The 115343-nt window shown below is 41.8% G+C and carries 112 protein-coding genes and 5 pseudogenes (1 of these 117 running past the window's edge); 89 read left to right on the plus strand and 28 right to left on the minus strand.

Features of this window, described 5'->3' with window-relative positions:
* Positions 1-656, minus strand: a pseudogene (locus tag ODU50_RS01365) (transposase); the annotation flags it as partial.
* Positions 657-846: 190 nt separating this feature from the next.
* On the opposite strand from ODU50_RS01365, the gene ODU50_RS01370 reads away from it, so the two are divergent.
* The 5 genes from ODU50_RS01370 (at position 847) to ODU50_RS01390 (ending at position 5130) form a co-directional block, all read left to right on the plus strand.
* Positions 847-1212 (plus strand): Asp23/Gls24 family envelope stress response protein, encoded by a 366-nt coding sequence (locus ODU50_RS01370; protein WP_002939192.1) that lies wholly within the window; start codon positions 847-849, stop codon positions 1210-1212.
* A gap of 2 nt (positions 1213-1214) precedes the next feature.
* A complete protein-coding gene (locus ODU50_RS01375) occupies positions 1215-2879 on the plus strand; it encodes a DAK2 domain-containing protein (RefSeq protein WP_105153528.1) in 1665 nt (554 codons plus the stop codon).
* Positions 2880-2979: 100 nt separating this feature from the next.
* Positions 2980-3420: a tRNA (adenosine(37)-N6)-threonylcarbamoyltransferase complex ATPase subunit type 1 TsaE gene (gene tsaE, locus ODU50_RS01380; protein ID WP_079397089.1), complete on the plus strand. Its 441-nt coding sequence runs from the start codon at positions 2980-2982 to the stop codon at positions 3418-3420.
* On the plus strand, positions 3413-3940 hold the full coding sequence (locus ODU50_RS01385) for a GNAT family N-acetyltransferase (RefSeq protein WP_105153527.1): 528 nt from the start codon (positions 3413-3415) through the stop codon (positions 3938-3940). Before tsaE ends, ODU50_RS01385 begins: the two co-directional genes overlap by 8 nt.
* Positions 3937-5130, plus strand: a complete 1194-nt coding sequence (locus ODU50_RS01390; RefSeq protein ID WP_105153526.1) for an LCP family protein — start codon at positions 3937-3939, stop codon at positions 5128-5130. The genes ODU50_RS01385 and ODU50_RS01390 overlap by 4 nt, the downstream gene beginning before the upstream one ends.
* A 108-nt stretch (positions 5131-5238) precedes the next feature.
* On the opposite strand, the gene ODU50_RS01395 is transcribed toward ODU50_RS01390, so the two are convergent.
* A complete protein-coding gene (locus tag ODU50_RS01395) occupies positions 5239-5541 on the minus strand; it encodes a chemotaxis protein (RefSeq protein ID WP_105153525.1) in 303 nt (100 codons plus the stop codon).
* Position 5542: 1 nt separating this feature from the next.
* Entirely contained in the window at positions 5543-5956 is a 414-nt protein-coding gene (locus tag ODU50_RS01400) for an HIT family protein (RefSeq protein ID WP_105153524.1), read from the minus strand.
* Between the two features lie 62 nt (positions 5957-6018).
* Between ODU50_RS01400 and ODU50_RS01405 the strand changes: the two genes are divergently transcribed.
* The 13 genes and pseudogenes from ODU50_RS01405 to ODU50_RS01465 all read left to right on the plus strand — a co-directional run bounded on the left by ODU50_RS01405 (position 6019) and on the right by ODU50_RS01465 (position 17257).
* The gene (locus ODU50_RS01405; protein ID WP_002942356.1) at positions 6019-6753 is read left to right on the plus strand and encodes an ABC transporter ATP-binding protein; all 735 of its coding nucleotides are present in this window, start codon (positions 6019-6021) and stop codon (positions 6751-6753) included.
* Positions 6750-7790 carry an ABC transporter permease gene (locus ODU50_RS01410; protein WP_105153523.1) on the plus strand — a complete coding sequence of 347 codons (1041 nt, stop codon included), beginning with the start codon at positions 6750-6752 and terminating at the stop codon, positions 7788-7790. The genes ODU50_RS01405 and ODU50_RS01410 overlap by 4 nt, the downstream gene beginning before the upstream one ends.
* A gap of 49 nt (positions 7791-7839) precedes the next feature.
* A complete protein-coding gene (ccrZ, locus tag ODU50_RS01415) occupies positions 7840-8634 on the plus strand; it encodes a cell cycle regulator CcrZ (RefSeq protein WP_002942360.1) in 795 nt (264 codons plus the stop codon).
* On the plus strand, positions 8631-9269 hold the full coding sequence (gene trmB / locus ODU50_RS01420) for a tRNA (guanosine(46)-N7)-methyltransferase TrmB (RefSeq protein WP_002939002.1): 639 nt from the start codon (positions 8631-8633) through the stop codon (positions 9267-9269). The genes ccrZ and trmB overlap by 4 nt, the downstream gene beginning before the upstream one ends.
* 257 nt (positions 9270-9526) lie before the next feature.
* Positions 9527-9997: a ribosome maturation factor RimP gene (gene rimP / locus ODU50_RS01425; RefSeq protein ID WP_002942369.1), complete on the plus strand. Its 471-nt coding sequence runs from the start codon at positions 9527-9529 to the stop codon at positions 9995-9997.
* A 73-nt stretch (positions 9998-10070) separates the two neighbouring features.
* The gene (gene nusA, locus ODU50_RS01430) at positions 10071-11213 is read left to right on the plus strand and encodes a transcription termination factor NusA (RefSeq protein ID WP_044765269.1); all 1143 of its coding nucleotides are present in this window, start codon (positions 10071-10073) and stop codon (positions 11211-11213) included.
* Positions 11214-11229: 16 nt separating this feature from the next.
* Positions 11230-11526 carry an RNase P modulator RnpM gene (gene rnpM / locus ODU50_RS01435; protein ID WP_105153522.1) on the plus strand — a complete coding sequence of 99 codons (297 nt, stop codon included), beginning with the start codon at positions 11230-11232 and terminating at the stop codon, positions 11524-11526.
* Complete coding sequence (locus ODU50_RS01440) at positions 11483-11821, plus strand: YlxQ-related RNA-binding protein (protein ID WP_105153521.1); 339 nt, start codon at positions 11483-11485, stop codon at positions 11819-11821. The genes rnpM and ODU50_RS01440 overlap by 44 nt, the downstream gene beginning before the upstream one ends.
* 17 nt (positions 11822-11838) lie before the next feature.
* Positions 11839-11956, plus strand: a pseudogene (locus tag ODU50_RS01445) (translation initiation factor IF-2 N-terminal domain-containing protein); the annotation flags it as partial.
* A 146-nt stretch (positions 11957-12102) separates the two neighbouring features.
* Positions 12103-14628 (plus strand): annotated as a pseudogene (gene infB, locus ODU50_RS01450) (translation initiation factor IF-2); the annotation flags it as partial.
* 155 nt (positions 14629-14783) lie between these two features.
* Complete coding sequence (rbfA, locus tag ODU50_RS01455; RefSeq protein ID WP_002942382.1) at positions 14784-15137, plus strand: 30S ribosome-binding factor RbfA; 354 nt, start codon at positions 14784-14786, stop codon at positions 15135-15137.
* 125 nt (positions 15138-15262) lie between these two features.
* Positions 15263-15934 carry a colicin lysis protein gene (locus tag ODU50_RS01460; protein WP_105153519.1) on the plus strand — a complete coding sequence of 224 codons (672 nt, stop codon included), beginning with the start codon at positions 15263-15265 and terminating at the stop codon, positions 15932-15934.
* A gap of 168 nt (positions 15935-16102) precedes the next feature.
* A complete protein-coding gene (locus ODU50_RS01465) occupies positions 16103-17257 on the plus strand; it encodes a carbohydrate-binding domain-containing protein (RefSeq protein ID WP_105153518.1) in 1155 nt (384 codons plus the stop codon).
* Between the two features lie 35 nt (positions 17258-17292).
* On the opposite strand, the gene ODU50_RS01470 is transcribed toward ODU50_RS01465, so the two are convergent.
* Positions 17293-17952 (minus strand): trimeric intracellular cation channel family protein, encoded by a 660-nt coding sequence (locus ODU50_RS01470; protein WP_203181236.1) that lies wholly within the window; start codon positions 17950-17952, stop codon positions 17293-17295.
* 231 nt (positions 17953-18183) lie between these two features.
* On the opposite strand from ODU50_RS01470, the gene ODU50_RS01475 reads away from it, so the two are divergent.
* From ODU50_RS01475 to rpsR, 9 genes are all read left to right on the plus strand, one after another.
* Positions 18184-19152, plus strand: coding sequence for a thiamine pyrophosphate-dependent dehydrogenase E1 component subunit alpha (locus ODU50_RS01475; protein WP_105121322.1), 969 nt, complete (start codon positions 18184-18186; stop codon positions 19150-19152).
* 148 nt (positions 19153-19300) lie between these two features.
* Positions 19301-20296 carry an alpha-ketoacid dehydrogenase subunit beta gene (locus ODU50_RS01480; protein ID WP_105153516.1) on the plus strand — a complete coding sequence of 332 codons (996 nt, stop codon included), beginning with the start codon at positions 19301-19303 and terminating at the stop codon, positions 20294-20296.
* Positions 20297-20636: 340 nt separating this feature from the next.
* Positions 20637-22025, plus strand: a complete 1389-nt coding sequence (locus ODU50_RS01485) for a dihydrolipoamide acetyltransferase (protein ID WP_024381961.1) — start codon at positions 20637-20639, stop codon at positions 22023-22025.
* 275 nt (positions 22026-22300) lie between these two features.
* Positions 22301-24061, plus strand: coding sequence for a dihydrolipoyl dehydrogenase (gene lpdA / locus ODU50_RS01490; protein WP_053866900.1), 1761 nt, complete (start codon positions 22301-22303; stop codon positions 24059-24061).
* A gap of 95 nt (positions 24062-24156) precedes the next feature.
* Complete coding sequence (locus ODU50_RS01495; RefSeq protein WP_105095601.1) at positions 24157-24540, plus strand: VOC family protein; 384 nt, start codon at positions 24157-24159, stop codon at positions 24538-24540.
* Between the two features lie 287 nt (positions 24541-24827).
* Positions 24828-25817 (plus strand): lipoate--protein ligase, encoded by a 990-nt coding sequence (locus ODU50_RS01500; RefSeq protein ID WP_105095600.1) that lies wholly within the window; start codon positions 24828-24830, stop codon positions 25815-25817.
* Positions 25818-25986: 169 nt separating this feature from the next.
* Positions 25987-26277, plus strand: a complete 291-nt coding sequence (rpsF, locus tag ODU50_RS01505) for a 30S ribosomal protein S6 (protein WP_002942403.1) — start codon at positions 25987-25989, stop codon at positions 26275-26277.
* Between the two features lie 11 nt (positions 26278-26288).
* On the plus strand, positions 26289-26783 hold the full coding sequence (locus tag ODU50_RS01510; RefSeq protein ID WP_002942409.1) for a single-stranded DNA-binding protein: 495 nt from the start codon (positions 26289-26291) through the stop codon (positions 26781-26783).
* Positions 26784-26815: 32 nt separating this feature from the next.
* Positions 26816-27055 (plus strand): 30S ribosomal protein S18, encoded by a 240-nt coding sequence (rpsR, locus tag ODU50_RS01515; protein ID WP_002939250.1) that lies wholly within the window; start codon positions 26816-26818, stop codon positions 27053-27055.
* Positions 27056-27233: 178 nt separating this feature from the next.
* On the opposite strand, the gene ODU50_RS01520 is transcribed toward rpsR, so the two are convergent.
* Together ODU50_RS01520 and ODU50_RS01525 are read right to left on the minus strand one after the other, a co-directional pair.
* Positions 27234-27890, minus strand: coding sequence for a DUF1129 domain-containing protein (locus ODU50_RS01520; RefSeq protein ID WP_012027735.1), 657 nt, complete (start codon positions 27888-27890; stop codon positions 27234-27236).
* A gap of 15 nt (positions 27891-27905) precedes the next feature.
* Positions 27906-28850 carry a magnesium transporter CorA family protein gene (locus tag ODU50_RS01525; protein ID WP_002939248.1) on the minus strand — a complete coding sequence of 315 codons (945 nt, stop codon included), beginning with the start codon at positions 28848-28850 and terminating at the stop codon, positions 27906-27908.
* A gap of 803 nt (positions 28851-29653) precedes the next feature.
* Between ODU50_RS01525 and uvrA the strand changes: the two genes are divergently transcribed.
* The 5 genes from uvrA (at position 29654) to nusB (ending at position 35090) form a co-directional block, all read left to right on the plus strand.
* Positions 29654-32479 (plus strand): excinuclease ABC subunit UvrA, encoded by a 2826-nt coding sequence (uvrA, locus tag ODU50_RS01530; protein ID WP_105153515.1) that lies wholly within the window; start codon positions 29654-29656, stop codon positions 32477-32479.
* 99 nt (positions 32480-32578) lie between these two features.
* Positions 32579-33640: a Xaa-Pro peptidase family protein gene (locus tag ODU50_RS01535; RefSeq protein WP_105153514.1), complete on the plus strand. Its 1062-nt coding sequence runs from the start codon at positions 32579-32581 to the stop codon at positions 33638-33640.
* Positions 33641-33703: 63 nt separating this feature from the next.
* Positions 33704-34261, plus strand: a complete 558-nt coding sequence (efp, locus tag ODU50_RS01540) for an elongation factor P (RefSeq protein ID WP_002942436.1) — start codon at positions 33704-33706, stop codon at positions 34259-34261.
* 27 nt (positions 34262-34288) lie between these two features.
* Positions 34289-34681, plus strand: a complete 393-nt coding sequence (locus ODU50_RS01545; protein WP_015647326.1) for an Asp23/Gls24 family envelope stress response protein — start codon at positions 34289-34291, stop codon at positions 34679-34681.
* Entirely contained in the window at positions 34671-35090 is a 420-nt protein-coding gene (nusB, locus tag ODU50_RS01550) for a transcription antitermination factor NusB (protein ID WP_002938276.1), read from the plus strand. The genes ODU50_RS01545 and nusB overlap by 11 nt, the downstream gene beginning before the upstream one ends.
* A gap of 79 nt (positions 35091-35169) precedes the next feature.
* Here the strand turns inward: nusB and ODU50_RS01555 are convergent, their stop codons facing one another.
* Positions 35170-36135: a LacI family DNA-binding transcriptional regulator gene (locus ODU50_RS01555; RefSeq protein ID WP_002938271.1), complete on the minus strand. Its 966-nt coding sequence runs from the start codon at positions 36133-36135 to the stop codon at positions 35170-35172.
* On the minus strand, positions 36116-37570 hold the full coding sequence (locus ODU50_RS01560) for a sucrose-6-phosphate hydrolase (RefSeq protein ID WP_105095599.1): 1455 nt from the start codon (positions 37568-37570) through the stop codon (positions 36116-36118). The genes ODU50_RS01555 and ODU50_RS01560 overlap by 20 nt, the downstream gene beginning before the upstream one ends.
* A gap of 206 nt (positions 37571-37776) precedes the next feature.
* On the opposite strand from ODU50_RS01560, the gene ODU50_RS01565 reads away from it, so the two are divergent.
* From ODU50_RS01565 to alr, 7 genes and pseudogenes are all read left to right on the plus strand, one after another.
* Entirely contained in the window at positions 37777-39723 is a 1947-nt protein-coding gene (locus ODU50_RS01565) for a sucrose-specific PTS transporter subunit IIBC (RefSeq protein WP_105153513.1), read from the plus strand.
* A 127-nt stretch (positions 39724-39850) separates the two neighbouring features.
* Positions 39851-40735, plus strand: a complete 885-nt coding sequence (gene scrK / locus ODU50_RS01570) for a fructokinase ScrK (RefSeq protein WP_002938265.1) — start codon at positions 39851-39853, stop codon at positions 40733-40735.
* A 461-nt stretch (positions 40736-41196) separates the two neighbouring features.
* Positions 41197-42249, plus strand: a pseudogene (locus ODU50_RS01575) (IS110 family transposase); the annotation flags it as partial.
* 557 nt (positions 42250-42806) lie between these two features.
* A complete protein-coding gene (locus tag ODU50_RS01580; RefSeq protein ID WP_203181235.1) occupies positions 42807-46043 on the plus strand; it encodes a transglutaminase domain-containing protein in 3237 nt (1078 codons plus the stop codon).
* A gap of 319 nt (positions 46044-46362) precedes the next feature.
* The gene (gene secA, locus ODU50_RS01585; protein WP_002938259.1) at positions 46363-48888 is read left to right on the plus strand and encodes a preprotein translocase subunit SecA; all 2526 of its coding nucleotides are present in this window, start codon (positions 46363-46365) and stop codon (positions 48886-48888) included.
* A 114-nt stretch (positions 48889-49002) separates the two neighbouring features.
* A complete protein-coding gene (acpS, locus tag ODU50_RS01590; RefSeq protein WP_024388956.1) occupies positions 49003-49362 on the plus strand; it encodes a holo-ACP synthase in 360 nt (119 codons plus the stop codon).
* On the plus strand, positions 49355-50458 hold the full coding sequence (gene alr / locus ODU50_RS01595) for an alanine racemase (protein ID WP_398581289.1): 1104 nt from the start codon (positions 49355-49357) through the stop codon (positions 50456-50458). The genes acpS and alr overlap by 8 nt, the downstream gene beginning before the upstream one ends.
* Positions 50459-51205: 747 nt before the next feature.
* On the opposite strand, the gene ODU50_RS01600 is transcribed toward alr, so the two are convergent.
* On the minus strand, positions 51206-52561 hold the full coding sequence (locus ODU50_RS01600) for an aspartate kinase (RefSeq protein WP_002942489.1): 1356 nt from the start codon (positions 52559-52561) through the stop codon (positions 51206-51208).
* A gap of 176 nt (positions 52562-52737) precedes the next feature.
* Between ODU50_RS01600 and ODU50_RS01605 the strand changes: the two genes are divergently transcribed.
* The 16 genes from ODU50_RS01605 (at position 52738) to ODU50_RS01680 (ending at position 66017) form a co-directional block, all read left to right on the plus strand.
* Positions 52738-53379 carry an HAD family phosphatase gene (locus ODU50_RS01605; protein WP_012027715.1) on the plus strand — a complete coding sequence of 214 codons (642 nt, stop codon included), beginning with the start codon at positions 52738-52740 and terminating at the stop codon, positions 53377-53379.
* 435 nt (positions 53380-53814) lie between these two features.
* Positions 53815-54606 (plus strand): enoyl-CoA hydratase, encoded by a 792-nt coding sequence (locus ODU50_RS01610; RefSeq protein WP_014736313.1) that lies wholly within the window; start codon positions 53815-53817, stop codon positions 54604-54606.
* A gap of 79 nt (positions 54607-54685) precedes the next feature.
* Positions 54686-55120: a MarR family winged helix-turn-helix transcriptional regulator gene (locus tag ODU50_RS01615; protein WP_398581290.1), complete on the plus strand. Its 435-nt coding sequence runs from the start codon at positions 54686-54688 to the stop codon at positions 55118-55120.
* Positions 55117-56094: a beta-ketoacyl-ACP synthase III gene (locus tag ODU50_RS01620; protein WP_029751760.1), complete on the plus strand. Its 978-nt coding sequence runs from the start codon at positions 55117-55119 to the stop codon at positions 56092-56094. Before ODU50_RS01615 ends, ODU50_RS01620 begins: the two co-directional genes overlap by 4 nt.
* A 59-nt stretch (positions 56095-56153) precedes the next feature.
* Positions 56154-56378 carry an acyl carrier protein gene (locus tag ODU50_RS01625; protein WP_002938891.1) on the plus strand — a complete coding sequence of 75 codons (225 nt, stop codon included), beginning with the start codon at positions 56154-56156 and terminating at the stop codon, positions 56376-56378.
* Between the two features lie 169 nt (positions 56379-56547).
* On the plus strand, positions 56548-57513 hold the full coding sequence (fabK, locus tag ODU50_RS01630; protein ID WP_002938889.1) for an enoyl-[acyl-carrier-protein] reductase FabK: 966 nt from the start codon (positions 56548-56550) through the stop codon (positions 57511-57513).
* Position 57514: 1 nt separating this feature from the next.
* Entirely contained in the window at positions 57515-58435 is a 921-nt protein-coding gene (gene fabD, locus ODU50_RS01635; RefSeq protein WP_105153506.1) for an ACP S-malonyltransferase, read from the plus strand.
* Positions 58436-58444: 9 nt separating this feature from the next.
* Positions 58445-59179 (plus strand): 3-oxoacyl-[acyl-carrier-protein] reductase, encoded by a 735-nt coding sequence (gene fabG / locus ODU50_RS01640; protein WP_105153505.1) that lies wholly within the window; start codon positions 58445-58447, stop codon positions 59177-59179.
* A gap of 332 nt (positions 59180-59511) precedes the next feature.
* Entirely contained in the window at positions 59512-60747 is a 1236-nt protein-coding gene (gene fabF / locus ODU50_RS01645; RefSeq protein ID WP_105153504.1) for a beta-ketoacyl-ACP synthase II, read from the plus strand.
* The gene (accB, locus tag ODU50_RS01650; RefSeq protein WP_105153503.1) at positions 60748-61221 is read left to right on the plus strand and encodes an acetyl-CoA carboxylase biotin carboxyl carrier protein; all 474 of its coding nucleotides are present in this window, start codon (positions 60748-60750) and stop codon (positions 61219-61221) included.
* On the plus strand, positions 61218-61640 hold the full coding sequence (gene fabZ / locus ODU50_RS01655; protein ID WP_105153502.1) for a 3-hydroxyacyl-ACP dehydratase FabZ: 423 nt from the start codon (positions 61218-61220) through the stop codon (positions 61638-61640). Before accB ends, fabZ begins: the two co-directional genes overlap by 4 nt.
* A 189-nt stretch (positions 61641-61829) precedes the next feature.
* Positions 61830-63203, plus strand: a complete 1374-nt coding sequence (locus ODU50_RS01660) for an acetyl-CoA carboxylase biotin carboxylase subunit (protein ID WP_105153501.1) — start codon at positions 61830-61832, stop codon at positions 63201-63203.
* A gap of 14 nt (positions 63204-63217) precedes the next feature.
* Positions 63218-64084, plus strand: a complete 867-nt coding sequence (accD, locus tag ODU50_RS01665; protein WP_105153500.1) for an acetyl-CoA carboxylase, carboxyltransferase subunit beta — start codon at positions 63218-63220, stop codon at positions 64082-64084.
* Positions 64081-64854 carry an acetyl-CoA carboxylase carboxyl transferase subunit alpha gene (locus ODU50_RS01670; protein ID WP_105153499.1) on the plus strand — a complete coding sequence of 258 codons (774 nt, stop codon included), beginning with the start codon at positions 64081-64083 and terminating at the stop codon, positions 64852-64854. The genes accD and ODU50_RS01670 overlap by 4 nt, the downstream gene beginning before the upstream one ends.
* A gap of 64 nt (positions 64855-64918) precedes the next feature.
* Positions 64919-65392 (plus strand): GNAT family N-acetyltransferase, encoded by a 474-nt coding sequence (locus tag ODU50_RS01675; RefSeq protein WP_105153498.1) that lies wholly within the window; start codon positions 64919-64921, stop codon positions 65390-65392.
* Complete coding sequence (locus tag ODU50_RS01680) at positions 65385-66017, plus strand: hypothetical protein (protein ID WP_044758912.1); 633 nt, start codon at positions 65385-65387, stop codon at positions 66015-66017. Before ODU50_RS01675 ends, ODU50_RS01680 begins: the two co-directional genes overlap by 8 nt.
* Before the next feature lie 58 nt (positions 66018-66075).
* Here the strand turns inward: ODU50_RS01680 and serS are convergent, their stop codons facing one another.
* The 6 genes from serS to ODU50_RS01710 all read right to left on the minus strand — a co-directional run bounded on the left by serS (position 66076) and on the right by ODU50_RS01710 (position 71794).
* On the minus strand, positions 66076-67350 hold the full coding sequence (gene serS / locus ODU50_RS01685; protein ID WP_024395410.1) for a serine--tRNA ligase: 1275 nt from the start codon (positions 67348-67350) through the stop codon (positions 66076-66078).
* A gap of 216 nt (positions 67351-67566) precedes the next feature.
* Positions 67567-67938, minus strand: coding sequence for a DUF956 family protein (locus ODU50_RS01690; RefSeq protein ID WP_012027688.1), 372 nt, complete (start codon positions 67936-67938; stop codon positions 67567-67569).
* A gap of 59 nt (positions 67939-67997) precedes the next feature.
* Positions 67998-68909: a PTS system mannose/fructose/sorbose family transporter subunit IID gene (locus ODU50_RS01695; protein ID WP_024408274.1), complete on the minus strand. Its 912-nt coding sequence runs from the start codon at positions 68907-68909 to the stop codon at positions 67998-68000.
* Between the two features lie 17 nt (positions 68910-68926).
* The gene (locus tag ODU50_RS01700) at positions 68927-69736 is read right to left on the minus strand and encodes a PTS mannose/fructose/sorbose transporter subunit IIC (RefSeq protein ID WP_009910688.1); all 810 of its coding nucleotides are present in this window, start codon (positions 69734-69736) and stop codon (positions 68927-68929) included.
* Between the two features lie 31 nt (positions 69737-69767).
* On the minus strand, positions 69768-70760 hold the full coding sequence (locus ODU50_RS01705) for a PTS sugar transporter subunit IIB (RefSeq protein WP_012775315.1): 993 nt from the start codon (positions 70758-70760) through the stop codon (positions 69768-69770).
* A 221-nt stretch (positions 70761-70981) separates the two neighbouring features.
* Positions 70982-71794, minus strand: coding sequence for a Cof-type HAD-IIB family hydrolase (locus ODU50_RS01710; RefSeq protein WP_024395413.1), 813 nt, complete (start codon positions 71792-71794; stop codon positions 70982-70984).
* Positions 71795-72140: 346 nt separating this feature from the next.
* Between ODU50_RS01710 and ODU50_RS01715 the strand changes: the two genes are divergently transcribed.
* Complete coding sequence (locus ODU50_RS01715; protein WP_024414516.1) at positions 72141-73601, plus strand: NCS2 family permease; 1461 nt, start codon at positions 72141-72143, stop codon at positions 73599-73601.
* Positions 73602-73956: 355 nt separating this feature from the next.
* On the opposite strand, the gene ODU50_RS01720 is transcribed toward ODU50_RS01715, so the two are convergent.
* A complete protein-coding gene (locus ODU50_RS01720) occupies positions 73957-74328 on the minus strand; it encodes a MerR family transcriptional regulator (protein WP_024412957.1) in 372 nt (123 codons plus the stop codon).
* A 104-nt stretch (positions 74329-74432) separates the two neighbouring features.
* Between ODU50_RS01720 and ODU50_RS01725 the strand changes: the two genes are divergently transcribed.
* Positions 74433-74846, plus strand: coding sequence for a carboxymuconolactone decarboxylase family protein (locus ODU50_RS01725; protein ID WP_024412958.1), 414 nt, complete (start codon positions 74433-74435; stop codon positions 74844-74846).
* Between the two features lie 112 nt (positions 74847-74958).
* On the opposite strand, the pseudogene ODU50_RS01730 reads toward ODU50_RS01725, so the two are convergent.
* A pseudogene (locus ODU50_RS01730) lies at positions 74959-75690 on the minus strand (5-methyltetrahydropteroyltriglutamate--homocysteine S-methyltransferase); the annotation flags it as partial.
* Positions 75691-76069: 379 nt separating this feature from the next.
* On the opposite strand from ODU50_RS01730, the gene ODU50_RS01735 reads away from it, so the two are divergent.
* The 12 genes from ODU50_RS01735 to ODU50_RS01790 all read left to right on the plus strand — a co-directional run bounded on the left by ODU50_RS01735 (position 76070) and on the right by ODU50_RS01790 (position 86829).
* On the plus strand, positions 76070-76759 hold the full coding sequence (locus tag ODU50_RS01735; RefSeq protein WP_105153497.1) for a gamma-glutamyl-gamma-aminobutyrate hydrolase family protein: 690 nt from the start codon (positions 76070-76072) through the stop codon (positions 76757-76759).
* 151 nt (positions 76760-76910) lie between these two features.
* Positions 76911-77768 (plus strand): MetQ/NlpA family ABC transporter substrate-binding protein, encoded by an 858-nt coding sequence (locus ODU50_RS01740; protein WP_105153496.1) that lies wholly within the window; start codon positions 76911-76913, stop codon positions 77766-77768.
* Positions 77769-77924: 156 nt separating this feature from the next.
* A complete protein-coding gene (locus ODU50_RS01745; protein WP_105153495.1) occupies positions 77925-79292 on the plus strand; it encodes a M20/M25/M40 family metallo-hydrolase in 1368 nt (455 codons plus the stop codon).
* Positions 79285-80349 carry a methionine ABC transporter ATP-binding protein gene (locus tag ODU50_RS01750; RefSeq protein WP_203181231.1) on the plus strand — a complete coding sequence of 355 codons (1065 nt, stop codon included), beginning with the start codon at positions 79285-79287 and terminating at the stop codon, positions 80347-80349. The genes ODU50_RS01745 and ODU50_RS01750 overlap by 8 nt, the downstream gene beginning before the upstream one ends.
* The gene (locus ODU50_RS01755; RefSeq protein WP_105121257.1) at positions 80350-81042 is read left to right on the plus strand and encodes a methionine ABC transporter permease; all 693 of its coding nucleotides are present in this window, start codon (positions 80350-80352) and stop codon (positions 81040-81042) included.
* A gap of 182 nt (positions 81043-81224) precedes the next feature.
* Positions 81225-81929 (plus strand): B3/4 domain-containing protein, encoded by a 705-nt coding sequence (locus ODU50_RS01760; protein ID WP_203181230.1) that lies wholly within the window; start codon positions 81225-81227, stop codon positions 81927-81929.
* Between the two features lie 314 nt (positions 81930-82243).
* Positions 82244-82615: a GFA family protein gene (locus tag ODU50_RS01765; protein ID WP_029172794.1), complete on the plus strand. Its 372-nt coding sequence runs from the start codon at positions 82244-82246 to the stop codon at positions 82613-82615.
* 35 nt (positions 82616-82650) lie between these two features.
* Entirely contained in the window at positions 82651-83568 is a 918-nt protein-coding gene (glyQ, locus tag ODU50_RS01770) for a glycine--tRNA ligase subunit alpha (protein ID WP_029172793.1), read from the plus strand.
* Positions 83568-85604: a glycine--tRNA ligase subunit beta gene (gene glyS / locus ODU50_RS01775; RefSeq protein WP_105153492.1), complete on the plus strand. Its 2037-nt coding sequence runs from the start codon at positions 83568-83570 to the stop codon at positions 85602-85604. Before glyQ ends, glyS begins: the two co-directional genes overlap by 1 nt.
* A gap of 29 nt (positions 85605-85633) precedes the next feature.
* A complete protein-coding gene (locus ODU50_RS01780; protein ID WP_141669227.1) occupies positions 85634-86047 on the plus strand; it encodes a hypothetical protein in 414 nt (137 codons plus the stop codon).
* Positions 86048-86065: 18 nt separating this feature from the next.
* Positions 86066-86323 (plus strand): DUF896 family protein, encoded by a 258-nt coding sequence (locus ODU50_RS01785; protein WP_002942632.1) that lies wholly within the window; start codon positions 86066-86068, stop codon positions 86321-86323.
* A gap of 134 nt (positions 86324-86457) precedes the next feature.
* Entirely contained in the window at positions 86458-86829 is a 372-nt protein-coding gene (locus ODU50_RS01790) for a hypothetical protein (protein WP_024414523.1), read from the plus strand.
* An 18-nt stretch (positions 86830-86847) separates the two neighbouring features.
* On the opposite strand, the gene ODU50_RS01795 is transcribed toward ODU50_RS01790, so the two are convergent.
* The 4 genes from ODU50_RS01795 to ODU50_RS01810 all read right to left on the minus strand — a co-directional run bounded on the left by ODU50_RS01795 (position 86848) and on the right by ODU50_RS01810 (position 91126).
* Entirely contained in the window at positions 86848-88185 is a 1338-nt protein-coding gene (locus ODU50_RS01795) for an MATE family efflux transporter (protein ID WP_105153491.1), read from the minus strand.
* 111 nt (positions 88186-88296) lie between these two features.
* Entirely contained in the window at positions 88297-88962 is a 666-nt protein-coding gene (locus tag ODU50_RS01800) for a TrkA family potassium uptake protein (protein ID WP_002938014.1), read from the minus strand.
* 11 nt (positions 88963-88973) lie between these two features.
* Entirely contained in the window at positions 88974-90323 is a 1350-nt protein-coding gene (locus ODU50_RS01805) for a TrkH family potassium uptake protein (protein WP_105138997.1), read from the minus strand.
* Between the two features lie 263 nt (positions 90324-90586).
* Positions 90587-91126, minus strand: coding sequence for a Gx transporter family protein (locus tag ODU50_RS01810; RefSeq protein WP_029751726.1), 540 nt, complete (start codon positions 91124-91126; stop codon positions 90587-90589).
* A 183-nt stretch (positions 91127-91309) separates the two neighbouring features.
* On the opposite strand from ODU50_RS01810, the gene ODU50_RS01815 reads away from it, so the two are divergent.
* From ODU50_RS01815 to menA, 5 genes are all read left to right on the plus strand, one after another.
* Positions 91310-93202 carry an NAD(P)/FAD-dependent oxidoreductase gene (locus ODU50_RS01815; RefSeq protein WP_105153490.1) on the plus strand — a complete coding sequence of 631 codons (1893 nt, stop codon included), beginning with the start codon at positions 91310-91312 and terminating at the stop codon, positions 93200-93202.
* An 18-nt stretch (positions 93203-93220) separates the two neighbouring features.
* Complete coding sequence (locus ODU50_RS01820; protein ID WP_024412971.1) at positions 93221-94210, plus strand: polyprenyl synthetase family protein; 990 nt, start codon at positions 93221-93223, stop codon at positions 94208-94210.
* A gap of 78 nt (positions 94211-94288) precedes the next feature.
* Complete coding sequence (locus ODU50_RS01825; protein ID WP_024382897.1) at positions 94289-94768, plus strand: FMN-binding protein; 480 nt, start codon at positions 94289-94291, stop codon at positions 94766-94768.
* A gap of 77 nt (positions 94769-94845) precedes the next feature.
* On the plus strand, positions 94846-95895 hold the full coding sequence (locus tag ODU50_RS01830; RefSeq protein WP_105153489.1) for an FAD:protein FMN transferase: 1050 nt from the start codon (positions 94846-94848) through the stop codon (positions 95893-95895).
* The gene (gene menA, locus ODU50_RS01835; RefSeq protein WP_161947058.1) at positions 95888-96844 is read left to right on the plus strand and encodes a 1,4-dihydroxy-2-naphthoate polyprenyltransferase; all 957 of its coding nucleotides are present in this window, start codon (positions 95888-95890) and stop codon (positions 96842-96844) included. The genes ODU50_RS01830 and menA overlap by 8 nt, the downstream gene beginning before the upstream one ends.
* Before the next feature lie 573 nt (positions 96845-97417).
* Here the strand turns inward: menA and ODU50_RS01840 are convergent.
* From ODU50_RS01840 to ODU50_RS01865, 6 genes are read right to left on the minus strand one after another with little or no spacing between them, the layout of a single operon-like run.
* Entirely contained in the window at positions 97418-97846 is a 429-nt protein-coding gene (locus ODU50_RS01840; protein ID WP_002938002.1) for a NusG domain II-containing protein, read from the minus strand.
* Between the two features lie 52 nt (positions 97847-97898).
* Positions 97899-98246 (minus strand): hypothetical protein, encoded by a 348-nt coding sequence (locus tag ODU50_RS01845; protein ID WP_014638530.1) that lies wholly within the window; start codon positions 98244-98246, stop codon positions 97899-97901.
* Positions 98236-98580 carry a hypothetical protein gene (locus ODU50_RS01850; protein WP_014638529.1) on the minus strand — a complete coding sequence of 115 codons (345 nt, stop codon included), beginning with the start codon at positions 98578-98580 and terminating at the stop codon, positions 98236-98238. The genes ODU50_RS01845 and ODU50_RS01850 overlap by 11 nt, the downstream gene beginning before the upstream one ends.
* Before the next feature lie 12 nt (positions 98581-98592).
* Positions 98593-99675: a DUF3278 domain-containing protein gene (locus tag ODU50_RS01855; RefSeq protein WP_014638528.1), complete on the minus strand. Its 1083-nt coding sequence runs from the start codon at positions 99673-99675 to the stop codon at positions 98593-98595.
* A gap of 9 nt (positions 99676-99684) precedes the next feature.
* Positions 99685-99888: a hypothetical protein gene (locus ODU50_RS01860; protein WP_014638527.1), complete on the minus strand. Its 204-nt coding sequence runs from the start codon at positions 99886-99888 to the stop codon at positions 99685-99687.
* Positions 99889-99901: 13 nt separating this feature from the next.
* Positions 99902-100090 carry a helix-turn-helix transcriptional regulator gene (locus ODU50_RS01865; protein ID WP_014638526.1) on the minus strand — a complete coding sequence of 63 codons (189 nt, stop codon included), beginning with the start codon at positions 100088-100090 and terminating at the stop codon, positions 99902-99904.
* Between the two features lie 267 nt (positions 100091-100357).
* On the opposite strand from ODU50_RS01865, the gene rsmH reads away from it, so the two are divergent.
* From rsmH to mraY, 4 genes are read left to right on the plus strand one after another with little or no spacing between them, the layout of a single operon-like run.
* On the plus strand, positions 100358-101308 hold the full coding sequence (gene rsmH / locus ODU50_RS01870; protein WP_014638525.1) for a 16S rRNA (cytosine(1402)-N(4))-methyltransferase RsmH: 951 nt from the start codon (positions 100358-100360) through the stop codon (positions 101306-101308).
* Positions 101309-101318: 10 nt separating this feature from the next.
* The gene (gene ftsL / locus ODU50_RS01875; RefSeq protein WP_002937992.1) at positions 101319-101642 is read left to right on the plus strand and encodes a cell division protein FtsL; all 324 of its coding nucleotides are present in this window, start codon (positions 101319-101321) and stop codon (positions 101640-101642) included.
* Positions 101642-103891, plus strand: a complete 2250-nt coding sequence (gene pbp2X / locus ODU50_RS01880; protein WP_105153488.1) for a penicillin-binding protein PBP2X — start codon at positions 101642-101644, stop codon at positions 103889-103891. The genes ftsL and pbp2X overlap by 1 nt, the downstream gene beginning before the upstream one ends.
* A gap of 1 nt (position 103892) precedes the next feature.
* Positions 103893-104891, plus strand: a complete 999-nt coding sequence (mraY, locus tag ODU50_RS01885; RefSeq protein WP_105153487.1) for a phospho-N-acetylmuramoyl-pentapeptide-transferase — start codon at positions 103893-103895, stop codon at positions 104889-104891.
* Positions 104892-104906: 15 nt separating this feature from the next.
* Here mraY and ODU50_RS01890 read toward each other — a convergent pair whose 3' ends face one another.
* Entirely contained in the window at positions 104907-105770 is an 864-nt protein-coding gene (locus ODU50_RS01890) for an IS982 family transposase (RefSeq protein ID WP_015647273.1), read from the minus strand.
* Between the two features lie 192 nt (positions 105771-105962).
* Between ODU50_RS01890 and ODU50_RS01895 the strand changes: the two genes are divergently transcribed.
* The 11 genes from ODU50_RS01895 to nrdR form a co-directional block, all read left to right on the plus strand.
* Complete coding sequence (locus tag ODU50_RS01895) at positions 105963-106493, plus strand: ABC transporter ATPase (protein ID WP_238145628.1); 531 nt, start codon at positions 105963-105965, stop codon at positions 106491-106493.
* Between the two features lie 176 nt (positions 106494-106669).
* Positions 106670-106966 carry a PTS lactose transporter subunit IIB gene (locus ODU50_RS01900; RefSeq protein WP_238598123.1) on the plus strand — a complete coding sequence of 99 codons (297 nt, stop codon included), beginning with the start codon at positions 106670-106672 and terminating at the stop codon, positions 106964-106966.
* Positions 106967-107041: 75 nt separating this feature from the next.
* Positions 107042-108385, plus strand: a complete 1344-nt coding sequence (locus ODU50_RS01905) for a DEAD/DEAH box helicase (RefSeq protein WP_398581291.1) — start codon at positions 107042-107044, stop codon at positions 108383-108385.
* 17 nt (positions 108386-108402) lie between these two features.
* Entirely contained in the window at positions 108403-108627 is a 225-nt protein-coding gene (locus ODU50_RS01910) for a DUF4059 family protein (RefSeq protein ID WP_002936682.1), read from the plus strand.
* A 13-nt stretch (positions 108628-108640) separates the two neighbouring features.
* Positions 108641-109558, plus strand: a complete 918-nt coding sequence (gene trxB, locus ODU50_RS01915; protein WP_105153485.1) for a thioredoxin-disulfide reductase — start codon at positions 108641-108643, stop codon at positions 109556-109558.
* Between the two features lie 9 nt (positions 109559-109567).
* On the plus strand, positions 109568-110107 hold the full coding sequence (locus ODU50_RS01920) for a DUF177 domain-containing protein (RefSeq protein ID WP_105121500.1): 540 nt from the start codon (positions 109568-109570) through the stop codon (positions 110105-110107).
* Positions 110108-110203: 96 nt separating this feature from the next.
* Positions 110204-111631 (plus strand): NADP-dependent phosphogluconate dehydrogenase, encoded by a 1428-nt coding sequence (gndA, locus tag ODU50_RS01925; protein WP_002942698.1) that lies wholly within the window; start codon positions 110204-110206, stop codon positions 111629-111631.
* Between the two features lie 81 nt (positions 111632-111712).
* Positions 111713-112402: a DNA-binding response regulator gene (locus tag ODU50_RS01930; RefSeq protein ID WP_012027645.1), complete on the plus strand. Its 690-nt coding sequence runs from the start codon at positions 111713-111715 to the stop codon at positions 112400-112402.
* Positions 112403-113043: 641 nt separating this feature from the next.
* On the plus strand, positions 113044-113568 hold the full coding sequence (locus tag ODU50_RS01935) for a hypothetical protein (RefSeq protein ID WP_398581292.1): 525 nt from the start codon (positions 113044-113046) through the stop codon (positions 113566-113568).
* Between the two features lie 228 nt (positions 113569-113796).
* Positions 113797-114927, plus strand: coding sequence for an AI-2E family transporter (locus ODU50_RS01940; protein ID WP_105153484.1), 1131 nt, complete (start codon positions 113797-113799; stop codon positions 114925-114927).
* Positions 114928-114998: 71 nt separating this feature from the next.
* Positions 114999-115343: the 5' portion of a transcriptional regulator NrdR gene (gene nrdR / locus ODU50_RS01945; RefSeq protein ID WP_002938341.1), read on the plus strand. Its footprint extends 147 nt past the window's final position; the window shows 345 of its 492 coding nt (coding positions 1-345); it begins with the start codon at positions 114999-115001; the stop codon falls past the right edge of the window.

Genomic DNA, 115343 nt, shown 5'->3' on the forward strand with positions numbered 1-115343 from the left:
CAGGGAGATTAAATCCTGACTTCATAGAATGATTCCCGTCACGAATACGGATAATATAGGACCAATTTCTTTCTTGACAGTGTGCCATGACATTGTAGGATTCATACCCTCTGTCCATAATAACTAGTGCTTGCTCGAAAGGGACAGCTCTCCATCATATCAATAAAAGCCGCACGCTCATCAAACTCCCGATTATCCTGAATCCGTAAATCGTGATAAATCTCTTGTTCAAGATTGTAGAGAGCATTGATATGAATGAGATTATAGGGAATGTGATGTGGTCCAGTTTGAAAAGAGGTCGTTTTATCAGAACGATTTCTTGGTAGAATCACATCACTACCATCAACAGCTAAGATAGGAAGGTCTTTAGAGATTGGAATCTTAGAAGTGATATCCTTAAAAAGTGCCTGAAAAGCTTGGTGTTTAATCCGATACCGACGTTGAACAAAGGCAGATTGAGAGACAGGCAAGTTTAAATCAAGCAGCTCTTTGGCCAAGGTATTACCACCCATGGTCAGTATAGCTTGAATCATGGTTTTCATAGTTAGCTGACTTTTCCGACTAAAGTCCTTTTCAGGATGAAGCACAAACTGGTCGGCAGCGGAAACGATGGCGTTAATACTATCAAATAAGTGAGATTTGATCTGGTCAAGCATGATTTGGTTCCTTTTATTTTTAGTGTAACATAAAAAACTAACCTACCACAAAATGTGATAGGTTAGTTAACTTAATGACATTGCCTTTGGGAGCTCTTTTTTTGTAAAATCCGATGTAACAAGCTTGTTTTTTACAGAAAGCAGAAAATGTGGTAGAATGGAGTGATAAAACTATTTGAGGTAACGAATTATGACTGTTAAAATCAATACTAAAGACGGCCAAATCGAATTGACTGATGACGTGATTGCCACAGTTGTTGGCGGTGCTACGACTGAGATTTTCGGTGTTGTTGGGATGGCTAGTAAGTCTGCGATCAAGGATAATTTTCAAGCACTTTTGAGAAAAGAAAATTATTCTAAAGGTGTTGTGATTAAGACCTTGGAAGATGGTCGCATTGCAGTCGATGTTTATACTGTGATGAGCTACGGTGTAAAAATCAGTGAAGTATCTCGCAACATCCAAGAACGCGTTAAGTTCAACTTGGAAAATCAACTAGGTATCTCTGTAGATGCCGTCAATGTCTTTATCCAAAATATCAAAGTCGTAGGAGAATAATTGTGTCTAAAATTACAACTAGTTTATTTCAAGAAATGGTGCAGGCAGCATCAACTCGTCTGAATAAACAAGCCGAATATGTGAACTCACTCAATGTTTTCCCAGTTCCAGATGGGGATACTGGTACCAACATGGGGATGACTATTACCAATGGTGCTAAAGAAGTAGCAGATAAGTCTGCTTCTACTGTTGGAGAAGTTGCGCAAATTCTTTCTAAGGGCTTGTTGATGGGAGCTCGTGGAAACTCAGGTGTTATTACGTCGCAATTGTTCCGCGGTTTTGGTCAATCTGTTAAAGGCAAGGTTGAATTGGACGGTAAGGATTTGGCGCAAGCCTTTCAACATGGTGTAGAAGTGGCTTATAAAGCCGTTATGAAGCCAGTTGAAGGTACTATTCTTACTGTTTCGCGTGGGGCAGCCACTGCCGCTTTGAAAAAGGCAGAAGAGACTGATGATGCGGTTGAGGTCATGCGTGCTACTCTTGACGGTGCTAATCGTGCTCTTAAGAAAACGCCAGAGATGCTTCCAGTCTTGAAGGAAGTTGGTGTTGTCGATTCAGGTGGACAAGGTCTTGTTTACATTTATGAAGGCTTCTTGTCAGCTTTGACGGGTGAGTATATTGCTTCGGAAGATTTTGAGGCGACACCTGCTGTTATGTCTGAAATGATCAATGCTGAGCACCACAAGTCAGTTGCAGGTCATGTGGCGACTGAAGATATTACCTTTGGTTACTGTACAGAAATCATGGTAGCTCTTCGCCAAGGTCCTACTTATGTGAAGGAATTTGATTATGAAGAATTCCGTAACTACCTCAACGACCTTGGGGATTCCCTCCTAGTTGTTAACGACGATGAAATCGTCAAAGTCCATGTCCATACAGAAGATCCAGGTTTGGTCATGCAAGCGGGTCTTCAATATGGTAGCTTGGTCAAGGTAAAAGTGGACAATATGCGTGAGCAACATGAAGCTCAGGTCGAAAAAGAAGAAACTTTCCAAAAACCGACTGAACAAAAAGAGTATGCTATTATTGCGGTTGCTGCTGGTGAAGGTTTGACAGAAATCTTCAAATCACAAGGCGTTGACTATGTGATTTCAGGTGGTCAGACCATGAACCCATCAACAAAAGATTTTGTCAATGCTATTGAATTGGTCAATGCCCGCAATGTCATCTTGTTGCCAAACAACAAAAATATCTTGATGGCTGCTCAGACGGCTGCTGAGGTTGCAGAAGTTGCGGTTAAGGTTGTGGAAACTAAGACTCTACCACAAGGTTTTACTAGCTTGCTTGCTTTTGATCCAAGTCGTGATTTGGAAAGCAACTTTGAAGTGATGACGGCATCTCTCGCAGAGGTGAAAAGTGGTAGCGTGACAACTGCGGTCCGCGATACAACCATTGACGGTCTTGAAATCCATGAGAATGACAACCTTGGTATGGTTGATGGCAAGATTGTGGTTTCTAATCCAGATATGATGGAAACACTTGTCGCTACATTTGAGAAAATGCTGGATGAAGATAGTGAAATCGTAACAATCTATATCGGTGAAGATGGTGATGAGGAACTCGCTCAAACTCTTGCTGAACAGCTAGAAGAACAATTTGAAGACGTTGAGGTTGAAATCCATCAAGGAAATCAACCAGTCTACCCATATCTTTTCAGCGTAGAATAAACAAAATCGCAGGCTCTGGCTTGCGATTTTTTCTGTCGACTTGTCTACAATTTCCAGTAGACCTATGACAAACTACTGGGGCTATGGTATAATTAAAGACATGTATAGTCAGAATGAAAATGAATTGATTGCCATTGGTGAGAGAATTGGAAAAGCCTGTAAGCCAAATCAAGTTCTAGTATTATCAGGGAATTTGGGTGCTGGGAAAACAACTCTGACCAAGGGGTTGGCCAAGGGGTTAAAAATTGAACAGATGATTAAGAGTCCTACTTATACGATTGTTCGAGAGTATGAGGGGACTATGCCGCTCTATCACTTAGATGTTTATCGAATTGGAGATGACCCTGACTCGATTGATTTGGATGATTTTCTCTATGGAGGAGGTCTAACGGTTATCGAGTGGGGAGAATTACTGGATGTCAGTCTATTTGATGACTATTTGCTCATTCGTATAGAGAAAGAGGGAGATGGTCGACGATTGACAGTCGAATCTCATGGAGCTCAAAGTAGCGATTTAGCGAAGGAGTTCCAAAATGTCTGAAAAAGAAGTGTATTTTAGTGAAGCTGAACCAGCTGATGCAGCAGCTTTTATTGATTTTATGAATCAAGTTGCTAGAGAAACGGATTATCTGGTTATGGATGAGACTGGTTTTCGATTTAGTGTTGCTGAAATGGAGACCATCTTCGAGGCAGGAATCGAAAATCCTCGTGAATTGTGCCTGTTGGCTAAGGTTGGTTCGGAAGTCGTCGGCGCAATTTCTGTTAAGTCCTCTAAGCAGTTTCGCATTAGCCATATCGGAAATGTTTTTATTGCAGTAAAAAAAGCCTACTGGGGTCACGGTCTAGGGATGATTTTACTGGAGGAAGTATTGCATTGGGCAGAGGAAATGGATGTATTGAAGCGTTTGGAATTAACGGTTCAGGTTCGCAATCAGGCGGCAGTACATTTATATCAAAAACTAGGATTTAACATTGAAGGAACCCAGATACGTGGGGCTAGAACAGATGAAGGAGAATGGCTTGATCTTTATTATATGGGCAAGTTAATTGGTGAAGTATGACAATTGGAAAAAAAATATTCTTAATGTCTTTGGCTATTATTGGTTTAACAGTAGGTGCTGGCTTAATATATGGAGCCAGCTTGTTAAATTTTTCTACGGATGCTATTTCGAAAACATTTAAGCAGTTAGATGGAGAAGAAAAAATCACTCCGATTGATGCGACAGAGCCCCTAACTATCCTACTGATGGGGGTGGATATGGACCAAGCGACCCGTGGAGGAGATTGGGAGGGTGGTCGTAGTGATTCGATGATTTTGGTAACTGTTAATCCCAAGACTAAGGAAACCAATATGATGAGCTTGACTCGTGATATTATGGTTGAGATTGCAGAAGCGAATGGGGAGTCTTCAGGAACGGTTGAAAAACTAAATCATTCTTATAGCTACGGACAGGCACCGATGGCCATTGCCACGATCGAAAAGATGATGGATATTAACATTGACCGCTATATCGAAATAAATATGGATGGTCTGGTTGAGCTTGTTGATGCGGTTGGAGGTATTGAGGTAAACAATACTCTTGGCTTCCCTATATCCATTTCGGAACATGAGCCTGCCTACACCTCTATTGTCCAGCCGGGGAAACAGTTGGTAAATGGGGATCAGGCGCTGGTTTATGCTCGGATGCGCTATGATGATCCTGAGGGGGATATTGGTCGTCAGAGACGTCAACGTGAAGTTATAACGGCTATTATAAAAAAACTCCTTCAGTTAGACGGTTTTACCCAGTATAAGAAGATTCTGACTGCCATTTCTAATAATATGCGAACCAACATTGAGATTAGTCCTGCAACAATTCCAAATTTCTTGGGGTACAAGGACTCTGTCTCCAAGTTGAATTCCTATCAGTTGCGCGGTGTGGATCAAATGGTTGATGCAATCTATTATCAATTACCAACCAGCGAACACCTATTGGAAATGCAAAATATTTTGAAAAAATCTATCGGCTTAGAAGAAAAGACTGACTTAGTCACAAACGTGAAGGTTTACGAAGGACAAGTGGGATTACCAAGTCCAATCAACGTTTATGATGTATATACAAATCTCTTGTTGCTAGAAGCAAGTCCGTGGGCGGAACGCTTGGATCCAGAAATAGGGAATCCATCGGCTACTACGACTGTGACAACAGAAGAGCAGGTAACCGATTTTTCAACAGAGCCAGTACTCGGTGATGAAAACGGGGCACAATAATGTAGTCATTAGTTTTTCTTTTATTATTTTGACGAGCGAGTACTAAAAGCCTATAAAAATAGAGGTTGTTTGCAACCTCTATTTTTATATATTTGGAAATTCCCTATGTCAGGGAGTGCTATTCTCATTCTGGTATTTTTTGAGAATCTGTTGGATTTCTTCCAAGTTTCCTGCAATACTTTGCTGATAGACTCGAGTCTTATATTGTAAGTCAGAAGTCATTTCCTGCAAGGGTTCTTGAAAACTTTGGATAATGGCAAGTTGTTCCTGAATATTGTTCTTGCTCAGTTGAATATCTGATAGAAGTTGTTTGGTTTCCTGTACTTCTTTAGCGATTTTATCCCGATGCGTGACTGCAAGGAAGCTGGCGGTAGCGGCGCTTGCGGCTAAAATGATATTACGAAGTTTCATATTATTCTCCTAGATAGAGCTCTTGTGCCAGTTGAGCCAGGGCTGGGAAGTCAGGGGCGTTGGCTTTAAATTGAATGCTCAATCCATCTTGATTGTTAAAGCGTGGTAAGAGATGGATGTGTGTATGAAAGACGGTTTGCCCAGCGGCCTCCTCGTTATTATTAACGATGTTTAGACCACTAGCTCCAAGTTTTTCTTTTAACTGACGAGCGATGGTTGGCACAACAGAAAAGAGTGTGGCTGCAGCTTCTTTATCCAGATCAAGCACGTTTCGGTAGTGTTTTTTAGGGACAACCAATGTGTGTCCCTTTGTGACCTGAGTGATGTCTAAAAAGGCTAATACTTGGTCATCTTCGTAGACTTTTGAAGCTGGTATTTCTCCAGAGATAATTTTACAAAAAATACAATCCGACATAATGGCAACCTCTTTCTGGGATTTTTGTTATAATAATTATATCAAATTGTAGGAAGAAATGTATGTTAGAAGTAAAAAATGTAACTGGAGGATATGTCAATATCCCAGTTTTGAAAGATGTATCTTTTACCGTTGAGGATGGTCAATTAGTTGGTCTAATTGGTTTAAATGGTGCAGGGAAATCAACGACTATTAAGGAAATTATCGGTCTTTTGACCCCCTATCAAGGACAGATTGCAATTGACGGCCTAACTTTGCTACAAGGGGCTGAAAATTATCGGAAGAAGATTGGGTTTATCCCTGAAACACCAAGTTTGTATGAAGAACTAACCCTCAAAGAGCACTTGGAAGTGGTAGCAATGGCCTATGATTTATCCTGGGAGCAAGCTTGGGGACGTGTTGAGCACTTGTTAAAACTGTTTCGCTTGGATGAGAAATTGGACTGGTTTCCTGTCAATTTTTCAAAGGGAATGAAGCAGAAGGTCATGATTATTTGTGCTTTTATGGTGGAGCCGAGTCTGTTGATTGTTGATGAGCCTTTTCTGGGATTAGACCCTGTGGCTATCTCTGATTTAATCGCTCTTTTGGAGGAAGAAAAATCTAAGGGCACTTCCATCCTCATGTCCACTCACGTTCTTGACTCAGCTGAGAAAATGTGCGACTCTTTTGTGATTTTACATCAGGGACAGGTTCGTGCAACTGGAAATTTGGAGGAGCTACAAAGCGCATTTGGTATGGATGGTGCAAGTCTGAATGAAATTTATCTGGCCTTGACGCAAGAAGGAGTGGCTGGATGAAAGAATTGTTTCAACAACGCCGAATAGATTTTTTAAATCGTTGTTCCAAGTATCTGCGCTATGTTCTGAATGACCATTTTGTTTTGGTTCTCATGGTTTTATTAGGCTTTTTGAGTTTGCAATACCGCCAATTATTGTTGTCATTCCCTGAGAATCCGTTGCCGATTGTTTTTGTGGTTATTGCAATCAGTCTACTGGTACTAGTGTCCGGAAGAATTGCGACTTATCTAGAAGAAGCAGATCAAATCTTCCTATTGACCAAGGAAAAAGACATTCTGCAAGGACTCGAGGTTGCAGCCAGACGCACGGTCTTGTTTTGGTCCTCTATACAGGTGGTGGTTCAGCTTGTTTTGTTACCAATCTATTTGAAACTGGGTTTACCGGTGTGGATGATTGTAGCTGGTCTTCTTACTTTGTTGGTTTTAAAATGTCTTTTTGTCAAGCGCCAATTAGTGGCTTATCAGTCACAGGGAGTATTGGACTGGTCTAAGGCTATTCAAGATGAACAAAAAAGGAAACAGTCTATTTTACGTTTCTTTGCCTTATTTACGACGGTTAAAGGAATCAGTACGACTGTTAAACCGAGAAGCTATCTCAATGGAATCTTGCGTCTCGTCAAGTCGAGACAGACTTGGTTTTATCTCTACTTACGGGCTTTCTTGCGTTCAGGAGACTACTTGGGCTTGACGATACGTCTACTGTTGTTGGCGATTTTGTCCCTATTTGCCATTGAAGAATCGTGGTTATCCATCGGCCTAGTTTTAGTCTTTCATTATTTACTTGTCTTCCAGTTGTTGGGGCTTTACAAACATTATGATTATCAATATGTAACACAACTGTACCCTCTGGAGAAAGATTCCAAGAAAATCGGTCTTCAGAATTTGCTTAGAGTGATTTTATATAGTCTATTACTGGTGGAATTGGGCTTTGCTCTGCTATTTTCTAAAGAGAATACGATGGTAGTCGTCTTACTTCTCGTGGGGATTTTCTTGCATGAAATATATTTGCCTCTAAAATTAAAAAAATTGATTGACTAAATAGACGAAAATTAGTAAAATAGTAAGGAATTTTTAAAGGAGGAAAGGCATGCAGTTTGATACCAGTGGGCTACAATTACAGTCTATTGCAGGAAATAGTGGCAAAGCGTTTAAAGGCCTACGGTCAGACGGAACGCCAGTCTTTGTGAAGTATGAGATGCCTCCGATAGTGTCTGCTCTTGCGCGTGAGCAAATTACACCACCCGTTTTGTCAGCAAATCGTGAAGTAGGAATGGGACATCGTGTAGAGCAGGAGTGGTTGAATGGTCGTACCTTGGAGCGTCAAGATATGACTAGTAAACAGATTCGTCAAATACTGGTGAGAATGCACTATTCTCGCATTTTGCTCAATCAGGCTTTGCAGATGAATTATACCTATATGGAACCTCAGGATTTGGTTTATCGTTGGCAAAAAGAGGCGCCAACTAGATTGGGACAGAATTCTTATCTGCAATCTATCTGTCAAGATTTATTGAATAATCTACCAAGATTCCGTCAAGAGGTGGCAACATTTGTTCACGGAGATTTGCATCATAGTAACTGGGTAGAAACGACGTCTGGTTTGGTGTATTTGACAGATTGGGAGACCGCTTGTGTAACGGATAGGATGTTGGATGTTGCCTATATTTTGACGCATTATATTCCTCGTCAGTCCTGGGAAGAGTGGCTTCGGGCTTATGGCTACAAATATAACAGCACAGTATTAAATAAGGTTTATTGGTATGGCCAGCTTGGCTATCTAAACCAAATAGCTAAGCATGTAGAAAGCTACAATGTTTTGGCTGCAAATAAAGAAATTTATGCTCTACGGCAATTCCGTCAGAGTTTCTATAAGGAAGTATGAGAGTTAGAAATCGTAAGGGAGCGAGTGAGCTTCTAGCAAACAATCCCCAGTATGTTATCTCCAATCCAGAGGAGTGTAAGGGGAAATGGGCAGAGATTTTTGGAAACAATAATCCTATCCACATAGAAGTTGGTTCTGGTAAAGGTCGCTTTGTCACTGGTATGGCTGCGCAAAATCCAGATATCAACTATATTGGTATTGATATTCAGATGACCGTGTTAAGCTATGCCTTGGACCGTGTGCTTGAAGCTGGCTTACCAAATATAAAATTATTGCAGGTGGATGGTTCGAGTTTGACCAACTATTTTGCACCGGCAGAAATAGATCAGCTTTATCTGAATTTTTCAGATCCATGGCCTAAGAAACGTCATGAGAAACGCCGTTTGACCTACAAGTCATTCTTGGATACCTACAAGGAAATCCTACCTGAGAAGGGAGAAATCCACTTCAAAACAGATAATCGTGGTCTGTTTGAGTATAGCCTGGCTAGTTTTTCTCAATATGGCATGGTCTTGAAGCAAGTTTGGTTAGATTTGCATGCTGATGGTTTGGAAGGCAACGTTATGACAGAGTATGAGGAGAAATTCTCAAACAAGGGTCAAGTCATCTATCGTGTGGAAGCACAGTTTCAATAATTCCCTTAGTGGAAAATGAGGAGAGGTCTAACAGAGATCTTTTTCCTTTACAAATAGGGATAGATATGATAGAATAGTGGAAGTGAATAATGAGAAAAGGGGTTGGCGTCAGTCAACCCTTTCCCTGTACACGGATTTCTGTATATAGAATGAATGATAGTGCAAGGGAGTTTACTGTCAAAGGAAATAGAGAGTCCTGGATAGTGCGAACTATTTGAGTAATGTATTTCTAGCGACTGTAAAAGTAGGAGGTGTTTATGTCATCAATTATTGAATTGGTCACAGCAGCAATTACCCCCGCTATTCAAACTCCTTACGAGTTGGTAGATGTGGAATATGGTAAAATGGGCGGTGACTATGTCCTATCGATTTTTGTCGATAAGGAGGGTGGAATTTCCCTTCAAGATACGGCAGATTTATCCGAAAAGATCAGTCCGATTTTGGACACTATCAAACCAGACCCATTTCCAGACCAATACATGCTGGAGGTAACAAGTCCAGGTTTGGAACGTCCTTTAAAAACGGCAGATGCTGTTGAGAAGGCGGTTGGAAAGTACATCCATGTCAAGCTCTATCAGGCAATTGATAAAATCAAGGTTTTTGAAGGAACGTTGCTCTCCTTTGATGGAACAGACCTGATTATGGAGTATATGGATAAAACTCGTAAGAAGGAAGTGACTATTCCTTACCAGACGGTGGCTAAGGCCCGTTTGGCTGTTAAGTTATAATGCTCTTTCATGAGTATTTTATAAAGATATTAGACTTTAAGAAAGGACCTTTTGAGCGCAAAAGGAAAACAACATGAGTAAAGAAATGCTAGAAGCCTTCCGTATTTTAGAGGAAGACATGGGTATTAACAAAGCGGATATCATTGATGCAGTTACAGAGTCGCTTCGTTCAGCTTATAAACGCCGTTATGGTCAATCAGAATCAGCAGTGATTGAATTTGACGAGAAAAAAGGCGATTTCCATGTATTTACTGTTCGTGAAGTAGTAGATGAAGTATTTGATAGCCGACTAGAAATTAGTCTAAAAGATGCCTTGGCTATTTCATCAGCTTATGAAATGGGTGACAAAATTAAATTCCAAGAAGACCCAGCGGAATTTGGACGTGTAGCTGCTCAATCAGCTAAACAGACCATCATGGAAAAGATGCGCAAACAAAAGCGTGCCATTACCTTCAATACCTACAAGCAACATGAAAATGAGATTATGTCAGGTACGGTAGAGCGTTTTGATAATCGCTTTATCTATGTCAACCTTGGTACGATTGAAGCACAATTGTCAAAACAAGACCAAATTCCTGGTGAGGTTTTCCAATCTCATGATCGCATTGAAGTCTATGTCTACAAGGTAGAAGACAATGGTCGTGGTGTTAACGTATTTGTCAGCCGTAGCCATCCAGAAATGATCAAACGTCTCATGGAACAGGAAATTCCAGAAGTATACGATGGAACAGTTGAAATCATGAGTGTTGCCCGTGAAGCTGGAGACCGTACGAAAGTGGCTGTTCGTAGCCATAATCCAAACGTAGATGCCATCGGTACGATCGTTGGTCGTGGTGGTTCAAATATTAAGAAAATCACCAGCAAGTTCCACCCAGCTCGTTATGATGCTAAGAATGACCGTATGATTCCTACTGAGGAAAATATTGATGTCATCGAGTGGGTAGCAGATGAAGCGGAATTTATCTACAATGCTCTTGCACCTGCAGAAGTTGATCAAGTATTGTTTGATACAGAAGATGGCAAACATGCTACAGTCGTTGTACCAGATGATAAATTGTCATTAGCAATCGGTCGCCGTGGTCAAAATGTTCGTTTGGCAGCCCATTTGACAGGCTTCCGCATCGACATCAAGTCTGCATCAGAGTATGAAGCTTTTGAAGCAACTCAATATGCAACAGACGAAGTTGTAGAAAAAGTCGCAGAAGAACAAGAATAAGGCAAAAGGAGCAACCATGGCAAAAGCTAGAAAAATTCCCTTGCGCAAGTCTGTGGTGTCCGGTGAAATCATCGACAAACGGGATTTGCTCCGTATTGTAAAAAATAAAGAAGGTCAAGTATTTATCGATCCAACAGGCAAGGCAAACGGTCGAGGCGCCTATATCAAACTAGATAATGCTGAAGCTACTCAAGCTAAAAAACGTCGGGTCTTCGATCGTTCCTTTAGCATGGAAGTGGCTGAAGAGTTCTATGATGAATTGATTGCCTATGTTGAACACAAGGTCAAGAGGAGAGAACTTGGACTGGAATAAAAAACAGAAAATCTTAAATTTATTGGGCTTGGCCCAACGAGCAGGTCGCTTAGTTTCAGGCGAAGACTTGGTTGTTGAAGCCATCCAAAAAAAGCAGGCAAAGTTGGTATTCCTAGCTGACGATGCTGCTGGAAATTTAAGTAAAAAAGTAACAGATAAAAGTCATACCTATCAAGTAGAAGTTGTAACAGTGTTTTCAACACTGGAATTGAGTGCAGCTGTCGGCAAGGCCAGAAAAGTCCTTGCAGTGACAGACGCTGGATTTACAAAGAAGATGAGGTCTATTATGGAATAGAACAGGAGGACAAGGCATTGTCTAAGAAGAGATTGAATGAAATAGCCCGTGAATTAGGCGTCAGCAGTAAGGAAGTTGTTGCTAAGGCTCAAGAATTGGGTTTTGAAGTCAAAAGCCATGCTTCAAGTGTAGATGAAGCAGGTGCTAAACGCTTGGCTGATAGCTTTAACCAAAAAGTAGAAGCGCCTAAACCAACAGCGAAAGTTCAGCCGGTAGAAAAGCCAGCAGCAACCAAGGCTGAGGTCGTAAATGAAGACGCACCTGCACCAACACCTAAGGAAGAAACGAAAGCGGCTACTCCAGCAACACCACACCGTCCACAGAGCCGTAACTTTAAGGCAGAACGGGAAGCACGTGCCAAGGAGCAAGCAGCTAAACGAGCACAAGGTAAAGGTGGTCAAGGCAAACAAAATCAAGACCGTCGTGATAACCGTCAACAAGGTCAAAACCGTCCAAATAATGACCGTAATGACCGACGCGATAATAGACGTGAGCAAGGTTCAGATAAACGCAAGGACAATCGTTTTGGTGACCGTCGCGACAATCGTCGCCAAGACAACCGTTCAGGTCAACCAGCCCGCTTTGAGCAAAAAGAAGTTGCAAAACCAGCAGCACCGAAAATTGACTTCAAAGCGCGTGCTGCTGCTTTGAAAGCAGAACAAAATGCGGAGTATGCTCGTACCAGTGAAGAACGTTTTCGTCAGGCTCAGGAAGCTAAAAAGCAACCTAAGAAGCCAAAAGAAATTAAGTTTGAAGAACCGGTTGTGGAAAGCAAACCATTTGTGAAGCCTGCACCTGTTGCATCGGTACCAGAGCAAGTTGCAGAAACTACTGTAGATACCCGTCGTAAGAAACAAGCTCGACCAGATAAAAAACGTGACTTTAATAGTGACGAAGAAGATGGTCCACGGAAACAACAAAGAAATCGAAATAGTCAAAATCAAGTGAGAAATCAAAGAACAAGTAACTGGAATAACAACAAGAAAAATAAAAAAGGCAAGGCTAACCAACCTGCTAAACCTGTCACAGAACGCAAGTTCCACGAATTGCCAACTGAATTTGAATACACTGCTGGCATGACCGTCGCAGAAATTGCAAAACGAATCAAACGTGAACCTGCTGAAATTGTGAAAAAACTCTTCCTTATGGGAGTTATGGCGACTCAAAACCAATCTTTGGATGGAGATACTATCGAACTCCTCATGGTTGATTATGGTATTGAAGCGAAAGAAAAGGTAGAGGTCGATAACGCAGATATTGAGCGTTTCTTCGTAGAAGAGGGCTACCTCAATGAAGAAGAGATGACAGAACGCCCACCTGTTGTGACTATCATGGGACACGTTGACCATGGTAAAACAACCTTGTTGGATACCCTACGTAATTCTCGTGTTGCTACTGGGGAAGCTGGAGGTATCACACAGCATATCGGTGCTTACCAAATTGAGGAAGCTGGTAAGAAAATTACCTTCTTGGATACTCCAGGACACGCGGCCTTTACTTCTATGCGTGCACGTGGTGCATCTGTTACCGACTTGACCATCCTAGTTGTTGCTGCAGATGATGGTGTCATGCCACAAACAATTGAGGCTATCAACCACTCAAAAGCGGCTAATGTACCAATCATTGTAGCTATCAACAAGATTGACAAGCCAGGTGCAAACCCAGAGCGTGTCATCGGTGAATTGGCTGAGCACGGTGTTATCTCAACCGCTTGGGGTGGAGAATCTGAATTTGTAGAAATCTCAGCTAAGTTTAACCAAAACATTGATGAATTGTTGGAAACTGTTCTTTTGGTTGCTGAAATCCAAGAACTGAAGGCAGACCCAACTGTTCGTGCGATTGGTACAGTTATCGAAGCTCATTTGGATAAAGGGAAAGGTGCGGTTGCAACCCTCCTCGTTCAACAAGGGACACTTAATGTTCAAGACCCAATCGTTGTCGGAAATACCTTCGGACGTGTTCGTGCCATGACAAATGACCTTGGTCGTCGTGTTAAAACTGCTGGTCCATCTACACCGGTATCTATTACTGGTTTGAACGAAACGCCAATGGCTGGCGACCATTTCGCGGTTTATGAAGATGAAAAATCAGCTCGTGCAGCAGGTGAAGAACGTGCTAAACGTGCTCTTCTTAAACAGCGTCAAGCAACGCAACGAGTTAGTCTTGAAAACCTCTTTGATACCCTTAAAGCAGGTGAGGTTAAGTCAGTTAATGTGATTATCAAGGCCGACGTACAAGGTTCTGTTGAAGCTCTTGCATCATCGCTTCAAAAGATTGAAGTAGAGGGAGTACGTGTCAATATCGTCCACTCTGCAGTTGGTGCTATCAATGAATCAGATATTACTCTTGCGGAAGCTTCAAATGCTCTTGTGATTGGTTTCAACGTTCGTCCAACAGCTGAAGCGCGTAGCCAAGCTGAAGCAGATGATGTTGAAGTACGTCTTCACAGCATCATTTACAAGGTTATCGAAGAAATGGAAGATGCCATGAAAGGTATGCTTGATCCAGAATATGAAGAAAAAATCATTGGTGAGGCAATCATTCGTGAAACCTTCAAGGTATCCAAAGTTGGAACAATCGGTGGTTTCATGGTCGTACGTGGTAAGGTTACCTGTGATTCAAGTGTTCGAGTTATCCGTGATGGTGTTGTAGTATTTGATGGTAAACTAGCTAGTTTGAAACGCTATAAAGATGACGTGAAAGAAGTTGGTAATGCCCAAGAGGGTGGTTTGATGATTGAGAACTACAACGACTTGAAAGTTGATGATACCATTGAAGCTTACATCATGGAAGAAATCAAAAAATAATATTTTCTCACTGTCAAAGTCATAGACAAGTGATTTTGTCGAGGAAGTGACAATTTAATAGATTTTAGTAGGTTTTAAAGCAATAGTTTTTTATCTACTTGGATTATTCAAGCTGGGGAAACTCAGCTTTTCTATCATCTAAGAAAGGAAATAATATGGCGAATCATTTTCGTACAGACCGTGTCGGGATGGAAATCAAGCGCGAAGTCAATGAGATTTTGCAAAAGAAAGTTCGTGATCCACGTGTGCAGGGAGTGACCATTACAGATGTTCAGATGGTCGGCGATTTGTCAATGGCCAAGGTTTACTACACAATCATGAGTAATTTGGCATCCGATAATCAAAAAGCACAAACGGGTCTTGAAAAAGCGACGGGAACCATTAAGAGAGAACTTGGTCGTAAGTTAACTCTTTATAAAATTCCGGATTTGGTCTTTGAAAAAGACCAATCAATTGAGTACGGCAATAAAATTGACCAAATGTTGCGTGCTCTTGATCAGAAAGATTAACAACAAAAGTCGGATGGAAACATTCGGCTTTTTCTGGCTCGGATGCTTTGTTCATATATGGTGGCGTTTACAAGCCCTCGGAAAGATGTTATACTAAGACCAAAGATAGAGCACAGGAGGAAGTTATGAAAACATTTATTAGTAAACTGATGTTAGTGTCCACGGTTGTACTATTAGCTGCTTGTCAGTCTAATCAGGTAAAAGGCGGTGAGAGTTCTAGTTCTAGTGCTTCAAGCCAAGTTTTAGATGGTTCTAGTTTGCAGCAAGCGTCAACAATAGCATCTAGCTCCGCGACGCAAGCATCCTCAGTGACCACTCCTGAGCTAAGTGAAGTATACCAATCAGTTATTGATCGTTATCAAGCGAATCTGGGTCAGCCTGCTGAGGCAATCAATCAGGATGAGGTCAGTAGCTATCTGAGCTTATTAACTAGCCAGGGGCAAGAATACAGTGGAATATTTTATAGTTTGTATGATGTCAACCATGATGGTACAGAGGAGCTGCTTCTAGCTTTGGACAAGTCGGGAGAATATGTCTTAATTGACCTCTATACTCAGCTTGCCGATGAGAGTCTACGTTTGGTGGATAATTTCCGCAATCTTGGATTTGAAATTGGACCGAACGCCCTACTTCGTCCTTTACAGGATGGAACATACTTATTTGAAGGAGCTGGTATTTTTCGCATTTATCAATACAATGCAATGATTCCAGGTTTAAAACGGATTTCTGAATCAGATACCAATCCTGAAACTTCTCCCTTTCTTGAGTTGAAAAGCTTGCATTGGGTTAAGCTATAGATTTTATCAATGATTATTCCTAGGCTGGGTTTCCCGGCCTTTTGTAGTTCCTAAGAACTTTAAGTTTTCTTTTGGCAATCTTTAATCTTTCTTTTAGGAAGGAAAGGTAAACTAGGAACATGTCAGGAAGGGATACGACTTCCTAAAGAAAGAAAAGGAATCTACATTATGAAAACAAATCTTAAAAAATTACTTTACTCTGGTGTTACTCTTATGAGCCTTGGTGTCTTAGCAGCATGTTCATCTACTTCAAGTTCAACGACTACTTCAAGCTCAGCAGCAACTAGTCAGACAAGTGTAGCGACAACTTCAAATAATAGCACTTCATCAGATTCAAGTTCGTCAACTATTGACTGGTCAGCCCTTCCAACGACAGAAGTGAAGCTTTCAAATGATGGCTTGAAAATTACTGAGGGTGGAACCTATATTTTGACTGGTTCAACAACAGCTGGTGTAACGGTTGAAACAGATGCCAATGTTCGCATCATTCTAGCAGGTGCTGAGATTTCAAGTTCAGATACAGCAGCAATCAATGTTATTAATGCTGACAATGTTGAATTGGAAATCAAAGATGGTACGACGAATACAGTGAAAGATACCAGCAATCATACAGACACCAATATTGAAGGGGCTATCCATGTTGAAGCTGATTTGACCATTACAGGAAATGGTAGCCTGACCGTTGAAGGCAACTTCCAAGACGGCATCGTATCGACAGATGACCTTGTCGTGAATTCAGGAAACATTACCGTCACTGCAGTGGATGATGGTATCCGTGGTAAGGATTCATTGACAATCAATGGTGGTACAATCAATGTAACAGCAGGTGGTGATGGTATCAAGTCTACAAATGATACAGATACTACCAAAGGTTATACAACTATCACAGGTGGTGAAATTACTGTAAAAGCAGGTGATGATGGTATTAAAGCGGAGACGGCTTTGACAATTGACGGAGGTACCATTACAGTATCAGAATCAGCAGAAGCTCTTGAAGGAACGAATATCACTATTAACGGTGGTACATTAGATGTTTACGGTTCAGATGATGCTATTAATGCGGCAAGTACAACGTCATCAGAAATCTTCATCAAGGTAACTGGCGGTGACTTGAAAGTAGCTGTAGGTAGTGGAGATACGGATGCCTTTGATGCTAATGGAGACATTTATATCTCTGGTGGTACAATTGATGTAACAGGTCAATCTGCTTTTGACTTCGACGGAACTGCTGAATTGACAGGAGGTACTGTGACAGTTAATGGTGAGCAGATTACTCAAATCACAGCAACAGGACCAGGTGCTGGTGGCCACGGTGGCTGGTAATCAATAATAATACAAAAAGGTCTGAGTTGACGAACTCAGACCTTTCGTTTGCTTTCCATATTGGGAAGATTGATTTTGTATTTAATTACCAATAATCGAATGATTAAAGAAATGGTAAAAATAGTGATGAAGGTTGGAATTTGTGGTAATTTCCAATTTACAACGCAAAGATGATAGAGGACTCCTGAGAAAAATGCAAGGACAGCATAGACATCTTCTTTAAGAACAATAGGTGTTTCATTGACGAGTAAATCACGGGCGATTCCGCCTCCGACACCTGTCAAAGCTGCCAGAATACCACTGGTTAGAGCGTTTAGCTGGAGAGAGATGCCAGTACTGGCTCCAATGAGGGCGAAGATGGCTAGACCGATTGCATCAAAGATAAGGTTTGTCTGGGAAAGGAAATGAATCATCTTCTTATCAAGTGGATTGTCCTGCTTTAGATTGATAACAATCAAGTACATGCTAATCGCTACTCCGAGAGATAAATAGATGGCTGTAGGATCAGTCAAGGCGGCAGGAATGCGATTGGCCATTGTATCTCGAATAATTCCCCCACCAACGGCGGTAATGATGCCGAGCAAGCTAATTCCAAAAATATCTAACTTTTTCTTAAATCCTTTTACGGCCCCCGAAACAGCAAATGCGATAGTGCCTATGTAGTTACAAATCATAAGAAATAAATCGAATTCCATAAGAACCTCCGTACCTATATTAACAGAAAGAAAGACGGCGTGCAAGCTTATTTCAAAGTTTGTGAAAAAAGTTTCAAACAAGTAAAGTGAATCTTTTGAGGATTTGTGAAAAAACGCACTAAATCAAGGTTTTCACGAAAATTTCTGTAAAAAGAAAACGGTTCAATTACTTGCCATTTGTGAAATATTGGTCTATCATAGGAGGGTAAGAGAAAACCTTTGGAGGAAATTATGGTATCTATCTCAAAAGAACAACATTTGGACATGTTCTTGAAAATGCAACAAATCCGTGATGTTGATATGAAATTAAACAAATTAGTGCGTCGCGGTTTCGTACAAGGTATGACTCACTTCTCAGTCGGTGAAGAAGCTGCGGCTGTTGGACCTATTGCTGGATTGACAGATAAGGACATCATCTTCTCACACCACCGTGGTCACGGTCACGTTATTGCAAAAGGTATTGACATCAACGGCATGATGGCTGAGCTTGCTGGTAAGGCAACAGGTACATCTAAAGGCCGTGGTGGTTCTATGCACTTGGCTAACGTGGAAAAAGGAAACTTTGGTTCAAACGGTATCGTAGGTGGTGGTTATGCCCTTGCGGTGGGTGCGGCCCTTACGCAACAATACCTCGGTACAGATAACATTGTTATTGCCTTCTCAGGTGATTCAGCTACTAACGAAGGTTCCTTCCACGAATCAATGAACTTGGCAGCTGTTTGGAACTTGCCAGTTATCTTCTTCATTACAAACAACCGTTACGGTATTTCAACTGACATTTCTTATTCTACTAAGATTCCTCACCTCTACCAACGTGCTGCTGCATACGGTATTCCAGGTCATTATGTTGAGGATGGTAACGACGTTATTGCCGTTTATGAAAAAATGCAAGAAGTCATCGAGTACGTTCGTGCAGGAAATGGTCCTGCCATGGTCGAAGTTGAATCGTACCGCTGGTTTGGTCACTCAACTGCCGATGCAGGTGTTTACCGTACTAAAGAAGAAGTCAATGAGTGGAAAGCAAAAGACCCACTTAAGAAATACCGCAAATACTTGACAGAAAACAAGATTGCGACAGACGAAGAATTGGATGCCATCGAAGCACAAGTCGCAGAACAAGTAGAAGCATCTGTGAAATTCGCACAAGAAAGCCCAGATCCAGACATCTCAGTAGCTTACGAGGATGTGTTTGTAGACTAACGTAAGAAGTTTGACTAAGTTCTAAAGAGCAAGTCAAACTAGGGTAGTTCGAGTAGCTATGACGCTTGATTACAATGAAGTAATTGATTAGTTTTCTATATTTTACTTGTTACAGTAAAGATAAATTGATATAAATTAGGAGTAAAAAATGGCTGAAACAAAAGTAATGGCCTTGCGTGAAGCGATTAACTTGGCTCAAAGCGAAGAAATGCTTAAGGATGAAAAAGTATTCTTGATGGGTGAAGACGTCGGTATCTACGGCGGTGACTTCGGTACATCTGTTGGTATGTTGGACGAGTTTGGTCCCAAACGCGTTCGCGACACGCCTATCTCTGAGGCAGCAATCGCTGGTTCTGCAGTTGGTGCGGCTCAAACAGGTCTTCGTCCAATCGTTGACTTGACTTTCATGGACTTCATCACAATTGCCCTTGATGCAATTGTTAACCAGGCTGCCAAAACCAACTACATGTTTGGTGGTGGCTTGAAGACACCTGTAACCTTCCGTGTGGCATCTGGTTCAGGTATCGGTTCAGCGGCGCAGCACTCACAATCTCTTGAAGCTTGGTTGACTCACATTCCAGGTATCAAGGTGGTTGCACCAGGTACTGCTAACGATGCAAAAGGTCTTTTGAAATCATCTATCCTTGACAACAACCCAGTTATCTTCTTGGAACCAAAAGCTCTTTACGGTAAAAAAGAAGAAGTGAACTTGGATCCTGATTTCTACATTCCACTTGGTAAAGGCGAAATCAAACGTGAAGGTACTGATGTAACCATTATTTCATACGGTCGTATGTTGGAACGTGCCTTGAAAGCTGCTGAAGAAGTGGCTGCTGAAGGTATCAGCGTAGAAGTGGTTGACCCACGTACCCTTATCCCATTGGATAAAGAATTGATCATCGAATCTGTGAAGAAAACTGGTAAGGTTATCTTGGTTAACGATGCTTACAAAACAGGTGGTTTCATCGGTGAAATCGCATCGATCATCACAGAAAGCGAAGCCTTTGACTACTTGGATGCACCAATCATCCGTATCGCTTCAGACGATGTACCAGTTCCTTACGCAAACATTCTTGAAAACGCAGTATTGCCAAACGTAGAGAAAATCAAAGCGGCAATCTATAAGCAAGTAAACAAGGGTTAATCTTATCGTCATCCGCTTATCTTTTCTGGCTGTGTTGATTTGGCTTGCCTAACGTCAGTTATGCCTGCACTAAATCGCCTTATCAGAAAAGCAATCGGAAAGACGATAACCCTAATATGCTAGAAATAAAATGTTCTAGCATGACTAAGAATGCTTGGAAAAGAATTGAGCCGCTTCGATTATCGAAGTCTGGTTTGGTTCTTGACAAGGTAAGAAACTGAAAGAAAGGAATTGAACCCGTCCGGAAAACTCGGAAAAAAGGTAAATCGTTACGAAAATCAGGATTTTCGACGATTTCCTATTTTTCATTCGTTTTCTGTTCGGACTTGGTATCTTAATAATGGCTATTGAAATCATTATGCCTAAGCTCGGTGTGGACATGCAAGAAGGTGAAATCATCGAGTGGAAAAAACAAGAGGGCGATTTTGTCAACGAAGGCGACGTCATCTTGGAAATGATGTCTGACAAGACCAGCATGGAGCTGGAAGCAGAAGAGTCAGGCGTCCTATTGAAAATTGTTCACGGAAACGGTGCTACCGTTCCTGTAACAGAAGTTATTGCCTACATCGGTGCAGAAGGTGAGACGGTTGAAGTCGGCGCTTCATCTGCTCCGGCTGTTGAACCAGCAGCGGCTATTGAAGAAGTACCTGCAGGTCGTACGCCAGTAATCGTTGCTCCTGCAACTGCTGCCAAACCACAAGGTGGTGGCAAGGTTCGTGCGACTCCAGCAGCACGTAAATTGGCGCGTGAGCTTGGAATCGACTTGGGTCTTGTTCCAGGAACAGGTGCTAACGGTCGTGTCCACAAGGTTGACGTCGAAGACTTCAAGGGAGCAGCTCCAAAAGCAACTCCGCTTGCAGCCCGTATTGCAGCAGACCAAGGTGTTGACTTGTCAACCCTTACAGGTTCAGGTGTCAACGGTAAGATTGTCAAGAACGACGTTCTTGCAGTACTTGCTCCTGCAGCTGTAGAAACTGCTGCTCCAGCACCAAAAGCAGAAGAAAAACCAGCTAAAGAATTGCCAGAAGGTGTTGAAATCATCAAGATGAGCCCAATGCGTAAGGCTATTTCAAAAGGTATGGTCAACTCTTACTTGACTGCTCCGACATTTACACTTAACTACGATATTGACATGACCAACCTCATGGCACTTCGTAAGCAAGTCCTTGAGCCAATCATGAACAAGACTGGTTTGAAAGTAACCTTTACAGACTTGATCGGTCTTGCGGTTGTTCGTACTTTGATGAAAGAAGAACACCGTTACATGAACGCATCTTTGATTAACGATGCACAAGAAATCGAATTACACAAGTTCGTCAACCTTGGTATCGCAGTGGGTCTAGATGATGGCTTGGTGGTTCCAGTTGTTCACGGCGCAGATAAGATGAGCTTGTCTGACTTTGTGGTGGCTTCGAAAGATGTCATCAAGAAGGCTCAATCTGGCAAGTTGAAGGGGGCTGAAATGTCAGGTTCGACCTTCTCTATCACCAACTTGGGTATGTTTGGTACTAAAACCTTTAACCCAATCATCAACCAACCAAACTCAGCAATACTTGGTGTAGCATCAACAGTTCAAACACCAGTTGTTATTGATGGTGAAATCAAGATCCGTCCAATCATGGCACTCTGCTTGACCATCGACCACCGTATCATTGATGGTATGAATGGTGCTAAGTTCATGGTTGACTTGAAGAACTTGCTGGAAAACCCATTAGAATTGTTGATCTGAGATAAGATGCAAAAGGCGTTAAGAAAACCGTATGCAAATAGGAAATCAACGATGTGCCTTGAGGCACGAGGCGATTTATCTTTTTCAATAGGTTTTTAGCCTGTGCTCAATTTGGTAAAGAGAAAAAATAAAGAAAGGGAATAAGAGCGAGAGAGTTTTAGCAATTGAACCCGAGCGGAAAGCTCGGAAAAATAGATAAATCGTTTAGAAAATCAGGATTTTCTACGATTTCCTAATTTTTCAGTCGCTTTCTCTTCGCTCTTGGTATCTTAAACATGGCAATTGAAATTATTATGCCGAAACTTGGTGTAGATATGCAAGAAGGCGAAATCATCGAGTGGAAAAAACAAGAGGGTGATTTTGTCAACGAGGGTGATGTTATCTTGGAGATGATGTCAGACAAGACAAGTATGGAATTGGAAGCGGAAGAATCAGGTGTTCTTTTGAAAATCGTTCATGGTAACGGTGCAACTGTTCCTGTAACAGAAGTCATTGCTTACCTTGGTGCAGAAGGTGAAACTGTTGAAGTGGGTGCTGCACCTGCTCCAGCTGAAGTTGCTCAAGCAACTGCCGACTTGAAAGCAGCTGGTTTGGAAGTACCTGCAGCTCCTGCAGCAGCTCCACAAGCTCCTAAGGCTGAATTGGCAGCTGATGAGTACGACATGGTTGTTGTCGGTGGTGGTCCTGCTGGTTACTACGCAGCTATTCGTGGTGCTCAATTGGGCGGTAAAATCGCTATCGTTGAGAAATCAGAATTTGGTGGTACTTGCTTGAACAAGGGTTGTATCCCAACTAAGACCTACCTTAAAAACGCTGAAATCCTTGACGGCTTGAAGATTGCGGCTGAGCGTGGTATCAACCTTGCTTCAACAAACTACACCGTTGATATGGACAAGACAGTTGACTTCAAGAACAAGGTTGTGAAGACATTGACTGGTGGCGTTCAAGGTCTTTTGAAAGCTAACAAGGTAACGATCTTCAATGGTCTTGGTCAAGTAAACCCTGACAAGACTGTTGTCATTGGCGACAAGGTTATCAAAGGTCGTAGCATCATTCTTGCAACAGGTTCTAAAGTATCACGCATCAACATCCCAGGTATTGATTCTAAGTTGGTATTGACTTCTGATGATATTCTTGATTTGCGTGAAATTCCTAAGTCACTCACTGTTATGGGTGGTGGCGTAGTTGGTGTGGAACTTGGTTTGGTTTACGCATCCTACGGTACAGAAGTAACAGTTGTTGAAATGGCTGACCGTATCATTCCAGGTATGGACCGCGAAGTGTCTGTTGAATTGCAAAAAGTCCTTTCTAAGAAAGGTATGAAATTCTTGACATCCGTTGGTGTATCTGAAATCGTTGAAGCTAACAACCAATTGACAATCAAATTGAACGACGGTTCAGAAATCGTTTCTGAAAAAGCCCTTCTTTCAATCGGACGTGTACCACAATTGGCTGGTCTTGAAAATCTTAACCTTGAGTTGGATCGCGGTCGTATCAAGGTTAATGCATACCAAGAAACTTCTATCCCAGGCATCTACGCACCAGGTGATGTCAACGGTACTAAGATGTTGGCACACGCTGCTTACCGTATGGGTGAAGTGGCAGCTGAAAATGCGATCCACGGTAACCACCACAAAGCTAAATTGGACTTCACACCAGCAGCGGTGTACACACACCCAGAAATCGCTATGGTTGGTTTGACTGAAGACCAAGCAATCGAGAAATACGGTAAAGAAAACATCCTTATCGGTCGCAACAGCTTCACTGGTAACGGTCGTGCAATCGCTTCTAACGAAGCACACGGTTTCGTAAAAGTTATCGCTGATAAGAAATACCATGAAATCCTTGGTGTTCATATCATCGGTCCAGTTGCAGCTGAAATGATCAACGAAGCAGCAACTATCATGGAATCTGAGTTGACAGTTGATGACGTGGCAGCATCAATCCACGGTCACCCAACCTTCTCAGAAGTTATGTACGAAGCCTTCCTTGATGTTCTTGGTGTTGCGATCCACAACCCACCAAAACGTAAATAATCAGATGAATAAAACAGTCATCGCCAGCAATGGTAAAGACGTAGAATAAGAAAAACGGCAGTGTGCCGTTTTTCTTTAAGGGAGGATAAAATCGAATGAAAATTGAACATCTTGCTATCTATGCTCAAGACCTAGAAGGAATGCGGAATTTCTTTGAAACTTATTTCGGTGCAAAGTCCAATCAACTCTATCACAATACAAAAACAAGTTTTAAATCCTATTTCCTGACTTTTGAAGATGGAGCTCGTCTTGAAATTATGACTAGAGATGATGTGGTGGACAAGCCTAGCCAGCTCAATCACTTGGGGCTGATTCATCTAGCCTTTAGTTTGGGAAGTGAAGAAGCGGTGAATGAATTGACTGAGCAATTGGTCGCAGCGGGTTATCAGCTTCTCAGTGGCCCACGAGTTACTGGAGATGGTTACTATGAATCTTGTATTCTAGGTTTTGAGGATATCCAAATTGAATTAACAGTGTGAAACAGGGAGATAGGGTAGCGAAACAATTTACTTATTGTTTCACGGTGAAGCCTTCTTTGATACTCAAAAACGAGTACAAGGGAGGGTCGATTCTCCTTTGAGTGAAAAAAGAACAGGGCAGGCGTATGTATCTAAACTACGCCAAGAACCTCATTCCTTTGTTATAAAACAGCTATCGCTACAAACGGAGTAGACATGAACTAAAGTTTGAAAGACAGGTCTTCGGACTTGTCTTTTGTTATCGTTTCCACTATAATAAAAATTAGTTAACAATAAAGGAGTTTTGCATGAAATACATCGTAAACAACAGCAATGACCCAGCTTATAACATTGCTCTCGAAGCCTATGCCTTCAAGGAATTAACAGATATCGACGAAATTTTTATCCTTTGGATCAATGAGCCTGCCATCATTATCGGTAAGCACCAGAATGCTATTGAAGAAATCAACAAGGAATTCACAGACGAAAAGGGCATCCATGTTGTTCGCCGTCTGTCAGGTGGTGGCGCAGTTTATCACGACCTCAATAACCTAAACTACACCATTATTTCAAACAAGGCAGACGAGGGAGCCTTTGACTTCAAAACCTTCTCCAAACCTGTGATTGATACCCTTGCAACACTGGGTGTTGAAGCGAATTTCACTGGCCGTAATGACCTGGAAATCGACGGCAAGAAAATTTGTGGTAATGCGCAAGCCTACGCAAAAGGCCGTATGATGCACCATGGTTGCTTGCTCTTTGATGTGGATATGTCTGTCCTAGCAAGTGCCCTTAAAGTCAGCAAGGACAAGATCGAGTCCAAAGGCGTCAAGTCAGTTCGTGCCCGTGTGACCAATATCAACAACGAATTGCCAGAGAAGATGACAGTCTTGGAGTTCAAGGATGCCATTCTCAACCAAATGAAGCAAGAATATCCAGACATGGATGAGTATGTTTTGTCAGAAGATGATTTGGCTCGTATCCAAGAAATCCGTGACAGCCAGTTTGCGACTTGGGATTGGACCTACGGACAAACACCAGAATACACTGTGGAGCGCAACGTTCGTTACCCAGCTGGAAAAATCACAACCTACATCAAGGCTGAGAAATCCGTCATCGAATCTATCAAGATTTACGGAGACTTCTTCGGTATCGGTGATGTATCGGATATTGAAGACTTGCTGGTCGGTACTCGTTACGAGTATGCAGATGTGCTTGCCAAATTGCAAGAAATCGACACCACGCACTATTTCTCACGCATGACAACAGAAGAAGTAGCAAAAGCGATTGTGGCTTAATTTATAGGCTGCCCTTTGTTTGGGCAGTCTTTATTTTTGTGAAATCGTTTTCGGTAAGCCCTTTTCGCTTGCACATTTTCTATATTATGGTATAATTATTTTCTGTGAGTATCCCTCACTTACTCGTGGCTAGACCATGAGTCATTAGACCAAAAGGAGGAACATATCAATGGCTAAATACGAAATTCTTTATATTATTCGTCCAAACATTGAAGAAGAAGCTAAAAACGCTTTGGTAGCACGCTTTGACTCTATCTTGACTGACAACGGTGCAACAATCGTTGAATCAAAAGCATGGGAAAAACGTCGCCTTGCATACGAAATCAAAGATTTCCGCGAAGGTTTGTACCACATCGTTAACGTTGAAGCTAACAACGATGAAGCTCTTAAAGAGTTTGACCGTTTGTCAAAAATCAACGGCGACATTCTTCGTCACATGATTGTTAAACTTGACGCGTAAGAAGGTAGTTTATGATTAATAATGTAGTATTGGTTGGTCGTATGACCCGTGATGCAGAACTTCGTTATACTCCGTCTAACCAAGCTGTTGCGACTTTTACTTTGGCGGTTAACCGCAATTTTAAAAATCAAAACGGTGAGCGTGAAGCGGACTTTATCAACGTAGTCATTTGGCGTCAACAAGCTGAGAATTTGGCGAATTGGGCTAAGAAAGGTGCTCTGATTGGTGTTACTGGTCGTATCCAGACTCGTAGCTATGACAATCAGCAAGGGCAGCGTGTCTACGTTACTGAGGTAGTTGCAGAAAGTTTCCAACTCTTGGAAAGCCGTACTGCCCGTGAAGGTCAAGGTGGAGGCTATTCGGCTGGCAACTCGTTTGCTGGAGGAAATGACTATAACTCACCTTATCAAGCACCTGCACAATCTACACCAAACTTCGCTCGAGAAGAAAGTCCATTTGGAGCAAGCAATCCAATGGATATATCAGACGATGACCTACCATTCTAGGTCTGAAAATAATAATATAAAGGAGAACACACATGGCTCAACAACGTCGTGGCGGTTTCAAACGCCGTAAAAAAGTTGACTATATCGCAGCTAACAAAATTGAATATGTTGATTACAAAGATACTGAGCTTCTTAGCCGTTTCATTTCTGAACGTGGAAAAATTCTTCCACGCCGTGTAACTGGAACTTCAGCTAAAAACCAACGTAAAGTAACAACAGCTATCAAACGTGCTCGCGTTATGGCTCTTCTACCATTCGTAAACGAAGATTAAAAAAATGGTCCAGTGGACCATTTTTTCATGAGCTCGAAATTAAGAAAGCGAGGCACAGTCTGGGGATAGACTGTTTATTACATAGACAAGTGACAGCGGATAAAGTTCTCGGGCGATTTGATAGCTGAACTGTATAGATAAACAAAAGCGACTGGAATATTCCAATCGCTTTGTTTTATTATTGAACTGGGGACATGGCATTGCGAATGTTATATTTCTTTTTCAAGAGGTAGCGTGCACCGAAAGCAGCAGCTCCGATAAGAATAGTAACAAGCGGAGGTAGAACTGGGTTAAATGCGGCCGGAATCAGTGCTGCCAGAATGAAAACGACTGACCAAGCCAGCGTAGCAAGTCCGAGAAAAGCGATAGCTTTCAGCAATTTAGGACGTTGCCCAGTCTTAATTTGTTCTCTGTAAACGAAATGGTACATCAAGTACATCCCTGCACCAACACCGAAACCGATGACAAATAAGGTTAATAGCCCGTACTGTGCACCTTGACCAAAAAGATTCATCAAACCATTGATACCAGCAATAATTGCAAGCATGAAAAGACTAGAATCTAGCCACATCAACCATGGATTTTCATTATATTCCACTTGGTCTTTCTTTTCCTGTTCAGAAATTGTCTTACTAGCAGCCCACTCACTTGGTGCTCCATAGAGATTGCGGGCAGTCACACCAGTTTTTTGCTTTTCAATGATAGTTGGTAAAATTTCTTCCAAGAGTTCTTTGATTTCGCTATCAGACTTTCCATCTTTAATCAGTTGGTTGGTCGCAATATGGATAAATTCTTGGTTCTTTTTTGTTAATCCGTTGATTTCTGTAAATGACATGTTAATCTCCTTAGGTTAAAACCATCTCTTACGGATGAAGTAGAAGGTAAGTGATAGGCTGATTGCAAATGCGAAGAGGATAATCCACCAAAAAGCATAGGGAATATCGTTAAAAGGAATGATGTTGTCCTTAAAGTTCATACCGTATGCAGAGAAGACCATGGTTGGGATAGAGAGAACGATTGTCACTAATGCCAAGGTTTTCATGATGGTATTCTGGTTGTTAGAAATGATAGAAGCAAAGGCATGGGTCATCGAATTCAGGATGGAACCATAGATGTCTGCCATCTCAATGGCCTGTTGGGTTTCGACCAAGGTATCTTCAAGCAAATCCTCATCCTCTTCATACTTACGGAGTAGACGTGAGGAACTAGCCAGTTTTTTGACCAAACGCTCATTGGTTTTGAGGGAAGCCTTGAAGTAGACGATGGTTTTTTCCAATTCCATGAGTACAATTAATTCTTCATTTCGAGTGGCCTCATGGAGTTGCTTCTCAATCTCTTCGCTCTTTCTGTCAATGGTCCGTAGGGCTGACAAGTAGAGTTGAGCATTGCGGTAGAGAATTTGGAAAACGAAACGAGACTTCATGAAAGTGAAGAAATTCCGTAGACGACGATGGATAAACTGCTCAAACAGTGGCAATGGTTCCAAACAAGTTGTGATAATCGCATCATCTGTTAGAATAATTCCCAAAGGAATAGTAATATAATATGTCTTGTTGTTTCGTTCTTCAAGAATTGGGACGTCGACCAGGATGAGCGTATAATCATCTTCGACGGTGATACGAGAGGATTCTTCCGCATCGAGCGGTGCTCGCAGGTCAGCGATGTCAATTTTATAGTGCTCAGCCACTTCCATAGACTCGCTCTGGGAGGGGTTGACCAAATTAATCCAAGCCCCTGGTTCAAAGGTTTGGATTTCTTCTAAATCAGTCATGGTTGATAGAAAAATTTGTTTCATATCTTTGCCCTCCTTTTATCTTTGTTGCGTTAACGCAACCTCTATTATACCAAAAAATGTGCAGTTTCGGAAAGGTTTTATATAGAAATGTGGTATAATATGTAGACATTTAAGCGAATAAGTTGTACGGACTTTTCCTTGTTCCGTATACCATAGCTTATAGCCTCTTAAGAAAGGAATTGAATGCGTGCTAAAAGCGTCGAGTTTTATACGGTTTCTTGACGTGAGATTTTCAAAATGATATTTTTTGAAAATCGAGCTAATACAAGATATAGAAATTGCCCATAGGCAGTTTCGTCTGGTGTCGCGGAGTTAATCGACCGTCACCAGTTATCTTGTGAACGCACTTATAATTTAGAAAGGAAATGAACACGGGCTAATGATGTTGGTGTAATGAGGAAAACTGCGTTTTCCCTATTTCCCGATTGTAACAGTCTCTCAGACTGTTACAACGCCCTCTGTATCTTTAGAAAGGAATTGAACACGCCCTAAACGCTGTGTGAAAAAGTACTAGTTGCCTCATGTTTCAGCATGGAGACCGGCTTCTGCGTCGTAGACATCTGTGCTTTCTTCGGTTTTCAACCTGTGAAAGCACTAGTTGTCTTGACGGGGGTGCGTCTTCGAAATCACAGATTTCGGACTTACCGCCTATTTTCACCTTGCGTTTTACGGGCTTTGTATCTTAGAAAGGAAATGAACACGGGCTAAATGCGGTGTCAAAAAGATAAACTTCCTGTGTCTTTCAGACACATCGTCAGTTTCCTATTTTGACTGTGCATTTGACGCCCTTTGTATCTTAAATTATGCAAGAAAATATTGTGATTCATGGGGCTCGTGCCCATAATTTGAAAAATATTGATGTGACCATTCCGCGTGAGAAGTTGGTGGTGGTGACTGGTTTGTCGGGGTCTGGTAAGTCGAGTTTGGCTTTTGATACCTTGTATGCCGAAGGCCAACGTCGCTATGTGGAGTCCTTGTCTGCCTATGCTCGTCAGTTCTTGGGCAACATGGACAAACCGGATGTGGATTCTATAGAGGGTCTCAGCCCTGCTATTTCCATTGACCAAAAAACCACGTCGCGGAATCCGCGTTCGACAGTCGGTACAGCGACGGAAATCAATGACTATCTCCGCCTGCTCTATGCTCGAGTTGGGGTGCCTTACTGTATCAACGGGCATGGTGCGATTGCGGCTTCTTCGGTGGAGCAGATCGTCGATGAGGTCTTGGAATTGCCAGAACGCCAGCGTTTGCAGATTCTAGCTCCGATTGTTCGTAAGAAAAAGGGGCAACACAAGACCGTTTTTGAGAAAATCCAGAAGGACGGCTATGTTCGGGTCCGTGTCAATGGCGATGTCTATGATGTGTCTGAAGTGCCCGAGTTGTCTAAGAGCAAGGCTCATAACATTGAGGTTGTGGTCGATCGAATTGTTATAAAAGAAGGTATTCGCTCTCGGCTCTTCGATTCCATAGAAGCGGCCCTGCGGATTGCGGACGGTTATGTCATCATCGATACCATGGATGAGAAGGAACTACTCTTCTCTGAGTACTACGCCTGCCCAGTTTGTGGTTTTACGGTACCAGAGTTGGAGCCTCGCCTCTTCTCTTTCAATGCTCCTTTTGGGTCTTGTAGCGACTGTGACGGTTTGGGCATGAAGTTGGAAGTGGATACGGATTTGATTGTCCCAGATGCCAGCAAGACCTTGCGTGAGGGTGCCTTGGCTCCGTGGAATCCAATCTCATCCAACTACTATCCTCAGATGTTGGAACAGGCCATGAACCATTTTGGTGTGGATATGGACAAACCTTTCGAGGAATTGACGGAAGAGGAGAAGAACCTGATTTTCAACGGCTCGGACGGAAAAGAATTCCATTTCCATTATGAAAATGAGTTCGGTGGAGTGCGTGATATTGACATTCCCTTTGAAGGCTTGATTACCAATATCAATCGCCGCTACCGTGAAACCAACAGTGATTACACACGTACGGTTATGAAGACCTATATGAATGAATTGACCTGTGGAACCTGCCACGGCTATCGCCTCAATGACCAAGCCCTGTCTGTCAAAGTCGGTGGTGAGCAGGGACTTCATATCGGACAATTATCAGACTTGTCCGTGGCGGATCATCTGGAAGTCATTGAACATCTGACCTTGTCTGAAAATGAAGCCACCATTGCAACACCGATTGTCAAGGAAATCAAGGACCGCCTGTCCTTCCTTAATAACGTTGGTCTCAACTATCTGACACTTTCACGAGCAGCGGGGACGCTTTCTGGTGGTGAGAGCCAGCGGATTCGTTTGGCGACTCAGATTGGCTCTAACCTGTCTGGTGTCCTCTATATTCTGGATGAGCCGTCGATTGGTCTGCACCAGCGGGACAATGACCGCCTGATTGCTAGTCTTAAGAAAATGCGTGATTTGGGAAATACCTTGATTGTGGTGGAGCATGACGAGGACACCATGCGCGAAGCGGACTGGTTGATTGACATCGGTCCAGGTGCGGGTGTCTTTGGCGGAGAAATCGTGGCTTCTGGAACGCCTGCCCAAGTAGCTAAAAATAAAAAATCCATTACAGGCCAGTACCTGTCTGGCAAACGTGAAATTCCAGTTCCTTTGGAACGTCGTGTTGGCAATGGTCGATTCCTAGAGGTGACAGGTGCCAAGGAAAATAACCTGCAAGATGTGACTGTTCGTTTCCCGCTCGGAAAATTTGTGGCGGTGACAGGGGTGTCTGGCTCTGGTAAGTCAACTCTGGTCAATTCCATTCTGAAAAAAGCTATTGCACAGAAACTCAATCGCAATTCGGACAAGCCGGGCAAGTTCAAGTCTATTTCAGGAATTGAACACTTGGATCGCTTGATTGACATTGACCAAAGTCCGATTGGACGGACACCACGTTCTAATCCAGCTACCTACACAGGTGTCTTTGACGATATTCGGGACCTCTTTGCCCAGACCAATGAAGCCAAAATCCGTGGCTACAAGAAAGGACGTTTCTCCTTTAACGTCAAAGGTGGCCGTTGTGAGGCTTGTTCTGGTGATGGTATCATCAAGATTGAAATGCACTTCTTGCCAGATGTCTTTGTACCTTGTGAAGTCTGTCATGGACACCGTTACAATTCTGAAACCTTGGAAGTACATTACAAGGAGAAAAATATCGCCCAAGTCCTTGATATGACAGTCAATGATGCGGTCGAGTTCTTCAAACATATTCCAAAAATTGAGCGGAAACTTCGCACCATTCAAGATGTGGGCTTGGGCTACGTTACTCTAGGTCAGCCAGCAACCACTCTATCAGGTGGGGAAGCTCAACGGATGAAGTTGGCCTCTGAACTCCACAAGCGGTCAACTGGTAAATCCTTGTATATCTTGGATGAGCCGACGACAGGTCTGCATACGGAGGACATTGCCCAGTTGCTCAAGGTCTTGGCTCGCTTTGTTGATGATGGCAATACCGTGCTGGTCATCGAGCACAATCTGGATGTCATCAAGACAGCCGACCACATTATCGACATGGGGCCAGAAGGCGGTGTCGGCGGTGGTACCGTTGTTGCGACAGGAACACCAGAAGAAGTAGCAGAGAACTCAGCCAGCTTTACAGGTCAATATTTGAAAATGAAGTTGAAATAAAAAGTCGCCTCTGCGGCTTTTTTTTCTCTATCTGCTAGGAAGAATTGGTATTTGTCTGTATTTCTGCTATAATAGTTTAAAAATCATTGGAGGAATAGGATGCAAAAAAGACTTGAAAAATTTGAAGCAAAATTAGCTCAATCAGAGGTTGACGGAATCTTGGTGACTGGTCAAAATAATATTTATTATTTAACTGGTTTTTGGGGAACGGAGGCGACGGTTTTCATCAGTGGCAAACATCGCTTGTTTGTGACTGATTCGCGTTATACCTTGATAGCTAAGGCATCAGTAAAAGGTTTTGATATTATCGAGAGCCGTTTTGCCCTTGAAGAGATTGCAAAGGTGATTAAGGAAGATGGGCTTGAAACCATTGGTTTTGATAGCCAGGTGACCTATGGTTTCTATCAAAGTCTGACCAGCATTTTTGAGGGCTATCAATTGGTTGCTATGTCAAACTTTATCGAAGACTTGCGAATGATTAAAGATGAGAAAGAAATTGCGACCATTCGCCGTGCATGTCAAATTTCGGATCAGGCTTTTATTGATGTTCTTGACTTTATCAAACCAGGTCAGACGACTGAGATGGACGTCAATCATTTCCTTGACCACCGCATGCGTCAACTCGGTGCAGAAGGGGCATCATTTGAATTCATCGTGGCATCTGGCTACCGCTCTGCTATGCCTCATGGAAGAGCGTCTGAAAAGGTTATCCAAGCTTGTGAGACCTTGACGCTGGATTTTGGTTGTTATTACCAGCATTATGTCAGCGATATGACACGGACCATCCATATCGGTCATGTGACAGATCAAGAGCGTGAGATTTACGATGTGGTCTTGCGTGCCAATAAGGCTTTGATTGAGCAGGCCAAGGAAGGTGTCACCTACCGTGAGTTTGACGCTATTCCTCGTGAGATTATCAATGCGGCGGGTTACGGAGCCAACTTTACACACGGCATCGGTCACGGTATCGGTTTGGATATTCATGAATATCCGTATTTTGGAAAATCTGACGAGACTATCAAGGCAGGTATGGTCTTGACGGATGAGCCTGGTATCTATTTGGATGACAAATATGGTGTCCGTATCGAAGATGACCTATTGATTACGGAAAAGGGTTGTGAAGTCTTGACATTAGCACCCAAGGAATTGATTGTCATTTGAGAAATTTGACAGTTTGTGGTAGAATAAAACGAATAAATAAAATTTGAAGAGGTATTCAATACAATGATTGAAGCAAGTAAACTTAGAGCAGGTATGACCTTCGAAGCTGAAGGTAAATTGATTAAAGTTTTGGATGCAAGCCACCACAAACCAGGTAAAGGAAACACCATCATGCGTATGAAATTGCGTGATGTACGTACAGGTTCAACCTTCGATACAACTTACCGTCCAGATGAAAAATTTGAACAAGCTATTATCGAAACAGTTCCAGCACAGTACCTTTACCAAATGGATGACACAGCTTATTTCATGAATACTGAGACTTACGATCAGTATGAAATTCCAGTAGCGACTATCAAAGAAGAATTGCTCTATATCTTGGAGAATTCCGATGTGAAGATCCAGTTCTACGGAACAGAAGTGATCGGTGTTACTGTACCAACAACTGTTGAATTGGTCGTTGCAGAAACACAACCGTCTATCAAAGGTGCGACTGTTACAGGTTCAGGTAAACCAGCTACGATGGAAACAGGTCTTGTAGTCAACGTACCAGACTTTATCGAAGCAGGTCAAAAACTGGTTATCAACACAGCTGAAGGAACTTACGTATCACGTGCTTAATCGTTTCCTCTTAAGAAAGGAGAGCCTATGACAACAGAATATCAAGGCGAGATTGTTATCGCACCTCGCGTCCTTGAAGTAATTACAGGCATTGCTGCAGCGAAAGTTGATGGAGTGCATTCCCTTCAAAATAAGCGTGTAGCAGACAGTTGGTCAAAAACATCGTTAAATAAAGGTGTTTATCTTGAAACTGACGAGGAAGGTCAAGTAACTGCGGATATTTACGTCTATCTAGAATATGGTGTAAATGTTCCTGCCGTATCAATGGACATCCAGCGTGCAGTCAAGACAGCAGTTTACAACTATGCAGAAGTTCAAGTGGCTGCGGTTAATATCCATGTCAGCGGCATTGTTCCTGATAAAACACCAAAACCAGCATTGAAAGATTTATTCGGAGAGGATTTCCTTGATGAAGAATAATAGACATGCCCTGCGTAAGTGTGCTTTGCAGGCAATCGTATCACTTGAATTTGGTCAAGAACCTGTTCAGGCAGCTCAGTTTTCTTATCTTTATGATAGAGAAGAAGAGCAAGAAGGAGTTGAAATTCCGCTCTTTCTCCTTAACCTTGTCAATGGTGTAGCAGACTATCGTGATGACTTGGATAAGGAGTTATCTAGCCGATTAAAAGCAGGATGGACCTTAGACCGTTTAACCTTGATTGACAAGAATATCATGCGACTAGGCCTATTTGAAATCTTACATTTCGAAGAAACGCCAGACCGCGTTGCTGTTAACGAGGCTATTGAATTGGCTAAAGAATTTTCTGATGAATCTTCAGCTAAGTTTGTCAATGGAGTTTTGAGCCAGTTTATTAAAGAAGAAGCCTGATGAGCTTCTTTTTTACTTGAGAAATAAGAGAATGTATCACAAAAAAGCTGCACCTAATTTTTATTAGGTACAGCTTTTTTTATATACTAGCTCCTGCTAGTAGGCTAATCGGCAGGATATAGTCTGTTTTTGTCAGTTTTTTTCCTTCGATTTTATCAACTAATAGTTCAACCAGCAGGCGAGCTATTTCGGTTAATGGTTGCTTGATAGTTGTCAGTTGAGGGTAGTAGTTTTCGATGAAACTGGTTCCATCATAACCAATCAATTTAATATCCTCTGGAATAGACAGTTTCATGGAACGAATGACGTTCCATACCAGCATAGCCGTTGCATCGCCAGATACAAAGATACCATCTGGTTTTTGCTTTTCAAGAATGGCTCGGATTTCCATCTCCTTGCGCACAGGTGAGAAATCACTGGAGATATGAAAAACTTCGGCTTTGTTCAAAATAGATGTGAAACCTACTTGGCGAAGGCCGGTAGGTGAATTGGAATCATCGTTCCCCGTAATCATTAATGGATTGTGACATCCCGCTTTTTGTAAGGTTTGGGCAGCTAATACCCCGCCAGCAAAATTATCGGAAGAGACAATGGGAATGGAAGGAGAGAGGTTGCGGTCAAAAGCGATAATTGGAGCTACGACACGGTCGTAGTCTTGGATACCGAGATTGTGACTGCCCGAGATAATCCCATCTACTTGGTTAGCTGCTAACATTTCTAGATACTCACGTTCCTTATCGGACTCGTGCTGGCTATTGCAAATAATGGTTTTATAGCCTCGATCAAAAAGCTCTTTTTCTAAATGGCTAATCAATTCAGAATAAAAAATATTGTTTATTGTTGGGAAGATGAGACCAACTAATTTTGCAGATTTACCTTGCAAACTACGAGCTAAATTATTAGGTTTGTAGCCCAGTTCACGCATAGCCTCTTCGACATTGCGAATGGTTTTTTCAGATAGGTATCCTTTTTTATTGATAACGCGCGAGACAGTTGTTGGGCTGACCCCAGCGAGCTGTGCGACATCAGTTAGTTTTGCGACCATAATCTAAATGGTAGTAGGTTCCGGTCGGATTACCAGTCGTAATGACGATACCAGACTGATCCGCATCAGGGAAGACACGACCAGAAAATACTTTCTCTCCTTTATTGATAAAGATTTCAAAGACAGATTTGTCGATGAAGATATTGGCTGTGAGAGCTCCTGGAGAAATCTCGCAAGAGCGACTTGTACCGAAATCGAGTGCGAATGGCTGACCACAGTTGCCACGGTCCAATGTAATCTGGCCTTGTTCAGTGTCTACAGACAAGACCAAGCCTTTTTCTGCTTCATTTGCGAACAATACGATTTCGTGCTTCGTGCCCGCTGAAAAATCAAGTTCCAATTCGTAAACATTATTGGTTTCTTTTTGGGCTGAAAATGGCTGAGCTTCTTTACGAAGACTGGTAATCGCATCGACTGGATATTGGTAGAGCTTACCGTCCTTGATGGTTAATTCTTTAACCAATGACAGACAGCCTTGGTAGTCATAAGCATCGGTTGGGTATTCCACATCTGGAAGTGCCAACCAGCTAACAGATAGAGTTCGACCGTCTGGTGCATTAAAGGCCTGGGTTGCATAGCACTCAAAACCATAGTCCAGATTGATCAATTCGCTCGGTTCGACAATGCTTGCTGTTTCAGGAACGAAACTCTGACCAATCTTGTACATATTTGGATAGATATTGCCATAGTCCAATACCTCTTTGTCCAAGCCTTGTGGACAGTAGAGAAGGATGGGTTGCTCACCGACGAACGCAATATTTGGGCATTCCATCATATAAGCGGTCATATCATTGGCAAAATCTAGGTCACCAATATAGGACCAGTTGAGGTAGTCGTTATTTTCAGCTTTATAAAGTTTGACAATTCCCTTTTTATCCAGATTTTGTCCACCGACGATAGCGTAATATTGCCCTTTATAGTTGAAAATTTGTGGATCACGGAAATGGTCGGTGGTATCTTCTGGTTGCTCAATCAAGACTTTATCAATCTTTTCAATCTTACCATCTTTATCCATCAAGGCACCGATTTGGTATGGATGGCGAACCCAATTTTCATCGCGGACATTTCCAGTATAGAAGAGGAAGAGCTTGTCGCCAAATTCCATGGCAGATCCAGAGTAGGCACCGTGGCTATCAAGTGGTGTATCTGGGTACATAACCGTACCAGTTTCTTCAAAATGGACCAAATCCGTTGACTCTGTATGAACCCAAGATTTTAATCCGTGCGCAGCACCGAATGGGAAGTATTGGTAAAAAAGCGTCCACTTTCCATTAAAATAAGAAAATCCATTTGGATCATTTAACAGTCCGTGTGGTGTTTCAATATGGAAATTTGTCCTCCAAGGAGAATTCTCTGTATTCTTCTTTATTTTTTCAATATATTCGGGTGTCCAGTCAGCATAAGCTCTGTAACGCTCCTCTGTTGTAAATGCCATAATTTTCTCCAATTTTTCTAGTTTTTCATTAATATAGTAAACGTTTTCTTGCAAAAAATCAAGTTTTAACAATGTTTTTGGATAAAATTGAAACAAAATGTGATAAACGTTTGACATATTTTATAAAAGTGATATAATAAAATCATCGAAAGTTTGAAAACACTTTCAAAAAAATGAAAAAATATTTAATAAGGAGATTTTTGTAAATGGATTATAAAAAAGTTTCTGCCGAAGTGATCGAAGCGGTTGGGAAAGATAATCTAGTTGCGGCAGCACACTGTGCTACTCGTCTTCGTTTGGTTCTGAAGGATGAATCCAAAGTGAACCAAAAAGCCCTCGATGACAATGCAGATGTCAAAGGGACATTCAGTACGAATGGTCAGTATCAAGTTATCATCGGACCTGGTGATGTAAACTTTGTATATGCAGAGCTCATCAAGGCTACAGGCTTAAAAGAAGTTTCAACAGATGATTTGAAACAGATTGCAGCGCAAGATAAGAAGTTCAATCCATTGATGGACTTGATCAAGCTCTTGTCAGATATCTTTGTGCCAATCATTCCGGCTCTCGTTGCTGGTGGTCTATTGATGGCGCTTCGTAACTTCTTGACTTCCCCAGATTTATTTGGTCCAAAATCAATTGAGGAAATGTATCCTGCTATCCAAGGCATTTCTGCGATGATTCAATTGATGTCAGCAGCTCCATTCATGTTCTTGCCAGTCCTTGTAGGTATCTCCGCTGCGAAACGCTTTGGTGCAAACCAATTCCTCGGTGCGGCTATTGGTATGATCATGACCACTCCAGATTTGGGTGGTAAAGAAGCTTTTTGGGATATTTTTGGTTTCCAAGTAGCTCAAACAAACTATGCATATCAGGTTATTCCGGTTCTTGCAGCAGTATGGCTTCTTGCGACGCTTGAAAAATTCTTCCACAAGAAGTTGCCATCAGCAGTTGACTTTACATTCACACCATTATTGTCAGTAATGATTACAGGTTTCTTGACATTTACAGTCATCGGTCCTGTGATGTTGACCGTATCTGATGCGATTACTAACGCAATTGTTTGGTTGTACGATACAACTGGTGCGTTGGGTATGAGTATCTTTGGTGGTACTTACTCATTGATCGTAATGACTGGTCTTCACCAATCATTCCCAGCCATCGAGACACAACTTTTGTCTGCTTACAACAATAATGGTACAGGATATGGAGACTACATCTTTGTAGTTGCTTCAATGGCTAACGTTGCACAAGGTGCTGCAACTTTTGCTATCTATTTCTTGACAAAAAATGCAAAAACAAAAGGTTTGTCCGGTTCAGCAGCAGTTTCTGCCTTCCTTGGAATTACAGAACCGGCCCTCTTCGGAGTTAACTTGAAGTACAGATTCCCATTCTTCTGTGCTCTTGCAGGTTCGGCTATCGGTGCCCTCTTTGCAGGTTTGACTCATGTTATCGCTGTATCTCTTGGGGCAGCAGGTTTCATTGGATTCCTCTCAATCAAAGCATCTTCTATCCCAATGTATGTAGTTGCTGAGGTGATTGCTTTTGCTGCTGCCTTTGCCTTTACTTACGTTTATGGCAAGACAAAAGCATCAGCAGTTTTCGCTGATGAAGCAGCAACAGCAGCTGCGGCAGCAGTGACAGCGTCTGTAGTTGAAACTTCAGAAGAAGTTGAAGAAACTGCAGAAATCTTTACTGCACAAGAAACTCTTGTATCTCCACTTTCAGGTGACGTTGTTGCCCTTGAAAATGTTAATGACCCAGTCTTCTCATCAGGAGCTATGGGTAAAGGTTTGGCTGTTAAACCGTCTGAGGGTGTTGTTTACGCTCCAGCAGATGCAGAAGTAACAATTGCTTTTGAAACAGGCCATGCTTACGGATTGAAAACAGCGTCTGGTGCTGAACTTTTAATTCACATCGGTATTGATACTGTATCAATGAACGGTAATGGATTTGAAAAATTGGTGGCAGCAGGTGATAAAGTAAAAGCTGGTACTCCGATTGCTAAATTTGATGCAACTAAGATTGCAGAAGCAGGTCTTGATGATACAACCATGATCATCGTGACCAACACAGCTGACTTTGCAGAAGTATCTCCACTTGCAGAGGGAACAATCGCTCACGGTGTAGAATTCTTGAAAGTAGCTAAGTAATCTTATATAAAATCGATTTGTAGAGTCTGCCTCTACTACATAATTAACAGGAAAAAGGCTTTCAGCCTTTTTCTTCTGTTTGCTTATATGTTATAATAAAAGTGATAAAAATTTTGGAGACAATCAAATGACAAAATTATATGGTAGTTTAGAAGCTGGTGGTACAAAGTTTGTTTGTGCAGTAGGCGATGAGAACTTTCAAGTTGTTGAAAAAACGCAATTTCCAACGACAACTCCTTATGAAACGATTGAGAGAACGGTTGAATTCTTCAAGCGCTATGAAGATCGTTTGGCAGGTATTGCGATAGGTTCTTTCGGTCCAATTGATATTGATCAAAACTCACAGACTTATGGTTATATCACTTCGACACCAAAACCACACTGGTCAAATATTGATTTACTTGGTCTGATTGCTAAGGAATTTAACATTCCATTCTACTTCACGACAGATGTGAATTCATCAGCTTTTGGTGAAACATTGGTTCGTAAAGGGGTAAAGAGCTTAGTTTACTATACAATCGGTACAGGTATTGGTGCAGGTGCTATTCAGAATGGTGAGTTTATCGGTGGCTTGGGTCATACCGAAGCGGGTCATACTTATGTTGCCCTACACCCTTATGATGTAAAACATGAATTTAAAGGAATGTGTCCATTCCACAATGGGTGTTTGGAAGGCTTAGCTGCAGGTCCTTCTCTTGAAGGTCGTACAGGTATTCGTGGTGAATTAATCGAGCTCAACTCAGACGTTTGGGATGTGCAGGCTTACTACATTGCTCAAGCAGCAGTACAGGCAACCTTGCTTTATCGTCCGCAAGTAATTGTATTTGGTGGAGGAGTTATGGCTCAAGAGCACATGCTTAATCGTGTACGTGAGAAGTTTGTTGGTTTGATGAACGATTATCTCCCAACACCAGATGTCAAAGAATATATCGTAACGCCAGCTGTTGCTGAAAATGGTTCTGCAACTCTTGGGAATTTTGCTTTGGCAAAACAGGTGTCAAGAAATTCATAATTGTTTATGTGAACAGATTCATTTGTACTTTGGCGATAGATATTATATTGAAGAAGAATATTGGGTGAAGTTGTTTTATTATCACAATAACTTGACAGTGAGGTGAGAGTTTTTATGTAACTCTCACCTCTTTTTACCTAAAAAACTGTATTCATAAGAGATAGCCGTTTGTTAATCAAGGCAGTCTTTGGGAGTAGGAAAGAATCAGACCGGCTTAAAACATACTAAGATTAGTAGTGAGGAAATCTCCGACGGGAGAAAGTACTCATTACTTTTTCTTTATGATAAAGTAGTGGTGTCTTGTTAAGTCGAGGGTGCTTTTGACGCTAGACGTCGCAATAAAAACTGGCAAGACACCTGTTTTAGGAAGAATGTTATCAAAGTATGTGGGACGCTAGACGTCGAGTATTGAAAATGACATCTCTAAAACAAGGAATCATTCAAGACAAAGAGGTAATATCATGCGTGCAGTTTTCGGGATTGATGTGAGTAAGGTAAGTTCAGAAGCGGCCATTCTAGTCAACGGCGAGAAGGTACATAACTACACCATGTCCAATGACGCCATCGGCTTTGCTCGGCTACTTGGCGATTTGAGAACCGTCCATAAGCCAGAAATCATCTTTGAAGCAACAGGCGTCTATTCTCGTCGTCTTCAAGCTTTTCTGGATGAACATGGCTACGCTTATACACGACTCAATCCCTTAGAAGCCAAGAAGCAACTGGATAGCTTGCGTGTGCGGAAAACAGATCAAATTGACGCTGAAAAACTGGCTCAATCTCAATTTGTGCTGAATCGTAAACCCACTTATGTCCAAGAAGAAGTCTACCAAAACTTGCGGGATCTCAGCCGTTTCTATCAGAATCTGACCGAGGACATTGTTCGAGCTAAAAACCGTCTGCACAAGGTCTTACAAGTCACTTTTCCTGAATTGGAAAATATCTTATCGACACCATCTGGCGAACAATACTGGAACTTAGTTATAGCTTTTCCTTGTAAGGACTGCGTACTTGAGTTAAGCAAGGATAAACTCTCAGAAAGCATTCGTCAGTCCACTTCAAAACGGATTTCTGACAAGCGTGTGGCGTACTTAGCTGAGAAGCTGACAGTACTAGCTAATCAATCTTATTGTGCCGTCAAGAAAACCTCTCCAATACTGGAAGAGGTGCATTACTATGCAAAAGAATTGCTTCGGCTTTCTGAACAGAGACAAGCAGTCTTAGACCAAATGGTGGAACTAGCTCAGCCATTACCTGAATATGACATTCTGCTCTCTATTCCTGGAATAGCTGAGACTACTGCAACAAGTATTATTGGTGAACTGGGAGATATTCGTCGTTTTCAGTCTGCCAATCAAATCAATGCCTTTATCGGTATTGACCTGAGACACTATGAATCTGGTAACTTCCTCGCTAAGGAACACATTACCAAGCGTGGCAATCCCTACGCTAGAAAGATTCTGTTCAAGTGTATCCACAATATCGCTTCAGCCAGTCATACCAATCCTTGCCATATCATTGTAACACCTTATCAAAAAATTTCAACATAAGGTGTTGGTTTTGTATGCACTTTTTACACTAAACTTTAGTCCAAAATAAAACAATTTCCTTATTTGGATTACGAGACACAAAATATTTTTCGTCAAATACCTTGATGAACTTGACAAATGGTAGAAAAAGAGTTCGTCAACAACTCTTCAATTTAAGTTTTTGAGCCGAAACAGCGCCTCAAAAAACTAACGATGACTATAAAAGATTAGAGTTTGCCATTGTTGGAGTTCATCGGGTATGAAAAAGAGAAACGAGTTCCACAATTTTTGATGATTATTCATAAGCAAGGTTGAAAATCTTTTTATTGGCGATAGTGTAGTGATATTTTTTAACCAGAGGAAAGTTGTTGTTTCTCAATTGTATGAAAACGCTATATCTAAAGTAATGATGCGGAGACACTAAAGTCTATAAAAACAGGAAAAGCACAGATAGATAGCAGAAAAAAGATAGTTAAAAGTGTTACAATTGGGATGCAAATTTTAGGCTGGGAAATTATTCTCAGAAGTATTTATATGGAGGACTTATGATTCCAATTCAACAGCATGGTAAGCGCTGGCTTATTTTGACACTTACCCTTTCTACTTCGGTTCTTGCGCTTGCATCTATCGGAGCATCACAACCGGTTGTTTTTGCAGATGAAAACTTACATTTACAATCACAAAAAAACACCAATAAAATAGAGGTTCTGAACTGGGAAACATTTTCCGAAAAATTGAAAGTGCACTTCCAAAACCAATCCCAATTTCATGTTTTAAAATTAGGATTTGAAAATCGACTGGGAACATTATCAACTTGGGATGAATTGAAAAAATTTGGAGAAAACAACGATTTTTTAGTAATAAACGATAAAGTTACTCAAAATATTCATGACTTTCCACATATCCTTGTTATGAACAAGGGTGATGTTATTGCTCATAATGAGGAAGAATATCGTAATCAGATGAGAGAGTTGAGGTTTTCGGGCAATGGCGACTTACATAATAGTATGGAGCCAAAACGGATTCATGCACTATTTAAGATTGAGCTTGACTCCAATAAACGGCAGTTATTAAATGCTGCGGGTCTAGGAACTGCTGAGAATAGTTTGAAAAATATTAATGGAATGACTATTTACTCGCATGGTCTTACGGTTGATAATAAGTACTATGAGGATTATAGTAAATATACTCATAATTCAGTTAAAAATATAAACGTTACCAAAGAGCGTTTTATAGCAAATGATGACTTGATTCATAAGTTGATAGAGTCCTCAGAAGCTATGAAGCAATCAAGTGAACGCGATAAAGTTAAGGCATTTGTTCAGTATGTTGCCAATCATACAACATATGATTGGGAAGCTGCTAATAAGGCTGTTCAAAATTATGCAGACATCAATTACTACTTAGGATCAGATTTGTTCGCGGTTACTGAACGTCAGAAAGCGATGTGTGTAGGTTTCAGCACTACTGCGGCCCGTGCATTTAATATGTTAGGGCTTCCTGCTTATGTTGTTGTTGGGAAAAATGCAGAAGGTGTCCCGCATGCTACAGCGCGTGTTTATTATGATAAAAAGTGGCACACCATTGACGGTACAGGTTTTATTACAGAGAATAAGCATCAGCGCTCAGCTAAATATAGTGAAAAACACTTTTCTACTATTGGTGAGGATAGTTATGATGTTGTTGAGGCAGGACAAGAGCCTAAAGCGGAGCGTAACTACATGATTATTGATAGTAATTATGAGAGTTGGGCTATGAAACAAAAAACAGCAGACTTACTGTTGTTCAACAAAGAAAAGTCCTTGGTTGGTTTGGATCATATTGCATATGTTGAGCCAACTTATATAACAGAAAATAAGAAAAATCATTTGCTAGACATCTATAAAGCTTTGAAACGTAAAGTAGAAGAAACGAAAGCAACGGATAAAGACGATAAAGATGATAAACAAGAGGGGTATGATCGTGTTTTACAATTTGTCAATTCTGATATTGATAAATTGAGTGCTCTCTCCAAGATTACAGAAGAAGAATTTAAAGCACTCGAAAATTCAATGGATTTAGCTCGAGTGTTCTTGGGGCAAATGAATGCGAAGGCTGGAAAAGAATTTTCGGAAGGAGAAACTTATCAAAGTTATCTAAAGAATCGTCAGAAAAATAACACAAATTCGGATGATGATAGAAACCGAAATGAATTGCAAGAAAACCAAGCTAATTCTGATGAAGTCAGCCAAAATTCCAAGGATGCTTCAGCTCCAAGTGTTAATTCTGCACAGCAATCTGAGGAGCTTGAAGGAACTCCTTCAACACAGGAAACAATCTCAGCTGCTCCTTCTCAACAAACACCAGCAGCTCCTAAGGCACTACAAGCTAAAACTGAGTTAGAGGATAAAACAGAGACTTCATCTAGTTCCTTTGAGAAAGAATCGAATGAAGTGTCGGCTAATACAGTTTTGTCTCCTGAAATAACTAAGAACACGGGAAGTCTAGCTTCTGTAGAATCTCGAGTGGAGGAGGCTGTGGATAGGACAACTCCATCAGAAAAAGTTTCTGCTGAATCAGAAGAAGTAGAAAAAACAATTGTATCTGAGGTATCATCGGATGCTTCATTAGCAAATGAGAACAAAAATTCTGATGCTCAAGAAGATACTCCACGTTTGGAGAAATCTGCCGAGGTGGTAACAACTAGTCAAGAAATGGCTGGAACTTCGGTTTCTGTTCCACAAGTAAGTTCTGAAATCCCAACTTCATCAGAAACAGCTCCTGCAGATGAGGTAACAGAATCAAGTGTAGTTGAGAGTGATTCAGCATCCCCAACTTCACTGGAAACAAATTCTACAGAGGTGGTGGTAGCTAGTCAAGAAATGGCTGAATCATCAGTTTCTGCTCCACAAGTAAGTTCTGAAATCCAAACTTCATCAGAAACAACACCTACAGATGTAGCAACAGAAGTAACAGAACCAAGTGTAGTTGAGAGTGATTCAGCATCCCCAACTTCACCGGAAACAAATTCTACAGAGGCAGTAACAACTAGTCAAGAAATGGCTGGAACTTCGGTTTCTGTTCCACAAGTAAGTTCTGAAATCCCAACTTCATCAGAAATTGCTCCTACAGATGCGGCAACAGAAGTAACAGAACCAAGTGTAGCTGAGAGTAGTTCAGCATCCCAACCTTCATCGGAAACTATTTCTACAGATGTGGCAACAGAAGTAACAGAATCAAGTGTAGTTGAAAGTAATTCAGCGTCTCAACCTTCACCGGAAACAACACCTACAGAGACGGTGACAGCTAGTCAAGAAGTAGCTGAATCACGGGTTTCTGCTCCACAAGTGAGTTTTGTATCGCCTACTTTAGAGGTTCCTAAAAATGAACGTTTAGACAAAGAAGTAGCTGTAACTGTGTCAAATGGAGTTGAAGCAAATACTCATGAGGCAGGTTCTGTTCCGACATCAGATATTCATGTTCAAGATGCTGGTTCAGCCACGGTGATTCAACCCCGGTCTGTGCTTGGAGAAGCAATTTCAACAGTTGAGCCTGTAGGCGTTGCAACTTCTCCTCAAGAGAGAAGTGCAGTAGCTGGCGAGGTGAAAGTGCCGACTTCTCCTGAACGTATTAATAATCCTGTTGAGGAAGAAAAAGTGGTTGATTCGAATGCAACAATTGAGAATCGAGAGCCAGAGAAAAAAGAGGTCTTTACTTCGGAAAATGTACTTAACAGCTTAGTAACAATTTGGGTAGCTTTATCTACTAGTTTCTTCATGAGATATTTTTCTCGAGGAAAATAATATATTAACACAGGTTGAAGATAATATTTATCTTTGTGTAGAAAATTATTCATGTGAGCTTTTATTAACTGAATAATATGACAACTGAGCTTTTAATGAATTTCTAAATCTCCGATATATCGCAGATTCCTCATTTAAAATTTCATAAATTTTTCACCTCCTAGGAGTTATTGTGACTAGGAGGTGTTTTGTGGTAAAAATAGTAATATTAAGCTAGCATTTTCATTTATTTAGGCTGTATCCTAGTGCCAAACCTTGAAAATTGCCTAGTTTTCTGCTACAATATATTATTGACTAAAACTGAAATAGGATGAATGATATGGTAACAAATGTACTTCGTTCTCTCATTGAAAATGATAAGGGAGAGCTAAGAAAACTTGAGAAAATGGCAGACAAGGTCTTCTCGTATGCCGATGAAATGGAAGCGCTGACTGATGAACAGTTGCAAGCTAAGACAGCAGAATTTAAGGAGCGATACAATAACGGTGAATCCCTCGACGATCTTTTGTACGAAGCTTATGCGGTAGTTCGTGAAGGAGCTCGTCGCGTATTGGGCCTCTATCCCTACAAGGTTCAGGTTATGGGAGGAATCGTTCTTCACAACGGTGACGTTCCAGAAATGCGTACAGGTGAAGGTAAGACTCTGACTGCAACGATGCCTGTTTATTTGAATGCCTTGTCTGGTCAAGGTGTTCACGTAGTGACGGTTAACGAGTATCTTTCTACTCGTGATGCGACTGAAATGGGTGAATTGTACTCATGGCTTGGTCTATCAGTTGGTATCAACTTAGCTGCTAAATCACCCTTGGAAAAACGTGAGGCCTATAACTGCGATATTACTTATTCGACCAACTCAGAGATTGGTTTTGACTACCTCCGAGACAATATGGTTGTGCGCGCAGAGGACATGGTTCAACGTCCTCTCAATTACGCCTTGGTCGATGAAGTTGACTCAATCTTGATTGACGAAGCTCGTACGCCGTTGATTGTATCTGGTGCACAAGGTTCTGAAACAAACCAGTTGTATTTCTTGGCAGATAATCTTGTTAAATCTTTGACAACAGAAGATTACATCATTGATATTCCATCTAAAACGATTGGTCTGTCTGATTCAGGTATTGACAAAGCAGAGAAATTCTTCAAGTTAGATAACCTCTACGATATTGAAAATGTAGCCATTACCCATTTCTTGGATAATGCACTTCGTGCCAACTACATCATGACCTATGATATTGACTATCTGGTCAATGAAGACCAAGAGGTCATGATTATCGATCCATTTACAGGTCGTACGATGGAAGGTCGTCGCTATTCTGATGGACTTCACCAAGCCATCGAAGCTAAGGAAGGTGTACCGGTTCAAAACGAGTCTAAGACAAGTGCCTCTATTACCTACCAAAACCTTTTCCGTATGTATAAAAAATTATCAGGGATGACGGGTACTGGTAAAACAGAAGAGGAAGAATTCCGTGAAATCTACAACATCCGTGTTGTACCAATTCCAACCAACCGCCCAATCGCGCGTGTTGACCACGAAGATTTACTCTATCCAAGTCTAGAATACAAATTCAATGCCGTTATTGCTGATGTGAAGAGACGCTATGAGAAAGGGCAACCTGTCTTGGTCGGTACAGTTGCGGTTGAAACTTCTGATTTGATTTCTCAAAAATTGGTAGCTGCAGGTGTCCCTCACGAAGTATTGAATGCTAAAAACCACTATCGTGAAGCGCAGATTATTATGAATGCTGGTCAGCGTGGTGCGGTCACTATTGCGACCAACATGGCGGGACGCGGTACCGATATTAAGTTAGGTCCAGGTGTACGTGAACTTGGTGGGCTATGTGTTATTGGTACTGAGCGCCATGAAAGTCGTCGTATTGATAACCAGCTTCGTGGACGTTCAGGTCGTCAAGGTGACCCAGGTGAATCACAATTCTATCTATCTCTCGAAGATGACTTGATGAAACGCTTTGGTTCAGAACGCATCAAAGTATTTATGGAGCGTATGAATCTAACAGAAGAAGAGTCTGTTATCAAGTCTAAAATGTTGACACGTCAAGTTGAATCTGCTCAGAAGCGTGTGGAAGGAAACAACTACGACTCACGTAAACAAGTCCTTCAATATGACGATGTGATGCGTGAGCAACGTGAAATCATCTATCGCCAACGCCAGGATGTTATTACTGCTGACCGTGATTTGGCTCCTGAAATCAAAGCGATGATGAAACGGACGATTGAACGCCAAGTTGCGGGTCACTTCCTTGGTTCGAAAGATGAAGCTATTGATGGAATTATCAAATTTGCGCATGCAAATCTCGTTGAAGATGATACCTTGAGTAAAGCTACTTTTGAAGCAATGAATCAGAAAGAGATTGTCGAAGAGCTCTATGAACGTGCTTTGAGAGTCTATGATTCGCAAGTGAAAAAATTACGCGATGAAGAACGTGTACGCGAATTCCAGAAAGTTCTTATCCTTCGTGTTGTGGATAACAAATGGACAGACCATATTGATGCCTTGGATCAATTGCGCAATGCAGTTAGTCTTCGTGGATACGCTCAAAACAATCCAATCGTTGAATATCAATCAGAAGCATTTACTATGTTCAACGATATGATTGGGGCTATCGAGTTTGAAGTAACCCGTTTGATGATGAAGGCGCAAATTCATGACAATATTGAGCGTGAGCGTACAAGTCAAGAAGCACATACGACAGCTGTTAAGAATATTATGCCGAACCAATCGCATGCAATTCAGGAGAATGTATCTTTTGAAGGTGTTGATCGTAACGATCCATGCCCATGCCAGTCTGGTAAGAAATTTAAAAATTGTCACGGCCGTAAATAGGAATGACGCGTGGACTGGACGGCTGTCCAGTCCTTTTGCAATTTTTAGACAAGTCACTAGAGTCAGTTCGTTTATTTTAATAAATGAAATGACTATGCAAAAGGAGACCGATTAATGATAGTAGGACATGGCATTGACCTTCAGGATATGGAGGCGATTGAAAGTGCCAGAATCAAACACCAAGGGTTTCCCAAAAAGATTCTCACAGAGAAGGAATTTGAACGGTATCAAAGTCTGTCCGGTCGCCGTCAGCTAGAATATTTAGCTGGACGTTGGTCAGCCAAAGAAGCGCTGACCAAGGCCTTGGGGACAGGTATTGGTAAGATAGGATTTCATGATATTGAAATTCTGAATACCAGCAAAGGAGTTCCCTATGTGACGAAGAGTCCCTTTGATGGGAATATTTGGCTCAGCATTAGCCATTCAGGAAATTTTGTACAAGCTAGTGTGATTTTGGAGGAGAAAGATGATTGAAAGTGAACATCGACCCACGCAAATTCGGGTTAACTTAGATGCGATTGCGGAAAATTTCGAGCATGTAATGACCAACTTGCCCCCTAAGACCGAAGCATTTGCTGTTGTTAAGGCGAATGCTTATGGTCATGGAGCTATTGCGGTAGCGAAAAAGTTATCCAGTCAAGCAGCTGGTTTTTGTGTTTCGAATTTGGATGAAGCATTAGAGTTACGTAAAGCAGGTATTGAGCATCCTATCTTGATTTTAGGAGTGGTTCCTGTACGTTTTTTACCAGTAGCTCATCAACTCAATATCAGTGTGACAGTTGCTAGTCTGGACTGGTTGCAAGATGCAAAAGACTTAGAGGCTGATTTATCTGGTCTAACTGTCCATCTTAAGCTGGATACAGGTATGGGGCGGATTGGTTTTAGAAAAATAGCCGATTTGCTACAAGCGATTGCTATCCTTGAAGAATTAGAGTATGATATCGAAGGAGTCTATACTCATTTTGCTACTGCGGATGAGGTTGATCAGGCGCACTTCGATAGTCAACTGTCTGTTTTTAAAGAATTTTTGGATGTTCTACCAATTACTCCGCGCTGGATTCATGCCAGCAATTCAGCAACAAGCATTTGGCATGCTGATACAGTATTTAACCTGGTTCGTTTGGGAAACATTCTTTATGGACTTAATCCAAGTGGACGAGTACTAGAACTCCCGTTTGATGTTCAACCAGCCTTATCTCTCGTATCTGAAATTGTTCATGTAAAGCAGGTTGAAGCTGGCACAACAATTGGCTACGGAGCTACTTATCACAGCGTCGATTCAGAATGGATTGCGACCGTTCCGATAGGATATGCAGATGGTCTCGTACGAAGCTTACAAGGCTTATCAGTCCTAGTTGATGGGCAGGCCTGTGAAATTGTAGGGCGTATTTCGATGGACCAGATCACCATTCGTTTACCTCATGCTTATCCGCTTGGTCAAAAAGTCACCCTAATCGGTCAAGATGGAGATAAAACGATCTCTGTTCAGGAGTGGGCTGATCATATCGGAACCATAAATTACGAGGTAGTTTGTCTTTTGACAGATCGCCTACCTCGAATTTTTGAGTAAACGTGACGATAATCCGCCTCTTTCACTAGGATAGAAGGCTAAAATATTAGAGAGGTATTGCCTAGAGATTGTCTATAATACAAATATCGTCATTTAGTTGACTTTTATTACTTCGACAATCGAGGAAATATCGTTTCCATATTTCCAACTTCAAACACTCCACTGGATTGTTTGAACTCGCCTTGCCTGATTTTGTAAAAGTGACTTGCTTTGCAAGCAATCTGGGGGATACGAATAGTCCAGCGGACTATTCGTACCTGAGCCTGAAAACAAAAAAGCGAAGTACATCAGCTGGTCACCTAGAAATAAGAAAGCCTTGAGTTATGCCTGTGGCTTTTGATGTGAACATCGTTCACTTTGTCCCCAGTCTCCAACTATCTCCCAGATAGTTGGAGCGAGTACTAAAAGTAAACTAAAAGACTATAATGAGTCTGGTCAAAAAGCCTAATACTCTTCGAAAATCAAAATTATCCGTTGTCAACTTGCCTTGATGAACTCCAGTTCTATTTTCGACTTCGTTTCCTAGGCTACTTTTGATTTTCATTGAGTATAAAAAATAGCTTAGAATTGCATCGTCAGAAACGTTGATTCTAAGCTATTTTTGTTTATTCAAATTTTAATTGGTACTCAATGAAAATTAAAATCAGACTAGCTCCAATGGAGCTTGACACTCATCAAATCAAGTCAACAACGTCTGGTTTTGATTTTCGAAGAGTATGAAGAGGGAACTGACCGACCTCGTTGTGATTATTGCTCGTTAAAAAAAGCTTCATAGAGTGCGTGCAGAGCGCGTTTCTTTTCTTCGGTTTTGACAACGAACATAACAGAAACTTCACTGGCTCCCTGTGAAATCATTGCCAAGTTGACATTTTGTTTAGAGAGGGCAGTGGTAGCGGTAGCTGTTACACCGACATGGCTCTTCATATTTTCACCAACAATCATGATAATAGATAAACCATGTTCGATTTCGGCCTTGTCAACTTCCATTTTCGTATTGAGTTGACGAAGGATCTCTTCTTCCTTGATGGGAGTCAATTCACGCTCACGGACTACGATGGATAAATCGTCAATACCGGTCGGCATGTGCTCCCAGCGAATATTGAGATCTTCGAGAATTTGCAACACCTTGCGACCAAAACCAACTTCACGGTTCATCAAGTATTTGGACAAGTTAATGCTGACAAAACCATCGTCTGCAGCAATACCGACAACAGGAACTGTTTGCTCGGTATGTTTGTGTACAATTCGGGTACCAGGGTGAGTTGGGTTATTGGTGTTTTTGATAACCAATGGAATTCGTCCGCGATAGGCAGGAAGGAGGGCTTCATCGTGGAGGACGGAGAAACCTGCATAAGCTAATTCTCGCATTTCACGATAGGTCAATTCTTTGATTGAATGTGGATTTTTAATGATGCCAGGATGGGCTGCAAAAATACCATCGACATCTGTAAAGTTTTCATAGAGGTCAGCCTTGACCCCGGCAGCAATGATGGAACCTGTAATGTCCGATCCACCTCGTGAGAAGGTACAAATCTGGTTATCAACAGTTACACCGAAAAATCCTGGGATAATGAGTACTTCATCTGTATCACGAAGCTCTTCGATTTTGTCATAACTTGAAGGCAAAATGCGAGCATTTCCTGGTTCGGAGCTGACAATAATACCAGCTTTTTTAGGATGGACATAGCGTGCAGGCAATCCTCTGTGGGTAAAATATTCGGCAATCAATTTGGCATTATTATCTTCACCAGCTGCTAAGAATGCGTCGTAAAGGAATTCGTTATCATCAATTGGTAGGCTGGCCAAAGAGATGATGCTGTCTGCAATTTTCTTCATGCTGTTAGCTGTGAAACCAAGTTCGTCAACCATTGCTTGATAACGGTTGATGATCCATTCTTGACTGGCAGTCACATCTTTTCCGTTAACATATTCTTTATAATATTTAATCAACGCATCAGTAACTTTAGTATCCTCGGCATTGCGTTTTCCAGGTGCAGACACCACAACAAAGCGACGTTCTGAATCAGATTGAACAATATTGAAAACTTTTTCTAACTGTCCAGCTGAAGCAAGTGAGCTTCCTCCAAATTTAATAACTTTCATTCTCATCTCCTTGGATATTTTTTTCTATTATAGCAGAATGATATGAAATTGTCAGTATGTTCAGACAAATCTTGCCAAGAATTTTATCGAAAAACGAACAAGAGACAAGTATGAAAATTTCAGAAAAACATTTTTTTCTTTCAACTGTGTTACAATTAAAGTAATAGGAGGCGAGTATGGTAAAAGCAATTATTTTCGACATGGATGGTGTACTTTTTGATACAGAAACATTCTATTTTCAACGTCGAGCGGATTTTTTAGCGACAAAAGGTTTATCGGTTGATCATTTGGATCCATCTATATTTGTCGGCGGAAGAGCTAGTCAAATTTGGCAACGGATTTTAGGGGATGATTATGATAACTGGGATGTCCCTGCCTTGGAAGAAGAATATCGTGTGTATAAAGAAAAGCGACCAACCCCTTATGCAGAGAGGATTTTTCCTGAAGTTAAAGCGGTATTGGAGAGACTAACTATCCAAGGTATTCCTGTAGTTTTGGCTTCAAATACCGACCGTTCAGAAATCGAACGTGCTCTACTAGATGCTGGTATACGCTTTCACTTTAGTCATGTTTTCTCAGCGATGGATTGTGAGGCCCCAAAACCAGATCCCACAGTTTATATGAAAGCAGCTAGTGCAACAGGAGTAGCTAAATCGGACATTTTAGTATTTGAAGATAGTGCGAAGGGGATTGAAGCGGCTAAAAAAGCAGGTTTGACAGTTTGGGCTATTCGAGACCAGCATTATGGAATTGATCAGTCGAAAGCAGACAAATTGGTAGACAATCTTGAAGATGCCTTTGACTTATTGCGATTTTAAGCAATATTATATTGTAGTCCAAGCATCAGTTCTCGTGAAAAATGGTATTTCTAGCTCAGAATCCAGTTAAATCTTCCAAAAGTATTAACGTGAAAAAATGAAAGTTGTAAATTAAACTTAGAGCCTATAATTTACAGTTCAGACTTGCATATTGAGGTTGTTTTTTCAAAATACAGTCAGTATTTCCCGCAAAACTACCTTGATGAGTGAAAAAGCCAAGGCGCTTTGCGTGTGAATATAGGTTCTTAGACACGTTATTTTCTAGCATATCTAAATTTTATATTGCGATGATGGCCTCCATCTTTTTCGGACGTCACACTTTCCTTGCTAGAAAAAAGTGACAATTTTAAAAACTATGTTACAATGGAAAACAAGAAATTGAAGTTTGATATTCAAATCTTTTAATTATCAAACTATTTTGAAAGGAGCAAGAGAATGGCCTATCAAACAATTCGTTATGAAGTAATTGATTCCGTAGCGATTCTAACTTTAAACAGACCGGAAGTGGCAAATGGTTTTAATATTCCTATGTGTGAAGAAATCTTAGAAGCAATCCGCCTTGCAGAAGGGGATGCCTCCGTCAAAATTTTACAAATTCAAGCACAGGGTTCCATTTTCTCCGTGGGTGGAGATTTAGTTGAGATGAAACGTGCAGTTGATGATGATGATATTGCTTCTTTGGTAAAAATAGCAGAGCTGGTGAATGATATTTCGTTTGCGATGAAGAAATTGTCTAAAGTGGTCATTATGGTGACAGATGGGGCAGTGGCCGGAGCCGCGGCTAATATGGCAGTGGCAGCTGATTTTGTTATTGCCTCCAGCAAGACAAAATTCATCCAAGCCTTTGTAGGCGTTGGACTTGCGCCGGATGCGGGGGGGCTCTTTCTACTGAGTCGTGCTATTGGGGTTAATCGTGCTAGTCACTTGGCGATGACTGGAGAGGGCTTATCAGCGGATAAGGCTTTAGAATATGGGATTATTTATAAATTGGCAGAGCCAGAAAAACTAGAAAAGACGGTTGCCCAGGTCATAAAAAAACTCTTGCGAGGCTCAGTAAATTCTTATGCAGCAATCAAGCAACTGACATGGGAAAGTCAATTTAAAGACTGGGAGTCTTATCGCCGATTAGAGCTGGATTTGCAAGAAACATTGGCCTATAAAGAGGATTTTAAAGAGGGAGTTCGAGCGCATGCAGAACGACGTAGACCAGTGTTTACGGGAGATTAATTTTTAAATTAGTAAAAAATGTTTGACAATCAAAGTTTTATGGTTTATACTTTGACTATCAAAGTAAAGGAGGCCTGTTTTGGAAAATCCAAAAGTAAATGAATATCTAACGGCCATTTTTAACAATGTGTTGGTGATTGAAGAAACAAGTCTGCGTGGTAGCCGATTCAATGATATTTCGATTAAGGAAATGCACACGATTGATGTGATAGGAAGTATTGATGGAGCTACTCCGAGTGATGTTGCTCGGACTTTGATGGTAACCTTAGGTACTGTTACAACTAGCTTGAACAATTTGGAAAGAAAAGGATACGTGGAACGTATTCGTTCGACCAAAGATCGGCGAGTTGTTCATCTCTACCTGACCAAAAAAGGTCGACTGGTCTATCGTTTGCATCAACGATTTCACAATGAAATGGTTAAGCAGATTACAGATGGTATGGATGATGCAGAGTATCAGGTAATGAAAAAAGGACTCATGAAACTCTATCACTTCTTGGAGGATTTGAAATGAGAAACCATGCTAAAATCAGTCAGGTGGCCCACTATCTTCCGAAGAAGATTGTGACCAATGATGATTTGGCTCAACGAATGGAGACCAGTGATGAGTGGATTCGTAGCCGTACAGGTATCGGTCAACGACACATTGTTACTGGAGAGACGACGAGTGATTTGGCTAGTCAAGTGGCTAGAAAATTACTGGAAAAGTCTCAGCTAGATGCTAGTGAAATTGACTTCATCATCGTAGCAACGATTACTCCAGATGCTTCAATGCCATCTACGGCAGCTATGGTCCAAGCAGCAATTGGCGCGAAAAAAGCTTTCGCCTATGATCTCGTTGCAGCTTGTTCAGGATTTGTTTTTGCGCTATCAACAGCGGAAAAATTACTTGCTTCAGGAGTCTATAAGAGAGGACTTGTCATTGGTGCAGAGACCCTATCTAGGTCTGTCGACTGGTCGGATCGATCAACGGCTGTTTTATTTGGAGATGGTGCTGGAGGAGTTTTGCTGGAAGCGTGTGAACAACCGACCTTTTTAGCAGAAATCTTGCGAACGGATGGCGGTCGAGGTGCTAGTCTGACAGCAGGGATAGACCAGAAAGAGACGCCATTCTCGACACAAAGCCGTCAACAACCCTTTATCCAAATGGAGGGCAGAGCTATATTTGAATTTGCGACGAGGGATGTTACGGCAACCATGGCAGAGCTGTTAGAACAAGCTGATATGACTGTGGATAGTGTTGATTATTTCTTGCTCCATCAAGCCAATATACGTATCCTGGATAAGATGGCTCGTAAATTGGGAGTGGCGCGTGAAAAATTTCCAGCAAATATGGATAAATATGGCAATACCAGCGCAGCAAGTCTTCCTATTCTCTTATCAGAATGTGTAGAGAGCGGAACGTTGCGATTGGATGGAAGCCAGACTATTCTCATGGCTGGTTTCGGTGGAGGCCTCACATGGGGAACTCTACTCTTACAACTTTAGTTAATTCCTTGCCCTAGGCAAGATTAAAATATTTTATTTTCCAAAAGGAGACACATATCATGGCAGTATTTGAAAAAGTACAGGAAATCATCGTTGAAGAATTAGGTAAGGATGCTGAAGAAGTAACCCTTACAACAACCTTTGAAGATTTGGACGCAGATTCATTGGATCTTTTCCAAGTTATCTCTGAAATCGAAGATGCATTCGACATCCAAATCGACACTGAAGAAGGTTTGACTACTGTAGGCGATTTGGTTGCCTACGTTGAAGAAAAAACAAAATAATGACTGTTAAGGAAAGTGCTATTTAGCATTTTTCTTAAATTAAATACTTTGATAATCAAAACATTGAAATATCAAACTATTTTTGAGTGAGGGGGCAACCCTTCACTTGTTTACCTAATGATTTGATATTCAAATGATTAGGTAAGCAAGAAAAAAAGATGAGGGAATTATGAAGACGAAAATAACAGAATTGCTCGATATTAAGTATCCAATTTTTCAAGGTGGTATGGCTTGGGTAGCTGATGGAGATTTGGCTGGTGCCGTATCTAATGCCGGTGGTCTAGGAATCATCGGCGGAGGAAATGCTCCCAAAGAGGTGGTCAAGGCAAATATTGACAAGGTTAAATCTATCACGGACAAACCTTTCGGTGTCAATATCATGCTTTTGTCTCCTTTTGCGGATGACATTGTTGACTTGGTCATCGAAGAAGGTGTGAAAGTTGTTACCACAGGAGCAGGAAATCCAGGGAAGTATATGGAGCGTCTCCATGCTGCAGGGATTACAGTTATTCCTGTTGTACCGAGTGTAGCCCTTGCTAAACGCATGGAAAAATTAGGGGTAGATGCTGTTATTGCTGAAGGTATGGAAGCCGGAGGCCATATTGGTAAATTGACCACCATGACCTTGGTTCGTCAGGTTGTTGAAGCCGTATCTATTCCTGTTATTGCTGCTGGAGGTATTGCAGATGGTGCAGGTGCAGCGGCAGCCTTTATGTTGGGAGCAGAAGCGGTGCAAGTTGGAACTCGTTTTGTAGTAGCTACAGAGTCCAATGCCCATCAGGCTTATAAGGAAAAAGTTTTAAAAGCTAAGGATATTGATACAACTGTATCTGCTTCTATTGTAGGACATCCTGTGAGAGCCATCAAGAATAAGTTGTCATCTGCTTATGCAGCTGCAGAGAAAGATTTCTTGGCAGGTAAAATTTCGGCAGATGCTATTGAAGAACTTGGTGCGGGAGCACTCCGCAATGCAGTTGTTGATGGTGATGTAACAAATGGCTCCGTGATGGCAGGTCAAATTGCTGGTCTGGTTTCTAAAGAAGAATCTTGTGAAGATATTTTGAAAGACATCTATTATGGAGCAGCCAAAGTGATTAGAGAAGAGGCAAGCCGTTGGGCTTCGGTTGGAGAATAGGATGACAAAGACAGCTTTTCTTTTTGCAGGTCAAGGGGCTCAGACAGTGGGGATGGCTCGCGACCTTTACGAATATTCCCTGATAGTTAGAGAAACGTTTGACCAGGCTAGTCAGATTCTGGGGTATGACATTCGCGACCTAATTGACAATCAAGAGGATAAATTACATCAGACTCGCTATACCCAGCCTGCTATTTTGACAACTTCCCTAGCTATCTATCGTTTGTTGGTAGAAAAGGGAATACAACCTGATATGGTAGCTGGTCTATCCTTGGGAGAATATTCAGCTCTGGTGGCATCGGGAGCATTGGCCTTTGAAGATGCGATTGCCCTGATTGCTAAGCGTGGTGAATATATGGAAACAGCTGCGCCAGCAGGAACTGGTAAGATGGTTGCTGTTCTCAACACAGATGTCAACCTGATTGAAGAAATCTGTTCGACTGTTACCTCTGGGATTGTTTCCCCAGCCAACTACAACACACCGGCCCAAATCGTCATCGGAGGCGAGGTGGCTGCAGTGGATGAGGCGGTTGAATTGCTGAAGGAAGCAGGTGTCAAACGGATGATTCCGCTCAATGTATCTGGCCCCTTTCACACGGCTCTCCTGCAACCAGCTTCGGAGCAATTGGCTCAGGCCTTGGAGCAGGTGGAATTTGCGGACTTCCAAGTAGAGTTGGTCGGCAATACGGAAGCCAAGGTCATGAAAAAAGAGGACATCAAGTCCCTCTTGACCCGTCAAGTGATGGAACCAGTTCGTTTCTATGAGTCAATCACAACCATGCAGGAAGCTGGCGTGACTAACTTTATTGAAATCGGTCCAGGCAAGGTCTTGTCCGGTTTTGTCAAGAAAATCGATAAGACAGCGCATGTTGTAGCAATTGAAGATATAGCGGGGCTACAAATAGTATTAAACAAATCATGAGGAGGAATCATGGAATTAACAAATAAAAATGTTTTTGTAACAGGTTCAAGTCGAGGAATCGGCTTGGCTATTGCCCATAAGTTTGCCAGTCTTGGTGCCAATGTGGTGCTGAACGGTCGTGGTCAATTAGGGCAAGATATTCTGGATAGCTTTGCAGATTACGGTGTGAAAGTCCTAGCTATTTCAGGAGATATTTCAAGCGCGGAAGATGCCAAACGAATGGTAGCAGAAGCCATCGAAACCCTCGGTAGCGTCGATATTTTGGTCAACAATGCAGGGATTACCAAAGACGGTATGGCTCTTCGTATGACAGAAGAGGATTTTAATACGGTTCTGAAGGTAAATCTTACTGGAACTTTTAATATGACGCAGGCTGTTTTGAAACCAATGACAAAGGCTCGTGAGGGTGCTATTATCAATCTGTCAAGTGTATCTGGCTTGATTGGAAATGCTGGACAGGCCAACTATGCTGCTTCAAAGGCAGGTGTGATTGGATTTACCAAAGCCATTGCCCGTGAGGTTGCTGGGCGAAATGTTCGTGTCAATGCGATTGCGCCGGGCTTTATCCAGTCTGATATGACAGATGTTTTATCTGACAAGATTAAAGAAGCTATGACTGCACAAATTCCTATGAAACGTTTTGGTGTGACAGAAGAAGTAGCTGATGTTGCTGTATTCCTTGCCAAGCAAGAATATCTAACAGGACAGGTGATTGCGGTTGACGGCGGCTTGACCATGCAGTAATCCAGTCTTCCAGTTTATCTTTTATTACTTCGACGAGCGAGGAAACTACGTTTCCAGATTTCCAGCTTCAAACAATCTATTGGATTGTTTGAACTCGCTTTGCTGTACTAACGGAGCGTTATTTACTATCGTAAGTACGATTTCCAATCTTCAATAGTCCACTGGACTATTGAAGCTGTCTGCAGCTTTTGATGTGAACTTGGTTCGCTTTATCTCCGACCCTAACTGTCTCCCAGACAGTTAGAGCGAGTACTAAAAGTAAACTGAAAGACTGTAATAACGCACTATAAATTCAATGTTGTTTTGTGTGTTATTTTAAGAGAGGTTTGAAAATGACAAAATTAAATCGTGTAGTAGTAACAGGCTACGGTCTGACATCTCCAATCGGAAATACGCCAGAGGAGTTCTGGAATAGTTTGAAAGCAGGGAAAATTGGGATCGGAAAGATTACCAAGTTTGATACCAGCGAGTACAGCGTACTGAATGCAGCGGAGTTAAAAGATTTTCCTTTTGACAAATATTTCGTTAAAAAAGATACAAATCGCTACGATAATTACTCGCTCTACGCACTCTATGCAGCTAAAGAAGCGATTGCTAATGCACAGCTGGATACAGAGACAGTGGATAGTGACCGTTTTGGCGTTATCTTATCAACAGGTATCGGTGGTATTTTGGAAATTGAAGAGCAAGTTGCTCGGATGAACGAAAAAGGTCCAAAACGCATTCGTCCCATGGCTCTTCCAAAAGCCTTGCCAAACATGGCGGCTGGAAATATTGCTATGCAGGTCGGTGCAAATGGCGTCTGCAAGTGTATCATCACAGCCTGTGCTTCGTCAAATGATGCCTTAGGAGAGGCTTTTCGTGAAATCAAGTTTGGTTTCCAAGATGTCATGTTGGCAGGTGGAGCAGAAGCAGCCATTACTCCGTTTGCAATCGGTGGTTTCCAAGCTTTGACAGCTATGTCGACTACTGAGGATCCGGAACGTGCGTCTATTCCCTTTGACAAGGACCGCAATGGTTTTGTCATGGGAGAGGGTTCCGCGGTTTTAGTATTGGAAAGTTTGGAACACGCAGAGGCGCGTGGAGCGACGATTTTGGCTGAAATCGTTGGCTATGGAAATACCTGCGATGCCCACCACATGACTTCTCCACATCCAGAAGGTCTGGGTGCTATTAAGGCCATGAAGTTGGCCATTTCAGAAGCAGGTTTAGAGCCAGCTGATATTGACTATATCAATGCTCATGGTACTTCGACACAGGCTAATGAAAAAGGGGAAAGCCAAGCTATCGTATCCGTCTTCGGCAAGAACACGCCAGTTTCTTCCACCAAGTCCTTCACAGGTCACTTGTTGGGGGCTGCGGGTGCAGTTGAAGCGGCGGCGGTTATTGAAGCTATGCGTCACTCTCATGCGCCAAAGACAGCTGGTACGATAGAGTTGTCTGATTACATTGAGGCGGATGTCATCTATGGTCAAGGGCGTGATATGGAAATCCGCCATGCCATTTCAAATACATTTGGCTTTGGAGGTCACAACTCGGTGATTGCTTTCAAACGTTGGGAGGCTTAAGTGAATATTACAGAAATAAAGGACTTGATGAGTCAGTTTGACCAGTCAAGTTTGCGAGAATTTTCATATAGCAATGCTGGGGAAACCTTGCACTTTAGTAAAAACAAACAGGCAGTTGCTCCGAGTCCAACAGTAGAAGCTCCGCTTGTTCCAGTAGCTCCTGCAAGCCCAGCTCCTGTGCCAGCAGTCGAAACCAGTGAGCCAGCTCCAGTAGAAGCAGGTGCAAGCTCTATGGCAGAAGGTACGGTAGTGGAAAGTCCCTTGGTCGGCGTGGCTTATTTGTCGCCAGCCCCTGACAAGCCAGCCTTTGTAGCAGTTGGCGATACGGTCAAAAAAGGGCAGACTCTCATGATTATCGAAGCCATGAAGGTCATGAACGAAGTGCCTGCTGACCGTGACGGTGTGGTCACAGAGATTTTGGTGGCTAACCAGGACGTTGTAGAATTTGGACAAGGATTGGTACGCATCAAATGATTGATATTTTGAAAATTAAAGAGGCTCTTCCTCATCGCTATCCAATGCTCTTGGTCGATCGTGTCCTTGAAGTATCGGAAGATGAGATTGTCGCCCTCAAAAATGTGACCATTAACGAGCCTTTTTTCAACGGGCATTTCCCAGACTATCCTGTCATGCCAGGTGTTCTCATCATGGAGGCTTTGGCACAAACCGCAGGTGTCTTGGAATTGTCCAAGGAAGAAAACAAGGGCAAGCTGGTCTTTTATGCCGGCATGGATAAGGTTAAATTTAAGAAGCAAGTTGTACCTGGTGACCAGTTAATCATGACAGTTAAATTTGTCAAACGCCGTGGAACCATTGCGGTCGTTGAGGCAAAGGCAGAAGTGGGCGGAAAACTGGCTGCGTCGGGGGTGTTGACTTTTGCTATTGGAAACTAATACTCTTCGAAAATCAAACTCAGCCGTTGTTGACTTGATTTGATGAACTTCAGTTCTATCTGCATCTGCGTCGCCTAGCCTGATTTTGATTTTCATTGAGTATGAATCGGTCCTTTATTTTGCAAACTAGTTAAGGGCTGAGCTTGTGATAAATAATTATTCTATATTAAAAAGGAGATAGGATTCATCATGTTTGAGAAGATTTTGATTGCCAATCGTGGTGAGATTGCAGTGCGGATTATTCGTGCGGCCAGGGAGTTGGGGATTGCGACGGTGGCTGTCTATTCAGAGGCTGACAAGGAAGCCCTCCACACTATGTTGGCAGATGAGGCTGTCTGTATCGGACCTGCTCGTTCGACAGACTCCTATCTCAATATGCAGGCGGTCATCTCGGCGGCTGTTGTGACAGGTGCCCAGGCTATTCACCCTGGCTTTGGATTTTTGAGTGAAAACTCCAAATTCGCCACCCTCTGTGAAGAGGTTGGTATCAAATTTATCGGTCCTTCTGGGACGGTTATGGATACCATGGGCGATAAAATCAATGCTCGGTCGGAGATGATTAAGGCTCAAGTGCCTGTTATTCCAGGATCAGACGGCGAAGTCTTGACCAGCCAAGAAGCCCTTGAAATCGCTGAAAAGATTGGCTATCCTGTCATGCTCAAGGCATCGGCAGGTGGTGGCGGTAAGGGGATTCGTAAGGTGGAAAAAGCTGAAGACCTAGTGCCTGCCTTTGAATCAGCTTCCAGTGAAGCCAAGGCAGCTTTTGGCAACGGTGCCATGTATATGGAGCGTGTCGTCTATCCAGCCCGCCACATCGAAGTACAGATTTTGGCAGACCAACACGGTCATGTCATCCATCTGGGAGAACGGGATTGTTCCCTTCAACGCAACAACCAGAAGGTCTTGGAAGAAGCTCCGTCTATCGCCATTGGTCAAACCATGCGGGAACGTATCGGTCAAGCAGCGGTGCGGGCTGCCCAGTCAGTTGGTTATGAAAATGCGGGGACTATTGAGTTCCTTTTGGACGAAGCCAAGGGCGAATTTTACTTCATGGAAATGAACACACGGGTGCAGGTGGAACATCCAGTTACCGAATTTGTGACCGGTGTGGATATTGTCAAGGAGCAAATCAAGATTGCGGCTGGTCAGGAACTCAGCGTCTGCCAAGAAGATGTGCAGATTACAGGCCATGCCATTGAATGCCGCATCAATGCTGAAAATCCAGCCTTCAATTTTGCCCCAAGTCCAGGTAAGATTTCCAATCTCTACCTACCAAGTGGTGGCGTTGGCTTGCGTGTGGACTCGGCAGTTTATCCAGGCTACACCATTCCGCCTTACTATGATTCTATGATTGCCAAGGTTATCGTGCATGGGGAAAATCGCTTTGAAGCCCTGATGAAGATGCAGCGAGCCCTCTACGAATTGGAAATTGACGGAGTGGTGACCAATACTGACTTCCAGCTAGACTTGATTTCCGACAAGCGTGTAGTGGCTGGTGATTACGACACCGCCTACCTCATGGAAGAATTTTTACCCCGCTATCAAGAAGAACTGAAAAAGTAAACTAGGAGAGAAGTATGGCTTTGTTTCGCAAAAAGGACAAATATATCCGCATCAATCCAAATCGTTCGCGGATAGAGTCAGCACCTCAAGCAAAGCCAGAGGTGCCAGATGAACTCTTTTCCAAATGTCCAGCTTGTAAGGAAATCCTCTACAAGAAGGATTTGGGACCAGAGAAAACCTGTCAACACTGTTCCTATAATTTCCGGATTACAGCTCAGGAACGCTTGGTTTTGACAGTGGATGAAGGCTCGTTTGAGGAATTGTTTACAGGGATTGAAACCAAAAATCCCTTGGATTTCCCTAATTATTTGGAAAAATTGGCAGCCACCCGTCAAAAGACAGGCTTGGATGAGGCTGTTTTGACAGGCAAGGCGACAATCAGCGGACAACAAGTTGCCCTTGGAATCATGGATTCTCACTTTATTATGGCTTCAATGGGAACGGTGGTCGGTGAGAAAATTACCCGCCTCTTTGAACTGGCTACTGAAGAGAAATTGCCAGTCGTCCTTTTTACCGCATCTGGCGGTGCTCGGATGCAGGAAGGCATCATGAGCCTGATGCAAATGGCCAAGATTTCGGCAGCTGTGAAATGCCACTCAAATGCTGGGCTCTTTTACCTGACGGTCTTGACAGACCCCACAACAGGAGGTGTGACAGCTAGTTTTGCCATGGAAGGCGATATTATCCTAGCTGAACCGCAGACCTTGGTTGGTTTTGCTGGACGACGGGTTATTGAGTCAACCGTTCGGGAAAATCTGCCTGACGATTTCCAGAAGGCTGAATTTTTACAAGAACACGGCTTTGTTGACGCTATTGTCAAACGTCAGGACTTGCCTGCGACCATCAGTCGCTTGCTGAGAATGCATGGAGGTGTTAGATGACCAGTGATGTAGCACGTATGATCCGTTTGGCACGTGACCAGGCTCGCCTGACCACCTTGGACTATGCCACACAGCTCTTTGATGACTTTATCGAATTGCACGGCGATCGCAATTTCCGTGATGACGAAGCTGTAGTGGGTGGCATCGGCTTTCTAGCAGGTCAGCCTGTGACAGTCATCGGTATCCAAAAAGGCAAGAACCTCCAGGATAACCTCAAACGCAACTTTGGGCAGCCCCATCCTGAAGGCTACCGCAAGGCCCTTCGCCTCATGAAGCAGGCGGAGAAGTTTGGTCGTCCCGTTGTCACCTTTATCAATACCGCTGGAGCCTATCCAGGCGTCGGTGCTGAGGAGCGTGGACAGGGCGAGGCCATTGCCCGCAACCTCATGGAGATGAGCGACCTCAAGGTGCCTATTATCGCCATTATTATCGGCGAGGGAGGTTCTGGTGGAGCCCTTGCCCTAGCAGTCGCAGATCAGGTCTGGATGCTGGAAAACTCCATGTACGCCGTCCTCAGCCCTGAAGGTTTCGCCTCTATCCTCTGGAAAGACGGCAGTCGGGCCATGGAAGCGGCAGAACTCATGAAGATCACTTCTTATGAGTTGGAGAAGCTCCAAGTGGTCGATCGGGTTGTTTTGGAAAATGGCAGAGCGACCAAGCAAGTCTTGTCTGACATCAAGGAAAACCTCGTTAGCCAGTTGGCTCAGTTACAAGCCTTGCCACTTGATAAATTGCTCGAAAACCGCTATCAACGCTTTAGAAAATACTAGGAAGACCTAGTATTTTTTCGCTAGATTTGATACAATGGATAAAATAGTTTTCAGGAGGTTTTCCATGTTAGTAAAAGCAGATCTATCAAACGCAGAAGAATTATTGCCCATTCAACACCGAGCATTTGCAGCCTTGTATGAAACCTATCAGGACCAATACAACCCTGCCATTGAAACTATGGACTACTTCCAATCACGGTTTGCACGACCAAATTGCAACTACTACAAGATTGTCGAAGAGGTTCAGACAGTCGGACTGGTACGAACAACGGTCGCTGAAGATGCAGACCAGGGCTGGCTAGGTCTGATTGGCATTGACCCAGACCACAGAGGAAAAGGCTATGGTCATAAGGCCATGTTAGAGTTAGAACAACTCTATCCGACAGTCAAGCGGTGGGTACTCTGTACGGTTTTACAGGAGCCTAGATTGGTCGCTTTCTACGAAAGTCTAGGCTATAAGGCTATCAAAACCGAGCCTGAGCAGGAAGGCATGGATATGGTCTATATGGAGAAGTGGATAGGAGGTTCAGATGCTTGAACAGTGTCATAGATACTTGGATTATCAAGGAGTTCATTATTGCAAGCCTGAAAAGGCAGGAGCTTCGGTAAGCGACATGACAACCTTAAGAAACTTAGCACAGGCAGCACGCAAGGAGTTTCAGACATTAAGTTTAGCCTTAGCTGAGCAAGTCAGTCCCTTTGTGCCAGAAAGAGTTAGTCAATGGATGAACCAAGCCCAGATTTGCAGACCGCATTTTTGGACCTATTACCGCCTACCCTCTGCTAGTCCGTCGGCCCCAGCTTTCGCCATTCGTCTGTATGGTAAGGGAGCTGAAGCGGGGATTTCAGTAGAAGTTAGCTTCATTGAGCGAAAGAAGGTAGAGACCTCTCTTTTTCAGCAAAACCGTGTGCTGAACTGCCCGATTCAGGCACCACTTTATTACTGGGTGCAAGAGGGAAAGGTATTTTATCGCTTGGATGGAACTGAGGAGAATAGGCAGATTTTACTAGAAGCCGTCGAAGCAGGACGCGTTCGAAAAGTACTGGTCAAGTATGATGTACCATTTAGAACGACTGCCTCTGAAGAGGAGCTGCGAAAACGCTTGACTAACGGCTTTTCTCTACTAGAACCTTATCTGAATATGACAAAACCCACCGAATAATCAGTGGGTTAATGGCAGACAAGCATCGTCATGATGTTTGTTTTTTTCTTGGGATAGGTTATGGCTTAATCACATCAACCCCACCCATGTATGGACGGAGAACTTCTGGAATGGTGACAGAACCATCTTCGTTTTGGTAGTTTTCAAGGATGGCAGCCACTGTACGGCCAACTGCTAGACCAGAGCCGTTAAGGGTGTGGAGCAATTTAACCTTGCCATCAGCAGCATCGCGGTAGCGGATTTGGGCACGACGAGCTTGGAAATCCTCGGTATTTGAACAGCTTGAGATTTCACGGTAGGCATTTTGGGCAGGAATCCAGACTTCCAAGTCATAGGTCTTAGCAGCTGAGAATCCCATATCACCTGTACAGAGGGCCAAAACGCGGTAAGGCAAGCCTAGCTTTTGGAGAATATTCTCTGCGTTTGCGGTCATTTTTTCCAATTCATCATAAGATTGCTCTGGTGTGGCAAATTTGACCATTTCAACCTTGTGGAATTGGTGGAGGCGTATAAGACCACGGGTGTCACGACCAGCAGAACCAGCTTCAGAACGGAAAGATGGGCTCATGGCTGTGAAGTAGATTGGCAGGTCTTTTTCTTCCAAAATCTCGTTGCGGTAGTAGTTGGTCAATGGCACTTCCGCAGTTGGGATGAGGACGAAGTTAGTGTCTGCCAACTCAAAAGTATCTTCCTTGAACTTTGGATACTGACCAGTACCAAACATAGAGTCGTGGTTGACCATGTAAGGTGTGATGATTTCCTGATAACCTTCTGCGATATGCTCGTCTAACATGAAGTTGTAGAGGGCACGTTCTAAGCGAGCACCCAAGTTCTTGTAGAAGAGGAAGCGGGCACCAGTTACTTTTGCGCCACGTTCCCAGTCCAGAATATCTAGGTCTTCACCCAAATCCCAGTGAGCTTTTGGCTCGAAAGTGAATTCACGTGGTGTGCCCCAGCGGCGAACTTCCACGTTTTCTTCTTCGTCTGCACCAACAGGGACAGAGTCGTGCGGCGTATTTGGAAGAACTGCAAGAATGGCATTTAGTTTTTCATCAATTTCCAAGAGTTCAGCATCCAAGTTTTTTACATCGGCAGACAGTTTTTGCATGGCAGCAATCTTGTCGTCAGCATTTTCCTTGTTGCGTTTTGCTTGGGCAATCTCTGCTGAAACTGTGTTACGTTCAGCTTTTAATTCTTCTACAGTAACCAAGATTTCACGGCGTTTTGCATCCAATTCCTTGATGTCTGCCAAGGTTTCGGCAGCCACACCACGAGTAGCTAATTTGGCAGCCACTCCGTCAAAATCTGTACGAATACGTTTGATATCTAGCATAGATGTCTCCTTTAGAATAAAAAACACAGAATGAGAGATGCTGGAGCGATATTTACCGCGGTTCCATCCAGCTTCACATTCTGTGCACTTGATTGTATTTTGATAATTTCATAACGGTAGAATTTCACAACTTTTTCCTATCTGCTCACAGCGACCGCAGACTTTCTGGAAGGAGCCAGATGCTACTTATCCGTTTCTACTATTATACTTGAATTTTTATTTTTTGGCAAATAGATTCGAAATTTTTCTGCCGATTGTTTGCATAAGAGTCGGTAATTTCACAACTTTTTCATTGCCAATATGCTCACGAGCAATTTTAAGAATCTTACCAGAATCTTTAGATGCAAACAAGAATCGACTTTTCTCTGTATAAATTTCAAAATGACGGCTGATTGCTTTGCCAGAAACGTTTGCGCCAATGCTAGTCATTTCTGACCAAGGAATCTGGATATAACGCTCAACGTTGCTATCTGGGTAGAATTCAAGTGCCTTGTCACCAATTAGAAATTTACCAACCTTGCCACCAAAGCCCATGTAGGAAACCCCTGTGGTTTGTAGTTCAACGCTTGTATTTTGTGATTGTGCCATAGTGCTCTCTCCCTAGATATTCATTATATCATAAAACCCCGCAAGAGCGGGGTCCTTGATTACATAATGTTGAAGAAACGAGCAAGAATACCTACGATGAAGAGACCGATAATCATTGTGATTGGTGTTACTTTCTTCTTAAGCAAGTGCATGCAGAGGAAAGTAAGGAGAAGTCCCATCAAACCAGGAATCAAGCTGTCCAACTGACCTTGTAATGTTTGAGCTTGAGTTGGTTCAAGGCTAAGTCCGCTAAGAGCTTGACCAAGAATACCTTTCAACTCAGCACCAGTAACAGTACCTTCTGGGAAGACGATGTAAGCACCTTCTGACAATTGTTTAGCAGGAAGATTTACAGCGAAAGTAATAGATACCCAGCGTTGAACAAGAACGGCAAGGATGAACATACCAAGGATTGAAGCACCTTTAGTGATGTCTTGAAGGATACCACCAGACATGTCTTTAGTGATTTCGCTACCAGCCTTGTAACCAAATTCTTGTGTATACCATAGAAAGGCCATACGGATTGCGTTCCAACCAAGGAAGAAGATGATTGGTCCCATGATATTCCCAGATTGTGCAAGTGAAGCACCAAGAGCACCAAGGATTGGACGAACAGTAAACCAGAAGACTGGGTCACCGATACCAGCAAGAGGTCCCATCATACCGATTTTCACACCTTGGATAGCTGTGTCATCGATTTCAGCACCATTAGCACGCTCTTCTTCAAGGGCAAGAGTTACACCAAGGATTGGTGAAGCAACGTATGGGTGTGTGTTGAAGAATTCCAAGTGGCGCTCAAGAGCAGCAGCTTGATCTTCTTTTTTAGTGTAAAGTTTTTTGATAGCTGGGATCATTGCATAAGCCCAACCTAAGTTTTGCATACGCTCATAGTTCCATGAACCTTGAAGGAAGGTTGAACGCCACCAAACTTTTTTACGATCGCTTACGGAAAGTTGAATTTTTTCTGACATGATGAATCTCCCTTCTCTTAGTAGTCTTCAAGGATGTCGCCGATTGGGTCGTTAGATGAAGCACCACCGTTACCTGATCCGCCTTGTTTTGACAAGTTGAGGTAGATAAGCGCGATTGCAACACCGATAACACCAAGTGCGATAAGTGTCAATTTACTGATAGCAGCAAATGCAAAACCAAGTGCGAAGAATGGCCATACTTCACGAGTTGCCATCATGTTGATAACCATAGCATAACCTACGGCAACAACCATACCACCACCAACGGCCATACCACCTGACAACCAAGCTGGCATAGATTCAAGAACTGCTTGAACAGCTTCTGCAGGAATTGCAAGAAGAAGAGCCGCAGGAACTGCGATACGCAAACCTTGAAGGAGAAGAGCAAACAAGTGGTAACGTTCTACAGCAGCGAAGTTTGCATCTTTAGCAGCATTGTCAGCACCGTGTACAAGACCGACTGAGATAGTACGAACGATCATTGTAAGGAAAAGACCAGCTACGGCAAGAGGGATAGCAGTTGTTGTTGCAACGGCAATACCTTCAGTTGAGAAGTCGCCACCTTTGATCATGATGATTGCAGCAGCTACAGAAGCAAGAGCAGCGTCAGGAGCAACAGCTGCACCAATGTTCGCCCAACCAAGTGCAATCATTTGTAGAGAACCACCAAGCATAACACCTGCAGCCAAGTTACCAGTTACAAGACCGATAAGGGTACAAGCTACCAATGGTTGATGGAATTGGAATTCGTCAAGGATACCTTCAAGACCAGCGAAGAAGGCAACGATGACAACGAGAATTGCAGAAATAAGTGTAATATCTGACATGTTGTAATCCTTTCTATACTAACAGATCGATTTATTGAACGTTTGCCTTGTTGATAAGTTCAAACAAGTCTTTCTTCGAATCGTTTGGTACTTTACGCACATCAAATTCAACGCCGAGGTCACGCAATTTTTCAAAGGTTGCAACGTCATCTTTGTCCATTGACAATACGTTGTTAACCATTGTTTTACCAGTTGAGTGAGCCATAGAACCAACGTTCAATTCTTTGATTTCAACACCACCTTCAATTGCTTCAAGAGCTTCTTGAGGAGTTTCGAAAAGAATCAAGGCGTGAGTGTTACCGAATCGAGGGTCTTTAGAAACCTCAATCAATTTCTTGATTGGGACAACGTTCGCTTTTACGTTACCAGGTGCAGCTTGTTTGATGAGTTGTTTACGCAATTCATCTTTGGCAACTGTATCTGATGCAACGATGATACGATCTGCTTTGGAAGCAGGAGTCCAACCAGTCGCCACTTGACCGTGCAAGAGACGAGTGTCGATACGGGCTAAGTTGATTTTCAACTTGCCATCACCGATAACAGTACCTGGAGGGATAGCACCTTGTAGTGCAACAGGAGCAGCATCGGCAACAGGAGCAGCTTCAGCTGGTTGAAGTTCTTCTGGAAGAACTTTGATACCATCTTTTGCTTCCTTGATAATGTTTGCCGCAACTTCTTCCACGCCAGCAGCAGCGTTAATCATACGCTCTGTGTAAGCTTGGATAAGCATTGGCAAGTTTAGACCAGTGATGATAGCAAACTTACGATCTGGATTTTCACCAGCTACACGGCTCGCTTGGTTGAATGGTGAACCACTCCAAAGGTCAGCCAAAACCAAAACTTCATCATCGGCATCGAATGCGTCCACGGCAGCATTTAGCTTAGCGTATAAATCATCTGGACCTTCACTTGGCATAAAAGTAACAACTTGTACTTTTTCTTGTTCGCCAAAGATCATTGAACCTGACTGATGAATACCAGCAGCAAATTCGCCATGACTTGCAATAATGATTCCAATACTCATTATTGATCCTCCTAAATTTTTCTTGTTCATGTAAAAACCATTGAATGGGCTTTCATGTTCGAACTATACCATTATAAAACGTTTTCAGTACATTTGTCAAGTAGGTTTGTGTTAAAAGTGCAAAATATTTCCGAAACTTTTCATAATCGTGTTTCAGAAAAGTGATAAAAATATGCAACGAATATGACAAAAACCTGACAGTTTATCAGGTTTTTTGAAGTCTATAAAAATAGGTTTTCTAGTTCACGTGCGACACCATCTTCAAAATTAGCAAATGCTGTCAATCTGTCGGCATGTGGACGAAGTGTATCGCTACAATTTTTCATGGCATAGGCTGTTCCTGCTAGGTCTAGCATCTCAACATCGTTATGCTCATCGCCGAAGGCAATTAAGTCGCTAGGAGAGGCTTGGTAGAGGTTAAGAACATAGCTCAGAGCGGTTGCCTTATTGACACCTTTTGCACAAGTTTCGAGGATATTTAATGGTCCACCCCACGTATTGATTTCTAATTCATCTTTGAAATAGGCATTCATTTCTTTTGCAAGTTCATACTTATCAGTTGCACGAGTTTGCATAAGGATGGAATGAGGATCACTGGTAATTAACTCAGGTCTGATGAGTGTATCTGGTGTAATCTGTTCAACCCCCATCAGAGCCGGATCAATCTTGTCTAAGTTCTTTTGAGTGATATAGAATTTATTCTTGTATTCACCGGCAATAAAATCTGCCTCGAATGTTTCTTCTTCTTTTAGAAATTCTAGTAGGTATTTTTTGTCAATTAAAATATTTTGTTCCCATTGCCATTTCTTTCCAGGGATATGAACTAAAGAACCGTTGAAATTAATCATGGGAGTATCCAGTTCTAGTTGGTGGTAATATTTTTCAGCCATTCGATAGGGGCGACCTGTGGCGATAAGAACGGTGTGTCCTGCTTGGCGGACCTTCTTTATAGTTGAGATGGTATAATCAGATAATTGACTATCATTATTGAGCAATGTGCCGTCCAAATCGATAGCAATGATTTTTTTCTTCATATTTAATGGCATTCCTTTCTAGATTCGTTATACTAGTTTTTAATAGTGAATAGTGTTTAGGTAGTAGCTAGACTGCTGAGAAATTGTTTTATGTGTCAAAGAATAGTACTTGTAGGTAACCATATCTTGAACTAATAATTTCCAGTATAACAAAAGGAGATAATAAAAGCAAAGAAGCAATAAATTTTTTATAGATCGTCCGCAACTTTTCAATGTTCGTTATTTACGAATGTTAAAGACTGAAAATCAATGAAATAACGCTTTCAAGATTAAAAAACTTGAAATTAGAATGTTTTTTGATTATAATGTTTTTATCGTTCGTAAATTAAAAGGAGAAATGAAAAATATGGATCAATTTTTTAAATTGAAAGAACATGGAACGACTGTTTCTACAGAAATCATGGCAGGACTTACGACTTTCTTTGCCATGTCCTATATTTTGTTCGTTAACCCGAGCGTATTGAGTGTGGCAGGTATGCCGACTCAGGCAGTCTTTTTAGCGACTATTATTGCGAGTGCTGTATCAACGCTTGTTATGGGATTATTTGCTAACGTACCTTACGCCTTGGCACCAGGCATGGGGTTGAATGCCTTCTTTACCTATACAGTGGTTATCGGTCTTGGTTTTACTTGGCAAGAAGCTTTGGCAATGGTTTTCCTCTGCGGTTTGTTTAACGTTTTTATTACCGTTACAAAGGTTCGTAAGAGCATTATTAAGGCGATTCCGATTAGCTTGCAACATGCCATCGGTGGAGGTATCGGGGTTTTCGTTGCCTATCTTGGTTTTAAAAACTCTAATTTAATTACCTTCTTGACATCTGGTTCAGATATTATTACTGTAAATGGTGTTGCTCCGGCAGATGCAACAGCCGAAACATTCTCAAATGGTGTTTTCTCTGTTTTTGCAGGTGGAGGTGTTGTTCCATCTATTTCAACTTTTACTGAACCAAGTGTTCTCTTGACAGTGTTCGGTCTCCTCTTGACAGCTGTTTTGGTTATTAAGAACGTGCGTGGTGCAATTTTGATTGGTATTATTGCAACAACTGTAGCTGGAATTCCAGCAGGTGTTGTGGATCTGTCTACAATTGATTTTGCAAACAACAATATCGGTACAGCCTTTGCGGAGCTTGGGACGACTTTCTTAGCAGCTTTTGGTGGTCTATCTTCGCTCTTTGCTGACTCAAGCCGTCTACCACTTGTTTTGATGACTATCTTTGCATTCAGCTTGTCAGATACCTTTGACACACTTGGTACATTTATCGGTACAGGTCGTAAGACTGGTATTTTCTCAGAAGAAGATGAGAAAGCTCTCGAAAATGGTACAGGCTTTAACTCTAAGATGGACAAGGCGCTCTTTGCAGATGCGATTGGTACTTCAATCGGTGCACTATTTGGTACTTCAAATACAACGACATATGTTGAATCGGCTGCAGGTATCTCTGCAGGTGGTCGTACTGGTCTGACAGCTGTTACAACAGCGGTTCTCTTCCTTCTTTCAATTCTTATCTTGCCATTTATCGGTATTGTACCAGCAGCGGCAACTGCTCCAGCTTTGATTATTGTCGGTGTCATGATGGTTTCATCATTCCTAGATGTGGATTGGAGCCAATTCGAAGATGCTCTTCCAGCCTTCTTTGCAGCCTTCTTCATGGCGCTTTGCTTCTCAATCTCATACGGTATTGCAGCAGCATTTATCTTCTATTGTTTGGTAAAAGTTTCAACAGGTAAGGCTAAAGAAATTCACCCAATCCTTTGGGGTGCTACAGCTCTATTTATTCTGAACTTCATCATTCTAGCCATCTTGTAATCTGTTTATTATCCTTGAACTGATTTTCATTTGAAGGTCAGTTTTTTTATTATGTGACTTTTAGTCCGTCACGCTCCGTAAGGTGCGTGACAAATAAACCACCCGCTATGCGGGTGCGCGACGAAGGTTATACCAAAAAACTCCAAACGCGATACAATAAAGGTGTTCAAGCCTATTGTAAAGCGAGAGGAGAAAAGTATGGCACAAAAGGCACATAGTTTATCACATACAAAGTGGGCTTGAGATATAATAGGGATACAGAGAAAAAAGCTTGATAATTCGGGGCTTTCAGCACTGTATCCCTATTTTAAGAATCATATTTTTTCACGCACTCAATGTAACAGATCTTATCGAATTACAAGTTATGTTTTGTCGTATTTTTAATAGATTGCTGATAGAACTCAATTTTATCATCTAAATTTTGAAGATACTCAGTCCATTTTAGTTGCTGTTCTAAAACATAATTCCTGTGTAATTGGAGAATTTGTAATCGTTCAGGCATTGTAATCGAGCCAACATATCGTAACTCGGAATAATGTTGAATATCTTTGATAAGCATTCCTGTTTCTTTCAGCCGTCTTATAAATTTTATCCACTCTATATCGCTTTCTTTATAATATCTTCTACCATTTTTGTCTCTATCTACTTTGAGTAATCCTTTTTTTTCGTAGTAACGAAGGGTGCTTGCCGGAAGATTTGTTTTATTTGCAATTTCGCCTATTTTCATTGCAGATGACTCCTTTCCTAATTTTTAAAATTCATAAGTAAAAGAACTTGACTTAAACTAAGGTTTAAGTAGTATAGTTATATTATAAAAGAAAAAAGAGGTGAATTCAAGTGAAAAGTAAACGATTTGAAATAGGTTTAGAACAATTACAAAAAATTGATGGTGTGAGTGGCGAAAAAGTTATACAAACATTAGAAGATATTGCTCCAGATTTAGGAGAATATATTATCGAATTTGCATTTGGAGATATTTATAGTAGACAAGGACTTTCTTTGCAAGAAAGAGAAATGATAACTATCACAAGTTTATTGACATTAGGAGGGTGCGAACCACAATTAGAAGTTCATATTAATGGATCCTTAAATGTGGGAATATCTCCAGAAAAAATTATTGAGACATTTATTCAGTGCATTCCGTATGTGGGTTTTCCAAAAGTCTTAAATGCTACATTCGTTGCAAAAAAAATCTTTTCTGAAAGGAATCTTACTTTAGGTAGTAACACAAACGACGGGCGGTAATATATCACTAATAAAAAATAAAGGAGCTATGTGGAATGAAATAACGAGTGATTTTTCACTGATTTTTTGCTGAAAAACCAAAAATCATAATTTTTGAAAGAGGACTATTTACGCCAAAGTAGGTTTGGATAAGGACTTGCAAGCCTTTCTTATCAGCCAAGAGGGTTTGGTAGATGTTTAGGAACAGGGCTTTTTCTTCAGCAGTCAAATCCTTGACCAAGCTAGGCTCGTCCAACTGGATTTTTTCAGCGCCAAGTTCTGCCAATTTTGCAAATACTTGTCCGTAGGCAGCAACCAAACTATCTGCTACATCTTCAGCTTTCACACCTTCTTCAAAGTCAGTTAATTGTAAGAGCGTGAATGGACCAATCAAAACTGGACGAGTTGTGATACCCAAGTCCTTTGCTTCTTGGAATTCATCGAAAATCTTATGACCGGCTAGTTTGATTTCTGTGTCTTTTTCAATAGCTGGAACGATATAGTGGTAGTTAGTATTGAACCATTTTTTCATCGGTCTAGCACGAACGTCCCCTTTTTCTCCTTGATAACCACGTGCAAGAGCGAAGTATTTTTCAAGGTCAGTCAAGTCAAGTTCTTGAACTGCTTTAGGTACGATGTTGAAGAGTACTGCTGCATCCAAAACATTGTCATAATGAGAGAAGTCGTTGCTTGGAATCTCAGTAATGCCTGCTTCTTTAACAATATTCCAATGTTTAGCGCGCAATTCTTTGGCAGCAAGCAAAAGTTCTTCCTGTGGAATTTCATTTCTAAAGTATTTTTCAGTGATAAATTTTAGTTCACGGTGTTCTCCGATACGTGGGAAGCCGATAATAGTAGTAGTCATGTTTTTTCCTCCAAAATATTTCTATGCCCCTATCCTAACAGAAAAAACGACTCTTGTATAATTGTAAAAAAATAGAGGGAGTTATAACTTTTGACTATAACAGATTGAAAGAGAGCTACTTTTTTGATATTTCTTCTATATAAAAGCTTGAAAAAACGCCTGTTTATCAAGCTTGACTTTTTTATGCTGGCTCCAGTATAGTTTTTTCTTAAGCGTGGTATAGATTTTATCTATGAAACTGCTAAAGGCAAACTCTTGTTTATGAGCAATTGTTTATAGGTAGTTCTGATAGTTATTTTTTATCAAGCCATAAAACTTCTATATTAGACAGGGCTAGGTAGCCATGCTACAATTGAAAAAATGAAAGAAAGGGGCTTTTATGGGAAAAGTTATCATTGGAATTTCAGGAAACGAGCAAGAATTTCCAACTAAATCTGGTAGAACTTATGTAACCGTTGCGAGTGAATTGGCAGATGGTGTTCGTCAGGCAGGTGGTGTACCAATGGTTATTCCTATGGGAACTCCTGACTTAGCCAAGGACTATATCAACATGATTGATAAGTTGATTTTATCAGGCGGTCAGCATGTAGACCCAAGTCTATACGGGCAAGAGCGCTTGATTGATAGTAATGATTACCTCTTGGAACGTGATGCATTTGAGTTAGCTTTGATTGAAGAGGCCCTTCGGCAAGGAAAACCTATTTTTGCAGTCTGCCGAGGGATGCAGTTGCTGAATGTTGCTCTAGGTGGAAGCTTGGAACAAGAGGTGGCTCATCATTGGCAAGAAGGTATTGCGGGGACATCCCATCGTTTACAAGTGAAACCTAAAAGCCGAATCGGTCAACTGTTTACCCAAGGGAGCCCTATTAATTCCTTCCATCAGCAACGAATCAAAGAATTGGCTCCAGGACTGGTGGCGACAGGTTTGGATCCTAGAGATGGCATGATAGAAGCTTATGAAAGTAGAGGGAACCAAGCTTTGTTTGGTATCCAATGGCATCCAGAATTTTTGTACAATGATTGTAAGCAACATCGAGACCTGTTTCAGTATTTAGTAGATATATTTTAAGAGGGGTATCCCTCTTTTTATTATCAATACTTATAATTGCAAGGGTATTTGTTATAACGAAAAGTTATAACTTTCTATAAAAAAAGTCAATTAGTCAGAAAGAAAATTCTGTGTTAAGATAGATACAGTTCTAATTTAAGGAGATCATTTTATGAAATTAAAAAAATTGTTTAGTTTGGCAACAGCTGCTTTATCAGTAGGTGTACTTGCTGCATGTGGTAGCTCGTCTTCTAGCTCTTCATCTGATTCTTCAGCAACAACTGTTCGTGTGGGTGTGATGAGTTTGAGCGATTCTGAGCAAGCTCGTTGGGATAAAGTTCAAAAAATTCTTGGTGATGAAGTGAAATTGGAGTTCACTCAATTTACAGATTACTCACAACCAAACAAGGCAGTTGCTGAAAATGAAGTAGACATCAACGCATTCCAGCACTACAACTTCTTGAATAACTGGAATCAAGAAAATGGTGAAGACTTGGTTGCTATTGCGGATACTTATATCGCACCAATCCGTCTTTACTCAGGTACAGCTGATGGAAAAAACAAGTACACTAAAGTGGAAGAAATTCCAGATGGTGCAGAAATTGCGGTTCCAAACGACCCAACAAACGAAAGTCGTGCTCTTTACCTTCTTCAAGCAGCTGGTTTGATCAAGGTTGGTGTATCTGGTACAGAATTGGCAACTATTGCTGACATTACTGAAAACAAGAAGAACTTGAAGATCACTGAGTTGGATGCAAGCCAAACAGCAAGCTCACTTAGCTCAGTTGATGCAGCAGTTGTAAACAACACATTTGTGTTGGAAGCTGGTTTGGATTACAAAAATGCCCTTTACAAAGAGCAAAAAGATGAAAATTCAAAACAGTGGTACAACTTGATTGCAGCTCGTAGCGATTGGGAAAAATCAAAGCAAGCAGCAGCGATTAAGAAAATTATCGAAGCCTACCACACGGATGAAGTGAAAAAAGTTATTGAAGAGACTTCAGACGGTATGGATGAGCCAGTTTGGTAAAATGTAAATAGGTCGAGGACTGGACAAAGTTGTTCAGCCCTCTATCTGTTTTTATAGAGATAAGAAAAAATCTCTTAACTAAAGTCAGATATGTGGGAGAATATTTGATTTTGGTTAGTAGATTTGATTGATTTTTATTGAGTATGAGGAGAAAGTATGGCAGATAGTAAAGTTCAAGCATTTGAAAATGATGCGATTATTCAAACTTATTTTGAGAAGTTGAAGGTCTTGATTTCAAAGAAATCTATTTTTGCTCAGCAGATTGGTTTGTTGGATGTGGCGACTTACTTGAAAGATATGTTTGAAGAAGCTGGTGCAGAGGTTGTTTTGGATGATAGTTATGCAGCACCCTTTGTCATGGCTAAGTTTAAGGCTTCGGTGCCAGATGCTAAAACATTGATTTTCTACAATCATTATGATACAGTACCTGCAGATGCCGATCAGGTCTGGGAGAAGGGCAACCCCTTTGAATTGACCATTTCCGATGGCTATATCTATGGTCGCGGGGTAGATGATGATAAGGGCCATATCACAGCTCGTCTGTCGGCCTTGAAAAAATATCAGGCTAGACAGAATGGCCATTTACCAGTCAATGTGATTTTTATTATGGAAGGGGCAGAAGAGTCAGCTTCTGTCGACTTGGACAAATACCTTTCAAAATATAAAGAACATTTGATCGGTGCTGATTTACTTGTCTGGGAGCAGGGGCATCGCAATAGTCTACATCAGCTAGAAATTGCTGGGGGAAATAAGGGAATTGTGACCTTTGATCTTCAGGTTAAATCAGCTGACTTGGATATTCATTCTTCCTATGGTGGTGTCATTGATTCGGCAAGCTGGTATTTATTATCAGCACTTCAATCCATGCGGGCTGCAGATGGACGAATCCTGGTAGATGGCATTTACGAGCAAGTGCAAGAGACAAATGAGCGTGAATTGGCCTTGGTGGAGGAATTTGCACTGGCGACCAGTCAGTCTATGAAAGACGTTTATGGCTTGACTCTTCCAACCTTGGTAGAAGATCGTCGTGAGTTTCTGAAGCGTTTGTATTTTGAGCCATCTATTACCATTGAAGGCTTGTCAACTGGCTATCTTGGTCAAGGTGTCAAGACCATCATACCAGCTCAGGCTTCTGCTAAGATGGAAGTTCGTCTGGTGCCTGGGTTGGAGCCGCATGATGTATTAGATAAGATTCGTAAGCATTTGGACAAGCATGGTTTTGAAAAAGTTGAGGTTATCTTCACTTTGGGGGAAATGAGCTACCGAAGTGACATGTCTCATCCTGCCATTGTCAATGTGATTGAGTTGGCTAAAAAGTTGACGCCAGAAGGAGTTGCTGTCTTGCCGACGTCTCCGGGGACAGGACCTATGCACACAGTCTTTCATGCTCTAGGTGTGCCGATTGCAGGATTTGGTCTAGGAAATGCCAACAGTCGTGACCATGCCGGTGATGAAAATGTCAGCATCGCTGACTACTATAGCCATGTTGAATTAGTAGAGGAGTTAATTGCAAGTTATGAGTAAGGAAATGATTAAGCTGGATAATATTGATGTAACCTTCCAGCAGAAAAAACGGACCATCGAAGCGGTAAAGGATGTGACCATCCATATCAATCAAGGGGATATTTACGGTATCGTAGGTTATTCTGGAGCAGGGAAATCTACCCTTGTTCGAGTGATTAATTTATTGCAGGTGCCGACAGCGGGTAAAATTACTATCGATGAGGATGTGATTTACGAGGGAGAAAAGGTCACACTTACTCCAGCTCAATTGCGGAGCAAACGCCGTGAAATCGGCATGATTTTCCAGCATTTCAATCTGATGACTCAAATGACGGCAGAAGAAAACGTAGCCTTTGCTCTTAAGCATTCGGGTTTGAGCAAGGAAGAGAAGAAAGAAAAAGTTGCTAAGTTGTTGGACTTGGTTGGACTTTCTGACCGTGCTGAAAACTATCCAGCTCAGCTGTCTGGTGGTCAAAAACAACGTGTTGCCATTGCCCGTGCATTGGCCAATGACCCTAAAATCTTGATTTCTGATGAGTCTACTTCTGCCTTGGATCCGAAAACGACTAAGCAGATTTTGGCACTTTTGCAGGAATTGAATGAAAAATTGGGCTTGACCATTGTTATGATTACCCATGAGATGCAGATTGTAAAAGACATTTGTAACCGTGTGGCTGTTATGCAGGATGGTCACTTGATCGAAGAAGGTTCCGTTTTAGAAATCTTCTCTCATCCAAAAGAAGAATTGACACAGGACTTCATCAAAACAGCAACAGGAATTGATGAGGCCTTGGTGAAAATTTACCAGCAGGATATTGTTAAGAATTTGCCTGAGAATAGTATTTTAGTGCAACTCAAGTATGCTGGTTCCAACACGGATACGGCAATTGTCAATGATTTGTATAAATTCTATCAAGTATCTGCCAATATTCTTTATGGTAATATTGAAATTTTGGACCATACGCCAGTCGGTGAGATGGTAGTGATCTTATCAGGTGAACCTGGTCAGTTGCACCGTGCGATTGAGGCAGTGATGGAGGCGCGTGTGGAAGTGACGATTTTGAAAGGAGCGAACTAGATGTTAGAATGGATTCAAACGAATTTTCCAGATATTTATAAATTGGGCTGGGATGGTCAGACAGGTTGGTTAACACATTTTAATTTGACCCTCTATATGACCTTTGTTTCCTTTGCTTTTGGTGGCTTGATGGGCTTGGTTTCAGGTTTGTTCTTGGTCTTGACTGGTCCTCGGGGTGTCATTGAAAATAAGACGGTTTACTGGATTTTGGATAAGGTAGCTTCTATCTTCCGTGCCATTCCTTTCATTATTTTGTTGGCGGCCATTGCTCCTTTGACAAAAATTATTGTTGGGAAAACGATTGGTACGGAGGCAGCCTTGGTGCCGCTCGCCCTTTCAGTCTTTCCGTTCTTTGCCCGTCAGGTTGAAGTGGTCTTGTCAGAATTGGACCGTGGTGTTATCGAGGCGGCTCAGGCTTCAGGAGCGACGTTCTGGGATATTGTCCTTGTCTATCTGCGTGAGGGTCTGCCTGACTTGATTCGTGTGACGACCTTTGCCCTGGTTTCCTTGGTCGGCTATACTGCCATGGCAGGAGCTATCGGAGCAGGTGGTTTGGGACAAGTTGCCCTTTCCTACGGTTACTTGCGTTACAATGACGATGTGACCTTCCTTGCAACTTTCTTGATCTTGGTTATCATCTTTGCCATTCAGTTTATTGGTGATTTCTTGACCAGAAAGATTAGTCATAGATAGTAAGGAAATCAGGCATTTCGCATTTTGATTTATTAATTGCTTTTTTAATAGCAATATTATACAATGAAAGCAACCAAATATTTACTGCCACCGGGTAGTCATGCATCAGCATTTTATGAACATCGTTAGGTCTTTGAAGATGTTCATAGGGTGCTGATTTTGTATAAAAAAGGAGTAAGAATATGTCACAATTTGTTGTTGATCCATCTTTTTGGAGTCTATTTCCAGATGCAAAAATTGGAGTTCTATTATTGAAGGGGTATAAAACGCCATCAGAATCACCAGAAGATTTAGTGAAACTACTGGAAGAAAGTAATGAAATTGCCCAGAAATTTCTTACAGAAGATACTTTTAGTGAAAATGAAGTCATCCAAACGTATCGCCAAGCTTATCAAAAATTCAAAACTAAAAAAGGTGCACGTTCTAGTATTGAAGCACTTTTGAAGCGTTCCGCTAGTGACCGTCCAGTTTCGACAATCTCGCCCTTAGTGGATATTTATAATGCAGCAAGTTTGCGTTTTGGTCTTCCATGTGGTGCGGAAGATATAGATACTTTTGTAGGCGATTTACATTTAACAGTTACCGAGGGTGGAGATGAGTTCTATCTGATTGGAGATGAGGTCAATCAACCAACCTTGCCAGGTGAGGTATGTTATAAGGATGATAAAGGTGCGGTATGTCGCTGTTTCAACTGGCGTGATGGTGAGCGAACCATGATTACGGATGAGACAAAGAATGCTTTCTTGGTCATGGAGTTGGTCAATTCTGATAGAGTAGAAGATTTGGAAAATGCCTTTGATTTTATCAGTCAACAAGCAGAGAAATTCTTGGGAGTTGTACCTGAAAAATATCTACTAGATTGCGATACGCCTACTATGCCATTGTAATATTTGTAAGGAATATTGCGATTGGGAAATAGTGTTCCTTCTAGACAAACGCTGATTTTTCTGCTACAATACTAAGCATGAAAGAAGGTTGTTTCAAAAGCCTGTCTAGCGAGCTTGGGAGAGTGAAAGCCAAGCCAGTCTTGAAATAATTGGCGCTTTCCCAGTCGTGACCATGTCCGACTCAATCAGAATCATACAAATGAAGTAATAAATTAGGGTGGAACCGCGTTCTCGACGCCCCTAGTCGCAAGGCTTGGGTGTTGAAATTCGGTTCTTTTTGAATTTCGTCTAATACCTAAGTGGAAAGGAGTATCATGCTTAAAGGATCTTGTTTATGTAAAGCAGTCACCTACACTTTAGATGAAGAATTGTCGGAAATAGTTTTTTGCCATTGCTCATTCTGTAGGAAAGTAACTGCGTCAGCCTACACAGTTAATGCTAAAGTTAGCAGCAAAAACCTGGTATTGTATGGAAAAGAGAAGTTGGTTACTTATAGTTCATCTCCAGGGAAACAACGTTATTACTGCCAGAACTGTCACAGTCAAATTTTCACTACTCAAGAAAATATACCAGAAGTTTGTGCTTTGAAATTAGGAACAATAGATGAATGCGATCAGAATTTACAAACTGTTCCCAAACGTCATATTTTTCAGGATCCAGCTTTTTCTTGGTTGCTTGATAAATAAATTTAAAAAGATAATATAAATAAAAGGAGAAAACAATGTCTAAAAAATTAACGTTTCAAGAAATCATTTTAACCCTTCAACAGTTTTGGAATGAACAAGGTTGTATGTTGATGCAAGCCTATGATACGGAAAAAGGTGCGGGAACTATGAGTCCATATACTTTCTTGCGTGCGATCGGTCCTGAGCCTTGGAATGCGGCTTATGTTGAGCCAAGTCGTCGTCCTGCGGACGGTCGTTACGGGGAAAATCCAAACCGTTTGTATCAGCACCACCAATTCCAAGTGGTTATGAAGCCGTCGCCTTCTAATATCCAAGAACTCTACTTGGAATCTTTGGAGCGTTTGGGCATCAATCCTTTGGAGCACGACATTCGTTTCGTTGAGGACAACTGGGAAAATCCGTCAACAGGTTCAGCTGGTCTGGGCTGGGAAGTTTGGTTGGACGGTATGGAAATCACGCAGTTTACCTACTTCCAACAAGTCGGTGGCTTGGCGACAGGTCCAGTCACAGCTGAAGTAACCTATGGTTTGGAGCGTTTGGCTTCCTATATCCAAGAAGTTGACTCCGTTTATGACATCGAGTGGGCAGACGGCGTTAAATATGGCGAAATCTTTATCCAGCCAGAATATGAGCATTCAAAATACTCCTTTGAAGTATCAGACCAGGATATGCTCCTTGAAAACTTTACTAAGTTTGAAAAAGAAGCAGAGCGGGCTTTGGAAGAGGGATTGGTTCACCCAGCCTTTGACTATGTGCTCAAGTGTTCTCACACCTTTAACCTGCTGGATGCCCGCGGAGCCGTGTCTGTAACTGAGCGTGCAGGCTACATTGCCCGTATCCGTAACCTTGCCCGTGTCGTTGCCAAAACCTTTGTGGCAGAGCGTAAAAAATTAGGTTTCCCACTTTTAGATGAAGCAACACGAGCAGAATTGTTGAAGGAGGACGCAGAATAATGACAAAGAATTTACTTGTTGAACTTGGCTTGGAAGAAATTCCTGCCTACATCGTAACCCCAGCCATGCACCAGTTGCGTGACCGCATGGCAACCTTTTTGACAGACAACCGTTTGGCTTTTGACAGCATTGACGTCTTTTCAACGCCACGCCGTTTGGCTGTTCGTGTCCGTGGCTTAGCGGACCAGCAGACAGACCTGACCGAAGATTTCAAGGGTCCTGCTAAGAAGATTGCCTTGGACGCAGACGGAAACTTCACCAAGGCGGCAGAAGGATTTGTCCGTGGCAAAGGCCTGACGACAGCTGACATCGAATTCCGCGAGATCAAGGGTGAAGAGTATGTCTACGTGACTAAACATGAAGCTGGTCAGCCAGCTAAGGCAGTTTTGTCCGGCATTCCGGAGGTCTTGAAGGCTATGACCTTCCCAGTCAGCATGAATTGGGCCTCCAACAAATTCGCCTACATCCGCCCTGTCCACACCTTAACCGTTCTCTTGGACGACGAGGCATTGGATATGGATTTCTTGGATATTTCATCAGCTCGCATCAGCCGTGGTCATCGTTTTCTTGGAAATGAAACCGAGATTGCAAGTGCAGATTCTTACGAGGCTGACTTGCGTGCACAGTTTGTCATTACAGACCCCGCAGAGCGTCAAAATATGATTGTCGAGCAAATCAAGGCGATCGAGGACAAACACAATGTGACAGTCGAGATTGACCAAGACCTGCTCAATGAAGTTCTCAACCTAGTCGAGTACCCAACTGCCTTTATGGGCTCCTTTGATACCAAGTATTTGGAAGTACCAGAAGAAGTATTGGTGACTTCTATGAAAAATCACCAACGTTACTTCGTAGTGCGTGATAAGGCTGGCAAACTCTTGCCAAACTTCATCTCCGTCCGCAACGGTAACGACCAGCACATTGATAATGTCATCAAAGGAAATGAAAAAGTTTTGGTGGCACGTTTGGAAGATGGTGAGTTCTTCTGGCGTGAGGACCAAAAACTCAAGATTGCTGACTTGGTAGAACGCCTTAAAGTCGTAACCTTCCATGAGAAAATCGGCTCACTTTACGAGCACATGGAACGCACTAAAGTCATCGCAGAAAAATTGGCTGACTTGGCAGGCTTGTCTGCGGATGAAAAAGCGGATGTGGCACGTGCGGCGGACATCTACAAGTTTGACCTCTTGACGGGTATGGTTGGGGAGTTTGACGAATTGCAAGGGATCATGGGTGAGAAGTATGCCCTTCTTGCAGGGGAAAAACCTGCGGTAGCAGCAGCTATCCGTGAGCATTATCTTCCTAACTCTGCAGAAGGCGAATTGCCTGAAAGCAAGGTCGGTGCAGTCTTGGCACTGGCTGACAAGTTTGATACCCTTCTCTCCTTCTTCTCAGTTGGCTTGATTCCGTCTGGCTCAAACGACCCTTACGCTCTGCGTCGTGCGACACAGGGTATCGTGCGGATCTTGGAAGCATTTGGTTGGGAAATTCCATTGGATCAGTTGATTGCGGAGCTCTACAGCTTGAACTTTTCCAGCTTGACCTATGACAACCAGCCAGCTGTGATGGACTTTATCCGTGCTCGTGTAGAGAAGATGATGGATAAGGCGATTCCGAAAGACATCCGTGAGGCTGTACTTGCCAGCTCAACCTTTGTGGTCAGACTACAACTGGCAGCCAGCTCTGCTATTTTCCAAAAATCAAAAGAGGCTGACTATAAGGAAGCCGTGGAAAACTTGTCACGTGTCTTCAACTTGGCTGAAAAGGCGGAGGTGACTGCGATTGACGAGGCCCTCTTTGAAAATGACCAGGAAAAAGCCCTTGCTGCTGCAGTGGCAGGCTTGGAGCTGATAGAAGACATGGCAGGCAACTTGGACAAGCTCTTTGCTCTTAGCCCAGTCATCGCGGCCTTCTTCGACAATACCATGGTCATGGCAGATGATGCGGCAATCAAAGCCAACCGCTTGGCTCTACTGAAAGCCTTGGCGGATAAGGCAAGTGCTGTGGCGGTCTTCAATCTCTTGAATAGTAAGTAGGTAGTATGTCTCTTTTCAGAATTATAGAGTTGTATGTTATCATTCCTTTGCAAGCTTTTGTGCTGATTGTTCTTATGTTTTTCTTTATTCGTTGGATGTGGCGAACATCTAAGATAGAAAAGGGCAATGCTAAACCTGCTATTCGCAAAAAGTGTAAACAGAAACTTTGTACTGCTGAAACGCAAGGGCGTTTTATGAGGCAATTACGTTTTAAGAAGAATTATGTCTATGTTTATGCTTATGATGTGGATGGAAAAACCTATGAAATTTATGATGTTATTATTTATAGGATAGGTGAAGTTATTAAGTTAGGTCCAATTCCGGTTAGTTATACAGGAAAAAGACAATTAGAGAATGTTGATGTGGTGAGAATTGCCTATAATCCTCTGATACCACAGGAAGCGTATTTACCGGACAATCAAGGGAAGTGGACCGTGTTTTAAGAGATAAAAGGAGCTACTATGGAACAAGCAAAAATCGATCGGATCAATGAATTGGCTAAAAAGAAAAAAGCTGGTACCTTGACACCAGAGGAAAAAGTTGAACAGGCTCAGCTCAGGGAAGAATATATTGAGGGGTATCGTCGAGCAATCCGTCATCATATTGAGGGGATTAAACTGGTTGATGAAGATGGTAATGACGTGACGCCAGAGAAACTCCGTCAAGTCCAACGTGAAAAGGGCTTGCATGGCCGCAGTTTGGATGATCCCAATTCCTAAACTTACGTTACTAAAAAAACAAGTAAAAGACTAGGTTTTCTAGTCTTTTTGTGTTTTTGAGAACATGTACTTACTTGTTTGCTTAGTTTGTAAATGATAAAATAGAGATATAATAGGTTCAGGGAGGATTTGTCATGAAAAAACTGATGTACACCTTGTTGGTGCTTGCCTATGTTACGGTCGCTTATTTGTCGGTCTACGTCCTTCCTCACTATTATTGTGGTGCAATTATAGGGGCGGCAGGAGCCAGTCTTGGAGCTAGTTTCAAACAGTTCAAGGAAGTGCGAGCTTGTCCTGACCAACCCTTGTTAGCCTATTTTAAGTGGGATAAGAAAAAGACAAGTAGTTTGTTATTGGTCCTTCTTGGCATCATCCTTTTTGTCAGCCTTGTGCTGGAATTTAATTGGCAATATGGCATAGCTTTTGTAGTGGCGATCAGCTACGCTATGCTTTGGCATCTCCTTCATATTCAATTTCTACAAAAATATTATTTTAAAAACGCATGAGAGTTTCATGCGTTTTCTTTATATACTTTGTCCCGTTTTTAACTTTTTCATAAAGATGATGGAACTTGGAATCAGGACGATGATGCTTCCAATCCAGGCGGCGGGGTTAGCGGCGGCAGTCCCATAAAAACCGAAATACTGCATGCCGATGATGGCGACTGCTGCTCGGAAAATTAATTCCCCAAAGCCTGCTAGTGTTGGAATAAAGCCCTTGCCAAGTCCCTGAATAAAGCTACGGAGAATAAAGAGGGAAGCAACAATCCAGTAACAAGAGCCGTTAATGATGTAGTAAACAAGAGCCAAGTCCAGAACTGTTTGACTGGCATTTGGCAGAAATAGACCAGAAAAGAAACGATTGCCCAAGATGAGAATGACCGCAAATACAATGGCCCAAGCAATGCTGAGGAGTAATGAGTGGCGCACCCCTTCTCGAATACGATCATAGAGCTTGGCACCGTAGTTCTGAGCAGTAAAGGTTGCGATAGCCAAGCCCAGATTGACCATGGGCAACATAGCCAACTGGTCAGTACGAAGGGCAATGGCCTGGGCGGCGATGGCGTCTGTTCCTAGTTGGTTGACCATAAACTGCAAGGTCATGGCTCCGATGGCGATAATACTGGCTTGAAATCCCATTGGAAAAGCAAGCTGGGCATGTTTCTTGAGATTATCCCTATCCAATTTTAAATCAGCTAGTCCAATATGATAGTGAGGTACCTTGTGGACAATATAAAAAATAAGAAAGAGGACCGAACAGACTTGGGCAAGGATAGTTGCAAAGCCAGCTCCGAAAACGCCCCAGTTCATGACTAAGATAAAGAAAAAATCCAGACCGATATTGATAAAACAAGCGATAACTAGAGCCAGTAGAGGTGTTTTAGAGTTTCTGAGACTGCGTAGGGCTGAAGACAGGAAATTATAAAAAATAGTAAAGGTCAATCCTCCAAACATGGCCGTTAGAAAGGCATGGGAGTGGTCGATGATACTCACAGGCGTTTGCATTAAGACTAAGATAGGTTTCAAAAATGCTAAGGCTGAGACTGTTAGTAAAAGGCTGATGAGGGAAGCGTAGAAGAGTCCGTGGACAAAAGATTTTTTAAGCCCCTCTAAGTCGCCACCTCCAAAGCGTTGGGCAGAAATAATGGTTAATCCATTGGTAACACCTTGGGCAAAACCGATGATTAAAAAAATCAGGCTGGCTGTCGAACCGACACTTGCAAAAGCATCCTTTCCCAAAGTATGCCCCACAATCATGGAATCAGCAAAATTATAGGCCAGTTGAAAAAAAGAGCCAATTAACAAGGGAATAGCGAATTGTAAGATGACCGCAATCGGCTTTCCTTTGGTTAAATCATTCATAACGTCTCCTTTTGACAGATGATAAGCCCACTAGATAAATGATAATCTAGTAGGCTTTCTAGGGATGAAATATTTCTCCTGAAAACGGAGTATAGGGCGTAAATTTGTTATTTAATTTGTCAGCTCTTCAAAATGATCGACAGTGTTATGGTCTGTTACTGCTAAGATGAGTTCGTCAGATTTGAAGACATAGTCAGGAGTCAGTTGGATGTTTAATTCCTGATTTTCGCCACTTCGGTAACCGATGATATTGAGTTTATAATGTTGGCGAAGTTTTAATTCGCCAAGTGTTTTTCCAATCCATTTTACTGGCGGGTGAAACTCGACAATGGAAACATTGCCTTCGAGCTCAAAGAGGCTGGTTGTATCGCGGTGGAGTAATTGTTTCGCTAGGGAAATACCAGTTTCGCGTTCGGGAGAAATAACCTTATCGGCACCGACACGAAGAAGGACTTCTTTCGCAGTTGTTCCTTTGACTTTGACAATGACCATAGGGACACCTAGGACCTTGCTATGCATAACGGCAAGAACACTGGATTCCAAGTTTTCGCCAGTAGCTACAACAACAGCATCGCAGTTACCGATTCCTGCGGCACGTAGGAGCGAGCGGTCGGTGATGTCTCCGACAATACCGCGCGTGAGAATAGGTTCTAGATGATTGATACGTTGCTCATGATTATCGATAGCAATGATATTGCAATCGTAATTGTGTAATGTTTTTGCAATGGTAGTACCAAAAACTCCCAGACCGAGAATTCCGATAGTATAGTTTGGCATGATTTCTCCTTTTAAACAAGCATAGATGATTTTGCGTATTGAAGACTTTCAGTTTTAGATAATTTTCGAACAGAAAGGCTTGCGAGAATAGAAAGTGGACCGATACGGCCGAAGAACATGAGTGCCATAATGACTGCTTGACCGGCCATGGTTAGACTTGGAGTCAGATTGGCCGTAACACCTACAGTGGCTAGTGCCGACATGACCTCGAACATTAAAAATAGAAGTGGTTGTCGGTCATCTGTTAGGGCAAGTGCGAAGAGCCCGATGATGAACATGAGAAGGAAGACTGAGAATGTCGCAAAAGCTTTGCGGATGCTGAGGTTATCGATGGTTCGACCCATAAAGTTGGTATGAGGGAGACCGAGAATCTCGCTACGAGCATAGAGCACTAAGGTTAGGAAGGCGGTTATTTTAATACCGCCGGCTGTTCCACCTGGGGCTCCGCCAAGCATCATCTGAAAGATATAGAGCAAGAGGGTGATCGGTTCAGCCTTCGTGTAGTCGATACTGGCAAAACCAGCGGTTCGCATGGTGACCGTCTGGAAAAAGCTGGCTAATAATTTATGGCCAAATGATAGTTGCCCGATAGTAGAAGGGTTGTTCCATTCGGTGAGTAAGGTTGTCAGAGTTCCGAGGGTCAGTATAATGGCTGTTAGGCCTAGAACAATCTTTGTATGGAACCCTAGTTTTCGTAGGCTACGTTTTTGCCCGATTTGTGTTTGAAGGTCAAACCAAACCGAGAATCCAAGACCTCCCATAATAATGAGACTGGCTAATGTTACGTTGATCAGAGGATTATTCACATAGCGCATGATGCTAGTTGCACCAAAATTATCAAAACCAGCATTACAAAAGGCTGAAATAGCTACGAAAATCGAGGTGAATAAACCTCTCGCCCATCCAAATTCAGGTACAAAATGGAAGGAAAGTAAGAGGGCTCCAAAGGCTTCGACTGCCAAGGTAAAACCAAAAGCTGATTTGAGGAAGCTACGAAAATATTTTGTGTCAGATCGGTTTAGAGCCTCTTGTAAGGTTGCCATATTGATGAAATTCATTTTACGACCACCGCGTAAAGCGAAGAGACCGATGAATCCTATCAAGCTCAAACCACCAATTTGGATTAGCATCATACAGATAATCTGTCCAAAAGTAGAATAGGTTTCAGCAACGGCTTTGGTAAATAGCCCTGTTACACAAACCATGGAGACAGATGTGAAGAGATGATCCCAATAACTTGCTGTAGAGGTGCTAATTTGTGAGATGGGAAGACTTAGTAAAATTGATCCAGTCAGAATTACGAATAAGAAACTGATAATGATTCGCTGACTGGGAGAAAGTTTGATCCTAAATGGTGACATAATTCTACCTTTTCTCAAAAAAAATAAAAGATGAAGATATTGTAGCACAAAAGAAAGAAAATGTACGACTAAAACACGCAAAGAACCTGATTTTTTCTCTTCTTGAAAGCTTCATTATTTTTTATTACCATGGATTTTATAAGTGGTGTTTATATGGGGTGGCTCATTTTACTTGTGACACCAGAATTATGGGGAAATTATTATGGGCAATGAAAAAGTGGTGCGGACCATAAAAAGAATCTCCTTAGTTGACCTAGGGAGATTTATTTCCATTCTGCTAAGACTTGTTGATGATAGTGACGTAAAGGTCCGACCTTTTGGAGGAGGTAGGTAGCAGCCAGTCCGACCAATAAGCCTGATAAAATTCCTGTAAAAGCGAGGATTGGCAGGTAGTTTAGTACATAGAAAGAACGGGCAATGGTAGCAAAAACAAGAAGCTGACCAAGGTTGTGCAACATCCCGCCCAGAATAGAAATTCCAATAGGACTGACACGGTTGGGACCGAGCTGCTTGGCAGAGAGCATTCCTATATAACTCAAAGTAGTTCCGGCAAAGCCATAGAGGAAGGTTGAAAAGGTGCCTCCCAGAAAGGTTGAGATGAGCAAGCGTAGTGCGACAACCTTTAGGCTATCCTTTGTAGGGAGGGTAAAAATAGCAATTAAGCTAATCAAATTTCCCAGTCCTAGCTTGGCACCTGGAGCAAAAGCAAATGGGGGGGTGATGAGTCGTTCAATCAAAGAAATGACAACTGCCTGAGCTGCCAACATCGTAATAAAGTTAAGTGTTTGACGTTTAGAATTCATGGGTGTAGAGAAAAAACTCTTTCTAGTCGATTATCTATTTTACTATCATACTTGTTTTTGTTCACTATGGCAAGTTTTGTCTGCCATATATTACTAATTATTGAAATTTGCTTGTCAACTATCTTGGAATGCGTTATAATGGAAACATGTAATTTGTTTTGGTTTTCACAAGGAGGAAACATTGTGACGAAAAATATTGTGATTGTCGGTGCTGGTTATGCGGGGATTGCAGCAGCTCGATTGCTAGGGAAAACCTTTAAAAAGAATCAAGATGTAACAGTTACCTTGATTGATAAGAACTCTTTCCATACCTATATGACAGAGTTGCATGAAGTTGCGGCAGGGCGTGTAGAAGCCAATGCAATCAAGTATGACCTTCAACGTATCTTCAAAAAATATCCAAAGGTTCAATTGGTAACAGACAAGGTTGTTGAGATTGACTACGATAAGAAACAAGTAGTTGCAGAACACCAAACTCTGGATTTTGATTACCTGCTCCTTGCAATGGGTGGTGAGGCTAATGACTTTGGTGTGAAAGGTGTTAAAGAACACGGTTTTACACTTTGGTCTATCGAAGCAGCGGAACGTTTGCATGACCACATGATTGATGCTTGCTATCGTGCCATGCGTGAGCATGATGAAGCCAAACGTCGCGCTCTTTTAACCTTTACCGTTATCGGTGCTGGTTTCACAGGTATTGAGATGATCGGTGAGTTGATTGACTGGGTACCAATTTTGGCACGTGAGTTCAAGTTGGATCCAAAAGAATTCTCACTTAGGGTTGTTGAGGCAACGCCAAATATCTTGGCTATGGTTACTGAAAAAGAGCAAGTCAAGGCTCGCAAATACCTTGAGAAAAAAGGTGTTGAATTGGTTCTTGGCGATGGTGTAGCAAGTGTACAAGAAGATAGCTTGACACTTTCATCAGGTCGTCAAATTCCTACCTATACCTCTATTTGGACAGCTGGTGTTCAAGCCAATACAGACGCAAGTGAATTTGGTATTGAAAAAGCACGTGCAGGTCGTTTGGTAGCCAATGAGTTCATGGAAGCGAAAGGCAAGGAAAATGTCTATGTAGCTGGTGACTTGGTTTACTTTGAAGAATCAGAAGGAAAACCAACTCCACAGATTGTACAAGCAGCTGAACAGACAGGCCATACTGCGGCAAGTAATATTATTGCAGCAATCAAGGGTGGCGAAAAACATCGCTACAAAGGTAAATATGATGGGTTTATGGTATCTATTGGGGCACGCTACGGTGTAGCCTTCTTGATGGACAAATACCACATGTCAGGCTTTATGGCAATGGCTGTCAAACACATGGTAAACCTACTCTACTTCTTTACCATCCGTAGTTTCTTCTACATGGGTTCTTATGTTCGTCATGAATTCTTTGACATTCAGAATAAGCGAAACATTTTTGGCGGTCATACTTCAGGCAAAGGAAATCTTCTCTGGTCTGTGCCAATGCGTGTCCTTTATGGTTCAGTATGGCTCTACGAAGGTATCAAGAAAGCCTTTGGTCTATTTGGAACAACATCATGGTTTGGGGATCAAGTTGTCTTCCCATTCCCTTGGTTAGCTGATCCAGTATCTGGTGCATCCGCTGCTGAGGCGGTTTCAAGTGCCTCACAAGCGGCAACTGCTGCGGCAGAAGCCGCTGAACCAATTTTTGGTTTGAGCTATGCCTATGGTGAAGCACCGATGGCTGTTTTGGACAAAATGCCTGATTGGTTTGCTACTATCATGGAATTTATGATGCCAAACCAAGAAGTAGCACTCTTTATGCAAAAATTTATGACAGTAGCAGAAATCGGTATTGGTCTGGCTTTGATTGCTGGTGCCTTTGTATGGATTGTATCTGCTGCAACCGTTGCTTTGGTAGTTATGTTCAGCCTGTCAGGCATGTTCTACTGGGTAAATATTTGGTTCATCCCAGCAGCTATTTCTCTTATGAACGGTGCGGGTAGAGCCTTCGGTCTAGACTACTGGATCATGCCATGGTTGGGTCGTTTCCTAGACAAGAAGATTTATGGAAAGCCGAAGCATATTTACCATATCAAGGATAAAAAATAAAGGAAATATAGAAAGTTAGTGGTACATCAAATTTGGAATACCTATCCTGAGATTGAGAGGGGACTTGAAGAGGTAAAATCCATCATCTTATCTGAGATGATGGTCCTGCATCCAGCAGTTACAGCGAAGATTGTTGAATATGTAGAGGCGCCAGGAAAATACCTGCGTGCCGGCCTCTGTCTGCTCTTTGCACAAATGACGGAAGGAAAGATTAGCCGTTCAAAGCTATATTTTGCTGCCCATTTAGAAGTCCTGCATCTGGCGACTCTGATTCATGACGATGTGATTGATGGCGCGGATAAACGGCGGGGAGTCACGGCGGCTCATCAACAATTTTCTAATCGAATCGCTATCTACACGGGTGATTATCTTCTTGCCTATTCAAGTCGACTATTTGGAAAAGGACTTCGTTTGCTAGAAGTATCACGTGATGATTTGGATTTGGGCAATGATAAGCTGATGGAAACAATTCTTCGAGGGGAATTATCTCAGCTACTCAATCAATTTGATGCCAATATGACTATGAAAGCCTATCTCAAGCAAATTCAAGGAAAAACAGCTTTTCTATTTGGACTTGCCTGTCAGTTGGGGAGTTTTGTACCAGGTCAATCTAGGAAAGACAGTAGCATGGCTTTTCGGTCTGGGCAAGCACTTGGCATGGCCTTTCAGTTACGAGATGACTTAATTGACTATCAGCTGGATGTAGCAGAATCAGGAAAACCTAGATTGCAAGATATTCAAAACGGTATCTATACTGCACCGCTACTATTTGCTATGCGAGAAGACAAGTCTATCCAGCAGCAATTGCGGGCTTATATTCAATCCCCTACAGCAGAAGGGTTGGAAAGTCTTACAGATAGGATTTTTGCAACACATGCTATTGTCAAAACAGAGAAACTGATTGTTAGCTATTTGGAAAAAATGATGAGTTTTGCAGATAGAATACCACAGTTATCGACTGCATCTATGCAAAATTTGGTGGCAATAGTTTTTAGTCATTATTTTTAAAAAATAACTAGACATTTTCTCTAATTAGGTATATCATTATAAATATAAAACTATTTACTTTACAAAAGGAGTATTGTTATGAAAACAACTAAAGTTGTGTTGAAAAGTTTGGTAGTTCTTGGTGCGGTATTTGCACTCGCAGCTTGCGGGTCTAAACAAGAATCTACTTCAACTTCATCTTCAACTAAAGAAACAGTAGTATTGAAAGATGGTACTTATAAAGCTGAGTCAAGCAAAGACGATTATGGCTACAAAATTGTTCACACATTGACTGTTAAAGATGGAAAAATTAGTGAGTCAAAATTTGACTACGAAGCGGAAGATGGAAGTCTTAAATCAGCAAATGAAGAGTACAACAAAAAAATGAAAGATAAAGCTGGAGTTTCTGCCGGTGAAGCAATTGAACAACTCAATGCAGCTTTGGTTGAGAAACAAGAACTCTCAGCTGTTGAAGTTGTATCAGGTGCAACTCATACTTCTGAGGACTTCAAGAAGAGTGCAGAAGCCCTTCTTGCAGCAGCTGCTGAAGGAAAAACAGAAACTGTAAAACTTGACTAATTAAGTCTATACAGAAAAGACACAGTCGCACTTGTTTGGCTACTGTGTCTTCTTATTTTTGGGGGAAGGTGAAATCAGTGAAAAAAATTACAAGTCTATTATTCGTGGGGCTACTGATGCTTTTGCTTGTTGCCTGTGGTGGTAAACAAAACGAAAGTTTATCTGTTGTGAAAACTCCGTTGACTCGTAGTGAAAGCTTACTTCACACAGTAGTGCAATTGAGCATTTATCATGAAAATCAGGAAGAAGCGATGGATGAAGCTGTCTCCTATATCAAGGAGATGGAAAGTCTGTTGTCCACAAACTTGGAAGGGGCAGATGTCTACCGTATCAATCAGGCAGCAGGAAAAGAAGCTGTCAAGGTAGATGAACGTACCTTTGAAGTGATTGAAACAGCTATTGACAGGAGTAAAGAAAGTCAGGGGCTGTTTGACATTTCCATTGGAGCTGTGAGCAATCTGTGGAAAATTGGAGATGAGGATGCACGTAAGCCGAGTGATGAAGAAATCAAAGCTGCTCTGCCATTTATCAATTATAAAGACATTGCTTTAGATAAGGAGAAGAAGACCGTCTTTATCAAGGAAGGAATGACGCTAGAATTAGGAGCCATTTCCAAAGGTTACATTGCAGATAAGGTTAGAGAATTGTTTGCCAGCAAAGGGATTACGACCGCTATCATCAATCTAGGTGGGAATGTAGTGGTTATGGGGGATTCGCCAACGACGCAAAATGGTTGGAATGTTGGAGTTCAGGACCCAGACCAAGTGCGTGGATCAACAGTCGGTTCTGTGCCAGGGACACATGATTCGGTTGTTACCTCAGGTATTTATGAGCGCTACTTAGAGGTGGACGGTGTCAAATATCACCATATCCTTGATCCCAAAACTGGATATCCTGTGGAAAACGATATCTCAGGTGTGACAGTCTTTTCCAAAACATCTATCCAAGGAGATGCCTTATCCACAACTCTCTTCTTACTAGGTGTGGAAAAAGGTCTTGACTTTATCAATCAGATTGACGGTGTTGAAGCTGTTTTCATCGATAAGGAGCAGGGCGTTCATCTGAGTGATGGCTTGAAAGAAAGCTTTGAATTAACGAATGAGGAGTATCATCTTGTCAATGAATAAATCAACTAAAGGGCTCAGTTTGCCTGTATTTCTAGAATTTGTTGAAATGAAGACCAAGGTAGCTAGTGTTTTTCCGATGACCCTGGGGATTTTATGGAGCCTGTATCGCTATCAAGCTTTCAATTGGCTCAATACTCTCCTCTTCATTATTGCCGTCCTTAGCTTTGACATGTGTACAACTGCCATCAACAATAGCATGGACTACCACAAGGCCAAGGATGAAACCTATCGTCAGGAAAGCAATGTGATTGGAAAATTCTCCCTAGATTTCCGTCAGATGATTGGAATCGTCCTTGCCCTACTTGTTTTTTCTCTATTGGTTTCATTACTCCTTGTATGGCGGACCAGTTGGCTCCTCCTACCGATGGGAGCTCTCTGTTTCCTCATTGGTATCTTCTATACCTTTGGACCTATTCCGCTTTCGAGAATGCCACTGGGTGAAGTTTTCTCTGGAGTAACCATGGGATTTGGTATCTTCTTTCTTGCTGTATTTATTCAGCAACCAGATTTGCTACTGACTAGCCAAGTGAGCGGCCAGTGGATGACCCTGCAATTCTCTTGGACAAGGATATTGGAAATCATTTTAATGTCTATTCCGTTAGTTACTTTGATTGCTAATATCATGTTGGCTAACAACACCTGTGATTTAGAGGAAGATACTCGCAACCATCGTTATACTCTGGTTTACTATATTGGCAAGAAAAATGCTCTTAAATTGTATTTTGTCTTGGCAAGTTTACCTTGGTTGCTGTGGATAATCTACTGTCTGATAGGATTCTTACCGATTTGGGCACTGGCCGGTTTAATCGGTGTTTGGCCTGCTTATAAGAGTCTAGAAACATTTTTGAAAAAGCAAGTCAAACGGGAAACCTTTATCGAGGCAGTAAAGAGTTTTGTACTCTTTGCGCTGCTATATGTGGTGATACTTGCTTTAGCCCTTATTTTCTAAAAAGGAAAGACACAGTCGTTCATCAGGCTGTGTCTTCTTTGTTATATCGTCATTTAGTTTTTCGTTTATTACTTCGACGAGCGGGGAGCGGGAAAGAACTCGACTGGTCAAAAAGAGTTCGTCAACAAGTCCTTATTTCCAGTTGTTGAGCTGAAACAGTCTATCTCCAGACTGTTTCACTCCCACCCCCGCACAGCTCAAAAGGTTCAGTGAACCTTTTGAGGTTGGAGATAAAGCGAACTTTGTTCGCAACAATCGTAAGGTCAGATTTGGAGTGTAAAACACGAACAAATCTGCCAATCAACCACTGCGCTGAGATGTTGACACGAACCCTGAGAAGCGAGGTTGGGCTTTTTGCCCAGCCTCAATTTCCAACTTCAAACACTCCACTGGAGTATTTGAACTCGCCTTGCCTGATTGAAACAGTCTGGGGGACTGTTTCAAGTCAATGCCTAGAAATAAGAAAGCATTGAGTTATGCCTGCGGCTTTTGATGCGAACTTTGTTCGCTTTATCTCCAACCTCCAAAGATTTCCCAAACCTTTGGAGCTAGTACTAAAAGTAAACTAAAAGACTATAGTGGTAAAATGAGTTCTTCTTCATCAGTGCTTTCTCCGCCAACGGATTTGATTTCAATCAAGAGATTATGTGGCAGGCAGACGGAGAGCTGACCCGGCTGGCTAATCCAGCTGGTCATAACGGCAATTTGGTCTGGGCTATTGTCTTCCTTGACACGAATGCGTTCGCCATCAACTTCAATGATATTGTATTGCCCTTCATTGGGATAGTAGGTCTTTTCTTGATGGGGTGTGTCCTTTGATAATTCAAATTGGTCGACCACCTCACCATTGATGCGGACATAGGCAATTGTTTTTGCCTCATTTGTATCTGTTGTCAGATGTGTATAGGTAAAAATTGCTGGAAGAAAGGATAAAACTAGGGTGAATCCGATTAAGATATAATCAAATAGTTTGAGTTGTTTGAGAATGGATTTGAATGTCATATACAATCCATTTTATAGAAAAAATCCTACTTTGTAAAATGTTGGATACAGATTACTTTTTCAATTGTCTAAAGAAGAGTAGGATGGCTAACATTCCCCAAAATCCAGCATGAAGTGGCTGAATTTTTCCAGCGAAAAATACAATGGAGAAAGTTAGGGCAAAACCTGCAAAGAGAAACCAGAGCAGTGGTTTATGATAAAGATAGATAGCTTTTTGGAAAGCATTTGCTTCTGGGCCACTAGTCTGCCAGTCACTATTCAAGATTGGAAGTATAGTGAACGGTAAGATAAAGATTGGTGGATTGTCCCCAGTAAGGTAGCTATGTATATACAGGCTACAAATTGCTGTATAGGAGAGAACAATCAAAGTGAGTATGAATTTCGGGTTGTCAACGTTCATCTGGTTTCTCCTTTTTGAAATAAATCCGATAAAGAATAGCGGCAGCAAATCCAGCAGGAAGGATGAGGATAAGTGGTTTGACATGTCCTAACCAAATGCCCACGGAATAGGTCAAGGTCATGGCAAACAGGGCAAAGATGGCTTGAATGATAAAGTAGCGTTTTTCTTCTGCTGTTTGATAGGATTTGATGATTTGGATGGTCGGTAGCATGAGCAAGAATGAACCGTTAATCGGCTCCTTGACCATGTAAGAGTAGATGAAGAAGGCAGAAAATAAACCATAAAATAGAACAAAGAATCGACAGGTTTGTTTTGGGGAGAAGGGTTTATTCATGGTGTTAGGTCCTTATTTTTTCTTGGCAGAATCTGCTTCCAGTTTTTGCAGATAGGCAATGGCAGACAGGGCTAGACTGGCAAAGAGGCCCATCATGCCACCGAAGAAGAGGGATTTTACGTGGAAGATGGAATCCAGTAGGGGGAGCTGGAGGCTAAAGAGGTCTGCCAGCCCAGCAAAGAGGCTAGATAGCAGGGCAACTCCCAATCCCCAGAGAAGTGGGTTAAGGGGCCGGGCTTGTCTTTCCTCAGGGCTTAGTTCGTCCACGTCATATTGAGGCAGGTCAGCATAGAGGGTACGCATATTGACGACACCAATTAGGATAAAGCTAAAGAGAGCAATTGTCATTGGATAGTAGGTAGCTACCTCCACAGGATAGCGGTAGGCTAAGAAGTAGGCGATGGCATTTCCAAGAGCTAGGAAGTAGAAGTAGTAGATAAAGGTCTGTCCGCCGATAGCATCTGCCTGGCTGCGCCGGTATTCGTCTAAAGGACCGCGGATACCGTAAAAACGTTTAATCATATTTTTGATCCACTTGGGTTCTTCTTTTGAAATAGCAGAGCTGACAGTTAGTTTTTCTGCCTTTTTCATGCGCTTGCGAAGCGTGATTTCGATAGCAATGCCTGTGAAAACACCACCTAGACAGGCTGACAGGAATTTTCGGAGGTCAAATAAATGGTTGAGAGGGTTGAGCCCCTCCATCCAGGCACCGAAAACAACCACCCAGATGTACATAACAGTAGTGAAATAGAGGGCGAATTTGATGCTTGCTCCCTTGAGTTGTTTCTGTTCCTTGCTAGTCAGTTCTTCTACATCTAAACTGTCCACTTGGCTGTGACGCATCTTGGATGTCATATACATACTGGAGGAAAGAGTGGATAGGAGTAGAGCAGTTGGGTAGCCGTAGGCAACGACTTCTGGGAATCGCTTAGATAAGGCAAGCGCCAGTAGGGTAAGAGCCATGGTGCCCCAAAAGAGTAGGATAAAACAGGTATTGCCTAGTCGGAAGGCTTCTTTTTGGCGAAATTCATCCAAGGGCCCTGCGATACCGTAAAATCGTTTGATCAATTTATCTTGAAAGTTTTCTTTTTTCATACGATACTCCTATTTACTTACGACGAAAATGAGTGGCAGGTAAGATAATCCTAGGAAGTAGATGGTCCCAGCAATCAGCAATTGTAGCCAAAATTTTGCTTGGCTGATGGTGTGCAAGATTTCTGCTCCGCTATTGCCCCAAAGCTGAAAGAGGACAAAGAGCGGGATAAAAATAAGGGTAGAGATAAGAGCTTGACGTGTATTCTTTTTCATGATATTTTCCTTTCTATTCATTCCAAAAGAGGCTGTTGAGATCGGTCTGTAAAGCCTTGGCTAGGTTGATACAGAGGTCTAGTGAGGGATTGTATTTGTTGTTTTCAATCATGTTGATGGTTTGCCTGGATACGCCGATGGCTTTGGCAAGATCCAGCTGGGAAATACCTAGCAGTAGACGATGATCTTTGACACGGTTCATGGGTTCTCCTTTCGTGTAAAATATATGCGACATTCTATTGTAAAGAGAGAGGATAGACTAGCTATCCTTAGGTACGATGTCAATTATATGCGACAGTTGGTTGTAAAAAAATGAGGGAGACCTCCCTGTTGATGTCAATTATATGCGACATGTTTCTTTACTGTTAGTATATACCTGTTCATATAAGTTGTCAACTATATTTGACAGTTTTTTTGTAAAAAGTTTGCAACAACTTTTTATTTTAATTTGTGGTACAATAGAAAAGATATGACCAAGGAATTTAATCACACAACTGTTCTCTTGCATGAGACAGTCGATATGTTAGACATCAAACCAAATGGAATTTATGTAGATGCAACGCTGGGTGGAGCAGGGCATAGTGAGTATCTGCTCAGTCAGTTGACGGATGGTGGGCATCTTTATGCCTTTGATCAGGATCAGACTGCTATTGATCATGCCCATATTCGCTTGGCATCCTACATTGAAAAGGGACAAGTGACCTTTATCAGGGATAATTTCCGCAATCTCAAGACTCGCTTGGCGGAGCTAGGTGTAACAGAGATTGATGGTATTTGTTATGATTTAGGAGTATCTAGTCCACAGTTGGATGAGCGGGAGCGTGGCTTTTCTTACAAACAAGATGCTCCGCTTGATATGCGGATGAATCGTGAGGGACATTTGACGGCTTATGATGTGGTCAATAACTATGACTATCACGACTTGGTACGGATTTTCTTTAAATATGGTGAGGATAAATTTTCCAAGCAGATTGCTCGTAAGATTGAACAGGCGCGTGCGGTCAAGCCTATTGAAACAACGACTGAGTTGGCAGAGCTGATCAAATCTGCCAAGCCAGCCAAGGAACTTAAGAAGAAGGGGCATCCTGCTAAGCAGATTTTCCAAGCTATTCGGATTGAGGTCAACGATGAGTTGGGAGCAGCAGATGAATCTATCCAGCAGGCCATTGACTTATTGGCTCTGGATGGACGGATTTCTGTTATTACTTTCCATTCTTTAGAAGATCGTTTGACCAAACAACTCTTCAAAGAAGCAAGTACGATTGATGTTCCAAAAGGGTTGCCATTTATTCCAGATGACTTGAAGGTGCCACTTGAATTGGTCAATCGTAAGCCTATCTTACCTAGTCAAGAAGAATTAGAGGCAAATAATCGCGCGCATTCAGCTAAACTGCGTGTAGCTAAGAAAGTACATAAATAGGAGAGAGTCTATGTTGCAAGAAAAACGTAGAGAAGCCACTATGCGAGTTATCGGTGATAAAATTAGAACCTTCACACGTGTAGAAAAAGCCTTCTATTCAAGCATCGTATTATCTGGATTAGCCCTTGCGATAGGAATTATCTTTATGCAAACGCGGCTTTTGCAACTTCAATCAGGCATGGCCAAAGTCAATCAAGATATTAGCCAAAAACAGATTGAAATTAACGATGCAAAGCAAGCTGTCAATGAATTGACACGTTCAGCTCGCTTGATGGAAATTGCTGAAAAAGCTGGATTAACTTTTAATAATGACAATATTGGAGTAGCCGAATAATGCCCAGAAGAAATAATAAACTCTTGCGGTATGTCTTGAAAAAACGATATGTTCCGTCAAAAAATCGTCGAAGAGTAGGACAGAGCCTACTTCTTTTGACGGTTTTCGTCTTTTTTCTCTTTTTAATCAACTTTGCCTATATTATCGGCACCGATAGTAAATTTGGGGTGGACTTGTCAGAGAGAGCTGATGCGGTACACCAGCGTGAAGTTACCGTTCAAGCTAAACGGGGGACGATATACGACCGTACAGGAATTCCTATTGCAGAAGATTCCACGACCTATACAGTTTACGCAATCATTGACACAGAATATGTGTCAGAACTGAAAAAAGTTTTGTATGTGCAGTCTTCTCAGTTCAGCAAAGTAGCAGAAATCTTTAAAAAGCATCTCGGAATGGAGACAGATTATGTTATGGAGCAGCTGAATCAACCGGAACTGAAGCAGGTATACTTTGGGACCTTAGGTAAGAATATCTCCTATAGTACGATGTCCTCAATCCAAGAAGAGATGAAGGCGGCAGGTATTGAAGGGATTGCCTTTAACGCTAGTCCAGGACGGATGTATCCAAATGGAAATTTTGCTTCAATTTTTGTCGGGTTAGCTAATCCGGTTGAAAACAAGGATGGTAGTCATAGTTTACAGGGTGTGAGTGGGTTGGAATATTATCTGAATGATATTCTGGCTGGTCAAGACGGAAAGGTTATCTACGAGAAAGATAGCCAAGGCCGTGTCCTGCCTGGGACAGAGAAGGTTGAAACGGAGACAGTAAACGGGCAGGATGTCTATACGACAATTTCAGCCGATCTGCAACGTTCTCTTGAAACCAATATGAATACCTTCTTTGATAACGCCAAAGGGCGATATGCGAATGCAACTTTGGTTTCAGCCAAGACGGGTGAAATACTGGCGACGACCCAAAGGCCAAGTTATGATTCAGATACCAAAGAAGGTCTGGGACAAGAAGGCCTGTTAGAGCGGTCACTCTTATATCAAGAGGCCTTTGAGCCTGGTTCAACGATGAAGGTGCTAACAGTAGCGTCAGCTATCGATAACGGAACCTTTGACCCAAATGCATATTATACCAATAATGAGTACGTTATTGCAGACGCGAAAATCAATGACTGGACCCTCAATGCAGGTTATTCAGCTGTGACTCTCAATTATGCGCAAGGTTTCTCCCTATCCAGTAACGTTGGGATGACCTTATTGCAGCAACAGATGGGAGATGAAAAATGGCTAAATTACCTCACTAAGTTCCGTTTTGGCTACCCAACGCGTTTTGGTATGGGGGACGAGGCACCAGGAATGGTACCAGAGGATAACATTGTTTCTATCGCCATGTCAACGTTTGGTCAGGGGATTTCTGCAAACCAAGCACAGATGCTTCGTAGTTTTACATCCATTGCGAACAATGGTATTATGCTAGAGCCTAAATTTATCTCAGCTCTTTATAATCCTAATACAGATACAGCTAGAGTTTCTTCGAAAGAAGAAGTGGGAAATCCAGTTTCTGAACAAGCTGCCGACGATACACTTCGCTATATGATTAATGTCGGTACTGACCCTGTTTATGGCACACTCTACTCACATGATTTACAGGGGCCTGCAATTCAGGTTGACGGCTATGATATTGCAGTCAAATCAGGTTCGGCGGAAATTGCCGGCGAAGATGGTCAAGGGTACATTAAAGGCGCCTATATCAACTCTGTAGTAGCCATGATCCCTGCTGAGGATCCTGAATTTATCATGTATGTGACCATTCGCCAACCGGAAGTATTAAATGTCCTGTCTTGGCGTGACATTGTCAGTCCTACATTGAAAGAAGCGATGCTGTTGAAAGACAATTTGAATCTGGATTCACCTGCACCAGCATTGGCCCAGGTCGCTAATGAGACAGAGTATCAATTGCCAGACCTCATTGGTAAGGCACCAGGCGAGTCGGCTGAGGAACTTCGCCGTCAATTAGTTCAACCAGTTATCCTTGGAAACGGTGCTGAAATTAAAAAAGTTTCAGTCGAAAAGGGAAGTAACGTAATCGCCAACCAACAGGTTCTACTCTTGACAAATAAATTCGAAGAAATGCCAGACCTGTACGCAATCACCAAAGAGAATATGGATATATTTGCTGAATGGACTGGTATCGAAGTGACCTATAAAGGAACGGGTTCAAAAGTGGTCGACCAAAGTGTAGAGGTCGGTACCGCTTTGAATAAAACAAAGAAAATAACAATAACCTTAGGAGACTAACATGCAATTCGCACTTATGTCGGGATTGGTAGCTTTTCTAGCAACCGTTCTCTTAATCCCACGATTTATTACATTTTATCAAGCCAAACGCATTGAGGGGCAACAGATGCACGAAGATGTGAAACAACATCAGTTTAAGGCAGGCACACCAACAATGGGGGGAACGGTTTTTCTCGTTGTTGCGATTCTTGTCAGCTTGTTGTTTGCAACGACCTTTCAACTGTTGACGGGTGGTGTCCTTGCCATCCTCTTCCTCCTTGCCCTTTATGGTGTAGTAGGATTTTTGGATGACTTTTTAAAAATTTTCCGTAAAATAAATGAAGGTCTTAATCCTAAACAAAAGCTTGCTCTACAAATTTTAGGAGGGATTGTCTTCTACTTTGTTCACGTAAGAGGAGCAGGTGGCGGAGAATTGAATGTATTTGGTCACATGATACATTTGGGAGTTCTCTATTTCCCATTTGTTCTGTTCTGGCTGGTCGGTTTTTCAAATGCAGTTAATTTGACAGATGGTATTGATGGATTGGCTTCTATCTCAGTTGTTATCAGCCTTCTAGCTTACTCTGTTATCGCCTTCAATGAGCAAAAATTTGATATTCTTCTAGTTTGTGTGACCATGATTGGTGGCTTGCTCGGTTTCTTTGTTTATAACCGTAAACCAGCGAAGATTTTCATGGGGGATGTGGGAAGCTTGGCTCTCGGCGGTATGTTGGCAACTATTTCAATTGCCCTCCGTCAGGAATGGACCCTCCTCCTTATCGGCCTGGTCTATGTCATTGAAACGTCCTCTGTTATGTTGCAGGTTTCATATTTTAAATACACCAAAAAACGCTTTGGAGAAGGTCGTCGTATCTTCCGTATGACTCCTTTCCATCACCATTTAGAGCTCGGAGGTTTGACCGGAAAAGCTGAAAAATGGAGCGAGTGGAAAGTTGACTTTTTCCTCTGGTCAGTCGGTCTTGTAATGAGTCTGATTACCTTGGCTATTCTTTATTTATAAGATTTACCCATGGTGCTAGTTCATTTCAAAATAGCGTAAGTTATGAGCTAGAATAATTTGTTCCATTCGTAACTGTAGTCCGGCTAGACTTCTAGCTAATGTATGTTGGATGTCAAAGAGACGACACAGTTCAGAAAAACGTGTTTCAATAGTTCGTCTCATGGCCATCGCTTTCCAATTGTTCTGTTCTTCAGCTCCTGTCATGTTTTGTCGAAATGGCGTCCATAGGTGGTAACCTTCTTGCTCTAAGTCCTTTTTGAGTTCACTGCTTAAGTAACCTAGATCACCTAGGATAACCGATTGTTTACATCCCTCTAATAGTTCATAAACCACCTTGATATCATGGACAGAGGCTGGTGTGACAACATAATTCAGAATATAACCAGATAAGGTCACCAGCATATGAACCTTGAAACCGTAAAACCAAAGATGTTTAGAGGCGTTGTAACCAATATCAGCTACACCTTTAAAAATGGCAACTCTTTGATTGCGAATAGGGTGACAAAGTGGCAAAGGAAAACTATCTATAATGGCTAGTTTATCAGATGGAAGCAGTTCACTCTTAGCTTTTCGGATTAATTGGACTAGCCAAATCAATTGTTTAGACCGCCGATTGAAACTGCTTCTTTCTAGTAACCGACCACAAGGAAAGAGGGGGCAGATGGTGTAGAAATGGCGTTGTGATGTCATGCTTAGTTCAGCTTGTAACAGAAGTAAGACAAGAATTGATTCATCTGAAACTTTAGCTAAGCCAACATTTCGCCGATGTTTGAAGGAATCTGGACAGTAGTTTTGGTAGAAGTGATGACAAATTTGAGATAATTGGCGTACATTCCATTGCAAATGATGAGATTTAGCAGTATACTGTAAGTAGCTCATTTGGACTAACCTCCTGTATGTTTAGACACTTACAGTATAGTCTATTTGGGCTTTTTATTGTAGTTTGAAATGAACTAGTACCACAGGTAAGATTTTTATTGTATATCAAAAACAGCAGAAATGCTGTTTTTTTACCTTGACAAATATGGTCGGGGGGGTAAAATAATAGTAAATTAGGCTGAGGAGGAAAAAATGGAACAGTTCAATCAGGAGAAGATGTATGGTGTGGTACTTCAGACCATGACAGCTGCAAGTCAGCTTCCCATGGTAAAGGTCAATAGGGAGGATTTTTTGAAGACTCGATTTAAGGACAGTCCCTATTTAGACAAGATTATTGCTGATGGACCGACAGCGGTTTATAGTTTGGATGCTTTAAGAAAAGAAGCTGATAAAATCATTCATGATATGACTACAAAGACTTCCTTACTCTCTTTTGCGGCTGGTTTACCAGGTAATCCCCTCACAGCAGTAGCAGCAGGAACAGCTGATATTGCTCAATATTTTGGCTTTGCTTTGAATTTGTCGCAACAAATTGCCTACCTTTTTGGTGAAGATGAGCTGTTTGTCGGTGAGGGAAAGGAAATTTCCGAAGAGGTTCAAATTCGTATTATTGCCTATATTGGTGTTATGTTTGGTGCTGGTGGTTCAGCTGTTCTCCTAAATAAAGTATCTAAGACAGTCGGGGCTAATATTGGTAAAAAAGTAGCTATGCAGGCTTTGTAGGCTGGGCAAAAAGACCAACCTCGCTTCTCAGGGTTCGTGTCAACATCTCAGCGCAGTGGTTGATTGGCAGATTTGTTCGTGTTTTACACTCCAAATCTGTTCTAATCAACTGTGCGGGGGCGGGAAGACGAACTCTTTTTTTGACCAGTCGAGTTCTTTCCCGCTCCCATCCCTTGGTGAAAAAGGTAGCCGCAGTGATTGGTGTGAAAATTACCAAAAAGACTGTTGAAAAGACCATTGCCAATGCAGTTCCTATTTTGGGTGGTCTGATTTCGGGAGGTTTGACCTATTTTACCTTCCAGCCCATGGGAGGGATGTTGGCAGACACATTTGTGAAAAAAATAAATGGTGATTTTGATGGCGAATTAGAACTCACTGAGGCATTTAAGGCGAGTTTGGCGGAAGAGAAAGAACTAGGGATTATAGATGCAGATTTCACAGAAGTAAATGACAATAGTGATTTAGAGGCATAGGGCGGGCATCCGTCCTTTTTGCTTGTCACTCCAAATCGTGCTATAATAGAAGGCAGCACAATTAAAGAGGAAACTATGAAATTTACAGATATGAAACTCAAGCCTTATATTCAGGAGGCTTTGAAAGAAATTAACTTTGTCCAGCCGACAGAAGTTCAGGAGAAATTGATTCCTGTTGTTTTGTCAGGGCGAGACTTGATAGGGGAATCAAAAACAGGTTCGGGTAAGACCCATACCTTCTTGATTCCGATTTTCCAAAAATTAAATGAGGAATTGGACCAAGTTCAGGCTGTTATTACAGCTCCATCACGAGAACTGGCAACTCAGATTTATCAAGCGGCACGCCAGTTGGCTAGTCATTCGGACATCGAAGTTCGTGTGACCAATTATGTTGGCGGTACGGATAAGAACCGTCAAATTGACAAGCTTCAAGCTGGTCAGCCTCACATTGTTGTTGGGACACCAGGGCGTATCTATGATTTGGTCAAATCAGGTGACCTGGCTATCCATAAGGCCAAAACCTTTGTGGTTGATGAGGCAGATATGACCTTGGACATGGGCTTTTTAGAAACAGTCGATAAGATTGCTGGCAGCCTGCCAAAAGACTTACAATTTATGGTCTTTTCAGCGACCATTCCGCAGAAACTCCAACCGTTTTTGAAAAAATACTTATCCAATCCAGTCATGGAACAAATCAAGACCCACACAGTCATTTCTGACACGATTGAAAACTGGTTGATTTCAACCAAGGGGCGTGACCGTAATGCTCAGGTATTGGAAGTGACCAAGCTCATGCAACCTTACTTGGCTATGATTTTTGTTAATACAAAAACACGTGCAGATGAATTACACATCTACTTAACTGCCAACGGTTTGCGTGTAGCAAAGATTCATGGAGATATTCCACCGCGTGAGCGTAAGCGGATTATGAATCAGGTGAAAAACTTGGACTATCAGTACATCGTTGCAACAGATTTAGCGGCACGTGGTATTGATATTGAAGGGGTTAGTCATGTCATCAATGATGCTATTCCGCAAGACTTATCATTCTTTGTTCACCGTGTAGGCCGGACAGGACGCAATGGCTTGTCAGGTATTGCTATCACACTTTATCAACCTAGTGACGATGCGGATATTCGTGAATTGGAAAAGCTCAATATCAAATTCTTGCCAAAAGAGATGAAAAATGGCGAATTTGTTGATACCTATGATCGCGACCGCCGTGCCAACCGAGAAAAATCTCGTGAAAAACTAGATTTGGAAATGATTGGCTTGGTCAAGAAGAAAAAGAAAAAAGTCAAACCAGGCTACAAGAAGAAAATTCAATGGGCTGTTGATGAAAAACGTCGCAAGACCAAGCGAGTTGAAGCGCGTGCAAAAGGTCGTGCAGAACGTAAAGCCAAGCGTCAAACCTTTTAAAGTAATCGAGGAAAAAGATGTTACAAAACATTCTCAGTTTTTATTTACAAGGATTGCTAATAGCTTCCTTGTTGATTATCACTTCTAGTCTGGTCTGGTTTATCTGGCGTGCGACAAAGGGTGTGGATAAAACCTTGCAAGAACGACAAGATTTCTTGTTTGATTTGTTGATGATTAATGTGATGACAATCCCCATTGCGGCCTTTGGAGTAGTGGGAATCTTATTAATGTTTAAAGCGTAGAAGGAAAAAGTATATGTACGATACAGTTGTAATTGGTGCGGGTCCTGCGGGGATGACTGCAGCTCTTTATGCAGGGCGTAGCAATTTAAAGGTAGCTCTTTTGGAACGTGGTATTTATGGTGGTCAGATGAACAATACCACGGAAATTGAAAACTATCCAGGCTATGACCATATTTCAGGTCCAGCCTTGGCTGAAAAAATGTTTGAACCCTTGGAAAAATTCGGTGTGGACCATATTTTTGGCACCCTAGTCCGTATCGAAGAAGAAGGACAAATTAAGAAAGTGATTACTGAGGATGGTGTTTTGGAGACAAAGACAGTCGTTCTAGCCATGGGGGCAAAACACCGTTTGTTAGGTATTCCAGGTGAGGATACTTACAATAGCCGTGGTGTCTCATATTGTGCAGTCTGTGACGGTGCCTTCTTCCGTGGACAAAAACTCTTGGTTGTCGGTGGTGGAGATTCTGCCGTTGAAGAAGCGCTCTTCTTGACACAATTTGCGGAATCTGTGACGATTGTTCATCGACGTGACCAACTTCGTGCTCAAAAAGTTATCCAAGATCGCGCCTTTGCCAATGAAAAAATTAACTTCATCTGGGATAGCGTAGTCGAAGAAATCAAGGGTGATGACTTACGTGTACAAAGCGTGATTATCAAAAATGTGAAAACTGAAGAAGTCAGTGAACTTGATTTCGGTGGTGTCTTTATCTATGTCGGTCTGGATCCGATGACTGATACAGTTGCGGACCTAGGAATTACAGACGAAGCTGGTTGGGTTATCACTAATGAAAAGATGGAGACGACTCAATCAGGCATCTATGCCATCGGTGATATTCGTCAAAATCAACTTCGTCAGATTGCAACGGCAGTAGGAAATGGTGCAGTTGCTGGACAAGAAGTCTATAACTACATTACAGAACTAGCTGAATAGGGGAATACAATGTTTCATATTTACGATATTCAGAAAAATCCAGATGGAATCTCCTTTGATAAAACCTTGGATTTACAGGAAGAATTGCAAGCTCGAAATAGTGAAGTTCTAGGCTTGTCGCCAGTCCAAGTCACTGGAAATATCCGTTTTGAATCAGGTTTCTTTTTCTTGGACTATCAGATGACTTATGATATTACCTTGGCATCCAGTCGTTCTCTGCAACCAGTTGTTTTGCATGAGGTCCAAAACGTCAATGAACTTTTTGTTGCCAATGAAGCAGTTCTTAAAGAACAAGATTTGATTGATGAGGACATGGTACTGGTAGTAGAAGATGACCACATTGTCCTTGATGAGAGTGTAGCAGATAATATTTTACTGGCTATACCAATCAAAGTCTTGACACCTGAAGAAGAAGCTGGACAGGAACTACCATCTGGTAAAGCTTGGGCTTTAATGACTGAAGAAGATTTTCAACAAAAAGCTCAAGAGAAAAAAGAGGCCAATAGTCCTTTTGCCCAATTACAAGGGTTATTTGGAGATGAGGACTAGCTCAGATTGGCAAGATAGTTAAATTATCTGAAAATTCTTGTCAATTTTAAGCTTTCGGTGTATAATAAAAGAGATACAAATTAGAGGAGTAAACAAATGACTAAAGCAAATTTTGGTGTTGTAGGGATGGCCGTTATGGGCCGCAACCTTGCACTTAACGTTGAATCACGTGGCTACTCAGTAGCTATTTACAACCGCTCTGCTGATAAAACAGAAGATGTTGTTGCAAGCAACCCAGGTAAAAACTTGGTACCAAGTTACGATGTGGAAAGCTTTGTGGCATCTATCGAAAAACCACGTCGCATCATGCTTATGGTTCAAGCTGGTCCTGGTACAGATGCAACCATTCAAGCACTTTTGCCACACTTGGATGAAGGTGACATCTTGATTGATGGTGGTAATACTTTCTACGAAGACACTATCCGTCGTTCAAAAGAATTGGCAAACTCAGGTATTAACTTCATCGGTACAGGTGTATCTGGTGGTGAAAAAGGAGCTCTTGAAGGTCCATCTATCATGCCTGGTGGTCAGAAAGAAGCTTACGAATTGGTAGCAGATGTCTTGGAAGAAATTTCAGCAAAAGCACCAGAAGATGGAGCACCATGTGTGACTTATATCGGTCCAGATGGAGCTGGTCACTACGTAAAAATGGTACACAACGGTATCGAGTATGGCGACATGCAATTGATTGCGGAGTCTTATGACCTCATGCAACACTTGCTCGGTTTGTCAGTGGATGAAATGGCTGACATCTTTACTGAGTGGAACAAAGGCGAATTGGATAGCTACTTGATTGAAATCACAGCAGATATTTTGAAACGTAAAGACGATCAAGGTCAAGATGGACCAATCGTTGATTACATTTTGGATGCGGCTGGTAACAAGGGAACTGGTAAATGGACAAGTCAATCATCACTTGACTTGGGTGTGCCATTGTCATTGATTACAGAATCTGTATTTGCTCGTTATATCTCAACTTACAAAGATGAGCGTGTGGCAGCAAGCAAGGTCCTTCCAAAACCAGCTCCGTTTGCATACGAAGGCGACAAGGCTGAATTGGTAGAAAAAATCCGTCAAGCATTGTACTTCTCAAAAATCATGTCTTATGCACAAGGTTTTGCACAGTTGCGCGTAGCATCAAAAGAAAACAACTGGAACTTGCCATTTGGTGAAATCGCAAAAATCTGGCGTGCAGGTTGTATCATCCGCGCTCGCTTCTTGCAAAAAATCACAGATGCCTACGGACGTGATGAAGACTTGGCAAACTTGCTCTTGGATGAGTACTTCCTTGATGTAACAGCTAAGTATCAACAGGCAGTTCGTGATGTTGTTGCCTTGGCAGTTCAAGCAGGAGTTCCTGTACCAACATTCTCAGCAGCTATTACCTACTTCGATAGCTACCGTGCTGAAAACTTGCCAGCGAACTTGATTCAAGCACAACGTGACTACTTTGGTGCTCACACTTATAACCGTAAAGATAAAGAAGGAATCTTCCATTACGACTGGTATAGCGAATCAAAATAGAAAAGATGGGCGTGGAAGCGCCCTTCTTTCTAGTCATAATACGATTCCTACACCATTTGAAAGAATAGAAAAGGATGGACAATGGCTAAGAAAATTTTGATTGCTGGTAAAGAACGCAATCTTTCGCATTTTGTTTCCATGGAATTGCAGAAAAAAGACTATCTTGTTGATTATGCATCGACAGGGAAAGAGGCTATGTCCTTGGCACATGAAACGGATTTTGACTTGATTCTGATGAGTTTTCAGCTTTCAGACATGTCCAGCAAGGAATTGGCTACAGAACTATTAGCGATAAAACCAGCTACGGTCATGATTGTAGTAGTTGAGCCGACAGAAGTTAGTCAATATGGGGAAGAAGTCCTCTCTTATGCTGTTTCCTATGTAGTGAAGCCCTTTGTCATCAGTGATTTAGTGGAGCAAATCTCTGCGATTTTTCGTGGTCGTGATTTTATTGACAATAACTGTAAACAGGTTCACATGCATGCGGCCTATCGTGATTTGAAGGTTGATTTTCAAAATCGAACAGTGACACGAGGTGATGAATTGATTAATTTGACCCGCCGAGAGTATGATCTGTTGGCGACCTTAATGAATAGCCCAGAGCCTGTTAGTCGAGAACAACTTCTTGAGCGTGTTTGGAAATATGAAGCGGCTTCTGAGACCAATGTCGTCGATGTATATATTCGCTATCTACGTGGTAAACTGGATTTGCCACATCAAGATTCATATATAAAAACAGTTCGTGGTGTCGGATATGCCATGCGCGATTGATTTAGAGTAGGTATTGGCTTGTTTTCAAGAATTTCTTTTGGATAGTGATAAAGTGAGGGGGTAGCTTTTCTTCCTAAACTAAAGAAAAGCTGCGAGTAGATCATGTGTACCGAGGAGAAGAAAAAATAGTCACTAAGAGCCGCTTGCGACACCGTCTATCAAATATCTTCAAGATACCCTTTATATCTCCGTTCCAAACGTACGTTGGTAACTTCTCACATGTCAGCGATTAGCTGGTATGTATGACATTAAGAAGGTAGAAGACATCAATGTCAGATTCCGATGAACTTGGTTGATGGTTACTTTTTGTTGACCTTTTTAAAATTTGAGCGTATATTGTATTTGTGGAAAGGGAATTAAGCCAATGAAAAATCATAAAATTATTAGTTTTGACTCTGTTTCGTTTATATTGGGAGGAATATTTTTTGTTCTCTACTTAGCTTTATTTGAAAGTAGTTTTTATAAATTTCCTAATATTCTTTTGACTATTTATTTTTTGCTTTGTCTAATTTCTTTTGCCTTTATTTTAGATTATTATATAAAAAAAGTACCACAGTATTCTTTTGTATTAAGGCTGTTTTATGTTGGTCTCTATATATTATCCCCTATACTTATAATATTTCTTATTTGGAGAAGTAGACATGAAAAATAAATTTATTATCCTTTTGATGTTATGTATAGTTGCTATTGCACCGTTTAGTTCAATTGTTGTTTTAGCTGAACAAAATAATGAAATGTCTGTATATTCAGATTTAAGTTCGGGAGATGTAGCTATTTTGGAAGCTGAGTTAGAATTTTATTTTAAAGAAGTAGGTTACATTGATGGTAATGGTGTTTATCAAATTACTAATCCTAATTTGCTTCTTGAAAAAGCTAAATCAGGAGATCAGAATGCTCGTAAGCTTTATCAGGGGTATATTGCTAGTCTTATGAGAACTCCTTACGATTTTGCTAAGTGTGTTGTTTCTGATTATTTTGGAATATTTATAGATATTGCCAATGGTCGTTTATTAGACGCTTTGGCTAAAGATTTACAAAGTGAGGCATGGAATCGAGCGGCTATGACCATACTTAAATTACTTGGAAAAAGTACAAGTAAAGCAAATGTTTTGGCTACAGCTGCAGAATTAGCTATTGCTGCGTATAACTGTCGTGGCGAATGGTAATTTTCTCAACAATATTACTTAGGGATTTTAAATAAGACTGTAAAAAAACAGCTTTGGCAGATTGAAGAAATCGTCTGTATTGGATAATTTTCTTCAATCTTTTTTATATCTAATATTGAACGCAAATATACAAATGGATTTGTCTTCAATCTATCAATAAGGAAACACTTTCTTTTTTTATCTTCCTGTGTTAAACTGAAAACTAATCATTTAAAATTTGGAGATATTATGAATACGTCGTTTAAAGAAAAAGTCCTATTGATTTTCTTGGCAGGTGCAGTGCTTCTAGCTGTTTTCAACTGGTCTAGTATTTATGGGGCTATTCAACAATTATTAGGCAGTATGAACTCGCTTTTTATTGGAGCTATTTTTGCCTTTATTCTCAATGTTCCCATGAAAAAATTAGAAGATCAGTTTGAAAAGATTTCTTTTTTGAAGAAATCCAAGCGTTCTTTGGCAATTGTTGGAGTATTAATTGGATTTGCTTTAATTGTGACAGGACTGGTGGTGATTGTTCTTCCTACATTGGTGACGACTGTTTCAGAACTGGTTTCGGTTAGCAGCACAGCCATTCCAAAATCGGTAAATGCCCTAACTAATTTTCTTGAATCAAATGGTCTTTTGTCGGGACAAATCGGAGATCAGATTGCCAGCTTTTTGGATCAGTTGAAGAATTTAACACTTATTTCAAGTTTGGTCACACCGATTTTATCTGGCTTGGTGTCCAATGTGACGGGGATTTTTTCGAACACTATGACGTTGATAATGGCTTTCTTCTTCACTCTAGCGATTTTAGGGAGCAAGGAACACTTGCAGGCGATGACGAGAAAGTTCTTGGAGGCTACCTTGCCAGAGAAGGCTGTCAGAGTAGTGAACTATATTGGAGAAGTTATTGTTGATACCTATGACCGATTCTTGATGAGTCAGATTGTTGAGGCGTGTATCATTGGGACACTTGTCTTTGTTAGTTATTCGCTCTCAGGAATTCCTTATGCCAGCATGGCTGGTATTTTGGCTGGGGTCCTATCATTTGTACCTTATATCGGTCCATTTTCAGCGTGTCTGATTAGTGCTCTCTTTGTGGCGGTACAAAATCCGCTCTTGGCACTCTGGTCTATCGCCCTTTTCCAGATTATTCAGCTGATAGAAGGAAATGTTATCTATCCGCGCGTGGTTGGTCAATCAGTTGGTCTTCCGACCCTATTTACCCTGGCTGCAGCCTTGATTGGTGGTAATTTGTTTGGCCTACTTGGTATGGTCTTCTTTACCCCAATTTTTGCGGTTGTCTACCGCCTGGTTCGTGAATGGGTTGCCAGTCGATTGAAGAAGCAAGATGAATTATTGGTAGAAAGTGAGTAATTCTCGCTTTCTTTTATTTTTGTCATTTTTATGCTATACTGAAGTGATAAAGTTTATGTAGGAGAAAGAGTATGCGTTGTCCAAAATGTCAGAGTTTGAAATCAAGTGTCATTGATAGTCGTCAGGCTGAAGATGGCAATACCATCCGTCGTCGTCGTTCCTGCGACCAATGTGGTCAACGTTTTACCACCTATGAACGGATTGAAGAGAAAACTCTAGTCGTTGTGAAAAAAGACGGAACTAGAGAGCAGTTTTCACGTGAAAAGATTTTCAATGGGATTATTCGTTCTGCTCAAAAGCGCCCTGTGTCAACCGATGATATTGATGAAGTGGTGAATCGGATTGAACAGAAGGTTCGAGCACAAGGTGATAGTGAAATAGAATCCGATGTCATTGGGAATTTGGTAATGGAAGAA

It is taken from the genome of Streptococcus sp. 2020WUSS084 (genome assembly GCF_044427445.1).
GTDB lineage: Bacteria > Bacillota > Bacilli > Lactobacillales > Streptococcaceae > Streptococcus > Streptococcus suis.

Coding starts and splice junctions, on each gene's coding strand:
- ODU50_RS01370 (WP_002939192.1), top strand. CDS start 847: ATGACTGTTAAAATCAATACTAAAGACGGCCAAATCGAATTGACTGAT.
- tsaE (WP_079397089.1), top strand. CDS start 2,980: ATGTATAGTCAGAATGAAAATGAATTGATTGCCATTGGTGAGAGAATT.
- ODU50_RS01385 (WP_105153527.1), top strand. CDS start 3,413: ATGTCTGAAAAAGAAGTGTATTTTAGTGAAGCTGAACCAGCTGATGCA.
- ODU50_RS01390 (WP_105153526.1), top strand. CDS start 3,937: ATGACAATTGGAAAAAAAATATTCTTAATGTCTTTGGCTATTATTGGT.
- ODU50_RS01395 (WP_105153525.1), bottom strand. CDS start 5,541: ATGAAACTTCGTAATATCATTTTAGCCGCAAGCGCCGCTACCGCCAGC.
- ODU50_RS01400 (WP_105153524.1), bottom strand. CDS start 5,956: ATGTCGGATTGTATTTTTTGTAAAATTATCTCTGGAGAAATACCAGCT.
- ODU50_RS01405 (WP_002942356.1), top strand. CDS start 6,019: ATGTTAGAAGTAAAAAATGTAACTGGAGGATATGTCAATATCCCAGTT.
- ODU50_RS01410 (WP_105153523.1), top strand. CDS start 6,750: ATGAAAGAATTGTTTCAACAACGCCGAATAGATTTTTTAAATCGTTGT.
- ccrZ (WP_002942360.1), top strand. CDS start 7,840: ATGCAGTTTGATACCAGTGGGCTACAATTACAGTCTATTGCAGGAAAT.
- trmB (WP_002939002.1), top strand. CDS start 8,631: ATGAGAGTTAGAAATCGTAAGGGAGCGAGTGAGCTTCTAGCAAACAAT.
- rimP (WP_002942369.1), top strand. CDS start 9,527: ATGTCATCAATTATTGAATTGGTCACAGCAGCAATTACCCCCGCTATT.
- nusA (WP_044765269.1), top strand. CDS start 10,071: ATGAGTAAAGAAATGCTAGAAGCCTTCCGTATTTTAGAGGAAGACATG.
- rnpM (WP_105153522.1), top strand. CDS start 11,230: ATGGCAAAAGCTAGAAAAATTCCCTTGCGCAAGTCTGTGGTGTCCGGT.
- ODU50_RS01440 (WP_105153521.1), top strand. CDS start 11,483: ATGTTGAACACAAGGTCAAGAGGAGAGAACTTGGACTGGAATAAAAAA.
- rbfA (WP_002942382.1), top strand. CDS start 14,784: ATGGCGAATCATTTTCGTACAGACCGTGTCGGGATGGAAATCAAGCGC.
- ODU50_RS01460 (WP_105153519.1), top strand. CDS start 15,263: ATGAAAACATTTATTAGTAAACTGATGTTAGTGTCCACGGTTGTACTA.
- ODU50_RS01465 (WP_105153518.1), top strand. CDS start 16,103: ATGAAAACAAATCTTAAAAAATTACTTTACTCTGGTGTTACTCTTATG.
- ODU50_RS01470 (WP_203181236.1), bottom strand. CDS start 17,952: ATGGAATTCGATTTATTTCTTATGATTTGTAACTACATAGGCACTATC.
- ODU50_RS01475 (WP_105121322.1), top strand. CDS start 18,184: ATGGTATCTATCTCAAAAGAACAACATTTGGACATGTTCTTGAAAATG.
- ODU50_RS01480 (WP_105153516.1), top strand. CDS start 19,301: ATGGCTGAAACAAAAGTAATGGCCTTGCGTGAAGCGATTAACTTGGCT.
- ODU50_RS01485 (WP_024381961.1), top strand. CDS start 20,637: ATGGCTATTGAAATCATTATGCCTAAGCTCGGTGTGGACATGCAAGAA.
- lpdA (WP_053866900.1), top strand. CDS start 22,301: ATGGCAATTGAAATTATTATGCCGAAACTTGGTGTAGATATGCAAGAA.
- ODU50_RS01495 (WP_105095601.1), top strand. CDS start 24,157: ATGAAAATTGAACATCTTGCTATCTATGCTCAAGACCTAGAAGGAATG.
- ODU50_RS01500 (WP_105095600.1), top strand. CDS start 24,828: ATGAAATACATCGTAAACAACAGCAATGACCCAGCTTATAACATTGCT.
- rpsF (WP_002942403.1), top strand. CDS start 25,987: ATGGCTAAATACGAAATTCTTTATATTATTCGTCCAAACATTGAAGAA.
- ODU50_RS01510 (WP_002942409.1), top strand. CDS start 26,289: ATGATTAATAATGTAGTATTGGTTGGTCGTATGACCCGTGATGCAGAA.
- rpsR (WP_002939250.1), top strand. CDS start 26,816: ATGGCTCAACAACGTCGTGGCGGTTTCAAACGCCGTAAAAAAGTTGAC.
- ODU50_RS01520 (WP_012027735.1), bottom strand. CDS start 27,890: ATGTCATTTACAGAAATCAACGGATTAACAAAAAAGAACCAAGAATTT.
- ODU50_RS01525 (WP_002939248.1), bottom strand. CDS start 28,850: ATGAAACAAATTTTTCTATCAACCATGACTGATTTAGAAGAAATCCAA.
- uvrA (WP_105153515.1), top strand. CDS start 29,654: ATGCAAGAAAATATTGTGATTCATGGGGCTCGTGCCCATAATTTGAAA.
- ODU50_RS01535 (WP_105153514.1), top strand. CDS start 32,579: ATGCAAAAAAGACTTGAAAAATTTGAAGCAAAATTAGCTCAATCAGAG.
- efp (WP_002942436.1), top strand. CDS start 33,704: ATGATTGAAGCAAGTAAACTTAGAGCAGGTATGACCTTCGAAGCTGAA.
- ODU50_RS01545 (WP_015647326.1), top strand. CDS start 34,289: ATGACAACAGAATATCAAGGCGAGATTGTTATCGCACCTCGCGTCCTT.
- nusB (WP_002938276.1), top strand. CDS start 34,671: ATGAAGAATAATAGACATGCCCTGCGTAAGTGTGCTTTGCAGGCAATC.
- ODU50_RS01555 (WP_002938271.1), bottom strand. CDS start 36,135: ATGGTCGCAAAACTAACTGATGTCGCACAGCTCGCTGGGGTCAGCCCA.
- ODU50_RS01560 (WP_105095599.1), bottom strand. CDS start 37,570: ATGGCATTTACAACAGAGGAGCGTTACAGAGCTTATGCTGACTGGACA.
- ODU50_RS01565 (WP_105153513.1), top strand. CDS start 37,777: ATGGATTATAAAAAAGTTTCTGCCGAAGTGATCGAAGCGGTTGGGAAA.
- scrK (WP_002938265.1), top strand. CDS start 39,851: ATGACAAAATTATATGGTAGTTTAGAAGCTGGTGGTACAAAGTTTGTT.
- ODU50_RS01580 (WP_203181235.1), top strand. CDS start 42,807: ATGATTCCAATTCAACAGCATGGTAAGCGCTGGCTTATTTTGACACTT.
- secA (WP_002938259.1), top strand. CDS start 46,363: ATGGTAACAAATGTACTTCGTTCTCTCATTGAAAATGATAAGGGAGAG.
- acpS (WP_024388956.1), top strand. CDS start 49,003: ATGATAGTAGGACATGGCATTGACCTTCAGGATATGGAGGCGATTGAA.
- alr (WP_398581289.1), top strand. CDS start 49,355: ATGATTGAAAGTGAACATCGACCCACGCAAATTCGGGTTAACTTAGAT.
- ODU50_RS01600 (WP_002942489.1), bottom strand. CDS start 52,561: ATGAAAGTTATTAAATTTGGAGGAAGCTCACTTGCTTCAGCTGGACAG.
- ODU50_RS01605 (WP_012027715.1), top strand. CDS start 52,738: ATGGTAAAAGCAATTATTTTCGACATGGATGGTGTACTTTTTGATACA.
- ODU50_RS01610 (WP_014736313.1), top strand. CDS start 53,815: ATGGCCTATCAAACAATTCGTTATGAAGTAATTGATTCCGTAGCGATT.
- ODU50_RS01620 (WP_029751760.1), top strand. CDS start 55,117: ATGAGAAACCATGCTAAAATCAGTCAGGTGGCCCACTATCTTCCGAAG.
- ODU50_RS01625 (WP_002938891.1), top strand. CDS start 56,154: ATGGCAGTATTTGAAAAAGTACAGGAAATCATCGTTGAAGAATTAGGT.
- fabK (WP_002938889.1), top strand. CDS start 56,548: ATGAAGACGAAAATAACAGAATTGCTCGATATTAAGTATCCAATTTTT.
- fabD (WP_105153506.1), top strand. CDS start 57,515: ATGACAAAGACAGCTTTTCTTTTTGCAGGTCAAGGGGCTCAGACAGTG.
- fabG (WP_105153505.1), top strand. CDS start 58,445: ATGGAATTAACAAATAAAAATGTTTTTGTAACAGGTTCAAGTCGAGGA.
- fabF (WP_105153504.1), top strand. CDS start 59,512: ATGACAAAATTAAATCGTGTAGTAGTAACAGGCTACGGTCTGACATCT.
- fabZ (WP_105153502.1), top strand. CDS start 61,218: ATGATTGATATTTTGAAAATTAAAGAGGCTCTTCCTCATCGCTATCCA.
- ODU50_RS01660 (WP_105153501.1), top strand. CDS start 61,830: ATGTTTGAGAAGATTTTGATTGCCAATCGTGGTGAGATTGCAGTGCGG.
- accD (WP_105153500.1), top strand. CDS start 63,218: ATGGCTTTGTTTCGCAAAAAGGACAAATATATCCGCATCAATCCAAAT.
- ODU50_RS01670 (WP_105153499.1), top strand. CDS start 64,081: ATGACCAGTGATGTAGCACGTATGATCCGTTTGGCACGTGACCAGGCT.
- ODU50_RS01675 (WP_105153498.1), top strand. CDS start 64,919: ATGTTAGTAAAAGCAGATCTATCAAACGCAGAAGAATTATTGCCCATT.
- ODU50_RS01680 (WP_044758912.1), top strand. CDS start 65,385: ATGCTTGAACAGTGTCATAGATACTTGGATTATCAAGGAGTTCATTAT.
- serS (WP_024395410.1), bottom strand. CDS start 67,350: ATGCTAGATATCAAACGTATTCGTACAGATTTTGACGGAGTGGCTGCC.
- ODU50_RS01690 (WP_012027688.1), bottom strand. CDS start 67,938: ATGGCACAATCACAAAATACAAGCGTTGAACTACAAACCACAGGGGTT.
- ODU50_RS01695 (WP_024408274.1), bottom strand. CDS start 68,909: ATGTCAGAAAAAATTCAACTTTCCGTAAGCGATCGTAAAAAAGTTTGG.
- ODU50_RS01700 (WP_009910688.1), bottom strand. CDS start 69,736: ATGTCAGATATTACACTTATTTCTGCAATTCTCGTTGTCATCGTTGCC.
- ODU50_RS01705 (WP_012775315.1), bottom strand. CDS start 70,760: ATGAGTATTGGAATCATTATTGCAAGTCATGGCGAATTTGCTGCTGGT.
- ODU50_RS01710 (WP_024395413.1), bottom strand. CDS start 71,794: ATGAAGAAAAAAATCATTGCTATCGATTTGGACGGCACATTGCTCAAT.
- ODU50_RS01715 (WP_024414516.1), top strand. CDS start 72,141: ATGGATCAATTTTTTAAATTGAAAGAACATGGAACGACTGTTTCTACA.
- ODU50_RS01720 (WP_024412957.1), bottom strand. CDS start 74,328: ATGAAAATAGGCGAAATTGCAAATAAAACAAATCTTCCGGCAAGCACC.
- ODU50_RS01735 (WP_105153497.1), top strand. CDS start 76,070: ATGGGAAAAGTTATCATTGGAATTTCAGGAAACGAGCAAGAATTTCCA.
- ODU50_RS01740 (WP_105153496.1), top strand. CDS start 76,911: ATGAAATTAAAAAAATTGTTTAGTTTGGCAACAGCTGCTTTATCAGTA.
- ODU50_RS01745 (WP_105153495.1), top strand. CDS start 77,925: ATGGCAGATAGTAAAGTTCAAGCATTTGAAAATGATGCGATTATTCAA.
- ODU50_RS01750 (WP_203181231.1), top strand. CDS start 79,285: ATGAGTAAGGAAATGATTAAGCTGGATAATATTGATGTAACCTTCCAG.
- ODU50_RS01755 (WP_105121257.1), top strand. CDS start 80,350: ATGTTAGAATGGATTCAAACGAATTTTCCAGATATTTATAAATTGGGC.
- ODU50_RS01760 (WP_203181230.1), top strand. CDS start 81,225: ATGTCACAATTTGTTGTTGATCCATCTTTTTGGAGTCTATTTCCAGAT.
- ODU50_RS01765 (WP_029172794.1), top strand. CDS start 82,244: ATGCTTAAAGGATCTTGTTTATGTAAAGCAGTCACCTACACTTTAGAT.
- glyQ (WP_029172793.1), top strand. CDS start 82,651: ATGTCTAAAAAATTAACGTTTCAAGAAATCATTTTAACCCTTCAACAG.
- glyS (WP_105153492.1), top strand. CDS start 83,568: ATGACAAAGAATTTACTTGTTGAACTTGGCTTGGAAGAAATTCCTGCC.
- ODU50_RS01785 (WP_002942632.1), top strand. CDS start 86,066: ATGGAACAAGCAAAAATCGATCGGATCAATGAATTGGCTAAAAAGAAA.
- ODU50_RS01790 (WP_024414523.1), top strand. CDS start 86,458: ATGAAAAAACTGATGTACACCTTGTTGGTGCTTGCCTATGTTACGGTC.
- ODU50_RS01795 (WP_105153491.1), bottom strand. CDS start 88,185: ATGAATGATTTAACCAAAGGAAAGCCGATTGCGGTCATCTTACAATTC.
- ODU50_RS01800 (WP_002938014.1), bottom strand. CDS start 88,962: ATGCCAAACTATACTATCGGAATTCTCGGTCTGGGAGTTTTTGGTACT.
- ODU50_RS01805 (WP_105138997.1), bottom strand. CDS start 90,323: ATGTCACCATTTAGGATCAAACTTTCTCCCAGTCAGCGAATCATTATC.
- ODU50_RS01810 (WP_029751726.1), bottom strand. CDS start 91,126: ATGAATTCTAAACGTCAAACACTTAACTTTATTACGATGTTGGCAGCT.
- ODU50_RS01825 (WP_024382897.1), top strand. CDS start 94,289: ATGAAAACAACTAAAGTTGTGTTGAAAAGTTTGGTAGTTCTTGGTGCG.
- menA (WP_161947058.1), top strand. CDS start 95,888: ATGAATAAATCAACTAAAGGGCTCAGTTTGCCTGTATTTCTAGAATTT.
- ODU50_RS01840 (WP_002938002.1), bottom strand. CDS start 97,846: ATGACATTCAAATCCATTCTCAAACAACTCAAACTATTTGATTATATC.
- ODU50_RS01845 (WP_014638530.1), bottom strand. CDS start 98,246: ATGAACGTTGACAACCCGAAATTCATACTCACTTTGATTGTTCTCTCC.
- ODU50_RS01850 (WP_014638529.1), bottom strand. CDS start 98,580: ATGAATAAACCCTTCTCCCCAAAACAAACCTGTCGATTCTTTGTTCTA.
- ODU50_RS01855 (WP_014638528.1), bottom strand. CDS start 99,675: ATGAAAAAAGAAAACTTTCAAGATAAATTGATCAAACGATTTTACGGT.
- ODU50_RS01860 (WP_014638527.1), bottom strand. CDS start 99,888: ATGAAAAAGAATACACGTCAAGCTCTTATCTCTACCCTTATTTTTATC.
- ODU50_RS01865 (WP_014638526.1), bottom strand. CDS start 100,090: ATGAACCGTGTCAAAGATCATCGTCTACTGCTAGGTATTTCCCAGCTG.
- rsmH (WP_014638525.1), top strand. CDS start 100,358: ATGACCAAGGAATTTAATCACACAACTGTTCTCTTGCATGAGACAGTC.
- ftsL (WP_002937992.1), top strand. CDS start 101,319: ATGTTGCAAGAAAAACGTAGAGAAGCCACTATGCGAGTTATCGGTGAT.
- pbp2X (WP_105153488.1), top strand. CDS start 101,642: ATGCCCAGAAGAAATAATAAACTCTTGCGGTATGTCTTGAAAAAACGA.
- mraY (WP_105153487.1), top strand. CDS start 103,893: ATGCAATTCGCACTTATGTCGGGATTGGTAGCTTTTCTAGCAACCGTT.
- ODU50_RS01890 (WP_015647273.1), bottom strand. CDS start 105,770: ATGAGCTACTTACAGTATACTGCTAAATCTCATCATTTGCAATGGAAT.
- ODU50_RS01895 (WP_238145628.1), top strand. CDS start 105,963: ATGGAACAGTTCAATCAGGAGAAGATGTATGGTGTGGTACTTCAGACC.
- ODU50_RS01905 (WP_398581291.1), top strand. CDS start 107,042: ATGAAATTTACAGATATGAAACTCAAGCCTTATATTCAGGAGGCTTTG.
- ODU50_RS01910 (WP_002936682.1), top strand. CDS start 108,403: ATGTTACAAAACATTCTCAGTTTTTATTTACAAGGATTGCTAATAGCT.
- trxB (WP_105153485.1), top strand. CDS start 108,641: ATGTACGATACAGTTGTAATTGGTGCGGGTCCTGCGGGGATGACTGCA.
- ODU50_RS01920 (WP_105121500.1), top strand. CDS start 109,568: ATGTTTCATATTTACGATATTCAGAAAAATCCAGATGGAATCTCCTTT.
- gndA (WP_002942698.1), top strand. CDS start 110,204: ATGACTAAAGCAAATTTTGGTGTTGTAGGGATGGCCGTTATGGGCCGC.
- ODU50_RS01930 (WP_012027645.1), top strand. CDS start 111,713: ATGGCTAAGAAAATTTTGATTGCTGGTAAAGAACGCAATCTTTCGCAT.
- ODU50_RS01935 (WP_398581292.1), top strand. CDS start 113,044: ATGAAAAATAAATTTATTATCCTTTTGATGTTATGTATAGTTGCTATT.
- ODU50_RS01940 (WP_105153484.1), top strand. CDS start 113,797: ATGAATACGTCGTTTAAAGAAAAAGTCCTATTGATTTTCTTGGCAGGT.